115 protein-coding genes, 1 tRNA gene and 1 riboswitch (2 of these 117 running past the window's edge) are annotated in these 110,620 nt (G+C 71.0%); of the genes, 61 read left to right on the top strand and 55 right to left on the bottom strand.

All coding sequences use genetic code 11. The annotated features are described in order from the left end of the window. The 4 genes from glyA to SY84_RS06925 form a co-directional block, all read left to right on the top strand. A protein-coding gene (gene glyA, locus SY84_RS06910) for a serine hydroxymethyltransferase (RefSeq protein WP_046843402.1) crosses the window boundary here: on the top strand, positions 1-255 show its 3' end. 972 nt of this gene lie to the left of the window's left edge; the window shows 255 of its 1,227 coding nt (coding positions 973-1,227); its start codon lies off the left edge, out of view; its stop codon occupies positions 253-255. 98 nt (positions 256-353) lie between these two features. Continuing rightward, positions 354-1,403: an HD-GYP domain-containing protein gene (locus tag SY84_RS06915; protein WP_046843403.1), complete on the top strand. Its 1,050-nt coding sequence runs from the start codon at positions 354-356 to the stop codon at positions 1,401-1,403. 61 nt (positions 1,404-1,464) lie between these two features. Further along, the gene (locus SY84_RS06920) at positions 1,465-1,884 is read left to right on the top strand and encodes a YybH family protein (RefSeq protein WP_046843404.1); all 420 of its coding nucleotides are present in this window, start codon (positions 1,465-1,467) and stop codon (positions 1,882-1,884) included. Positions 1,885-1,906: 22 nt separating this feature from the next. After that, positions 1,907-2,383, top strand: coding sequence for a hypothetical protein (locus SY84_RS06925; protein WP_046843405.1), 477 nt, complete (start codon positions 1,907-1,909; stop codon positions 2,381-2,383). Positions 2,384-2,435: 52 nt separating this feature from the next. Here SY84_RS06925 and SY84_RS06930 read toward each other — a convergent pair whose 3' ends face one another. The 5 genes from SY84_RS06930 to SY84_RS06950 form a co-directional block, all read right to left on the bottom strand. Then, a complete protein-coding gene (locus tag SY84_RS06930) occupies positions 2,436-2,636 on the bottom strand; it encodes a helix-turn-helix transcriptional regulator (RefSeq protein WP_046843406.1) in 201 nt (66 codons plus the stop codon). Next, positions 2,633-3,070, bottom strand: coding sequence for a hypothetical protein (locus tag SY84_RS06935; protein WP_157882919.1), 438 nt, complete (start codon positions 3,068-3,070; stop codon positions 2,633-2,635). The genes SY84_RS06930 and SY84_RS06935 overlap by 4 nt, the downstream gene beginning before the upstream one ends. Before the next feature lie 140 nt (positions 3,071-3,210). Beyond that, complete coding sequence (locus SY84_RS06940) at positions 3,211-4,674, bottom strand: glutamate synthase subunit beta (protein ID WP_046843408.1); 1,464 nt, start codon at positions 4,672-4,674, stop codon at positions 3,211-3,213. Between the two features lie 55 nt (positions 4,675-4,729). Continuing rightward, positions 4,730-9,538, bottom strand: coding sequence for a glutamate synthase-related protein (locus SY84_RS06945; protein ID WP_046843409.1), 4,809 nt, complete (start codon positions 9,536-9,538; stop codon positions 4,730-4,732). A gap of 329 nt (positions 9,539-9,867) precedes the next feature. After that, positions 9,868-10,731, bottom strand: a complete 864-nt coding sequence (locus tag SY84_RS06950) for a metallophosphoesterase (RefSeq protein ID WP_046843410.1) — start codon at positions 10,729-10,731, stop codon at positions 9,868-9,870. Between the two features lie 71 nt (positions 10,732-10,802). Here SY84_RS06950 and SY84_RS06955 point away from each other — a divergent pair, with 71 nt between their 5' ends. Further along, positions 10,803-11,078 (top strand): hypothetical protein, encoded by a 276-nt coding sequence (locus SY84_RS06955; RefSeq protein WP_046843411.1) that lies wholly within the window; start codon positions 10,803-10,805, stop codon positions 11,076-11,078. Further along, the gene (locus SY84_RS06960; RefSeq protein WP_046843412.1) at positions 11,075-11,884 is read left to right on the top strand and encodes a metallophosphoesterase; all 810 of its coding nucleotides are present in this window, start codon (positions 11,075-11,077) and stop codon (positions 11,882-11,884) included. The genes SY84_RS06955 and SY84_RS06960 overlap by 4 nt, the downstream gene beginning before the upstream one ends. Positions 11,885-12,058: 174 nt before the next feature. On the opposite strand, the gene SY84_RS06965 is transcribed toward SY84_RS06960, so the two are convergent. Further along, entirely contained in the window at positions 12,059-13,249 is a 1,191-nt protein-coding gene (locus SY84_RS06965; RefSeq protein WP_046843413.1) for a M24 family metallopeptidase, read from the bottom strand. 28 nt (positions 13,250-13,277) lie between these two features. On the opposite strand from SY84_RS06965, the gene SY84_RS16640 reads away from it, so the two are divergent. The 3 genes from SY84_RS16640 (at position 13,278) to SY84_RS06980 (ending at position 17,120) form a co-directional block, all read left to right on the top strand. Next, entirely contained in the window at positions 13,278-14,402 is a 1,125-nt protein-coding gene (locus SY84_RS16640) for a hypothetical protein (protein ID WP_046843414.1), read from the top strand. 157 nt (positions 14,403-14,559) lie between these two features. Continuing rightward, positions 14,560-16,425, top strand: coding sequence for a chorismate-binding protein (locus SY84_RS06975; RefSeq protein WP_046845011.1), 1,866 nt, complete (start codon positions 14,560-14,562; stop codon positions 16,423-16,425). Then, positions 16,410-17,120 carry an aminotransferase class IV gene (locus SY84_RS06980; RefSeq protein WP_046843415.1) on the top strand — a complete coding sequence of 237 codons (711 nt, stop codon included), beginning with the start codon at positions 16,410-16,412 and terminating at the stop codon, positions 17,118-17,120. The genes SY84_RS06975 and SY84_RS06980 overlap by 16 nt, the downstream gene beginning before the upstream one ends. A 79-nt stretch (positions 17,121-17,199) precedes the next feature. Here the strand turns inward: SY84_RS06980 and SY84_RS16715 are convergent, their stop codons facing one another. Continuing rightward, positions 17,200-17,352 carry a hypothetical protein gene (locus tag SY84_RS16715; RefSeq protein WP_168927153.1) on the bottom strand — a complete coding sequence of 51 codons (153 nt, stop codon included), beginning with the start codon at positions 17,350-17,352 and terminating at the stop codon, positions 17,200-17,202. A gap of 34 nt (positions 17,353-17,386) precedes the next feature. Further along, positions 17,387-17,854 carry a GNAT family N-acetyltransferase gene (locus tag SY84_RS06985; protein ID WP_046843416.1) on the bottom strand — a complete coding sequence of 156 codons (468 nt, stop codon included), beginning with the start codon at positions 17,852-17,854 and terminating at the stop codon, positions 17,387-17,389. A gap of 74 nt (positions 17,855-17,928) precedes the next feature. Here SY84_RS06985 and SY84_RS06990 point away from each other — a divergent pair, with 74 nt between their 5' ends. The 14 genes from SY84_RS06990 to SY84_RS07055 all read left to right on the top strand — a co-directional run bounded on the left by SY84_RS06990 (position 17,929) and on the right by SY84_RS07055 (position 30,708). After that, positions 17,929-18,561, top strand: a complete 633-nt coding sequence (locus SY84_RS06990) for a hypothetical protein (protein WP_046843417.1) — start codon at positions 17,929-17,931, stop codon at positions 18,559-18,561. 97 nt (positions 18,562-18,658) lie between these two features. Then, positions 18,659-20,194, top strand: coding sequence for a phytoene desaturase family protein (locus SY84_RS06995; protein WP_046843418.1), 1,536 nt, complete (start codon positions 18,659-18,661; stop codon positions 20,192-20,194). A gap of 2 nt (positions 20,195-20,196) precedes the next feature. Further along, positions 20,197-20,646 carry an NUDIX domain-containing protein gene (locus SY84_RS07000; protein ID WP_245621424.1) on the top strand — a complete coding sequence of 150 codons (450 nt, stop codon included), beginning with the start codon at positions 20,197-20,199 and terminating at the stop codon, positions 20,644-20,646. Beyond that, positions 20,643-21,662 carry a carotenoid biosynthesis protein gene (locus SY84_RS07005; RefSeq protein ID WP_046843420.1) on the top strand — a complete coding sequence of 340 codons (1,020 nt, stop codon included), beginning with the start codon at positions 20,643-20,645 and terminating at the stop codon, positions 21,660-21,662. The genes SY84_RS07000 and SY84_RS07005 overlap by 4 nt, the downstream gene beginning before the upstream one ends. Next, on the top strand, positions 21,649-22,326 hold the full coding sequence (locus SY84_RS07010) for a lysophospholipid acyltransferase family protein (RefSeq protein WP_245621425.1): 678 nt from the start codon (positions 21,649-21,651) through the stop codon (positions 22,324-22,326). Before SY84_RS07005 ends, SY84_RS07010 begins: the two co-directional genes overlap by 14 nt. Positions 22,327-22,394: 68 nt before the next feature. Next, on the top strand, positions 22,395-23,435 hold the full coding sequence (locus SY84_RS07015; RefSeq protein ID WP_157883064.1) for a glycosyltransferase: 1,041 nt from the start codon (positions 22,395-22,397) through the stop codon (positions 23,433-23,435). Positions 23,436-23,526: 91 nt separating this feature from the next. Beyond that, positions 23,527-24,243, top strand: a complete 717-nt coding sequence (locus SY84_RS07020; protein WP_046843422.1) for a hypothetical protein — start codon at positions 23,527-23,529, stop codon at positions 24,241-24,243. A 92-nt stretch (positions 24,244-24,335) separates the two neighbouring features. After that, on the top strand, positions 24,336-25,775 hold the full coding sequence (locus SY84_RS07025; RefSeq protein ID WP_046843423.1) for a phytoene desaturase family protein: 1,440 nt from the start codon (positions 24,336-24,338) through the stop codon (positions 25,773-25,775). Further along, on the top strand, positions 25,763-26,941 hold the full coding sequence (locus SY84_RS07030) for a cytochrome P450 (RefSeq protein WP_046845013.1): 1,179 nt from the start codon (positions 25,763-25,765) through the stop codon (positions 26,939-26,941). Before SY84_RS07025 ends, SY84_RS07030 begins: the two co-directional genes overlap by 13 nt. Positions 26,942-26,951: 10 nt before the next feature. Beyond that, complete coding sequence (locus SY84_RS07035) at positions 26,952-28,202, top strand: DUF418 domain-containing protein (RefSeq protein WP_046843424.1); 1,251 nt, start codon at positions 26,952-26,954, stop codon at positions 28,200-28,202. Continuing rightward, complete coding sequence (locus SY84_RS07040) at positions 28,195-28,680, top strand: low molecular weight protein-tyrosine-phosphatase (protein ID WP_046843425.1); 486 nt, start codon at positions 28,195-28,197, stop codon at positions 28,678-28,680. Before SY84_RS07035 ends, SY84_RS07040 begins: the two co-directional genes overlap by 8 nt. A 43-nt stretch (positions 28,681-28,723) precedes the next feature. Continuing rightward, entirely contained in the window at positions 28,724-29,305 is a 582-nt protein-coding gene (locus SY84_RS07045) for a protein jag (protein ID WP_046843426.1), read from the top strand. Between the two features lie 129 nt (positions 29,306-29,434). Next, on the top strand, positions 29,435-30,274 hold the full coding sequence (gene prmC / locus SY84_RS07050; protein WP_419177424.1) for a peptide chain release factor N(5)-glutamine methyltransferase: 840 nt from the start codon (positions 29,435-29,437) through the stop codon (positions 30,272-30,274). Positions 30,275-30,327: 53 nt separating this feature from the next. Beyond that, a complete protein-coding gene (locus tag SY84_RS07055; RefSeq protein WP_157882920.1) occupies positions 30,328-30,708 on the top strand; it encodes a hypothetical protein in 381 nt (126 codons plus the stop codon). 9 nt (positions 30,709-30,717) lie between these two features. Here the strand turns inward: SY84_RS07055 and SY84_RS07060 are convergent, their stop codons facing one another. From SY84_RS07060 to SY84_RS07070, 3 genes are all read right to left on the bottom strand, one after another. Next, a complete protein-coding gene (locus SY84_RS07060; protein WP_188843819.1) occupies positions 30,718-32,097 on the bottom strand; it encodes an MFS transporter in 1,380 nt (459 codons plus the stop codon). Beyond that, a complete protein-coding gene (locus SY84_RS07065; RefSeq protein ID WP_046845016.1) occupies positions 32,094-32,999 on the bottom strand; it encodes a ChbG/HpnK family deacetylase in 906 nt (301 codons plus the stop codon). The genes SY84_RS07060 and SY84_RS07065 overlap by 4 nt, the downstream gene beginning before the upstream one ends. Positions 33,000-33,260: 261 nt before the next feature. Then, positions 33,261-34,355: an acyl-ACP desaturase gene (locus SY84_RS07070; protein ID WP_046843428.1), complete on the bottom strand. Its 1,095-nt coding sequence runs from the start codon at positions 34,353-34,355 to the stop codon at positions 33,261-33,263. Positions 34,356-34,545: 190 nt separating this feature from the next. Between SY84_RS07070 and SY84_RS07075 the strand changes: the two genes are divergently transcribed. Together SY84_RS07075 and SY84_RS07080 are read left to right on the top strand one after the other, a co-directional pair. Beyond that, positions 34,546-35,001, top strand: a complete 456-nt coding sequence (locus SY84_RS07075) for a peroxiredoxin (protein ID WP_046843429.1) — start codon at positions 34,546-34,548, stop codon at positions 34,999-35,001. Next, entirely contained in the window at positions 35,001-35,999 is a 999-nt protein-coding gene (locus SY84_RS07080; protein WP_046843430.1) for a ParA family protein, read from the top strand. The genes SY84_RS07075 and SY84_RS07080 overlap by 1 nt, the downstream gene beginning before the upstream one ends. 25 nt (positions 36,000-36,024) lie before the next feature. On the opposite strand, the gene bshB1 is transcribed toward SY84_RS07080, so the two are convergent. Beyond that, complete coding sequence (gene bshB1, locus SY84_RS07085) at positions 36,025-36,753, bottom strand: bacillithiol biosynthesis deacetylase BshB1 (RefSeq protein WP_046843431.1); 729 nt, start codon at positions 36,751-36,753, stop codon at positions 36,025-36,027. Positions 36,754-36,860: 107 nt separating this feature from the next. Between bshB1 and SY84_RS07090 the strand changes: the two genes are divergently transcribed. Continuing rightward, positions 36,861-36,935: transfer RNA gene (locus SY84_RS07090), tRNA-Thr, on the top strand. Between the two features lie 35 nt (positions 36,936-36,970). Here the strand turns inward: SY84_RS07090 and SY84_RS07095 are convergent. Next, on the bottom strand, positions 36,971-37,420 hold the full coding sequence (locus tag SY84_RS07095; RefSeq protein ID WP_157882921.1) for a GNAT family N-acetyltransferase: 450 nt from the start codon (positions 37,418-37,420) through the stop codon (positions 36,971-36,973). A 49-nt stretch (positions 37,421-37,469) separates the two neighbouring features. On the opposite strand from SY84_RS07095, the gene SY84_RS07100 reads away from it, so the two are divergent. From SY84_RS07100 to SY84_RS17020, 7 genes are read left to right on the top strand one after another with little or no spacing between them, the layout of a single operon-like run. After that, positions 37,470-38,030: a hypothetical protein gene (locus tag SY84_RS07100; protein WP_046843433.1), complete on the top strand. Its 561-nt coding sequence runs from the start codon at positions 37,470-37,472 to the stop codon at positions 38,028-38,030. Beyond that, entirely contained in the window at positions 38,027-38,500 is a 474-nt protein-coding gene (locus SY84_RS07105; protein WP_211117130.1) for a hypothetical protein, read from the top strand. Before SY84_RS07100 ends, SY84_RS07105 begins: the two co-directional genes overlap by 4 nt. A gap of 27 nt (positions 38,501-38,527) precedes the next feature. Then, positions 38,528-39,121: a hypothetical protein gene (locus tag SY84_RS07110; RefSeq protein ID WP_046843434.1), complete on the top strand. Its 594-nt coding sequence runs from the start codon at positions 38,528-38,530 to the stop codon at positions 39,119-39,121. Further along, on the top strand, positions 39,118-39,708 hold the full coding sequence (locus SY84_RS07115) for a nicotinamide mononucleotide transporter family protein (RefSeq protein ID WP_046843435.1): 591 nt from the start codon (positions 39,118-39,120) through the stop codon (positions 39,706-39,708). The genes SY84_RS07110 and SY84_RS07115 overlap by 4 nt, the downstream gene beginning before the upstream one ends. 1 nt (position 39,709) lies before the next feature. Next, on the top strand, positions 39,710-40,711 hold the full coding sequence (locus SY84_RS07120) for an AAA family ATPase (protein ID WP_046843436.1): 1,002 nt from the start codon (positions 39,710-39,712) through the stop codon (positions 40,709-40,711). Then, positions 40,708-41,499 carry a class I SAM-dependent methyltransferase gene (locus SY84_RS07125; protein ID WP_046843437.1) on the top strand — a complete coding sequence of 264 codons (792 nt, stop codon included), beginning with the start codon at positions 40,708-40,710 and terminating at the stop codon, positions 41,497-41,499. Before SY84_RS07120 ends, SY84_RS07125 begins: the two co-directional genes overlap by 4 nt. 40 nt (positions 41,500-41,539) lie before the next feature. Next, the gene (locus SY84_RS17020) at positions 41,540-42,445 is read left to right on the top strand and encodes a TM2 domain-containing protein (protein ID WP_052751072.1); all 906 of its coding nucleotides are present in this window, start codon (positions 41,540-41,542) and stop codon (positions 42,443-42,445) included. A gap of 78 nt (positions 42,446-42,523) precedes the next feature. Here SY84_RS17020 and SY84_RS07135 read toward each other — a convergent pair whose 3' ends face one another. Then, on the bottom strand, positions 42,524-43,783 hold the full coding sequence (locus SY84_RS07135; RefSeq protein WP_046843438.1) for an aminotransferase class V-fold PLP-dependent enzyme: 1,260 nt from the start codon (positions 43,781-43,783) through the stop codon (positions 42,524-42,526). A gap of 123 nt (positions 43,784-43,906) precedes the next feature. Between SY84_RS07135 and SY84_RS07140 the strand changes: the two genes are divergently transcribed. Both SY84_RS07140 and SY84_RS07145 read left to right on the top strand, forming a co-directional pair. Continuing rightward, a complete protein-coding gene (locus SY84_RS07140) occupies positions 43,907-45,109 on the top strand; it encodes a hypothetical protein (RefSeq protein WP_046843439.1) in 1,203 nt (400 codons plus the stop codon). Positions 45,110-45,193: 84 nt separating this feature from the next. Then, entirely contained in the window at positions 45,194-45,895 is a 702-nt protein-coding gene (locus SY84_RS07145; protein ID WP_046843440.1) for a creatininase family protein, read from the top strand. Positions 45,896-45,946: 51 nt separating this feature from the next. On the opposite strand, the gene ribH is transcribed toward SY84_RS07145, so the two are convergent. Next, entirely contained in the window at positions 45,947-46,411 is a 465-nt protein-coding gene (ribH, locus tag SY84_RS07150; protein ID WP_046843441.1) for a 6,7-dimethyl-8-ribityllumazine synthase, read from the bottom strand. Between the two features lie 30 nt (positions 46,412-46,441). Here ribH and SY84_RS07155 point away from each other — a divergent pair, with 30 nt between their 5' ends. Continuing rightward, positions 46,442-46,792: a DUF3969 family protein gene (locus SY84_RS07155; RefSeq protein WP_046843442.1), complete on the top strand. Its 351-nt coding sequence runs from the start codon at positions 46,442-46,444 to the stop codon at positions 46,790-46,792. Here the strand turns inward: SY84_RS07155 and SY84_RS07160 are convergent. The 3 genes from SY84_RS07160 to ribD are packed head-to-tail and all read right to left on the bottom strand — an operon-like array spanning position 46,789 to position 49,747. Further along, on the bottom strand, positions 46,789-47,994 hold the full coding sequence (locus tag SY84_RS07160) for a bifunctional 3,4-dihydroxy-2-butanone-4-phosphate synthase/GTP cyclohydrolase II (protein ID WP_046843443.1): 1,206 nt from the start codon (positions 47,992-47,994) through the stop codon (positions 46,789-46,791). The two genes, SY84_RS07155 and SY84_RS07160, sit on opposite strands and share 4 nt — an antisense overlap. Continuing rightward, positions 47,991-48,647 (bottom strand): riboflavin synthase, encoded by a 657-nt coding sequence (locus tag SY84_RS07165; RefSeq protein WP_046843444.1) that lies wholly within the window; start codon positions 48,645-48,647, stop codon positions 47,991-47,993. The genes SY84_RS07160 and SY84_RS07165 overlap by 4 nt, the downstream gene beginning before the upstream one ends. Positions 48,648-48,706: 59 nt before the next feature. Further along, a complete protein-coding gene (ribD, locus tag SY84_RS07170) occupies positions 48,707-49,747 on the bottom strand; it encodes a bifunctional diaminohydroxyphosphoribosylaminopyrimidine deaminase/5-amino-6-(5-phosphoribosylamino)uracil reductase RibD (protein WP_046843445.1) in 1,041 nt (346 codons plus the stop codon). Between the two features lie 96 nt (positions 49,748-49,843). Continuing rightward, a riboswitch (FMN riboswitch) is annotated at positions 49,844-49,991 on the bottom strand. A gap of 160 nt (positions 49,992-50,151) precedes the next feature. On the opposite strand from ribD, the gene SY84_RS07175 reads away from it, so the two are divergent. After that, the gene (locus SY84_RS07175) at positions 50,152-50,907 is read left to right on the top strand and encodes an SDR family oxidoreductase (RefSeq protein WP_046843446.1); all 756 of its coding nucleotides are present in this window, start codon (positions 50,152-50,154) and stop codon (positions 50,905-50,907) included. Here SY84_RS07175 and SY84_RS15855 read toward each other — a convergent pair. The 4 genes from SY84_RS15855 to SY84_RS07195 form a co-directional block, all read right to left on the bottom strand. Then, positions 50,895-51,740 carry a hypothetical protein gene (locus SY84_RS15855; RefSeq protein ID WP_052751073.1) on the bottom strand — a complete coding sequence of 282 codons (846 nt, stop codon included), beginning with the start codon at positions 51,738-51,740 and terminating at the stop codon, positions 50,895-50,897. The genes SY84_RS07175 and SY84_RS15855 overlap by 13 nt on opposite strands. Next, the gene (locus SY84_RS07185; RefSeq protein ID WP_046843447.1) at positions 51,737-52,471 is read right to left on the bottom strand and encodes a Sir2 family NAD-dependent protein deacetylase; all 735 of its coding nucleotides are present in this window, start codon (positions 52,469-52,471) and stop codon (positions 51,737-51,739) included. The genes SY84_RS15855 and SY84_RS07185 overlap by 4 nt, the downstream gene beginning before the upstream one ends. A 387-nt stretch (positions 52,472-52,858) precedes the next feature. Beyond that, positions 52,859-53,374 (bottom strand): RNA 2'-phosphotransferase, encoded by a 516-nt coding sequence (locus tag SY84_RS07190; RefSeq protein WP_046843448.1) that lies wholly within the window; start codon positions 53,372-53,374, stop codon positions 52,859-52,861. 66 nt (positions 53,375-53,440) lie between these two features. Beyond that, a complete protein-coding gene (locus tag SY84_RS07195) occupies positions 53,441-55,279 on the bottom strand; it encodes a S9 family peptidase (RefSeq protein WP_046843449.1) in 1,839 nt (612 codons plus the stop codon). Positions 55,280-55,341: 62 nt separating this feature from the next. Between SY84_RS07195 and SY84_RS07200 the strand changes: the two genes are divergently transcribed. Next, entirely contained in the window at positions 55,342-56,841 is a 1,500-nt protein-coding gene (locus tag SY84_RS07200) for a carboxypeptidase M32 (RefSeq protein WP_046843450.1), read from the top strand. A 59-nt stretch (positions 56,842-56,900) separates the two neighbouring features. On the opposite strand, the gene SY84_RS07205 is transcribed toward SY84_RS07200, so the two are convergent. From SY84_RS07205 to SY84_RS07245, 9 genes are all read right to left on the bottom strand, one after another. Beyond that, the gene (locus SY84_RS07205) at positions 56,901-57,137 is read right to left on the bottom strand and encodes a ferredoxin (protein WP_046843451.1); all 237 of its coding nucleotides are present in this window, start codon (positions 57,135-57,137) and stop codon (positions 56,901-56,903) included. 109 nt (positions 57,138-57,246) lie between these two features. Continuing rightward, on the bottom strand, positions 57,247-58,032 hold the full coding sequence (locus tag SY84_RS07210; RefSeq protein WP_046843452.1) for an NTP transferase domain-containing protein: 786 nt from the start codon (positions 58,030-58,032) through the stop codon (positions 57,247-57,249). A gap of 32 nt (positions 58,033-58,064) precedes the next feature. Beyond that, on the bottom strand, positions 58,065-59,444 hold the full coding sequence (locus SY84_RS07215) for a sensor histidine kinase (RefSeq protein WP_046843453.1): 1,380 nt from the start codon (positions 59,442-59,444) through the stop codon (positions 58,065-58,067). A gap of 19 nt (positions 59,445-59,463) precedes the next feature. Further along, on the bottom strand, positions 59,464-60,126 hold the full coding sequence (locus tag SY84_RS07220; protein WP_046843454.1) for a response regulator transcription factor: 663 nt from the start codon (positions 60,124-60,126) through the stop codon (positions 59,464-59,466). An 81-nt stretch (positions 60,127-60,207) separates the two neighbouring features. Continuing rightward, on the bottom strand, positions 60,208-60,942 hold the full coding sequence (locus SY84_RS07225; RefSeq protein ID WP_046843455.1) for a hypothetical protein: 735 nt from the start codon (positions 60,940-60,942) through the stop codon (positions 60,208-60,210). 56 nt (positions 60,943-60,998) lie between these two features. After that, positions 60,999-61,361, bottom strand: coding sequence for a DUF1232 domain-containing protein (locus SY84_RS07230; RefSeq protein ID WP_046843456.1), 363 nt, complete (start codon positions 61,359-61,361; stop codon positions 60,999-61,001). A gap of 15 nt (positions 61,362-61,376) precedes the next feature. Continuing rightward, positions 61,377-62,825: a glycosyltransferase family 2 protein gene (locus SY84_RS07235; protein ID WP_046843457.1), complete on the bottom strand. Its 1,449-nt coding sequence runs from the start codon at positions 62,823-62,825 to the stop codon at positions 61,377-61,379. After that, positions 62,822-64,009: a HEAT repeat domain-containing protein gene (locus SY84_RS15860; protein ID WP_157882922.1), complete on the bottom strand. Its 1,188-nt coding sequence runs from the start codon at positions 64,007-64,009 to the stop codon at positions 62,822-62,824. Before SY84_RS15860 ends, SY84_RS07235 begins: the two co-directional genes overlap by 4 nt. A 5-nt stretch (positions 64,010-64,014) precedes the next feature. After that, the gene (locus tag SY84_RS07245; protein WP_046843458.1) at positions 64,015-64,545 is read right to left on the bottom strand and encodes a tetratricopeptide repeat protein; all 531 of its coding nucleotides are present in this window, start codon (positions 64,543-64,545) and stop codon (positions 64,015-64,017) included. Between the two features lie 393 nt (positions 64,546-64,938). On the opposite strand from SY84_RS07245, the gene rplU reads away from it, so the two are divergent. The 3 genes from rplU to obgE all read left to right on the top strand — a co-directional run bounded on the left by rplU (position 64,939) and on the right by obgE (position 67,025). Further along, on the top strand, positions 64,939-65,241 hold the full coding sequence (gene rplU, locus SY84_RS07250) for a 50S ribosomal protein L21 (protein ID WP_046843459.1): 303 nt from the start codon (positions 64,939-64,941) through the stop codon (positions 65,239-65,241). A gap of 14 nt (positions 65,242-65,255) precedes the next feature. Beyond that, entirely contained in the window at positions 65,256-65,528 is a 273-nt protein-coding gene (gene rpmA, locus SY84_RS07255) for a 50S ribosomal protein L27 (RefSeq protein ID WP_046843460.1), read from the top strand. Positions 65,529-65,687: 159 nt separating this feature from the next. Further along, complete coding sequence (gene obgE / locus SY84_RS07260; protein WP_046843461.1) at positions 65,688-67,025, top strand: GTPase ObgE; 1,338 nt, start codon at positions 65,688-65,690, stop codon at positions 67,023-67,025. A 63-nt stretch (positions 67,026-67,088) separates the two neighbouring features. Here obgE and SY84_RS07265 read toward each other — a convergent pair whose 3' ends face one another. Together SY84_RS07265 and SY84_RS07270 are read right to left on the bottom strand one after the other, a co-directional pair. Beyond that, positions 67,089-67,580 (bottom strand): DUF3105 domain-containing protein, encoded by a 492-nt coding sequence (locus tag SY84_RS07265; protein WP_046843462.1) that lies wholly within the window; start codon positions 67,578-67,580, stop codon positions 67,089-67,091. A 60-nt stretch (positions 67,581-67,640) separates the two neighbouring features. After that, positions 67,641-69,101: an MBL fold metallo-hydrolase RNA specificity domain-containing protein gene (locus SY84_RS07270; RefSeq protein WP_046843463.1), complete on the bottom strand. Its 1,461-nt coding sequence runs from the start codon at positions 69,099-69,101 to the stop codon at positions 67,641-67,643. A gap of 127 nt (positions 69,102-69,228) precedes the next feature. On the opposite strand from SY84_RS07270, the gene SY84_RS15865 reads away from it, so the two are divergent. From SY84_RS15865 to SY84_RS07285, 3 genes are all read left to right on the top strand, one after another. Continuing rightward, the gene (locus tag SY84_RS15865) at positions 69,229-70,275 is read left to right on the top strand and encodes a sensor domain-containing diguanylate cyclase (RefSeq protein ID WP_052751075.1); all 1,047 of its coding nucleotides are present in this window, start codon (positions 69,229-69,231) and stop codon (positions 70,273-70,275) included. A gap of 66 nt (positions 70,276-70,341) precedes the next feature. Then, positions 70,342-70,803, top strand: coding sequence for a universal stress protein (locus SY84_RS07280; RefSeq protein ID WP_046843464.1), 462 nt, complete (start codon positions 70,342-70,344; stop codon positions 70,801-70,803). Between the two features lie 24 nt (positions 70,804-70,827). After that, positions 70,828-71,742 (top strand): lactate/malate family dehydrogenase, encoded by a 915-nt coding sequence (locus SY84_RS07285; protein WP_046843465.1) that lies wholly within the window; start codon positions 70,828-70,830, stop codon positions 71,740-71,742. A gap of 18 nt (positions 71,743-71,760) precedes the next feature. Here the strand turns inward: SY84_RS07285 and SY84_RS07290 are convergent, their stop codons facing one another. From SY84_RS07290 to SY84_RS07300, 3 genes are read right to left on the bottom strand one after another with little or no spacing between them, the layout of a single operon-like run. Then, a complete protein-coding gene (locus SY84_RS07290; protein WP_046843466.1) occupies positions 71,761-72,822 on the bottom strand; it encodes an LptA/OstA family protein in 1,062 nt (353 codons plus the stop codon). A 9-nt stretch (positions 72,823-72,831) separates the two neighbouring features. Beyond that, the gene (locus SY84_RS07295) at positions 72,832-73,719 is read right to left on the bottom strand and encodes an LptA/OstA family protein (protein ID WP_046843467.1); all 888 of its coding nucleotides are present in this window, start codon (positions 73,717-73,719) and stop codon (positions 72,832-72,834) included. Between the two features lie 19 nt (positions 73,720-73,738). Next, positions 73,739-74,347 carry a hypothetical protein gene (locus SY84_RS07300; protein WP_046843468.1) on the bottom strand — a complete coding sequence of 203 codons (609 nt, stop codon included), beginning with the start codon at positions 74,345-74,347 and terminating at the stop codon, positions 73,739-73,741. Between the two features lie 93 nt (positions 74,348-74,440). Here SY84_RS07300 and SY84_RS07305 point away from each other — a divergent pair, with 93 nt between their 5' ends. The 5 genes from SY84_RS07305 to SY84_RS07325 are packed head-to-tail and all read left to right on the top strand — an operon-like array spanning position 74,441 to position 77,472. Beyond that, on the top strand, positions 74,441-75,211 hold the full coding sequence (locus SY84_RS07305; protein WP_046843469.1) for a TatD family hydrolase: 771 nt from the start codon (positions 74,441-74,443) through the stop codon (positions 75,209-75,211). A 57-nt stretch (positions 75,212-75,268) separates the two neighbouring features. Next, entirely contained in the window at positions 75,269-75,583 is a 315-nt protein-coding gene (locus SY84_RS07310) for a PadR family transcriptional regulator (protein ID WP_046843470.1), read from the top strand. Beyond that, entirely contained in the window at positions 75,580-76,179 is a 600-nt protein-coding gene (locus SY84_RS07315; RefSeq protein WP_046843471.1) for an HAAS signaling domain-containing protein, read from the top strand. The genes SY84_RS07310 and SY84_RS07315 overlap by 4 nt, the downstream gene beginning before the upstream one ends. Then, positions 76,176-76,856, top strand: a complete 681-nt coding sequence (locus SY84_RS07320; protein ID WP_046843472.1) for a hypothetical protein — start codon at positions 76,176-76,178, stop codon at positions 76,854-76,856. Before SY84_RS07315 ends, SY84_RS07320 begins: the two co-directional genes overlap by 4 nt. A 19-nt stretch (positions 76,857-76,875) precedes the next feature. Next, entirely contained in the window at positions 76,876-77,472 is a 597-nt protein-coding gene (locus SY84_RS07325; protein ID WP_046843473.1) for a nitroreductase family protein, read from the top strand. A gap of 3 nt (positions 77,473-77,475) precedes the next feature. Here SY84_RS07325 and SY84_RS07330 read toward each other — a convergent pair whose 3' ends face one another. Continuing rightward, a complete protein-coding gene (locus tag SY84_RS07330) occupies positions 77,476-78,507 on the bottom strand; it encodes an alpha/beta hydrolase family protein (RefSeq protein ID WP_046843474.1) in 1,032 nt (343 codons plus the stop codon). Positions 78,508-78,511: 4 nt separating this feature from the next. Then, entirely contained in the window at positions 78,512-79,504 is a 993-nt protein-coding gene (locus tag SY84_RS07335) for an alpha/beta hydrolase family protein (RefSeq protein WP_081424534.1), read from the bottom strand. Positions 79,505-79,886: 382 nt separating this feature from the next. Here SY84_RS07335 and SY84_RS07340 point away from each other — a divergent pair, with 382 nt between their 5' ends. Together SY84_RS07340 and SY84_RS17025 are read left to right on the top strand one after the other, a co-directional pair. Beyond that, positions 79,887-80,627, top strand: a complete 741-nt coding sequence (locus tag SY84_RS07340; protein WP_052751076.1) for an Ig-like domain-containing protein — start codon at positions 79,887-79,889, stop codon at positions 80,625-80,627. A gap of 22 nt (positions 80,628-80,649) precedes the next feature. Further along, positions 80,650-83,334, top strand: a complete 2,685-nt coding sequence (locus tag SY84_RS17025; protein WP_046843475.1) for a S8 family serine peptidase — start codon at positions 80,650-80,652, stop codon at positions 83,332-83,334. Between the two features lie 75 nt (positions 83,335-83,409). Here the strand turns inward: SY84_RS17025 and cmk are convergent, their stop codons facing one another. After that, positions 83,410-84,021 carry a (d)CMP kinase gene (gene cmk / locus SY84_RS07350; RefSeq protein ID WP_046843476.1) on the bottom strand — a complete coding sequence of 204 codons (612 nt, stop codon included), beginning with the start codon at positions 84,019-84,021 and terminating at the stop codon, positions 83,410-83,412. A gap of 242 nt (positions 84,022-84,263) precedes the next feature. Between cmk and SY84_RS07355 the strand changes: the two genes are divergently transcribed. Continuing rightward, positions 84,264-85,052 carry a peptidylprolyl isomerase gene (locus SY84_RS07355; protein ID WP_046843477.1) on the top strand — a complete coding sequence of 263 codons (789 nt, stop codon included), beginning with the start codon at positions 84,264-84,266 and terminating at the stop codon, positions 85,050-85,052. A 61-nt stretch (positions 85,053-85,113) separates the two neighbouring features. Here SY84_RS07355 and SY84_RS07360 read toward each other — a convergent pair whose 3' ends face one another. From SY84_RS07360 to SY84_RS07370, 3 genes are read right to left on the bottom strand one after another with little or no spacing between them, the layout of a single operon-like run. Beyond that, positions 85,114-85,998, bottom strand: a complete 885-nt coding sequence (locus SY84_RS07360) for a class I SAM-dependent methyltransferase (protein ID WP_046843478.1) — start codon at positions 85,996-85,998, stop codon at positions 85,114-85,116. Between the two features lie 28 nt (positions 85,999-86,026). Then, positions 86,027-87,022: a tRNA (guanine(46)-N(7))-methyltransferase TrmB gene (trmB, locus tag SY84_RS07365; RefSeq protein WP_046843479.1), complete on the bottom strand. Its 996-nt coding sequence runs from the start codon at positions 87,020-87,022 to the stop codon at positions 86,027-86,029. Further along, the gene (locus tag SY84_RS07370; protein ID WP_046843480.1) at positions 87,019-87,774 is read right to left on the bottom strand and encodes an FAD-dependent oxidoreductase; all 756 of its coding nucleotides are present in this window, start codon (positions 87,772-87,774) and stop codon (positions 87,019-87,021) included. The genes trmB and SY84_RS07370 overlap by 4 nt, the downstream gene beginning before the upstream one ends. A 68-nt stretch (positions 87,775-87,842) precedes the next feature. Between SY84_RS07370 and SY84_RS07375 the strand changes: the two genes are divergently transcribed. Both SY84_RS07375 and SY84_RS15870 read left to right on the top strand, forming a co-directional pair. Beyond that, complete coding sequence (locus SY84_RS07375) at positions 87,843-88,754, top strand: RluA family pseudouridine synthase (RefSeq protein WP_046843481.1); 912 nt, start codon at positions 87,843-87,845, stop codon at positions 88,752-88,754. A gap of 106 nt (positions 88,755-88,860) precedes the next feature. After that, positions 88,861-91,131 carry an HD domain-containing phosphohydrolase gene (locus SY84_RS15870; protein ID WP_052751077.1) on the top strand — a complete coding sequence of 757 codons (2,271 nt, stop codon included), beginning with the start codon at positions 88,861-88,863 and terminating at the stop codon, positions 91,129-91,131. A gap of 92 nt (positions 91,132-91,223) precedes the next feature. On the opposite strand, the gene pyrE is transcribed toward SY84_RS15870, so the two are convergent. Further along, positions 91,224-91,808, bottom strand: a complete 585-nt coding sequence (gene pyrE / locus SY84_RS07385) for an orotate phosphoribosyltransferase (RefSeq protein WP_046843482.1) — start codon at positions 91,806-91,808, stop codon at positions 91,224-91,226. A 47-nt stretch (positions 91,809-91,855) separates the two neighbouring features. Between pyrE and SY84_RS07390 the strand changes: the two genes are divergently transcribed. The 4 genes from SY84_RS07390 (at position 91,856) to SY84_RS07405 (ending at position 95,965) form a co-directional block, all read left to right on the top strand. Continuing rightward, positions 91,856-92,059: a helix-turn-helix domain-containing protein gene (locus tag SY84_RS07390; RefSeq protein WP_046843483.1), complete on the top strand. Its 204-nt coding sequence runs from the start codon at positions 91,856-91,858 to the stop codon at positions 92,057-92,059. 181 nt (positions 92,060-92,240) lie between these two features. Further along, positions 92,241-92,993, top strand: a complete 753-nt coding sequence (locus tag SY84_RS07395) for a ribonuclease H (protein WP_046843484.1) — start codon at positions 92,241-92,243, stop codon at positions 92,991-92,993. Positions 92,994-93,092: 99 nt separating this feature from the next. Further along, a complete protein-coding gene (locus SY84_RS07400; RefSeq protein ID WP_081424535.1) occupies positions 93,093-95,555 on the top strand; it encodes a glycoside hydrolase family 31 protein in 2,463 nt (820 codons plus the stop codon). A 2-nt stretch (positions 95,556-95,557) separates the two neighbouring features. Continuing rightward, positions 95,558-95,965 carry a DUF1801 domain-containing protein gene (locus SY84_RS07405; RefSeq protein ID WP_168927146.1) on the top strand — a complete coding sequence of 136 codons (408 nt, stop codon included), beginning with the start codon at positions 95,558-95,560 and terminating at the stop codon, positions 95,963-95,965. A gap of 154 nt (positions 95,966-96,119) precedes the next feature. Here the strand turns inward: SY84_RS07405 and SY84_RS07410 are convergent, their stop codons facing one another. The 4 genes from SY84_RS07410 to SY84_RS07425 all read right to left on the bottom strand — a co-directional run bounded on the left by SY84_RS07410 (position 96,120) and on the right by SY84_RS07425 (position 100,167). Beyond that, on the bottom strand, positions 96,120-96,659 hold the full coding sequence (locus SY84_RS07410; RefSeq protein ID WP_046843485.1) for a VUT family protein: 540 nt from the start codon (positions 96,657-96,659) through the stop codon (positions 96,120-96,122). A 175-nt stretch (positions 96,660-96,834) separates the two neighbouring features. Then, entirely contained in the window at positions 96,835-97,578 is a 744-nt protein-coding gene (locus SY84_RS07415) for an SDR family oxidoreductase (protein ID WP_046843486.1), read from the bottom strand. Further along, the gene (locus SY84_RS07420; protein ID WP_046843487.1) at positions 97,575-98,108 is read right to left on the bottom strand and encodes a dihydrofolate reductase family protein; all 534 of its coding nucleotides are present in this window, start codon (positions 98,106-98,108) and stop codon (positions 97,575-97,577) included. The genes SY84_RS07415 and SY84_RS07420 overlap by 4 nt, the downstream gene beginning before the upstream one ends. 19 nt (positions 98,109-98,127) lie before the next feature. Further along, positions 98,128-100,167 carry a molybdopterin oxidoreductase family protein gene (locus tag SY84_RS07425; protein ID WP_046843488.1) on the bottom strand — a complete coding sequence of 680 codons (2,040 nt, stop codon included), beginning with the start codon at positions 100,165-100,167 and terminating at the stop codon, positions 98,128-98,130. A 181-nt stretch (positions 100,168-100,348) separates the two neighbouring features. Here SY84_RS07425 and SY84_RS07430 point away from each other — a divergent pair, with 181 nt between their 5' ends. Both SY84_RS07430 and SY84_RS07435 read left to right on the top strand, forming a co-directional pair. Further along, positions 100,349-101,743, top strand: a complete 1,395-nt coding sequence (locus SY84_RS07430; protein ID WP_046843489.1) for a TldD/PmbA family protein — start codon at positions 100,349-100,351, stop codon at positions 101,741-101,743. Next, positions 101,740-103,107 carry a TldD/PmbA family protein gene (locus tag SY84_RS07435; RefSeq protein ID WP_052751078.1) on the top strand — a complete coding sequence of 456 codons (1,368 nt, stop codon included), beginning with the start codon at positions 101,740-101,742 and terminating at the stop codon, positions 103,105-103,107. The genes SY84_RS07430 and SY84_RS07435 overlap by 4 nt, the downstream gene beginning before the upstream one ends. 21 nt (positions 103,108-103,128) lie before the next feature. On the opposite strand, the gene SY84_RS07440 is transcribed toward SY84_RS07435, so the two are convergent. From SY84_RS07440 to dkgB, 7 genes are all read right to left on the bottom strand, one after another. Next, positions 103,129-103,794, bottom strand: coding sequence for a Type 1 glutamine amidotransferase-like domain-containing protein (locus SY84_RS07440; protein WP_046843490.1), 666 nt, complete (start codon positions 103,792-103,794; stop codon positions 103,129-103,131). After that, on the bottom strand, positions 103,791-104,633 hold the full coding sequence (locus SY84_RS07445; RefSeq protein ID WP_245621426.1) for a dihydrofolate reductase family protein: 843 nt from the start codon (positions 104,631-104,633) through the stop codon (positions 103,791-103,793). Before SY84_RS07445 ends, SY84_RS07440 begins: the two co-directional genes overlap by 4 nt. An 18-nt stretch (positions 104,634-104,651) precedes the next feature. Then, the gene (locus SY84_RS07450; protein ID WP_046843491.1) at positions 104,652-105,062 is read right to left on the bottom strand and encodes a VOC family protein; all 411 of its coding nucleotides are present in this window, start codon (positions 105,060-105,062) and stop codon (positions 104,652-104,654) included. Continuing rightward, on the bottom strand, positions 105,059-105,433 hold the full coding sequence (locus tag SY84_RS07455; protein ID WP_046843492.1) for a VOC family protein: 375 nt from the start codon (positions 105,431-105,433) through the stop codon (positions 105,059-105,061). Before SY84_RS07455 ends, SY84_RS07450 begins: the two co-directional genes overlap by 4 nt. Further along, positions 105,433-105,837, bottom strand: a complete 405-nt coding sequence (locus SY84_RS07460; protein ID WP_046843493.1) for a VOC family protein — start codon at positions 105,835-105,837, stop codon at positions 105,433-105,435. The genes SY84_RS07455 and SY84_RS07460 overlap by 1 nt, the downstream gene beginning before the upstream one ends. Positions 105,838-105,990: 153 nt before the next feature. Further along, positions 105,991-107,058 carry a M4 family metallopeptidase gene (locus tag SY84_RS07465; protein WP_046843494.1) on the bottom strand — a complete coding sequence of 356 codons (1,068 nt, stop codon included), beginning with the start codon at positions 107,056-107,058 and terminating at the stop codon, positions 105,991-105,993. A 192-nt stretch (positions 107,059-107,250) separates the two neighbouring features. Then, positions 107,251-108,060: a 2,5-didehydrogluconate reductase DkgB gene (gene dkgB / locus SY84_RS07470; RefSeq protein ID WP_046843495.1), complete on the bottom strand. Its 810-nt coding sequence runs from the start codon at positions 108,058-108,060 to the stop codon at positions 107,251-107,253. A gap of 227 nt (positions 108,061-108,287) precedes the next feature. On the opposite strand from dkgB, the gene pnp reads away from it, so the two are divergent. Beyond that, positions 108,288-110,459, top strand: a complete 2,172-nt coding sequence (pnp, locus tag SY84_RS07475; RefSeq protein ID WP_046843496.1) for a polyribonucleotide nucleotidyltransferase — start codon at positions 108,288-108,290, stop codon at positions 110,457-110,459. 101 nt (positions 110,460-110,560) lie between these two features. Here pnp and SY84_RS07480 read toward each other — a convergent pair whose 3' ends face one another. Further along, on the bottom strand, positions 110,561-110,620 hold the 3' portion of the coding sequence (locus tag SY84_RS07480; protein ID WP_046843497.1) for a hypothetical protein. 180 nt of this gene lie beyond the right edge of the window; only the last 60 of its 240 coding nucleotides appear in the window; its start codon lies beyond the right edge, outside the window; its stop codon occupies positions 110,561-110,563.

The raw sequence follows: 110,620 nt of genomic DNA on the forward strand, positions 1-110,620 counted from the left end.
CAGGGCCTGAACGGCACGAAGGCCACGCGCCTGCTCGACGCGAACCACATCACGATCAGCAAGAGCACCCTGCCGTACGACACCGAGAAGATCCTGCACGGCGGCGGGATCCGCATCGGCACGCCCGCCGTCACCACGCGCGGCATGACGGAAGCCGACATGCAGACCGTCGCAGACCTGATTGACCGCGCCCTGAAGGGCCAGGACGTCAAGGCCGAGGTGCACGCGTTCGCGGGCGGCTTCCCGATTCCCTGAACCGGGTTCACGCAGTGGGGGCGCAGGGGGGTGCAGCAGCACTCCCCTTACCCATTTATGTGAACTTTTACACGCTCGCGTGCGATAGTGAAGGTCCGATGGACACCGGCCCGCTCCCCAGTGATCTCACCCTGCACCTGACGCAGGTGGGCCTCACGGCCAGCAGCCTGCCGGGCGCCCTGACCCCGGTCCTCCAGACCATCACGGGCCACACCAGCGCCAGCGCCGCCGCGTACTACCAGCGCCGCGACCACCCCACCTCCAGCCGCGCCGTCCTGACCGACGAACCCAGCTACCCCGCGCGGGTCAGTCGCGGCCCCGCCCCGCTGCCCACCCTCCCGCCGGGTTTGCTACGCCGCCTGACGCACGAACCGGACCTGCTGAACCTGCCCGCCACCGCGCACCACCCCGCGCTGCTGGCCGCACCCATCCGCGAGCGGGGCGGCGAGCTGCTGGGCGCCCTGCTCATCACCCGGCCCGACAGCGGCCCGTGGCGCCCCGGGGACTGCCACCTGCTGCGCACCCTGGCCGGACTGGTCACGCTGGTCGCCGCGCGCCTGCACGCCGAGGAACGCGAACGTGACGCGCACGAACACGCCCTGCGCGCCCTGAGTCTCGCCCTGGAAGCCCGCGACGCCGACCTGCGCGGCCACACCGACCGCGTCACGCAACTCGCCACGCTGGTCGGGCAGGCCATGCACCTTCCGCCCGACGCGCTGGGCGCGCTGCGCTGGGGCGCGTACCTGCACGACATCGGCAAACTGACCCTCCCGGACGACGTCCTTCATCACCCCGGCCCGCTGACGCCCGCCATGTGCGAACGCATGCGCCAGCACGTCGACGAGGGCCTGAACCTCGCGCGGCAACTGCCGTTCCTGCCACCCGAGGCGCTGGACGTGATCGCCGCGCACCACGAACGCTGGGACGGCAGCGGCTACCCGCGCGGCCGCAGCGGCACCGCCATTCCCCTGACTGCCCGGATCTTCGCCGCCTGCGACGTGTTCGACGCCCTGACCAGCCCGCGCGCGTACAAGCACGCCTGGACGCCCGGCGACGCCCTGCACTTCGTGCAGCAGGGCAGCGGCACACACTTCGACCCGCAGGTCGTGCAGGCCCTCACGCAGGTGCTCGGGCATCACGCCGCGTAAGCGGAGAACAGATCAGGAACAACCTATTCCGTCTAAGGGCAATCAGGTGCTACGGTAGACCATGCCCCCCACCCAGATCCTCCAGGCCTACGCCGACGCCGTGCACGCCCGCGACGCCGAAGCCCTGCTCGCCCTGTACCACCCGCACGTCACCGTGTACGACATGTGGGAACACTGGCTCTACGACGGCCAGCAGGCATGGCGCGGCATGATCGAGAGCTGGTTCGCCAGCCTCGGCGACGAGCGCGTCCAGGTCACCTTCGACGACATCCGCAGCACCGTCACGCCGGAGATGGCCCTCGTGCACGCCTTCGTCACCTACGCGGGCCTGAATACCAGCGGCGAACGCCTGCGCGCCATGAACAACCGCATCACCCTAACCCTGACCCCCGGCGGGAACGGCTGGCTGATCCTCCACGAACACAGCAGCGCCCCCGCCGAATTCAGCAGCGGAAAGGTCAACCTCCACCGACCAGCCTGAACGAGACACCTACACTGCGGTCGTGACGCATCAGGAAGGGATCGTGCAGGTGCTGGCCGCCATCCTCAGTCAGCCGCCGGAGGTCTTGCAGGCGTTCAGCCGGGGCAACCCGTTCGACAAACTGCTGCGCAGTTACGACGAGTTCAACGCGCAGGGCCAGCCGCTCTACCGCCACCGCCGGGGTGGAGCGCACTACCGGATGTCCCGCGCGGCGTTCGCGTCTGGGCTGTGCGCCTCGCAACTGTACGGCGAGCACCGCGTGCCGCTGAACATCATCAAGCGCCGCCTGCTGGAAACGGGCGGGGACGCCGGGCAGATCCGCGCGATCCTCCGGGCGAACGAGGTCGTGCTGATCACCCCGGACGAGCAGCGGCACCTGGACGCCTCAGTCGCGAACGGGGGACTGGCGCTGCGGCAACGACTGCCCGAGGACGGCAGTGACCGGCTGGCCTTCGCGGGCATCGAGATCGCCTCGGAAACCCTGACCCGCTGCCTGTAGCAGAAAGGCCGCGCCTCTCCCCTGCCTGGGACGGCGCGGTCTTCTGGTGTGGTCACTGTTGGGGTTCGTCCTGGAAGATTTCCTCGATGCGCTGCCCGAACAGGCGGGCGAGTTTGAAGGCCAGCGGCAGACTGGGGTCGTACCGGCCAGTTTCCAGGGCGTTGACGGTCTGGCGGGACACGTCGAGGTGGTCGGCGAGGTCGGCCTGCGTCCAGCCGCGCGCGGTGCGGAGTTCGCGCAGGCGGTTGTTCACATGCCGTCCTTCCAGCGCAGGTAGCGGTTGGTGGCCCACATGGCGAGCATGGAGCCGATGAGCATGAGGTACACCGGCCAGAACGGCAGGCTCAGCGTGGTGGCATCCTGTTGTTCAGGCGGTGCGGTCAGCCAGGTGTACAGTCCCCAGACCAGGATCGCTGTAATGGTGTTGGTCAGGAACAGCCCTGCGGCCATCCAGGACGTAACGAACCGCTGCCGGGCACGTTCGTCAAGGGACTTGTAGTACCGGAACAAGATCCACTGAGTGCCAATGAATCCGCCGAGCATGACGGTCAGGTAGGCCAGTGGGTTGACGGGTCGGCGTCCGACGGCAAGGAACAGGGCCATGAAAACAAGGGTAAACGCGAGTTCCCACAGGCGGATCTGTCGGGTCTGGCGGTCGCGGCGGGCGGGAACGGTGCCTGGGTTCATGATGGACCTCCGGCGCAGGCTCGGATGTCAAGCTTGCTTGACTCAGGGTAGAGAGCCCAGAGTTGCATGTCAAGCAATCTTTACATCAGCGAGAGAGAACAGGCGGGCCTTCACGCCCGCCTCCTCTGTCCTGCCTGAACTCAGCGGGGCAGGACGCTGGTGCCCATGAGGTGCTGGTCGATGGCGCGGGCGGCCTGGCGGCCCTCGCGGATGGCCCACACGACGAGGCTCTGGCCGCGGCGCATGTCCCCGGCGGCGAAGACGCCCTGCACGTTGGTGTGGTAACCGCCCTCGTCGGTGTGGGCGTGGGCGTTGCCGCGGGCGTCCTTCTGAATGCCGAAGGCGTCGATGACGCTGCCGACGGGGCTGACGAAACCCATGGCGAGCAGGACAAGGTCGGCCTTGTGGATCTCCTCGCTGCCGGGCACCTCGGTCAGCTGGCCGTCCTTGAATTCCATGCGGACGGTTTTCACGCCGGTGACCTTGCCGCCCTTGCCGATGAATTCCTTGGTGGCGATGGCGAATTCACGCACGGCGCCTTCCTCGTGGCTGGTGCTGGTGCGGAGTTTCATGGGCCAGTAGGGCCACACGAGGGGTTTGTTCTCCTGTTCGGGCGGCTGGGGCATGACCTCGAACTGGGTCACGCTGGCGGCGCCATGGCGGTTGCTGGTGCCCACGCAATCGCTGCCGGTGTCGCCGCCGCCGATCACGATGACGTGCTTGCCTTCGGCGCGCAGCTGCTTTTTCAGCTTGTCCCCGGCGTTCACGCGGTTCTGCTGCGGCAGGAACTCCATGGCGAAGTGAATGCCGTCCAGCTCGCGGCCGGGGGCGGGCAGGTCGCGGGGCTGCTCGGCGCCGCCCGCCAGAAGGACGGCGTCGAACTCGGCTTTCAGCTCGTCGGGCGTGACGGTGTGCTTGCTGAGGTTCGTGACTTTGCTGGCGTCGGGCCACGCGCCCACCAGAACGCCGGTGCGGAAGGTGACACCCTCGGCCTGCATCTGCTCGACGCGGCGGTCGATGTGGTGCTTGTCCATCTTGAAGTCGGGGATGCCGTAGCGCATCAGGCCGCCCACGCGGTCATTCTTCTCGAACACGGTCACGTCGTGCCCGGCCCGCGCGAGCTGCTGCGCGGCGGCCAGTCCGGCGGGGCCCGAACCGATCACGGCGACTTTCTTGCCGGTCTTCACAGCGGGGGGTTGCGGGGTGACCCAGCCTTCCTGCCAGCCGCGCTCGATGATGCTCAGCTCGATGCTCTTGATGCCCACGGCGTCGCCGTTGATGTTCAGGGTGCAGGCGGCCTCGCAGGGGGCGGGGCAGATGCGGCCCGTGAATTCGGGGAAGTTGTTCGTGGAGTGCAGGGTGTCGAGCGCCGAGCGCCAGTCGTCCTGGTACACGAGGTTGTTGAAGTCGGGAATGATGTTCCCGACGGGGCAGCCGTTGTTGCAGAACGGGATGCCGCAGTCCATGCAGCGCGTCGCCTGGAGGCGGGCGGCGTCGGGCGCCAGGGGCAGCAGGAACTCGTGGTAGTGCTTGAGGCGCGCGTCGACCGGGGCGTACTGGTCCTTGATGCGCGGCTGGTCGAGGAAGCCGGTGATCTTGCTCATGCGTGCTCCGGTGAGGGGACGCGCCCGGCCCGTGTGGACGGGGCGCGGAAGGGGGTTACTTGGTGAGCGTGCCCTGCGCGGCCACGGGGTTGCCGGGCTGCGCGGTCTGCATGCTGGTGGTGTCGGCGGCCTGGACGGTACCGGCCTGGGCGCGTTCGCGCAGGGCGCGCTGGTATTCCTTCGGGAAGACCTTGACGAAGCGCTTCAGGGTGGTGTCCCAGTCGTCGAGGAGTTCAGAAGCGCGCTGCGAGCCGGTCCACTTGTGGTGGCTTTCGAGCAGGCGGCGCAGGTGGGCCTCGTCGCTCTGGTCGAAGTGCAGGCCACCCTGGGTCTGCGCGAACTGCTGGTCCTCGGGCAGCAGGGGGTGCAGGTCCACCATGCTGGTGTTGCAGCGCTTCTCGAACTGGCCGTCCACGTCGTACACGTAGGCGACGCCGCCGCTCATGCCCGCCGCGAAGTTGCGACCGGTCTGGCCGAGCACGACGACGGTCCCGCCGGTCATGTACTCGCAGCCGTGGTCGCCGGTGCCCTCCACGACGGCCTCGGCGCCGCTGAGACGCACCGCGAAGCGTTCGCCCGCCACACCTCGGAAGAAGGCTTCACCCGAGGTCGCGCCGTACAGGACGGTGTTCCCGACGATGATGTTCTCCTCGGCCTTGCCGCGGAATTCGATGCTGGGGCGCACGACCACGCGGCCGCCGGAGAGGCCCTTGCCGGTGTAGTCGTTCGCGTCGCCGATCAGGTACAGGGTCAGGCCCGGGGCGAGGAACGCGCCGAAGCTCTGGCCGCCGGTGCCTTCCATCTGCACGAACACGGTGTTGTCCGGCAGCCCTTCCGGGCGCACGCGGGTCAGTTCGCCGGACAGCATCGCGCCGACGGTGCGGTTGACGTTGCGGACGTCCTGCAGGAAGTGCACCTTCTCGCCCTTCTCGAAGGCGGGGCGGCACTTCTCGATGAGTTGCAGGTCAAGCGCGCCGCTCAGGCCGTGGTCCTGGGTGTGGAGGTGGCGCACGCCGACTTCCCCCGGCACCTCGGGGCGGTAGAAGACGCGGCTGAAGTCCAGGCCCTGCGCCTTCCAGTGCTCGATGCCCTTTTTCGTGTCGAGCAGGTCGGCGCGGCCGATCAGGTCGTCGAAGGAGCGGATGCCCAGGCTGGCCATGATGGCGCGGACTTCCTCGGCGATGAAGAAGAAGAAGTTGATGACGTGCTCGGGTTTGCCCTGGAAGCGGGCGCGCAGCACCGGGTCCTGCGTGGCGACACCCACGGGGCAGGTGTTCAGGTGGCACTTGCGCATCATGATGCAGCCCTGCGCGACCAGCGGCGCGGTGGCGAAGCCGAACTCGTCGGCGCCCAGCAGCGCGGCGATCACGACGTCGCGGCCGGTCTTGAGCTGCCCGTCGGTCTGCACGCGCACGCGGTCCCGCAGGCGGTTCAGGACCAGGGTCTGCTGCGTCTCCGCGAGGCCCAGTTCCCACGGCGAACCGGCGTGCTTGATGGAGCTCCAGGGGCTGGCCCCGGTGCCGCCGTCGTGCCCGGCGATCACGATGTGGTCGGCCTTGGCCTTGGCGACCCCGGCGGCGATGGTGCCCACGCCGACCTCGGAGACGAGTTTCACGCTGATGTCCGCGCGGGGGTTCACGTTCTTCAGGTCGTGGATGAGCTGCGCGAGGTCCTCGATGGAGTAGATGTCGTGGTGCGGGGGCGGGCTGATCAGGCCCACGCCGGGCACGGAGTGGCGCAGGAACCCGATGTACTCGCTGACCTTCCCGCCGGGCAGCTGGCCGCCCTCGCCGGGCTTGGCGCCCTGGGCCATCTTGATCTGGATCTGGTCGGCGCTCGTCAGGTAGTTCGTGGTGACGCCGAAGCGGCCCGAGGCGACCTGCTTGATCTTGCTGCGCAGGCTGTCCCCGGGTTCCAGCGGGTAGTCCACTTCAACCCTGCTCTCGCCGAGGATGCTGGCGAGGGTGTGGCCCTCACCGAGGGTCTCGCCGCGCATCTCGCGCTCGTAGCGGGCGGGGTCCTCGCCGCCCTCGCCGGTGTTGCTCTTGCCGCCGATGCGGTTCATGGCGACGGCCAGGGTGGTGTGCGCCTCGGTGCTGATCGAGCCGAGGCTCATGGCTCCCGTGGCGAAGCGCTTGACGATCTCGCTGGCGCTCTCCACCTCATCCAGCGGCACGGGGGTCACGCCGTCAGTCTTGAATTCGAACAGGCCGCGCAGGGTCATGTGGCGCTTGCTCTGGTCGTTGATGATCCGGGCGTACTCCTCGAACGTGGCGTAGTTGCCGCTGCGCACCGAGTGCTGCAGCTTGGCGATCGAGTCCGGCGTCCACATGTGCTCCTCGCCGCGCACGCGCCAGGCGTACTCGCCGCCCGCGTCGAGGTTCTGGGCCAGCACGGGGTCGTCGCTGAACGCGCCGCGGTGGTTGCGCAGGGCTTCTTCGGCCACCTCGAAGATGCCGATGCCGCCGACCTGGGTGGGCGTGCCGTAGAAGTACTTCTGCACGAAGTCGGTCTTCAGGCCGACCGCCTCGAACAGCTGCGCGCCGCAGTAGCTCATGTACGTGCTGACGCCCATCTTGGACATGATCTTGCTCAGGCCCTTGCCGATCGCCTTGACATAATTGTAGATGGCCTTGTGCGCGTCGATGCCGTTCAGCGCAGGCATGCCGGGCACGTCGGTGTGCAGGTTGATCAGCGTTTCCAGCGCGAGGTACGGGTGGATGGCCTCCGCGCCGTACCCGGCGAGCGCGGCGAAGTGGTGCACCTCGCGGGCGTCGCCGGTCTCGACGACCAGACCGACTTTCATGCGCAGGCCCGCCTTGACGAGGTGGTGGTGGATGCTGCTCAGGGCCAGCAGGCTGGGAATCGCGACGCGTTCGCGGTCCACGCGGCGGTCACTGATGACGATGATGTTGTGGCCGCTCTCGATGGCGTCCACCGCCCAGGCGTTGATGGTTGCGAGTTTGGCTTCCACGCCGCGCGCGCCCCACTCGGCGGGGTAGGTGATGTCGAGGTCGTACGCCTTGAACTTGCCGCGGGTGTGTTCCTCGATGTTGCGCACGCGGGCCATGTCGTCGAAGTCCAGGATGGGCTGCTCGACTTCCAGGCGCAGCTGCGGGTTCACGGCGTTGATGTCCAGCAGGTTCGGGCGCGGGCCCACGAACGACACGAGGCTCATGACGACCGATTCACGGATCGGGTCGATGGGCGGGTTCGTGACCTGCGCGAACAGCTGCCGGAAGTAGTTGAACAGCGGCTTGTTCTTGCCGGACAGCACGGCCAGCGGGCTGTCGTTGCCCATGCTGCCGATGCCTTCCTCGCCAGTCAGGGCCATGGGGCCCATCAGGAACTTCAGGTCCTCCTGGGTGTACCCGAAGGCCTGCTGCCGGTCGAGCAGCGACTCGCGGAACTGGCCGACGGTGCCGGTCTCCTCGCTGTCGTCCAGGCGGAAGCGGGTGTTCTCCACCCACTGCGCGTAGGGCTTGGCGGACGCGAACTGGTTTTTCAGTTCGTCGTCCTCGATGATGCGGCCCTGCTCGAAGTCGATCAGGAACATGCGGCCCGGTTGCAGGCGCCACTTCTTCACGATCTTGCTCTCGGGGACGGGCAGCACGCCGGACTCGCTGGCCAGGATGACCAGATCGTCGCGGGTCTGCACGTAGCGGGCGGGGCGCAGCCCGTTGCGGTCCAGCGTGGCGCCGACCTGTCGGCCGTCGGTGAAGACCATCGCGGCCGGGCCGTCCCAGGGCTCCATCATGCTGGCGTGGTACTCGTAGAACGCACGGCGGCGCGGGTCAAGGTTGGCGTTCTGCTCCCAGGCTTCGGGGATCATCATCATGGCGGCGTGCGCCATGGGGTACCCGGCCAGCGTCAGGAGTTCGAGGGCATTGTCGAAGGTGGCGGTGTCGCTTTCGCCCTCGAAGGAGATCGGGTAGAGCTTCTTCAGGTCGTCGCCCAGCACGGGCGAGGCCATGATGCCCTCGCGGGCGCGCATCCAGTTGAAGTTCCCCTTGACGGTGTTGATCTCGCCGTTGTGCGCGACCATGCGGTAGGGGTGCGCCAGCGGCCACTCCGGGAAGGTGTTCGTGGAGAAACGCTGGTGGACCAGGGCCAGCGCACTGACCACGCGTTCGTCCTGCAGGTCGAGGTAGTACTCGCCGACCTGCGTGGCGAGCAGCAGGCCCTTGTAGATGACCGTGCGACACGACATGGAGGGCACGTAGTACTCGGCGCCGTGCGTGAAGTTCAGCGCGCGGATGGCATTGGACGCCCGGCGGCGGATGACGTACAGCTTGCGTTCCAGCGCGTCGGGGACCAGCGTGTCGGGTCCGGCGCCGATGAACACCTGCCGGATGACGGGTTCCTTCTCGCGCACGGCGGGGCTCATGGGCATCTCGCGGTTGACCGGCACGTCGCGCCAGCCCAGCACGACCTGCCCTTCCGCGACGATGGCGCGTTCGAGTTCCTGCTCGCAGGCGCGGCGCGAGGCGATCTCCTTGGGCAGGAAGATCATGCCGACGCCGTAGTCGCCCAGCGGGGGCAGGGTCACGCCCTGCTGCGCGAACTCGGCGCGGTAGAACTCGTCGGGAATCTGGATCAGGATGCCCGCCCCGTCGCCCATCAGGGGGTCAGCGCCGACGGCGCCGCGATGGTCGAGGTTCTCGAGGATTTTCAGGCCCTGCTGCACGATGGCGTGGTTCTTGCGGCCCCCTATGTGCGCGACGAAGCCCACGCCGCAGGCGTCGTGCTCGGCTCCGCTGTACAGGCCCTGCTCACGGGCGAGCTTGAGTTCCGCGCCGCTCGCGGGGGTTCCAGGGGTGTGCGGCGCCTCAGCCGGCGTCACCCGGTTGTCTGTTCTGTTCATGTTGACGCTCCCATCTCGCTCGTGACTCGCATCCGCCTGCGGGGTGCAGGCTGCTGGAATTACGATACAGACGCGCGCATGTCTATGCAGGGCCGTTGTTTATAACGGGTCTAAAGGTGGCCCGCATCATTTTCCGACCAAAGTGCATGGTTTGAGCGAAAACCGGCAACAAATGACAGCCGTTCATGTCATCTGCGCAATGGGCTCGCGTCACCGGGCGGCCGCAGTCACTCACCCGCGCAGTGGGGGCACGCGCCGGAGCGACGACTTGGAAGCGCTGCCATACACAAAATGGCGCGTCCTGCAAGCCCCCGCCGGACCCCGCGTGGTCAGGCGGGTGACAGCTGGAACAGCGCGATCTCCGGCTCACACAGGTTCCGCACGGGCAGCCCGCTCAGGCCCAGACCCCGACTCACGTACGCGGAGGTGTCGTGCGCGCCCGTCACCCAGCCCATCGCGTAGCGCTGCCCGAAAGCACTGGGAACCTGTAACGCACCCACCACCGGCAGCCGCACCTGTCCGCCGTGCGTGTGCCCACACAGCACCAGTCCCACCGGGCGTGGCAGCGCGGGCAGCAGGTCCGGGTTATGCGTGACGAGCAGCGTCGCCCGCGCGCCCGCCCCGGACAGCGCCGCCGCCGCATCCGGCTGCCCGAACCACAGGTCGTCCGTGCCGCCCACCCACAGGTCGGCGCGCAGGGACCGCCCCTCATCGCGCAGGACCGTCACGCCCGCGCCTGCCAGCTGCCCCGCGAAGCGTTCGCGGCGCGCCGCCCAGTCCGCCCGGACCGGGCCGTAATGACGGCTGGCGTACCGTCCGAAACTCCCGTAGTCGTGGTTGCCCCACACCGAGAACGTCCCCAGCGGCGCCCGCAGCCGCGCCAGCTGCCGCAGCAGCCCGGGCGGCATCTCGTTCAGCCGAGCGTCGAGCAGATCGCCCCCGAGCAGGACCACATCCGCGCGCAGGTCGTTCGCGGCGTCCACCCACGCCGCCACGCTGCCTTCCCCGATGAACAGACCGTGGTGCAGGTCCGTCAGGAACGCGGCGCGCAGCGGCGAGCGCAACCCCGGCAGGGCGCGGGCGTGGCGGGTCACGCCGAAGCGGTATCCCTGCGCCACGCCCGCCCCGCCACCCAGCGCCAGGGCGCCGCCCCCGCCCAGCAGGGACCGCAGGACCGCGCGCCTCGTGATCATGAAGCGCACCCTACACCGACGCCCCCGGCGCGGGTCGTCCGCCGGAAGGTGCAGGCGCTAGACTGCCCCGCATGAACGTGCCGCCTGAACTGCTGGTCATCGACGTGCTGGACGAGGACGCGGGCCTCGCTGACGTGGAGGACAGCCGGGGCCGCACCTACCAGCTGCCCGCCGAATGGCTCCCCGGGGCCACCGACGGCGCCGGGTACCGCGTGACCCTTGAAGGCGGCCACGTGACCTTCACGCCCGACGCGGACGCCGCGCGGCAGCTGCGTGAACGCAGTAAGCAGACCCTGCTGGACTTCAGTGACGAGCATGACGACAGCCCCGCCGGGGGTCGCGCTTGACCCGCCAGGTGCTGATCATCCCGGACCTGCACGGCCGGCCGGACCTGCTGCGCGCCGCGCTGCACCAGTACCCGGACGCCCACTACCTGTGCCTGGGCGACGCGATCGACCGCGGGCCGCGCTCCATGCCGGTCGTGGAGACCCTGATGGACCTGCACCGCGCCGGGCGCGCCACGCTGCTGATGGGCAACCACGAGCGCATGATGCAGGAGGGCGTGAAGTACTACCGCCAGTACCTCGGCACGCACGACCTCGGCGACTACCGCCGCGCCATGGAGGGCTTCCAGTGGTGGATGCGCGCCGGGGGCGAGACGGTCCGCGCCGAGCTGGGCAGCCTGACCCTGGAGAAATTCCCCCCGCTGCTCGAGGAGTACCTGGGCGTCCTGCGCCGCGTCGTGTACGTCACGGCCGACGGCGAGCTCCACGACCACCCGCCGGCGCACCCAAGCGTGCTCGTGTCGCACGCCGCGCCGCCCGTCAAGCACCCGCAGCACCCGAACCCGCTGTCGGCGGCGCTGTGGCTGCGGCCCTTCGAGGGGCCCTTCCCGCTGCCCGAGGGCGTCACGTACTCGGTGCACGGGCACACGCCCGTCCCGATCCCCTGCCGCCTGGGCCGCCACCTGTACCTGGACCTGGGGGCGTACGACACGGGTCGGCTGGCGATTGCCGAGGTGAACGTGCACGGCCTGCCGACCGTGACGGTCCTGTGCGGGCGCGGTGATCCCACGCGGGGCCGCAAGTACGCCCGCTTCGGCGAGCCGGTCCCGGTCCGCCCGGTGGACCTGCCCGGCGCGCCCCCCAGGTAATCACCGCCCCGCCAGGGCTCATACGGATTCCGTCTGTCGCGTTAACAGATCGGAACATCACCGATCGGTCAACTCCACGCCCGGAACCCGCTTCTCGCCTGCTTGCTCTGCTGCGCAGTTCTCCGAGTCTGCTCGGGTTGAACGTTTTTGCAAACATTTCAACCCGAGTCCATGTCACCCCAGGGTCTTCAGGTCGTCCTGCCGGTCGGACAACCACTGCGGTGGGCCGTCGCGGACGACCACGTCCTCCTCCAGCCCGATGAAGCCGTGCCCGGGCACCATCACGCCCAGTTCCAGGGTGTACACCTCGTCCTCGCGCACGGGTCCCTCGACGGTCTGCCCGTAGCGGGGCCAGCGCGGCCCGAGGAGGGTGCCGCCGTCGTGCGTGGCGCGGCCCAGGCCGTGGCCCAGCGCGTGCTGGTACTCGGGGTACCCAGCGGCGACCAGCGCGGCGCGGGCGGCGGCGTCCACCGCGTGGCCGGGCGTGCCGGGGCGCAGGGCGTCCGCCCCCGCCTGGATGGCCTGCCAGCAGGCGCGGAAGGCGGCCTGCACCTCCCCGGGCACCGGGGTGCCGTCGGGCAGGCGGTACACCCGCTGGATGTCCGAGCAGTACCCGTGGGCCAGGCGCACGCCGTAGTCGATGTGCAGCAGCGCGCCGGGGCGCAGGGCGTGGTCGCCGGGCGGCGCGTGCGAGGGTCGGCTGTCCGGGCCGATGTGTACGTTCGGGCAGGCGTCCCAGCCCCAGGAGGGCTCGGCGCCGTCGCGGCGGCACAGGCCGTGCAGGAACGCCGCGACGTCCCGCTCGGTCCAGCCGGGGCGGGCGGCGGCCGCCATCTCGCGCAGGTGCGCCTCGGCCAGATCCACCGCCCCCCGGATCGCGGCGTGTTCCCCGGGCGTCTTGACCGACCGGAGCTGCCCCAGCAGCGGCGCGGCGCTGTCCCACTCCAGCGCAGGCAGATCGTCACCGGAGGCCAGCCAGCCGCGCACCCGGCGTTCCAGGCCCGCCGTCAGGCCGTCGCACAGCGGGTCGTCCTCGCTGATGTTCAGCAGCACCCGCCGCGCGCCCAGGCGGGTCACCTCGGCGCGCAGCAGGGCGCGCAGGTCGGCGTCGTAGCCGTGCACGGTCCAGCCGGGCGGCACGGCGTCCGCGTCGAACCGGCCCACGATCGCCACCGCCTCGGTGCGGGTCAGCAGGAAGAGACTGTCCCAGGTGACGTCCACGCCCGCCACGAGCGTCAGGGCCGGTTCCGGGCGCACGCCGGACTCGCGCGCGGCGATCAGCCAGACCTCGCCGCTCCCGAGCAGGGCCTGCGCCTGCCGCCGCTTGCCGTCCTGAAGCGCGTTCACTGCCGTGTTGGGGGCCATGCGCCAGGATACCGGTAGCATGGGCGGCATGCCGGTTCTGTTCGTGCATGGCGTGGCCGTCCGCGAGGAGGGCGACCTGGGCTGGGAGGACCTGCACCGCGCGACGCAGGGCGTGGACTGGCCGGGCGTGCAGCGCCTGCTGCGCGAGCACGTGGCGCCTGGCCTGAACCCGGACGCGCCGGAGTCGGTGCATGTCGAGCGGGTGTACTGGGGGGACCTGGGCGCGCACTTCACGCAGGGCGGGCAGTTCCGCGCGGCGCGCGAGCGCGAGGTCGCCCCGGAAACCGACCCGCTGACGCTGGACGGGGACGCGCTGGGCGAGGCGCTGGAACGCCGCCTGCGCGCCGCGCACCCAGTCGCGGAGTGGCCGGGCGTGATCCGCGTGGCGTGGGGCGTGGCACGCGACGCGCGGGTGCGGGCGCTGCTGGCGGACCTGCCGCCCGCCGAACGCTGGGGCGTGCTGGACGCGGCGGTGCAGGCGCGCCTGCCCACCCCGGCGCGGCGACTGGAACCGCACCTGCCGCCCGGATTGATGCGGGCGCGGCGGCGGAACGTGAAGCGCACCATGCAGGAGGTCCGCCGCCCGCTGGAGGCGTTCGTGCCGCTGTTCATGGGCGACGTCCTGGCCTACCTGAACGGACGCGGCACGCCCGAGCACCCGGGGCCGATCCCGCAGCGGGTCCTGGCCGGGCTGCGCGCGGCGCACGCGGCCCGCACCCACTCGAGTGAGCCGCTGGTGGTCCTGACGCACTCGATGGGCGGGCAGCTGATCTTCGACGCGCTGCACGCGTTCCTGCCCGCCGATCCGGACGGCGCGGCGGTGCGGGTGGACTTCTGGTGCGCGTGCGGCAGTCAGGTGGGCGCGTTCCACGAGCTGGGCTTCACGCTGGGCGGCCCGCACCCCGATCCCCACGCGGGCGGGCGGCTGGGGTACTTCTGGAACGTGTGGGCGTACACGGACCTGCTGAGCTTCCGCGCCCAGGGCATCGCGCCCGGCGCGCACGACACGGCCTTCCCACTGTCCGGGCTGGTGCGGTCGGATCATCTGGCGTACCTGCACCAGCCGGACTTCTACCGCACCCTGGCGGCAAAGGTCGCGGTGCACGCGGGGCCGCCTGATCTGGGAGACCGCCCGCTCAAGCATTTGCCATAAAGGACGCACCTTTATGGCCGAGCGAAGCGAGTGAATTTTATCGAGCAGGACGGAGAATGGAAGCTTCAGGAGTCCGTCTTCCTGATGCTGGAATTCGGAGAACTGCTCTAGAATCCGGCGCGTGAACGCGAGCCCGACCCTCTCCCCTGCCCTGCCCATGCTCAGTCCGGCGGAGGTGCTGCGGCGGGTGCGCGCGGCGGGCCTGCCGGGCGTGGTGCTGCTGGAGTCGCTGGGGCCGGTCGTGGCGTACGGGGCGCGGTCGTTCCTGAGTGCCGCGCCCGTGCGGGTCACGCACGATCTGCCTGCGCGGCCTGCGGGCGACGCACTGTTCCCGGCGTGGCTGGGCGGCCTGAAGTACGAGGCGGCCCGGAGCTTCGGGCTGGCCGCTCACGCGCCCCGAGGCGAGGCGATGTGGTGGGGCGAGTACCCGTCGGGCCTCGTGTGGGACCGCGTGACGGGCACCCTGAGCGTGGTGGGCGAGCCGCATCTGGACTGGGCGGCGCTGCTGGGCGCGCCGCTGCCGCCGGAACCGACCCTGAGCGTGGGTGCGTTCGGCGCGGACGATGTGGATTACCCGGCGGGCGTGCGGGCTGTGCAGGAGCTGATCCGCGCGGGCGAGGTGTATCAGGTGAACCTCTCGCGCGGCGTGCAGGCGGCCGCGCAGGGCGACCCGCTGGCCGCGTACCTGCGCCTGCGGGAGGTGAACCCCAGTCCGTTCATGGCCTTCGCGGACCTGGGGGAGGAGGTCGTGGTGTCGTGCAGTCCGGAGCGGCTGGTCCGCTGGGCCGGGGACGACCTGAGTGCTCGGCCCATCGCCGGGACCCGCCGCCGCGGCGACACGCCCGCCGAGGACGCGGCGTTCGAAGCGGAACTGCGCGCCAGCCCGAAGGAGGTCGCGGAGCACACCATGCTGGTGGACCTCGTGCGGCACGACCTGGGCCGTGTGGCCGCGCCGGGCAGCGTGACCGTGCCGGACCTGATGCTCGTCGAGCGGTACAGCCACGTGATGCACCTCGTGTCCGAGGTCCAGGCCCGGGCGCGGGTCGGCGTGACGCTGCGGGACGTGCTGGCCGCCACCTTCCCCGGCGGGACGATCACCGGCGCGCCGAAGGAACGCGTGATGGAGGTCACCCGCGACCTGGAACCCGGCCCGCGCGGCTGGTATACCGGCGGGCTGGGCATCGTGAGCGGGCCGCTGGTGGACGTGAACATCCTGATCCGCACCGCGGCCTTCACCCGCACGGAGGCCGGCTGGACGGTGGAGGTCCGCGCGGGCGGCGGCACCGTCATCGACGCCGACCCCACCCGCGAGGCTCAGGAGACCGTACACAAGGCCCAGGCGCTCCTGAGCGTCCTGGCGGGCGTCCCGGGCCGCCCCGCGCAGCCGCCGCAACCCCCGGTGCCCGGCACGCCCTGGGCGCCACCGCCCGCCACGTCCCACACGGGCGCGCGGGTGCTGCTGCTGGACAACCGCGATTCGTTCACGTGGAACCTCGCGCACGACCTGCTCGCGCTGGGCGCACAGGTGGACATGCGCGGGCAGCACGAGCGCCTGGACGACCTGCTCGGCACGCTGCCCGACGCCGTGCTCATCGGCCCCGGCCCCGGCACGCCCGACACCAGCGGCGTCACCCTGGCCCTGACCCGCTCGTGCCTGGACCGGCGCATCCCGCTGCTGGGCGTGTGCCTGGGGCATCAGGCGCTCGGGCAGGTGCTCGGCGGGCGGGTGGAACGCGCACGTCCCGTCCACGGCCGCCCCGAGTACGCCCGGCACCGCGGCACCGACCTGTTCCAGGGTGTCCCTCAGGACGCGCCGTTCGGCCGCTACCACTCGCTGGTCGTGCGCGGCCTGCCCGCCGGGCTGGTCACCGCGACCAGCCAGGACGGCGAGGTCATGGCCCTGGCCGTCCCCGGGCAGCCCGCGTGGGGCGTGCAGTTCCACCCGGAAAGCGTCCTGAGTCCCGCCGGACGCACCCTGCTGGGCAACTGGCTGCGCCTGAGCCAGGAATGGCCGCAGCCGTGACAGAAATACCCGCCGCCTGGAACGACCCCGCGTGGCTGCACGGCGCGACCGCCTTCACCACCGTCCGCACCCGATACGGGCAGCCGCTGCTGTGGGCCGCGCACCTGAAGCGGCTGAGGGCCACCTGCGCGTTCCTGGGTCTCCCCCACCCGGACCCCGCTCCACCCCCGCTGGAGGCGCACCCCTGGGGCCTGCTGCGCGTCACCGTCACGCCCCACGGCACCCTGCACATGCACCGGCCCCTCACGCCCGGCCCACGCCCGGATCAGGGGGTCACGGTACGCGTCACCGACTTGCAGATCCACCCGCAGCTCGGCGCGCACAAGACCGGGAACTACCTCCCGTACCGCCTCGCCGCCACGCAGGCCCACCCGCACTTCGAAGGCTGGCTGCAGGACGCGCGCGGGCACGTCGTGGACGGCAGCCGCACCTCCCCGCTGCTGGAGATCGGCGGGGCCCTCGTCGTGCCCGAAGGGGGCCTCCCGTCCGTCACCCGCGCCGCGTACCTGATGGGCCGCACGCACGACACGCGGCCCATCCACACCCGCGACCTCGGCCACGTCACCCGCGCGTGGCTGTGCGGCAGCGGCACCGGTCTCGTCCCGATCCGCCGCATCGACGGCCACACGGACGACCTCCCTGTCCACTGGCCCGCGCCCGGCGATGCCGTCTTCGGCTGGCCGGAAGAGGTCTGAGGGTCGAACGGTCTGAAGGGCTAAGGGCTATCCAGTACGCACGCCTCAGACGTTCGACCCTTGGACCCTCGACCTCAATTCAGGTCGGGCAGCCCACCTGCGGGCCGACGCACCCGGCGTCCTCGCCCTCGCCGATGTCTTTCATGGCGCGGTTCACGCGGTCCTGGCGGCGAGCGGCGACGAACATCACGGCGAGCAGCGGCACGAACACACCCAGCATCATCAGACCCATGACTGCCTCCTGCCCGCAGCGTACGCCGGCCGCGTCAGGCGGGTGTGTCGGTCTGCACATCCCGGCTGAGGATCACGCCCTGCAACTCGTCGAGTTCGTACCCGCAGGCCTCGTAGAATGCCCGCGCCTCCTCACCGTCCACCGCGACCCACACGCTGCCGATGCCCTGCTCGCGCATCTGGGCGTGCAGGGCGTCCACCAGGGCGCGGCCCACGCCCCGCCGCCGCCAGGACCGGCGCACGCCGATCTCCTCGAACATCACGTCCAGCGGCTCGCCGTGACGGCGGCGGTGCACGTACGCCATCAGGAAGCCCACCGGGTTGCCGCCCGCGTCCTCGGCGTGCCAGTGCCAGACGCCCGGGTCGCTCAGGTACGCGTGGGCGGCATCCGGGGTCAGGGGTGGGCTGGGCGGCTCGCCCGTGAAGTCGGTCTCGTGCTGCGCGACCTGCACCAGGGCGGCGGCGTCATCCGGGTCCAGGCGGCGAACCGTGAAGGAGGTCATGATCCATCATGCACCTGCCGGGGGCGCGGTCACCTGAGGCAGCGCGGCACGCCTGTCGCCTCTAGCGTGGCGGCATGACCTGGCCTGAAGACACCATCCGCCCGACCGCCGCGCCCACGCCCCGCAAAGCCCCGAACCTCGCCGTAGGGTACCTGCTGAACGTGCTGCTGCCCGGCGCGGGCTTCACGTACATCGGGCTGGTGGGCTGGCACGTCGGCTGGATCGGCATCCTGCTGATGCTGAACCTGACGGGGGCGTTTCTGGTGGGCCTGACGACCGCTCCCGTGTTCGGGGTGCTGCCGCTGGTGGGTTTCGTGATCATGCTGGTGCACTTCGGGCAGGCGTACGCCCGGCGGGCCGCGCAGCACTTCCGCCCCGATCTGGAGGCCGGGGTGAAGATCGGCCTGATCGCCGGTCACGCGGTGCTGAACGTCGTTCTGGTGGGCCTCCTGGCGGCGGTGGTGCTTCCGGGCCTGCTGGGGGCGCGTGAGCGGGCCAGCGCAGCGGGTGAGCGGGCGGCAGCCATGTCGGCGTACACCATGGTGATCGCGGCGCAGTCGGGCGGCACGCTGCGCGACGGGCCGTGCCCGCTGGAGAACGTGGTGGGGGGCGACCGGATCGCCAGTTGCACCGTCTCGGGCGCGGCGACGAGCGATCCGCAGGTGACGGTGACGTTCACGAACGGGAAGACCGTGCAACTGCCCTGACCGTCTCTGCGGCGCGGCCCGTTCCCGGTGGGGGGCGGGCCGCTTCTGCGTGCGGGGTGACGCTCCGGGGGCGGGGTGGCGTGCGAGACTGCGCGGGATGCCGGATTTCGACGTGATCGTGATGGGCGCGGGCCACAACGCGCTGGTGACCGCCGCGTACGCCGCGAAGGCGGGCCTACGCGTGGGCGTGTTCGAGCGGCGGCACATCGTCGGCGGGGCCGTGAGCACCGAGGAACTCGTGCCGGGGTACCGTTTCGATTACGGCGGGAGCGCGCACATCCTGATCCGCATGACGCCCGTGGTGCGCGAACTGGAACTCACCCGGCACGGCCTGCATTACCTGGACGTGGACCCGATGTTCCACGCGTCGGACGGGGAGACGCCGTGGTTCATCCACCGCGACGCGAACCGCACCGCGCGGGAGCTCGACGCCCTGTTTCCCGGTCAGGGCGAGGCGTACACGAAATTCCTGGACGACTGGACGCCGTTCGCGCGCTCCGTGGCGGACCTGTTCAACTCCGCGCCGGGGCCACTGGACATGGGGAAGATGGTCGTGTCCAGCGGGAAGGGCAAGGACTGGATGGAGCAGCTGCCCCGCATCCTGCGCCCGTACGGGGACGTGGCGCGGGAGTACTTCACCGAGGAGCGGGTGCGCGCCCCGCTGGTGTGGATGGCCGCGCAGAGCGGACCGCCCCCCAGCGATCCCCTGAGCGCGCCTTTTCTGCTGTGGCACCCGCTGTACCACGAGGGCGGCGTGGCGCGGCCCAAGGGCGGCAGCGGCGGCCTGACGAAAGCCCTGAAGCGCGCCATCGAATCCGACGGCGGGCAGGTGTTCGTGAACGCGCCCGTGAAGGACATCCTCGTCAAGGACGGGAAGGCGCAGGGCGTCCGACTGGAGAATGGCGAGACGTACACCGCGCGGGCCGTCGTGTCCGGCGCGCACGTCCTCACCACGGCGGGCGCGCTGCCCGACGAGTACGTCCCGCCCGCCGCGCGGCAGGTGCGGGTCGGGAACGGCTTCGGGATGATCCTCCGCCTCGCCCTGAGCGAGAAGGTCAAGTACCGCAACCACACCGAACCCGACAGCCGCGTCGGCCTGGGCCTCCTGATCAGGAACGAGCAGCAGCTCATGAAGGGGTACGGCGAGTACCTCGCGGGCGAACCCACCAGTGACCCGCCACTGATCGCCATGAGCTTCAGCGCCGTGGACGACTCCCTGGCCCCTCCGGGCGGGGACGTGCTGTGGCTGTGGGCGCAGTACTACCCCTACGAACTCAGCAGCGGCTCCTGGGAAACCCGCACCGCCGAGGCGCGCGAGAACATCCTCAACGCCTTCGAGCACTACGCGCCCGGCACCCGCGACACCATCGTCGGGGAACTCGTCCAGACCCCGCAGTGGCTGGAGACGAACCTCGGCCTGCACCGCGGGAACGTCATGCACCTCGAGATGAGCTTCGATCAGATGTTCTCCTTCCGCCCGTGGATGAAAGCCAGCCAGTACCGCTGGCCCGGCGTGCAGGGCCTCTACCTCACGGGGGCCAGCACCCACCCCGGCGGCGGCATCATGGGCGCGTCCGGCCGCAACGCCGCGCAGGTTCTCGTGAAAGATCTGACGCGCCGGCGGTGGAAGTAGGCATGAGCCACGAGGGCTGGCTGCTGAGGACGCTCCGGGCGTGGCGATCACCGGCGCTCCGGCGCCGCATGGGGGCGGGCATCGCCGTCGTGGACGGCGGGGACGTCCTGCTCATCCGGCGGAGCGACACCGGGCGGTGGGACGTGCCGGGTGGCGGGGCGGACGCCAGGGAGTCGCCGGAGGACACGGCGCGGCGGGAACTGCGGGAGGAGACGGGCCTGACCGTGGGGGCACTGCGGGTCCTGGGCGTGTTCCCGCACCGGTACACGTACCCGGACGGGAAGGTGGTGGCGTGGGAGACGCACGTGTTCACGGCCGACTTTTCAGGTGGGGAGCCGCGCGCCTCGGATGACGCGGCACAGGTGCGCTGGTGGCCCCTGGCGGCCCTGCCGGATGACGTGTCAGAGGCGACCCGCGCGTACTTCGCGGCCCTACAGGCGGCGCAGGCGTGAGCTTCTCCCCCACCGTGTGGCGCGCTGGGCTGGGCTTCGCGGCGCTGGGTGTGGCGTTCCTGGGGGCGCTGCTGGTCCTGGCGGATCTGGCGGCGGGCTGGGCGCTGATTGGGCTGGGGCTGCCGCTGTCGGGCGTGCTGGCGCTGGCGGGGGACGCGCTGGGCCGCGACTTCGCGGGGGTGCTGGCGGCGCGGTTCGCGGGGCTGCTGGCGGTGACGCGCCCGTGGATGTGGTTCGTGGCGTTGTACGTGGCGCTGAAGATTCCGGTGCCGCTGTGGCCGGAGGGCTTCCCCGTGCTGGGGCTGGCGAGTACGGGCGCGCTGTTCGTGGCAGCGCTGCTGTTCGTGTGGGAGCGGGAGAACGCCTGGAAGGCGGGTGTCATGGCGCTGGTGGCGTTCGTGCTGGGCCTGGGCGTGGAGGTGCTGGGGAGCCGCACCGGGATTCCGTTCGGGCTGTACTCGTACGCGACCGCGCCGGGGCCGCTGCTGCTGGGCGTGCCGCTGATCGTGCCGCTGGGCTGGTTCGCGCTGACGCTGACCGCCACGAGCCTGTCGGGCGGGCGGCCCTGGCTGGCGGGGTTCCTGATGCTGCTGTGGGACGTGGGCCTGGAGCCGCTGATGACCGCGCAGCGTTACTGGCTCTGGAGTGATCCGCTGCCGCTGTGGGCGGGCGCGCCGGTGCAGAACTTCCTGGGCTGGTGGGGGGTGGGGTGGCTGATCTCGTGGGTGTTCACGGGCCTCGCCCCGCGCCTGTTCGGGCTGCGGCGGGAGGAGTGGGCGTGGGCGCTGCCGTGGCAGGCGCGGGACTTCCCGACCCACCGGGGGCCGAGCCTGAGTCTGCTGCCGGGCCGCGCGGCGCGGGGCGCGGATTTCCGCGTGGTGTACCCCATCGAGGCGTTCTTCCTGCCGGGCGGGCTGGTGCTGGTGGGCCGGTTCGCAGAGGCCGGGGTGACGCTGGCGGCGATGCTGGGGGGCCTGTGGCTGGCGCGGCGGGTGACGCGCTTTGACCGCCCCTGACAGCACGGCGCGGCACGCCTGGGCGACCGGGCTGCTGTCCCTGAGCATCCGCCGCAGCGTGCGCGGCGGGCTGGGCGGCGTGTGGGTGCGCGGCCCGCTGCCCGGCGGCGGGGCGGTACTGGCCCCGAACCATCACAGCTGGTGGGACGGGTACGTGCTGCGCGAGGTGGCCCTGGCGTGCGGGCAGCCGTTCAGCGTGCTGATGACGGGGCGGCAGCTGGCCCGCTTTCCGTTCCTGCGGCGGGTGGGGGCGCTGCGCGCGGACGAGGTGCGGGCCGGGGTGCGCCGCGCCCGCACGGGCTGGCTGGTGATCTTCCCGGAGGGCGAACTGCACCCGGCGGGGCCGCTGCGGGGCGTGCAGCCGGGCGCGGCGTGGATCGCGCGGCATGCCGGGGTGCCGCTGGTGCCGGTGGCGCTGCGGGTGGTGCTGCGCGGCGCGCAGTTCCCGGAAGGCTACGTGCGCGTCGGGCCGCCGGTCGCCGCCGCGGACCTGCCGGGTGCCCTGGCGGCGCTGCTGGCCGAACTGGACGCCGACCTGCTGGGCAGCGACCCGGAGGCCCCATTGGCCGGGTACCTGCGGCTGGTGCCGGGCCGCGCGAGCCGCTCGGACCGGGTGGACTGGCCGTCGCGGCTGCTGGCGTGGCTGACCGGGGACCGCGCGTGACGCGGCGCCGCATAAAAACGCCTGAACCGGGCTGGGCGCGGGCGTACCGCACGGTCACCGCCGTGTGGCTGCTCGGCAAGGCACTGACGCTGGCGGTGAACGCCGTGACCTTCCCGCGCCTGCGCCCGGCCCCCGTGCCGCCGGGGGGGCCGCGCGTGTCCATCCTGATTCCCGCGCGGAACGAGGCGGCGAACCTCCCCGTCACGCTGCCCGGTGTGCTCGCGCAGGGCGCGCACGAGGTCCTCGTGCTGGACGACCGCAGCGACGACGGCACGGGCGACGTCGCCCGCCATCTGGGCGCGCGCGTCATTCCCGGCGCGGCGCGGCCGGACGGCTGGCACGGCAAGCCGTGGGCGTGCCAGCAGCTGCTGCGGGCCGCGAGCGGCGACGTCCTGATCTTCACGGACGCGGACGTCACGTGGCATCCGGGCGCGCTGGGCGGCCTGCTGCGCGAACTGCACGCGTCGGGCGCGGACCTGCTGAGCGTGCAGCCGCGCCAGTCGAACGTCACGCCCGGCGAGCGGCTGCTCACGCCCCTCGTGGACGCGGCCGTGCTGTCGTACTTCCCGTTCCCGCTGCTGCGCATGACCCCGCCGCACCCGCTGGCGACCATCGCGAACGGGCAGGTCATGGCGTACCGCCGCGCCGCGCTGACCCGCGTGGGCGGGTACGCCGCCGTGCGGGATCAGGTGCTGGAGGACACCGTCATGGCGCGCAAGTTGGGTCAGCTGGGCCTGCGGGTCTCCACCGTGATGGGTCAGGGGTGCATCGGCGTGCGGATGTACCGCTCGTACCCGGACTCCGTGGCGGGCTTCGGGAAGAACGCGCTGCCCATCCACCTGAACTCGCGGGCGTTCATGCTGGCCAGCGTGGCGCTGCACGTCGCGGGGCACACGCTGCCGTGGCTGCTGCCCCTGCCGAACCGCAATGCGCTGCGCGCCGCGAGCCTGCTGGAACGGCTGGCCGTGAACCTCATCGCGGGCCGCCGCACGCCCGCCGATCTGGCCGAGGGGCTGCTGGGGCCGGTCACGCCGCTGCTGGCCCTGCCGGTCATGGCGCGCGCCCTGCGCCGCCGCGTGAGCTGGAAGGGCCGCGAGTACCGGCAATGACCGCCCCGGGCCACGACGGCCCCTCCCGTCCCTGAACGCCCGGCAGGCGAGGGTTCATGGGCCGCTCAGGGGCCGGGCGGAGGCTCGGGGCATGTCCCTGAACCGTGTCCGTCTGGCCGCTGGCCTCCTCCTGGCGTCGCTGCCGCTGGCGTCCGCTGCGGGCTTTACCGAGGCGTCGTTCGCGCAGGTGGGCGCGGACGTCTGGAAGCCGGTGCGCTTCTGGTGCGATGCACCGGGGCGGGTGCTGGCGCTGTCTGGCACGGGGGCCGGGGCGGGCACGCTGACGCAGTGGGTGGGCGCCGCGCGCTCGCAGGTGGCCGTGACGGTCGGTGCGGACAACGCGGGGGCGGGGCAGGTGTACACGCCGCTGACCTTCGCGGGAAGCAGCGCCCCGGCGCCGGGGTTCTTCGTGCACAGCAGCAACGTGGAGACCGTGCAGGACCCCGCGTACCGTCTGACGCACGTCAGCGAGTTCCGGGTGCCCGCCGGATCGTTCGCATGCCGGTACGTGCCTCAGGCGGCGGTGCTGGCCGCCACCGCGCGGCACAGCGTGATCGTGTGGGATTCGGGGGGGAAGGTCACATACGCCAGCCGCAACCGCGACGGCATGCCGGGCGTGACGATCACGGGCGGGACACGCACCACCCGGGACGGCCGGGCCGAGTACCGCTGGAACCGGGGCGGGTACGGGTACGTGCTGACCGTTGGGCTGGCCGGACACGCGGGCGGCGAGTTGCGCGTGGAGCGCGCCGGGCGGACGCTGAGCCGCGAGGCGCTGCTGGCGTACTCGGTCAGCACGCCCCGCTGAGCGGGTCTCGCATCTGACACTGTGCGCCGCTGGGGGTGCTCTATGCTCTGCCTCGTGACCCGTTCAACCCTCTGCCCGTCCGGGGCCCTGCCGTGAGACGCACGCCGCAGCATGTCGCGGTGATCGGCGCGGGCTTCGCGGGGTTGGCGGCGGCGCTGCGGCTGGCGCGGGCGGGCGCGCGGGTGACGGTGCTGGACGCCCTGGACGGCCCCGGCGGGAAGGCGGCGCTGGGCCTGACAGAGTTCTCCAGCGGGCCGACCGTGGTGACGATGCCGCAGGTGTTCCGCGCGCTGCACGCCCGCCTGGACCTGCCCGCGCCGGAGCTGAGCGCGGCGCGGCCCACCACGACGTACCACGCGCCGGGCGGGCGGCTGTTCGCACCTGAGGCGCTGCATGTGGCGGGCAGCCTGGAGCCGACGCTGGCGCAGCTCTCCCGCGCCGAGGGGCGGCGGTACGCGGCGCTGCTCGCGTCGTCCCGGCGGATGTACCTGGACGCGCAGGACACGTTCCTGTTCGCGCCGCCGCCCGGCCCGGCCCGGCTGGCGCGCTACGCGCTGACCCGGGGGCGGCGGGCCGCGCCGCTATCCCCCCTGCACCGATTCGTGCGGTCCGGGCCGTTCCTGACGCCGTTCTGGCTGCGGTTCGCCACGTACCTGGGCGCCGACCCGTACCGCGCGCCCGCCGTGCTGCACAACATCGCGTGGGTGGAACTCGGGTACGGCGTGTGGCACCTGCGCGGCGGCCTGCTGGATCTGGCCCGCACCCTGCACGCGCAGGCCGAGGCGCTGGGCGTGCGCTTCGAATTCGGCACGCGCGTCACCAGCCTCAGCGCGCACGGGGGCCTGATCCTGGGCGCACACACCAGTCAGGGCGCGTTCGCGGCCGACGCCTGGGTCAGCGCCGCCGACCGGGCGTTGACCCTCTCCTGGCTGGGCAGTGCGGAGAAACCCACCCCGCGCGGCGTGAGCGGCTTCGCGCTGCAACTCCAGCTCTCGGAGGACCAGGGGCAGGCGCACCACATCTTCTGGCCCGCCGAGTACGCCCGCGAGTGGCGCGACATCCGCGCCGGACGCCTTCCGCGCGACCCGACGCTGTACCTGCACCTGGACGGCACGCGGGCGTTCCTGCTCGTGAACGCCCCGCCCGACCCCGGCGTCACCGACCGCCCCGAGGAGTACGGCGCGTGGCTCCTGGCACGGGTGCAGGAGCGGCTGCGGGACACGCTGGGCGGCCCGCTGCCCGTCGCGGACTGGCGGGCCCTGTCCCCGGCGGAGTACGCCCGCACCGCGAAGGGCGGCGCGCTGTACGGCCGCGCCCCGCACGGCCTGACCGGCAGCCTCCGCCCCGGCTGGCAGCTGCCGCACGCACGGAACCTGGTGCAGGTGGGCGGCACGGTGCATCCCGGCGGCGGGGTACCCCTGAGCGTCCTGAGCGGCTGGAACGGCGCCGGGCAGCTGCTGGGCCTGACCTTCGACGACCTGGACGGCCGTCAGGTGCCGCAGGGAACGGAGGTGTGGCCATTCGGGCTCTGAGCACGCTGCCCGAACCGCCGACCCGTCCGGGGAACGGGCACCTGCAGGACTGGGCGCTGCGGCCGCTGCCGCTGATCGAGGAGGGCGCGGCGCGGGCGCGCGCGGCGGGTGGGGACGTGTTCCGGTTGCGGCTGGGCCTCCCGGCGGTGGTGGGGGTGGGGGCAGCGTGGAACCGGGCCGTGCTGACGGACCTGGGCACGTTCCGCAGTGCGGGGAGCCTGTCGCGGATCGTGCCGTACCTGTCGGGCGGGGTGATCCTGTCGGACGCGCCGGGGCACGCGGGGCGGCGTTCGCTGATGAATCCGGGCTTCGGGCGGGCGCACCTGCTGGCCTTGCAGGCGCGGACGCGGGCAGCCCTGCCGAGCGTGCCGGGCGGGGCGTTCGATGCGCTGGCCTGGGCGGACGGCGCGGTGCTGCGGCTGCTGAACGCCGCGTATTTCAGTGGGGAGTTCGATGAGGGCCTGCTGCACGCGTTCCTGGCGCCGCTGCGCCGACCGTTTCCGGTTCCGGCGGTGCCGCGTCCGCTGCTGTTCGCACGGGTGGACGCGGAGGTGCGCCGCCTCGCGCACGCCCGGCTCCGGGAGCACGGGCACGACGACCTGCTGGCGGTGCTGGCCCCCCTGCCGGGCGGGCTGGAGGAGGTGCGGGTGTCGCTGGCCGCCGCGCACGATACGACCACGCACGCGCTGGCGTACGCGATCTGGTTCCTGGCGCGGCACCCGCAGTGGCACGCGCCCACGCGCCACGCGGCGGTGCTGAAGGAGGTGTTGCGCCTGTACCCGCCGGGCTGGATGGGCAGCCGCCGCCTGAGCCGCGACCTGATCTGGGGGGGTGTGCGGCTGCCGCGCGGGGCGCTGGCACTGTACTCCCCGTACCTGTCCGGGCGGGACCCGGCGGTGTGGGACCGTCCCGACGAGTTCGATCCGGGCCGCTGGGCGGGCAAACCCCCGGCGTGGGCGTACCTGCCGTTCGGCGGTGGGGAGCGGCTGTGCCTGGGCATGCACCTCGCGCAGCTGCTCATTCACGACGCGCTGGCGGCGCTACCGCCTCTGCACGCGGTGCGGGGCGACGCGACGCCGCTGCCGGGATTGACCCTCGGGCCGCGTGGGCCGCTGATCGTGACCGCTGCGGGTGATGCCCGGTCAGTGGCCCCCGGTCCGCGTTAACCTGCCGGGAATGACCGCGCCCGAGCCTGCCCCTGTCCTGCCGCCCGATCTGGCTCCGCCCGCCCCGGAGCGGGCCCTGGACACCGGGCCGGTGCGAGACCGGGCACCCCTGCCGGACGTGCTGCGCGGCGTGGCGCTGCTGGGCATCCTGATCGTGAACATGCAGGACTTCGCGGGGTTCTTGGAGTGGCAGCAGCGCGGCCTGGACCGCGCGGCGCAGGTCGTCACGGACACCCTAGCGAACGGGCGGTTCATCTCGATCTTCGCCATGCTGTTCGGGTGGGGCGCGGCGGGCATCCTGGCGCGGCGGGGGGTGGGGGTGTTCCTGCGGCGGCACGCGGCGCTGCTGGCGGTGGGGGCGCTGCATTACGTGCTGGTGTGGCACGGGGACATCATCAGCAACTACGCGACGCTGGCGCTGGCGCTGCTGCTGGTCGCGCACCTGTCGGCGCGGGCGCTGCTGGGCGCAGCCGGCGTGCTGGGCGCGTGGTGGCTGGGGCTGGCGCTGCTGGACGCCGCCGCGACTGCCAGCCGCACCGGGCCGCGCTTCGCCTTCCTGCCGGACCTGCTGCCCACGTACGGGGCGAACGTGCAGGAGCGGGCCGCCGAGTTCTGGCCGCTGCTCTTGCAGGGCAACCTGTTCAACGGCCCGTGGCTGGTGGCGCTGTTCTGCCTGGGTGCCGCCGCCGGGAAGGCCGGGCTGCTGACCCGCCCGGAGGAGCACCGGCCCCTGTTGCGGCGGCTGGCGGTGGGGGGGCTGGGTGTGGGGTTGCCGCTGGGCGCGCTGCTGGCGTACCTGAACACCCGGGCCGATTATGCGGCGGGCACGCTGGCACTGCCGGTGCGCATGGCGGGCGGACTGGCGGGCGCGCTGGGGTACGTGGGCGTGCTGGGGCTGCTGGCCGCGTCGGGTCGGCTGGGCGCGTGGCGCATCTTTGCGGCGAGCGGGCGAATGGCCATGACGAACTACCTCACGCAGAGCGTGATCATGACGCTGATCTTCTACCCGTACGGGCTGCACCAGGGGTTCGGCTGGGTGTCGGGCGCCCCGGCGGCCGGGACGGGCGAGGCGTTCCCGTACAGCGGTGAGTTCGCGGCGTGGGGCGCGGCGCAGACGCTAGCACTGGCGCTGCTCGTGGGGCTGGCGCAGCTGCCGCTGAGCGCGTGGTGGCTCTCGCGCTTCGGGCGGGGGCCGGTGGAGGCACTGGTGCGCCGGGTGGCGTACGGGCCTGCGGCCCGGCAGAATCGTGGGCATGACTGACTCGAAGCCGCTGCGGGTGCTGGCGCTGTGCCTGGGGAACATCTGCCGCAGTCCGCTGGCCGAGGCGCTGCTGCGCCGTGAACTGGAGGCGGCGGGCGTGCCGGCGGTCGTGGACAGCGCCGGGACGGGCGCGTGGCACGTCGGGGAACTGGCGGACCCGCGCAGCCGGGAGGTCGCGGCCCGCCACGGCCTGACCCTGGACGGCCGGGCGCGGCAGCTGGACGCGGCAGATTATTACGAGCAGGACGTGATCCTGGCGATGGACGCCTCGAACCTGCACGACGCGCGCCGCCTGGGTCCACCGAACGCGGAGGCGCGCCTGACGCTGATGCGGGCGTTCGATCCGCTCGCGCCGGGCGCGGACGTGCCGGACCCGTACTACGGCGGCGCGGACGGCTTCACGCAGATGTACGAGATGCTGGAACGCAGCGCGCGGGAGTTCGCGCGGCGGGCGGCGGCGGGGGCACTGGGGGGGTAAGGCGGTGGGAGCATCGTGAGAATCGCGCGCTAGACTGCGGGGCATGGATAACCGCACGAACCTGGACGACTACCTCGCGGGGCTGGGCATCAGCGACGCGGACGAGAGCGAGCTGCCGCCGCCCGCTCCCGACGCGGCCCCCAGCGCCCCCACGCTGGAAGCCGCGCCGGAAGACCCTCGCGCGGCGCTGGAACGCTTCCTGCAGGGCCTCGTGACCCGCATCGACCCGGACCTGTCCGTGACGGTCCGCGAAGCCGAGGACGCCCTGGAAGCCGAGATCACCGGTGAGCACGCCGCGCGCCTCGCCGGGCGTGACGGCCGCACGCTGGGCGCCATTGAGGTGCTGGCGTACACGGTCCTCGCCAAGCAGGAGGGCCGCGGGCACCTGCGCGTCCGCGTGGACGTCGGCGGCTTCCGCAAGCGGCAGGCCGACACCCTGACGAAACTCGCCGAGCGGCTCGCGGTGCAGGTCGCCAAGAGCGGCGAACCGCACGAGCTGCAGCCCATGCCGCCCGCCGAACGCCGCGTGATCCACATCGCGCTGAAGGAGCACCCGGACGTCATGAGCGAGTCCGTGGGCGAGGGCGCCGCCCGCCGCCTGATCATCCGACCCCGGCACGGGTGAGATGACGTCCGTCTGTTCCGTCGACCACCCGGCACTTCACCGGGTGGTCTCCTCCACTCCCGGACGTCATCCGGCTCCTTCTCGCTCCGCTCGGGTTGAATGGTCCTCACCGACCATTCAACCGGAGTGATTGTGCTGCTGCGTGACCTGCTGCGGCGGGGCGCGGCGCGGCTGGACGCGGCGGGCGTTCCCTCCCCGGAGGTGGACGCCCGCGCGCTGCTGCTGCACGCCCTGGGGCTGTCGCCCGTCTCCCTGCTGACCCGCGCCGCGTCAGAGGTCGCCCCGGCGGACGAGGCGCGGTTCGAGGCGCTGATCGCGCGGCGCGCGGCGCGGGTGCCCCTCCAGTACCTGCTGGGCGAGGTGGAGTGGGGCGGCGTGCGGCTGCGCTGCGACGCCCGCGCGCTGGTCCCCCGCCCGGAGACCGAGTGGCTGCTGCACCTGACCCTGGAGGCCCTCTCATCCCTGCCCGCGCCCCGCGTGCTGGACGTTGGCACCGGGACGGGCGCGCTGGCGCTGGGTGTGAAGGCCGCCCGCAGCGGCGCGCAGGTCAGCGCGACCGACCTCAGCCCGGAGGCCCTGACGCTGGCCCGCGAGAACGCCACCCTGAACGGCCTGGAAGTCACGTGGGTGCAGGCCGACCTGCTCACGGGTGTGCCGGGCCCCTTCGACCTGATCGTCAGCAACCCCCCGTACCTGCCCGACGCGGACCGCGAGGACGTGCAGCCGGAGGTCACCCACGACCCGGAACTGGCGCTGTACGGCGGCCCGGACGGCCTGGACCTCGCGCGGCGGCTGGCCGCGCAGGCGACCGGCGTCCTCGTGCCGGGTGGGCGGCTGCTGCTGGAACTCGACCCGCGCAACGCCCCGGCCTTCGCCGCCGAGCTGCGCGCCCAGGGCTGGACGGCCGACACGGCGGCGGATCTGACGGGACGGGAACGCTTCGTGGTCGCGCAGTGGGCCCGGCGCTGATGTAGGCCCAGGCCCTGTGCTTACATTGAAATAGCTCATGGCATCCTGATCTCGTGATACGCCTGAACGCAAAAGACTTCCCTTCACTCACCTTTTCGCCAGATGATCCTGTGCTGGCGATGGTGCTGGATCAAGAGTCACAACGTTTTGTCGTGGGCGTGCAAGCTGCTTACATTGAACCAAGCATAGAGCTCATCGGCGTTCGCGTGGAACTCTGCGCATGGTCGAACCTCACGCTGATGGCAGAGGTCGAGAACCAAGGCCATGCCACGGTGGATCAACTTCCAAGCGAGCTCAGTGATATTTGCGAGTTTGAGATGCAACCGAACGGGTCAATCCGCGTGGCCGGCTTTCTACGTCAGGCTTACGGGTGGTGCGAGATGACGTTCCAGAACCCAAAGATGGCGGTGGAGTATTGCCATGAAAATTCGTGAGCACACGCCTTAGCTCTGGGCGTCGAGCTGCCCGCCCCGTTTCCGCGCCAGGGCGTCGCGCATGGCGGTCAGGCGCGCGCCGTGCAGGGGATAGACGCTCAGGATCGCCAGGGCCAGCAGCGCGCCCGTGATGGGCGGGATGGTCATGAAGAACCGGAAGCCGTCGGCGACCGCGCCGGGCTGCACGGTCAGTGTGGGGTCGTAGCCGCTGGCGCGGGTGACGGCCCCGAACACCTGGGAGGTCAGGGCGGTGCTGAGGGTGGTGATGAAGCCCGCCATGCCGTAGTACATGCCCTCGCGGCGCTGTCCGCTGCGGAGCTCGTCGTCGTCGATGACGTCGGCGAGGATCACGTCGCCCATCAGGATCAGGCCCGCGAGGGCCGCGCCGAACAGCACGGTGGTGATCGCGGCGCCCACCAGCGAGTTCACGAGGGCCAGCGGGATAAGCGAGACGGCGGTCAGGCCGAAGGCGAGCATCAGCGTGCCGCGGGGGCCCAGGCGCGGCGCGATGAAGGTCCGCCAGGGGTACAGCGCCAGCCCGGCGGTCACGAACGCCCCGGCGAGGAGGAGGGTGGTGGCCGCGCCGCCCTCGATCCCGAGGCTGTAGCGGACGTAGAAGCCCATCCCGGCGGCCAGGGTGCCGGTCGCGAAGAAGCGCATGGTGAGGGCCGCGACGACGATCAGGAACGCGCGGTGCGTGAACGTGGCGCGCAGCGCAGTGAGGAAGCCCAGTTCACGCCCTGCGCTGCCGGGCCGTTCGAACAGACCGCCCAGCCCGGTGAAGATCGCGGCGGCGGCCAGCGCGGCGAACACCCAGGCCATGGCGGTCCACCCGATCATGCCGGCCAGCAGGGGCGGCAGCGCCAGCCCGACGAGCAACCCGAAGATCTGCACGGCGTTCATGCGCCACGCGACGTCGGTGCGTTCGCGGTAGGTGCGGAACATCTCGGGCAGCAGCGCCAGGTAGCCGGTGCCGACGGCGGTGGCGAAACCCTCCCACAGGATGAACATCACCACGAAGTACACGAGCAGCGCGACCGGCTGATCGGTGCCGCTGAACGGCGCGCTGAACAGCAGGCCGAACAGCAGCAGGCTGGGCAGCGCCCCGAAGCGCACGTACGGGATGCGGCGGCCCCAGCGGCTGCGGGTGCGGTCACTCAGGAAGCCGATCAGGGGGTTGTTCGCGGCGTTGTACAGCGCAAAGAGCGTCATGGCGGTCGCCGCCCAGGTCGGGTTCAGTTTCAGGTGGTCCACGTAGTACAGCAGCAGGAAGCTGGTGGTCTGCGCGGGGATGGTCAGCCCGAAGTTCATGATCGCGTAGCGCCAGCGCTGCGCGGTGGTGGTGTCGGGCGTCAGTTCGGCGGGCGCGGCGGCGGCGGGCACGGTCACGCCTGCCCCCGCAGGGTGCGTTGCAGCGCGCGGTACGTGGTGGTCTTCACGCCGCTGCGCGCGAGCACGGCCGGGAAGTCCGGCGAGAGGAACGCGGCGTGGTTCGCCACGCGGCCCGCCCAGTCGCCGCAGATGGCGCGCAGTTCGGGCGTGTCCCGCGCCGGATGCAGGATGAAGTGCGTCAGGCCCGCCGGGAGGCCCGTCAGGATCTCCTCGATCAGCGGAAGGTGGTCCCCGCCCACGTGCAGCGGCAGCATCACGAGGTGATCCACGAGGGGCACGCCCCGCGCCGCCAGCGTGCGGGTCAGCGCGGCCATCTGCGCGGCCTCGGCTTCACCCAGGCCGTGCGAGCGCCACCCGGCCTCGTCCAGGCGCGGGAGCATCGGCACGATTCCTCGGGGCAGGGCGGCGTCCAGGCACGCCTGGAGGAACTTGGGGTGCGCGGCGGCCCCCATGTGCGCGTCCACGTGCGAGACCTCGATGCCCCAGTCCAGGGCGCGGCTCACCTGTGCGTCCAGCTCAGCGCGGGCAGCTGCCGGGTCCGCCTGGGCCTGCACGGCCTCCACGCCGGCGTGCATGAAACCCTGCGGGTCGATCAGGCCGCTGGCAGGGGCGCGGGTGCTGACGGGCGCCCAGCGGTAGGCACGCCACTCGCTGTTCAGGGTCAGGTGCACGCCCAGGTCCGCATCGGGCAGGTCGCGGGCCAGGTCGGCAGCGGCGGGCGCCCACGCGCAGGGCGTCATCACCGAGGCGCTGCCGAGCGTCCCGGCGCGGAACAGGTCGGCGCAGCCGCTGACGGTCGCCTCGCACATGCCCAGGTCGTCGGCGTGGAAGATCACGACCCGGTCGCCGGGACTGAACCCCAGGGCAGCCAGGGCCGGATTGAAGGAAGAGGTGGTCATGACGGTCTCCTTGAAAGGGGCGGCTGGACTGAACGGTGAACCCAGCATGCCACGCCCCCGCGCGCCGCGCGACGAAAAACCCGCCCCGGAGCAGGGGGCGGGCAGAGGGAGAAGTTGCGGCTTTCCATACGGGTTCCGGGCGTGAAGTTGGCAACCCGGTGATGTTCCGGGTTGTCAACTTCACGCCCGGAACCCGCTTTACTCCCACTCGCATCCGCTCGGATTGAACGATTTTGGCAAACCGTTCAATCGGAGTAGGGATCAGTCGTCGGCGGCGCTGGGGCCTTCGCGGGGCACCTCGGGGTTCTCGATGAACTCGGTCGGGTCGATCGCGTCGAAGCCGATCTCCTTCTCGTAGTCCTGGATCTTCACGTGCAGGCGGCGCACGTCGCCCTCGACGGCGCCGTAGTCGAAGGTGTCCCAGATGGCGGTCGTCTTGAAGTTCCCGCCGTCGAAGTCCGGCACCTCGCGCGTCTTGCGGATGCCCTCCTCCAGCGCCTTGCGGCTCTCGATGCCGAGGTTGCGGAAGGCGACCTGCATCACGTCGCGCTGGAAGTCGCGCGGGCCGTAGATCCCGGCGCGGTACACCGTCTCGAAGAAGTGCTCCCAGTTCGGCACGAGCTGCGCGGCGGGCATGCTGAACTGGCTGATCACGTTCTTGATCGCGCTCAGGGTCTGCTCGGGGTAGTAGTACAGGTACATGCGCACGCCTTCCAGGAAGAAGTTGTAGTGCGCGGCCTCGTCCACCGCGATGGTCTGCGCGACCTTCGCCAGCACCGGGTCCGAGACGCCCTTCAGGTGCGGCTTCTCGCTCCTGCCCTGGGCGATCTTCATCATGTTCAGGTAGTTCAGCTGCGTGGCGCGCTCCTGGAACACGGTGTACACGAGGTTGTGGATCGCGTCCGGGAACGGCAGTTCCCAGGTCTGGGATTTCAGGCGGTCCTTGTACTCCTCGACCCACTGCGGGCTGCGCTGACCGCTGAACAGCACGGCGTTCTCCCAGGCGTCGGCGTGTTTTTCCTCCTCGCTGCCCCAGCGGAGCTGGAAGTGCGAGCGGCCGTGGCTGCGCCGCACGAGGTGCACGAGGTTGCTCGTGAAGTCCGGCGCGTACTGCTCGACGGCGAAGAAGCCTTCGAGGACCGTGATGACCTCGGGCGGCAGGTTCTTGTTCAGGCTGCGCCAGTCGAAGCTGCGGTCCGGGTTCCAGTTGCGGGTCTCCTGGCTGCGGGCGGTGTACCAGCGGTACAGGCCCAGGAAGCCGCGCTCGATCAGGCGGTCTTTCTCGCGGTTGCTGAGCAGCCCGGCGGGGGTGCGGGGGCGCTCGTTGAGCATGTTGGGGGGCATCACATCGGCCATGGGTTTTCCTCCTCGGATGGCGCGCCGCCTTGCCGCGTGTGAAGCTGCGCGGGGCAGACGGCGGGGACGGTACACCGGCAGGCTACGCCCACCCCCGGCCCGGCAGGGCCATCACGGGACTCGGTTCAACATGAGAGACCGTGTCGGGCTGCGCCGCGCGGGCCGGGGCGCGCCCGGTACACTGCCGGGCATGAGCCTCGTCGGACAGCCCGCGCCCGATTTCACCCTGCCTGCCTCCACGGGCGAGCAGATCACCCTGAGCAGCTACCGCGACCAGAAGCACGTGGTGCTGGTGTTCTACCCGCTGGACTTCAGCCCGGTGTGCTCCATGCAGCTGCCCGAGTACTCCGGCCGTCAGGACGACTTCGCGGACGCGGGCGCCGTGGTGCTGGGCGTGAACCGCGACAGCGTGCACGCGCACAAGGCCTGGGCGGCCGAGTACGGCATTGAGGTGCCGCTGCTGGCCGACATGAAACTCGACGTGGCCAGGGAGTACGGCGTCGCCATCGACGACCGCGGCATCAGCGGCCGCGCCGTGTTCCTGATCGACCGGTCGGGCGTCGTGCGCTACCAGCACGTCGAGGAGAAGACCGGGGACTACACCGTGCGCCCCGAGGCGGTCCTGGCGAAGATCCGCGAACTCTGATGGCCCCGCAGGTCATCAGTTTCATCAACCTCAAGGGCGGCGTCGCGAAGACCACCGCGACCGTCCAGCTGGCCGACACGCTGGCGTTCATGAAGCAGAAGCGCGTGCTCGTCATCGACCTGGACCCGCAGACGAACGCCACCCTCGCCCTGATCGGCGAGGACCGCTGGGAGCAGGCCGACGACGACGGCCAGACCCTCGCGCACCTGTTCCTGGACCTGCTGCGCGGCGACGGCATGTTCACCTTCGACGCCACGCAGGCCATCATCCGCGGCGTCAGCAACCTCAACCGCGTGCCGCCCCAGATGATCGACCAGCTGCCCCCCCAGACCCGCTACGGCCGCGTGGACCTCCTGCCCAGCTCCATCCGCTTGATCGACGTGCAGGACCGCATGCAGGACATCGCGGGCCGCTCTCACTACTCGGTCGGCCCCATGGAGGCCGTGAAGAAGTTCGTCGCGCCGGCCTTCAGCGCGTACGATTACGTCCTGATCGACTGCCCACCCAACCTGGGCTTCGTCACGCAGAACGGCCTGGAGGTCAGCGACCACTACCTGATCCCCACCATCCCCGACCGCCTGAGCACCTACGGCATTCCGCAGATCGCGTCCCGCATCGCGCAGATCCGCCGCGCCCGCGACCTGAGACTGCGCTGCCTGGGCGTGCTGATCACCAAGTACCAGAGTCAGAGCGCCCAGCACCGCCAGGGCCTCCAGCGCCTCCCCGAAGACCTGAAACGCGCCTTCGAGACGACCGGCGAGGACACCCCGCCCATCCTCACCACCGTCCTGCCGCAGACGAACGCCAGCGCCGAGGCCATGACCAGCGACCGCGCCCCCGCCAACTACCGCGAGAAGTACGGCAGCGGCGTGGTCGCCGGGCAGGCCGCGTACAAGTACGGCCTGGACCTCGCCGACGAGATCAAGGACCTCCTGGGCGGCCAGACCCGCGCGCCCAGCCCCTTCAGCCAGTGGGCGCAGACCATGGGCGGACGCTGAGCCCCGCCCAGCCGGACACCACTGCCTACAGCGTCAGCGGGTCGACCAGCAGGGCGTCTTCCGCCTCGAACGCCTCGGCGTAGCGGACGCGGGCCATGGTGCCCCAGTACGTCATGCGGGCGCGGCGGCGCTCCACGATCTCCGGCGTGACCGTCTCCGAGATGGCCGCGCCGGAGAACTGACTCTCGTGCGCCAGCACCGACGCTGCCCAGACGTCCTGCACGTCCGCCACGTCGATCAGCACGTTCGGGGTGATGTCCGCGTTGCCCTGATACAGCAGCACCCGCCCCACGCGGTGCGGGTCGCCCGGCAGGTCCGCCTTCGCCAGCTGCGCCAGATGCACCGCGCGCTTGCTCAGGTGGTACGACCCGAAGTGATCCGGGTGCCGGTCCCGGTGATGCGGAACGACCAGCACCCGAGGCCGCACGGCGCGCAACACGGCGGCCAGGGCGTGCGCGCCCTCCAGCGTGTCCCGCAACTCCCCGTCCGGCAGGCCCAACTGCCCCCGCCACGCCAGCCCCATGATCCCGGCCGCCCGCGCGCATTCCGCCACGCGCACCTCCGGCGAACCCTGCGTGCCCCGCTCCCCGCGCGACAGTTCCAGGATGCCCACCGCGCGGCCCGCCCGCGCTAGGCGGATCAGGGTGCCGCCCGCGCCGATCTCCGCGTCATCCGGGTGCGGGGCCAGCACCAGCCACTCCAGCGGCTGCACCCGCCCATGAATCGTCTCGAACACCGTCAGCGCGTCACTCATGGCCCGCAGCATAGGCCCCCGCCCCATCCGGGCGGCGCGCCTTGACACCCCCCGCCCCCCTCCCTATACTTTTTGAGCTTCCCACCGGAAGCCAAAAATCGTAGCCCGCCAGTGTAGCTCAGGGGTAGAGCAACTGATTCGTAATCAGTAGGTCGTCGGTTCAAATCCGACCTCTGGCTCCAAAGAAAAGCCTCCGCGTTCAGTGGAGGTTTTTCGTTTACAGGTCGGCGATCATGTCCACGCGGTGCAGGCCGGGGCCGTAGCCGTCGGGCGTGCGCTTCACCTCGCGGAAGCCCAGGCGGGCGTAGAACGGCGCGGTGTGCTGGCTGGTGTCCAGCGTGGCGTGCGGGATGCCCAGGGCGCGCAGGCGGTCCAGGCGGGCCTGGGCGAGGGTGCGGCCGTGGCCCTGCCGCTGCCGGGCGGGGTGGACCATGCCCCACGCGAATCCGGCGGGGCGGGTGGGGTCGGGGCTGAACCACAGGCCGCCGCAGGCGATGATGTCGCCCTCGTCTTCCATGACGAGGTACTCGGCGGGGCCTTCCTGGCCGTCCAGCCACCCTTCGAAGTCGGAGCGTTCCTCCGGCAGGAAGAATCGGGGGGTGTTCGCGTCGAAGAGGTGCAGGCACGCGGCCCGGTCGCCGGGCTGGTAGGGGCGCAGGGTGGGCATGCGGGTCAGTGTGGCACGCGCCGCCGCGGTGGGGCCGTAGAGTGGGCGGATGCGGGAAGGTGTGGGGTTGGCGGTGCTGGGCGGGCTGGACGTGCCGGTGTCGGCGCGACTGTCGCCCCTGCTGGCGGACGCCCTGGCGGGACTGGATGCGGGGCGGGTGGACGTGGCGTACGTGCGGTCGGCGGCGTTCCGGGCGAACGTGGTGCAGGCGAACCGCGCGGCGGAGATCGCGGAATCAGACGGGAAGCTGGCGTTGATCGCGCGGGCGCTGGCGGGCTGCGCGCTGCTTCACCCCTCCCCCACCCCGGACCGCTTCCAGGCGCTGCGAGTCGTGGAGGGCCTGTCCGCGCGGGAGATGGACGCGCTGGGCGAGGTGTTCGACCTGCTCGACCCCATCGAGCCGTTCGCGGACGCGCTGCCCGTGCGCGGCAGTGTGCCGCTGGGCTGGTCGCGGCTGGAGTTCGAGGGGGCGCTGGCGGGGCTGGCGGGCCTGGGCCTGCTGACCCGCGAGGACCGATCCGATAGCCGGGGCGACCCGGAGCGGGTGTGGGTCCTGACGCCCCTGGCGCGCGGCGTGGCGACCCTGTGCGGTCTATGGGGGGGCGCGTGACGGGCGGGGACTGGCTGGACGTGCTGTTCCCGCAGAACGCGGAGCGGACGGTGCCGTGGCCGCCGGTGGGCGAGGTGGTGACCCTGTGGCGGCCCACGGGGCTGCATGAGCTGCGGCTGGTGGCCGCGTCGGGCTGGCGGGCGTGGCCGCCCCGCCTGCCGGATCAGCCGATCTTCTACCCGGTGCTGAACCGCCCGTACGCCGAGGAGATCGCGCGGGACTGGAATGCGCGCCGGAACACGCCGCCCGTGGGTTTCGTGACCGAGTTCGGCGTGCGCGCGGACGTGGCGACCCGCTACGCGATTCAGGTGGTGGGCGCGCAGGACCGGCATCAGGAACTGTGGGTGCCCGCCGAGGAGCTGGAGGCCTTCAACGCGGCCATCGTGGGACCGATCCGCGTGGTGGCACACTTCGCCGGGTCGGACTTCACGGGGCGGATTGATCCCGTCACGCATCTTCCGCTGGACTGAGAGGGGCGCAGGCGGCAGAGTGTCCGCATGACGGAACCGGGCGGGGATCTGAATGGGCGGGTGCAGCTGGAGCGGCTGGTGGCGTACCGGGCGGACGGGTCGGTGTCGCCGATGGTCGTGGCGGGTCGCCTGTCGCCGGACGGGGTGTTCGGGTGGGAGGGGCAGCCGGGGCAGCCGTTGGACGCGGCGGGCGTGCAGGAGGGCGTGGCGTTCGCCGGGGCGCTGGTGTCGGCGCTGGGGAGCCTGACCGAGTCGAGTGACACGGACGCGCCGTTCGTGCCGTTCGTACTGCCGCGCGCGTTCACGCCCGAGGAATTGGCGCACGTGGACTGGCTGGGGCTGCGGCCGCTGCCGACCGGGGAGGTCGAGGTGGAGGTCGCCCCGTCCGCCTTCCGGCTCGCGGAGCGCCTGACGAGGCGGGAGGCCGAGGGGAACGCGGCGGACCTCTACGCGCCGGGTGAGCCGGAGGCGATCCGCGCGGCGGCAGCGCTGTTCGCGTCGGGCGCGGACGGTCGCTTGGTAACAGTCACGGCGGGCCGCGTGGCGCTGCTGCTGATCGACGTGGTGCGCCTGCCACTGGGGGCGTGGGCGGGCGTGGCGACCCTGAGGATCGACACGTGAATCTGTTCGGTCTGAACGTGCCGCCGCTGCTGCTGGACCTGTCGGGCGGGGTGTGCGTGCTCGTCAGCCTGTACTTCCTGTGGTCGAAGCGGGCGGTGTACTGGCACTGGTCGAACCTGTCGCTGCTGCCGTACTTCCTGCTGTTCCTCAGTGGTGGGCAGTGGATGCTGGCGGGGTTGCAGGTCACGTACCTGCTGTTCGGCATTCACGGGCTGTACCTGTGGCATCTGGAGGCCCGGCGGGCGCGGGGGGAGATCCGCTTCAACGAGCCGCTGTGGTACGGGGTGACGTGGGTGGCGAGCCTGCTGATCTTCGCGTACACGGTGGCGGTGACGGATTTCGGCGCGGCGTGGAACTGGGTGCAGTTCACGGCGGTGACGCTGTCGCTGGTGGCGAATTTCGGCACGACGCGCCGCTGGGCGTGGTCGTGGCCGGTGTGGATCGCGGTGAACGCGGTGCAGGCGGTGTTCTTCTGGCACGCGGGGTACTGGGTGCTGTTCGCGTTGCAGTTCGTCCTGGCGGGCATGAGCGTGTACGGCTGGCGCGAGTGGCGGCGGGACGAGGCGCGGGAGGTCGCGTTTGCCTGACGTGACGGGTCGGCGCTACCGGCACGGGCTGGTGGTGGGGAAGTTCGCGCCGCTCCACCGGGGGCACATGCACCTGCTGGACGAGGCGCTGGCCCGCTGCGAGCGGCTGAGCGTGTGGGTGTACTCCCGCCCGGACTTTCCGGACATGCCCAGCCCGCTGCGGCGGGGCTGGGTCCGTTCGCTGTACCCGGCGCGGCTCTTCCCGGGGCTGGAGCTGCTGCCGGACGCGCCGAATCCACCGCTGAATAGCGAGCCGGACGCCACCCACCGCGCGTACGTGCGGGGCGTGCTGGACGGCTGGGGGGTGCGGCCCGACGCGGTCTTCACGTCCGAGGCGTACGGCGAGGCGTTCGCGGCCTCACTGGGCGCGGCGCACGTGTGCGTGGACCGGGCGCGGGCAGCGGTGCCGGTCAGCGGGTCGGCGCTGCGCGCGGACGTGCATGGCCTGCGGGGCTTTCTGGAGCCGCTGGTGTACGCGCACTTCGTGCGGCGGGTGGTGATTCTGGGCGCGGAGAGCACCGGCAAGAGCACCCTGACGCGCGTGCTGGCAGAGGCCTTCGGGACGGCGTGGGTGCGCGAGTACGGCCGGGACGTGTACGAGCGGGAAAGCGGCGCGCTGACAGAAGCGCACTTCCTGGAGATCGCGCGGGGGCACCGGGCGCTGGAGGACGAGGCGATCACCTCGCCCGACGTGCACCGCTGGGTGTTCAGCGACACGGACGCCGCCACAACATTGATGTGGTCGCACCTCCTGACCGGCGGGGCGCTGCCGGAGCTGCGGGCGCTGGCCGACGAGTGCCGCTCGCGGTACGCGCACGCCTTCCTGTGCGACACGGACCTCCCGCACGAGCAGGACGGCTGGCGGGCGAACACGGAGGTGCGGGCGGTGCAGCAGGCGTTCATCCGGCAGGATCTGGAGGCGCGGGGCGTGCCGTTCACCCTGCTGCGCGGGTCGGTCCCGGAGCGAGTGGCGCAGGTGCGGACGGTCCTGGGGGACGAATGAGCGAGGAACGGGTACGGGCGAACGAGCGGCTGTTCGACGCGGTGGCGGACCGGTACGACGGGGTGGGCTTTTTGGCCCAGGCGGCCCGCTTCGTGGCCGAGGTGGCGGGCGTGCAGCCGGGCGAGGCGGTGCTGGACGTGATGACCGGCACGGGCGCGGTGGCCGCCGCCGTGGCAGGCCGGGCCGGGCGGGTGGTGGGCGTGGACGTGTCGGCGGGCATGCTGGCGCAGGCGCGCGCGCGGGTGCCGGGCGCGGAGTTCATGCGAGGGGACGCGGCGGCACTGCCCTTCCCCGACGACGCGTTCGATGTGGTGGTGTGCGCGGCGGGTGTGTTCTTCCTGCCGGACATGCCGGGCGGCGTGCGCGAGTGGGCGCGGGTGGTGCGCCCCGGCGGGCGGGTGGTCGTGTCGTCGTTCGGGACGGGCCTGCTGGGTCCACTGCCGGGGCTGTGGCGGGCTCGGCTGGCCGGGACAGGCCTGAAGCCGGGCGCGCCGCCCCTGGGTCGCCTCCCCACCCCGGAGGCGCTGGCGGACGTGCTCCGCGCGGCGGGCCTGACGGACGTGCGGGCAACCCTGCATCCGCTGACGTACACCCTCACGGACGTCGGGGCGCGCTGGGCGGACATCCGCGCGGGGCTGGAGGGGGTGCCGCTGGCCTCCCTGCCCCCGCAGGAGGTGGCGGCGCTGGAGGCCGCACACCACGCCGACCTCGCCCCGCTGTTCGAGAGGGGGCCGCTGACTGTGCCGCTCCCTGTGATCGTCGCGTCCGGGCACGTCGCCACCATTTGACGGATGAAACGGCCCGCGTGGGAATCGCGTACTGTGGGGCATGACCAACCCGGACGACAAACAACCCGACGCCTCCAGCAACGCGCCGTCCTGGGTGGACGAGGTCCTCGGCGGCTCCAGCGCCAGCCCAGGCCCCGGCCCGAAGCCTGCCGGGGCGGACGACCTGCGCATCCCGGACGCCACCCCGCGCGCCGCCGCGCCCTCCTGGGTAGACGAGGTCGCGGGCACCGCACCCGCCGCCGCCCCGGCGCCCCGCCCGGCCGAGCCCGCGCCGACCCCATCGTGGGTGGACGCCGCCGTGGGCACCTCCAGCACGACCGCCAGCACCCCCGGCAGCACGCCGGTCAGCCCGGCCCCAGCGCCGTCCTGGGTGGATCAGGCCGCCGGGAGCAGCGCCGCGCACACCCCGCAGCCCCAGCCGCAGCCCGCTCACCACGTGCCGCCCGCCCCGGTCGCCCCGACGGTCGTGCCCCCGCCCCGCCCCCCGGCCGACGACGACTGGGTGGCGCGCGCCACGGGCGGCGCGAAGAACCCCAGCATCCCGCAGGGCCCCGCCCCGATGCACCACGCGCCCAGTCAGAGCGGGAACTTCGACGATCTGGAACGGCAGGCGCGGCAGGCCATCACCCAGTTCACGCAGGGCGTCCAGAGCGGCGACGTGGCCCAGAAGAAACTCATCGCGGGCCTCCTGGCGATCTTCCTGGGCGGCCTGGGCGTCCACAAGTTCTACCTGGGCAACACCCAGCCCGGCGTAATCATGCTCGCCGCGACCATCGGCGGGTGGGTCCTGGGCGTGATCGGGTCGTTCATCATCGTCGGCGCCGTGTTCTTCCTCGTGCCGTTCCTGGTGGGCCTGCTGGGCTTCATCGAGGGCGTCATCTACCTCACCAAGAGCGACGCCGACTTCCAGCGCGAGTACATGACCGGCAAGAAAGCCTGGCTGTAAGGGGTGAATGGTTGACAGTTGATGGTTGCTGGATGGGTCACCCCCTCTATCAACCATCAACCTTCCACTATCAACCCCTTACAGCGCCTGTTCGATGTCCGCCTGGAGGTCACGCAGGGCTTCCACGCCGACGCTCATGCGGATGGTGGTGGGGGTGACCCCGGCGGCGTGGCGGGCGGGTTCGGACACGCGGCCGTGCGTGGTCGTCCAGGGGTGCACGACGAGCGTGCGGACGTCCCCGAGGTTCGGGGCGATGCGCAGCACGCGCACGCGCGACAGGAACGCGCTGGGGTCCGGCACCTCGAAGGTCAGGACGGCGCCCTGCCCGCCGCGCAGGTACGTCTGGGCGAGGTGATGGTGCGGGTGGCTGCTCAGGCCGGGGTAGCTGACCTTCCCGACCTTCGGGTGCGCCTCAAGCCACTGCGCCAGGGCGAGGGCGGTGGCGCTCTCGCGTTCCAGGCGCAGCGCGAGGGTCTCCAGGCCCTGCGCGATCAGGAACGCGCTGTGCGGCGCGAGGGTCATGCCCAGCTGGTGCGCGCCGAACCAGCGCTGCCGCCACGCGAGGGCCGCGTCACCCCGCACCCTGAGGATGCTCTGCTCTCCGCCGTCCGTGTAGATGGGGTTGCGGGTCAGGTCGTGCCCGGTCCCGACGGTGACCGCGCCGCCCAGGACGCTGCCGTGTCCGCCCGCCCACTTCGTCAGGGACTGGCTGACGATGTCCGCGCCGTGAGAGAGCGGGCGGCACAGGAATCCAGCGCCGCCGCAGGTGTTGTCGATCGCCAGCAGCGCCCCGTGCTCGTGGGCCACGCTCGCGAACGCACGGATGTCCGCGATGTCCCCGGCGGGGTTGCTGATCATCTCCGCCCACACCAGCCGCGTGTTCGGCTGCATGGCGGCCCGCACGGCGTCCGGGGTGTTGTCCACCAGCGTCGCCGTGATGCCCATCAGGGGCAGGATGTTCCCCAGCATCCCGGTCGTCCCGCCGAACAGGCTGCTGGCCGACACGACGTGATCCCCCGCGCGACACACGCTGAGGATCGCGGTGAGGGTCGCCGCCTGCCCACTCGCCACCGCCACAGTGGCCGCGCCGCCCTCCAGGGTGGTGATGCGGTCCTCCAGCGCCCGCACGGTCGGGTTCTGGAGGCGGGCGTAACTCAGGCCGGTGTTCTGCTGGAATTCCAGCTGCGCCTCCTCCAGCGTGTCGAACTGAAACGCGGCCGCTGCGTGGATGGGAAAGCCGATGGTCTGCCCCAGTCCCCGGGGAATGCTGCTCTGCACGGCGGTCGTCTCAAACGTCCACCCCTGGGGGTGCGTGGTGTCGGCGGGCGTGTCGCTCATGCCCCCACGCTACGCCGCGCCGCCCGGGCACGCGCGGGCCATGTCCGACCCGCCCGGATGCCCCGCCGGGGGTATACGTCACATGAGGACGACAGATGAATGAAGGTTCCTTAAGGTAACGGTGTGAAACGCACCACAGCCCTGCTGACCGTCACGACCCTGCTCCTCGCTGCATGCAAGCCCACGCCCACGCCCACGGATCCCGGCGCCACCACACCCACCGCACCCGTCACGGGCAAGAGCCTCGACCTGCAGACGGCCCCCGAAACGGCCTACGCCGCCGCAAAGCAGTTCAACACCCTGACGAACCCGGCCAACCCGGACCTGGACCCCGACCTGAAAACCCTGATGGCCCTGTTCATGCCGGAGAGCGGCCCCATGAACCTCAGCCTGGACCGCCCCGCGCAGATCGGTCGTCAACTACTCGACCGCGTGACGGGCCGCAACAAACTGAGCAGCCAGAGCGTCGCGGGAATCCGTGAACCCCTGCCCACCGGGACCGTGACCTTCAAGGCCGACGGCACCCTCGAACGATCTGATCAACCCACCGACGGCGCGGTCATGGTCAACGAGGACACTGGCCTGCGCGTCGAGGCGAAGTGGCGCGTGAATGGTGCCCCGACCGTCTGGGTCGACAGCGGCACGCGCTACGACTCCGTGAAGAACACCTGGGTCCCCGTGCAGACCGAGGTGCCCACGAACGCCAGCGGCACCATCAGCGAGAAGGGCACCACCCGCGCCGGGGCGACCTTCACCATGACGCCCGGCAACTGCCTGAACACCTTCGGTCCCGAGGCGCTGAAGCTGAGCGCCTGGGCGGGCCGTCAGACGAACGCGCCGCTGAGCATGAACCTGGACTACAGCTGGGGTGCGCAGGGCCTGAATCTCAAGGCCAGTGCCCAGCACACCACCACGCAGAACGCAGGTAGCGTGAACGTGGACCTCAGCCTGGATGGCACCACCGCGAACCGCTGCACGGACACCCTGACCTTCACGCCCAGCGGCGCGACCCTGCTGGCTGACCTGAGCCTGCCCAGCCACAAGATTGCCAGCGCCGTGTACCTGCGGGACGTGAGGAACATCGTGATCAGCGACGCCGAACTGAGGAAGCAGAACTTCTTCCAGAACGTGGGCGGCAGCCTGAACGCCTACGTGGCGTACAACGGCAACAACATCCTGACCGCCAGCGGCTCCATCGCCGACGGAAACGACCTGGACCTCGTGCCCGGCGATCAGGTGGCCGTGAAGTACGTCCGCGACGGCAAACTGGTCGAGAAGAACCTGCCCGTGGCCCTGAAGGACCTCAGCACCCTGCTGCCCCAGTAAAGCCAAGGCCCTTCCCAGTTGGACGCACCCGCCCACCCTGGCAGGTGCGTCCTTGCCGTACAGCCCCATGCTCTAATGTGACCCATGCACATTCAGGACATGAACTGGGGCATGGTCGAGGACCTGCTGACCCGCGAGGACCGCTGCGTCCTCCCGCTGGGCTGCACCGAGCAGCACGCGACGCTCAGTCTCGCCACGGACACGCTGCTGGCCGGACGGGTCGCGCGTGAGGCTGCCGACGGCAGCGGCGTCCCGGTGTTCCCCGCCCTGCCGTACGGCATCACGCCCACGTTCACGGCGTACCCGGGCACGCTCAGCCTGCGCGTCAGCACGTACCTGAATCTGCTGGACGACCTGCTGAGCGGCCTGCACGCCCAGGGCTTCCGGCGCATCCTGATCGTGAACGGCCACGGCGGGAATGCGCCCGGGCAGGGCTGGCTGGGCGAGTGGCTGGCCCGGCACCCGGACACGCGCGTGCAGTGGCACAACTGGTGGAACGCGCCCCGTACCTGGGCCGCCGTGCAGCGCGTGGACCCCCTGGCCAGTCACGCCAGCTGGATGGAGAACTTCCCCTGGACCCGCCTGGACGGCGTCCCGGCCCCCGAGGAGCGCAAACCCATGGTGGACGTCGCCGCGCTGCGCCAGCTGCCCCCCGCGAGGGTGCGCGAGGTGCTGGGCGACGGCAACTACGGCGGCCTGCACCGCCGCCCGGACCGCGAGATGCAGCTCATCTGGCAGGAAGCCGTCGCGGAAACCCGCGCACTGCTGGACAGCGGCTGGGCCTGACGGGCACAGGGCGCGCGCGGGAGTCTGCCCCACCCGCACCCCGCCTCCCTTTTACCCGATCTGCCGCAGCAGGTTGACGGTCTCGATCATCGCCAGCACCGCCTCGGCGCCCTTGTTCCCGGCCTTGATCCCGGCGCGGTTCAGGGCCTGCTCAACCGTGTCCGTCGTCAGCACACCGAACGCCACCGGCACCCCGGTGTGCAGGCTGGTGTTCAGGATGCCGTTCGCCGCGCCGCCCGCCACGAAATCGTAGTGGTCGGTGTCGCCCTTGATGACGGCCCCCAGGCACACCACCGCGTCATACTTCCCGCTCTCCGCGAGCTTCCGCGCGATCAACGGCACCTCGTAACTGCCCGGCGCCAGGAAATGATCGAGATTCTCCGTCTTCCCACCGTGCTGCACGAACGCCAGCTCTGCCCCCTCCACCAGACGGTCCACAATCAGGTGATTCCAGCGGGTGCTGACAACGGCGAACTTCAGGTCGGTGGCGAGCAGGTTGGCTTCAATTCGGTTCATGGTGACTCTCCTTATGGGATATTGCGCGAGATGACAGAAGCTGCGGAGCTTCAACTGATCTTTCAATCTTCAGTCGATTTAGAGCGGTGGGTGTTGACTCATGGTGTCGGTTTTCTCTACGCCATTCGGCAGGGCGTCATGGCACCCATCGCAGCAGAGAGCGAGCTGTTTAAACCGGCCTACCTTCATCTTCTAGAGAAGAAGAGTTGCTCTCTTGAAGTTTGTGACTTCGTTCAGAGGGGATTCTTTCTCGATGACGTGCAACACCTCGTTAGCGAGGAAGCTCTGCAATACACGGTAGATGAGATGCTGGACATAGCTGTGCGTCTCCTGCGGGAACGGCCGAAAGACATCCGGGTTGGCAGGGTCTCGCTGGCTTAATCCCCGCTGCCGTCGGTGCCGATGTGGCCGAGTTTGGCGGCTTTGGTGCTGAGGTACGCGGTGTTGTGTTCGTTGTGGCCGGCGTGGAGGGGCACGCGTTCGACGACTTCCAGGCCGAAGCCGCCCAGGCTGTGGAGTTTGCGGGGGTTGTTGGTCAGGACGCGCAGTTGCCGCGCGCCGAGGAGGTGGAGCATCTGCGCGCCGATGCCGAAGTCGCGGGCGTCGGCGGGGAAACCGAGTTGCAGGTTCGCCTCGACGGTGTCGGCGCCGCCGTCCTGGAGGTGGTACGCGCGGATCTTGTTCAGCAGGCCGATGCCGCGCCCTTCCTGGCGGAGGTACACGAGGACGCCGCGGCCCTCGGCAGCGATGGCCTGCATGGCCGCGTCGCGTTGCGGGCCGCAGTCGCAGCGCAGGCTGTGGAAGCCGTCCCCGGTGAGGCATTCGCTGTGCACGCGCACGAGGAGGGGCCCCTGGGTGACGTCGCCCATGACGAGCGCAACGTGTTCCGCGCCGCTGAGGGTGTCCTCGAAGCCGACGAGGCGGAACTCGCCGTACTCGGTGGGCAGCCGGGCTTCCGCCACCAGTTGCATGAATGGGTCGTGTTCCATGCGGTAGGCGATGAGCGCCTCGATGCTGCCGACCTTCAGACCGTGCCGCTCACCGAACGCGAGGAGGTCCGGGAGGCGGCTCATCTCGCCGTCGTCCCCCATGATCTCGCAGATCACGCCGACGGGTGGGAAGCCTGCCAGCCGGGCGAGGTCGCAGCCGGCCTCGGTGTGTCCGGCGCGGCGCAGCACCCCGCCGGGGCGCGCGACGAGCGGGAAGATGTGCCCGGGGCGGCGGAAGTCCGTAGGTCTGGCCGCGTCGTCCATCAGCGCGGCAATGGTGGCGGCGCGGTCGAAGGCGCTGATGCCGGTGCTGTTGCTGACGTGGTCCACGCTGACGGTGAAGGCCGTGCCGTTCGGGTCCGTGCTGCTGCCCACCATGGGCGTGAGGTCCAGCACCCGCGCGCGGTCGGGCGTGAGGGTCACGCAGATCAGGCCGCGGCCCTCGCGCGCCATGAAGTTCACCCACTCGGGCGTCGCCGTGGCGGCGGGCATCAGCAGGTCGCCCTCGTTCTCGCGGTTCTCGTCGTCCACCAGGATCACGGGGCGCCCGGCCCGCAGTTCCGCCAGCAGCTCGGGGATGGAGGCCAGGGTCATGCGCCCACCTCCTGCTCCGCCTGTTCGGGCGTCCAGTCGCGCATCAGGATCAGCCGCTCGACGTATTTCGCCATTTGGTCGGCCTCCAGGTTGACGGTCGTGCCCTCGGCCCAGGTGTGCAGGGTGGTGACCTCCAGCGTGTGCGGCACGAGCCACAGCGTGAACTCGTCCGGGCGCAGGTCCGCGCGGCTGCCCGCCGGACCGCCCGCGTCCACGACGGTCAGGCTCACGCCGTCCACGGTGACGCTGCCCTTCGGCACGAGGTACCGGGCGAGGTGCGGCGCGGCGCGCACGGTCATGGTGTACGCGCCGGGCTGGGCGTCCACGCGCAGGACCGTGCCCACACCGTCCACGTGCCCACTCACGACGTGCCCACCGAAGCGCGCTTGGGCGGTCATGGCACGTTCCAGATTCACCTTCGTGCCCTCGCGCCAGTGCGGGGCGGTCTTGGCCAGCGTCTCGCGGCTGAGGTCCACGGTGAAGCCCGCCGCGTCCCAGGTGGTCACGGTCAGACAGGTGCCGTTCACGGCGATGCTCTCGCCCAGTTCCACGTCGGCCCACATGCGCGCGGGCTGGATGGTGACGGTCAGGTTCCCCTCGTTCTCGCTGGTGCGGGCGATCTGCCCGACCTGTTCGATGATTCCAGTAAACATGTGTTGACCTCGGGTGGAGGCAGGAGCACACTCGCCCCCCCTCCACGGGGAAGGAAGGCTCAGACGCGCGGGATGCCCTGCAGCAGGCCGGTGAGCAGGACGTCCGGGCCGAGGGTCTCGACCGTCACGTCCCGCAACGTCTGCGCCTCGTGCATGGGGCGCGTAGGGCCGGTCAGGGGGCTCAGCCCCGCGCCCAGAAGTTTCGGGGAGAGAAAGACCCGCACCTCGTCCACCAGGCCCTGCGCGAGGAAAGCGCTCAGGAGGGTCGGGCCACCTTCGAGCAGCACGCTGCTGATGCCCAGGCCCGCCAGTCCGCTCAGGGCGTCCGGCAGCGATCCGGCACGCTGCACGGTAATCCCGGCGCCCTCGTGCGCGGCCGCGTCGGCGTCCGGGGCAGTCACGAGGACGGCGCCGTCGCGCCACGCGCGGGCCTGCGGGTCACTCGCCGCGCGGCGGTCAAACACCACGGGGCGCGGATCACGCCCACCCGACACGCCGCGCGTCGTCAGGGCCGGATTATCCAGCCCCAGCGTACCGCTGCCGACCGCGATGGCGTCCAGTTCGTCGCGCCAGCGCATGGTGCGCTCCCGGGCCTGCGAGCCGCTGACGGCGCCGTTGCTCTCGTTCAGCGCCGCCACCTTCCCGTCCAGGGTCATGGCGTACTTCGCCACCACCCACGGGCGGCCCCGCATGATCAGACTGCGGAAGCCCGCCTGCTGCCGCGCGGCCTGGGCTTCCAGCGCGCCCACCGTGACCTCAATCCCGGCATCCCGGAGCCGTTGCACGCCACGTCCCGCCACCAGCGGGTTCGGGTCCAGCGCCGCCACGACCACGCGCCGCACGCCCGCCGCGATCAGCGCGTCCGCGCAGGGCGGCGTCCGCCCGTGGTGACTGCACGGTTCCAGCGTCACGTACGCTGTCCCGCCGCGCGCCCGCTCGCCCGCGTCCCGCAGGGCGAACACCTCCGCGTGCGGCTCACCGGCCCTGGGGTGGAAGCCTCGCCCCACCACAACTTCTTCCTGCACGACTACGCAGCCCACGGCGGGATTCGGCGCAGTGCGGCCCAGTCCTCTGGCAGCCTGCTCAAGCGCGAGCGTCATAAACCGCTCGTCTACGGGCAGTGCCGCCGCCACCCCTGCGGGTGGAGCATTCACTTCATACATGGTCTGTCGCCGCCTGCTGGGGGGCAGGCAACGTTCCTCCTTCTCTCATCCGGACTCTGACCGTCGGCTCTGGATTCCCACCAGATCGGGCCTGCGCGTGGTGCAATTTGCGCGGGCTTCGCGGGCTGAGGCTCACGCCATCACCGCCGGTAGGGAATTCCACCCCACCCCGAAGGAAGTCGGCCCACCCGGAAGCGGGCCACCCTGAACGTAGCACCCTGCGGTTAGGCGACTGTGGGGGCAATCAGACACCCGGCGGGGGACAATCCGCCACGCGCTATGACGTCTGCTGAGGGCAGCAGTTTCCCCCTCTCCCTTCCCGACTTGCTGGAGGCCACCCCATGAAGACCATGCTCCTGACTGGAGGGACCGGCGTACTGGGCCGAGCCCTGCTGCCCGCCCTGGAGGGCCGCGCGGACATGCGCGTCCTGTCACGCCACGCCGATCCCCGCCCAACCTTCCGGCAGGGTGACCTGCACTCCGGCGCGGGCCTCGCGGACGCGCTGCGCGGCGTGGACACCGTCATTCACGCGGCGAGCCAGCCGTCGCGGCCCCAGACGGACGTCGAGATGACCGGCGTGCTCCTCGCGGCGGCGCGGGAGGCGGGCGTGCGACACGTCGTGTACGTCAGCATCGTGGGCTGTGATCAGGTGCGGGCGTTCCCGTACTACCGCGCCAAGACCCAGGCCGAGGCGCTGGTCGCAGCGGGCGGCGTGCCGTTCACGGTGGTACGCGCCGCGCAGTTCCACGAGTTCGTGGCGTTCATGCTGTCGCGCCTCACCCGCGCGCCGCTGCTGCCCCTGCCGGGCCTCCCTCTCCAGCCCGTGGACGTCCACGCTGCCGCCACACAGATCGCGCAGGTCGCGCTGGGAGCCCCGCAGGGCCGCGCGCCGGACATCGTCGGCCCACAGGTGCTCGCCCTGCCGGAACTGGCCCGCACCTGGGCCGACGCGACCGGCGCACGCACCCGCATCCTGCCCGTCCCCGCCGCGCGGCGCTTCACGCCCCTCACCCGCCCGGACCTGAGCGGCGTGGGCCGCACCTGGGCGCAATGGCTCGCGCAGGAAGCCACACGGCCGAATCCCTACGCAGGCTGAGCCGGGCGGGGCGGCTGGTCGGCGTTCAGGTCCGCCAGTTCCGCCTCCTGCCCCCCGCGCCAGATGAACACGCGTCCCGCGCGGGCGATCAGCAGCCGCCCCCGGCGGTCGAGGTCGGCCCAGGTGGCGCCCTCCAGATCGGGTGCTGGGCCGTCCGCCAGCCAGCGGTACCGGACGAAGCGGTGATACCGCTGATCACAGATGAAATTCAGTTCCAGTGACCTCTTCCGCAGGGTGAACGGGTCCGCTTCACCCATGCCGATCCAGCGTCTCGGCTGATGAGTGACGTGCCAACCCGTCCGTTTCAATACGACGAGGAAGGTATCCACCCGCAACGTGCCCGTAGGCTGCAGGATCTCAAAACCCGGCGGGCGGATCAGTTGCTGTTTTGGCAGGTCGGTGTGGTTGACCAGGATCGTCCGTGAGTCCTGGAACGCGCCGCCGCCGCTCCAGCCGTCCGAGGCGTTCCACAGGCCGATGGCGTGCACCTGCGGCGGTTTCGACAGGGCCGTCCAACTCCACATCCTGACGCCGTAGCGTTCCATTGCCAGCGCCTGCTGCCGCTTGGATTCGTTCCGCGCCGCGTACAGCAGGTGCTCGCCGTCGGGCGAGAGGTCGCTCATCCACTCGTACAGCCGCCCCTGGAACCACGATCCGGGCGTCAGGGTGTCCGTGGCGGTGTCCCACAGGTACACGCGCGTCCAGCGTGTGGGGGCGCGCCGGAACAGCACCACGCGGTCGGCCTCGCTGGCGAGCAGGCCCCAGATGCGTGCCGGGGCGGGTGGGGTGCTGGCCGGGCCTTTCACGTGGCTGCGCTGCGGGTGGACTTTCATTCGAGTAGCGCGGCGAGGCCCTGTGACGCGACGTCCCGCACCACGTAGGTCATCTGGTGCGAGATCTCGGTGTCGGTGGGGTTGATCTCGATGGCGATCCCGCCACGCCGCAGGGTCTCGGCGGCCAGTCCGGCGGCGGGGTACACGGCGCCGCTCGTGCCGATCACCAGCGCGACCTCGGCGGCGGCGAAGGCGTCCCGCGCGGCTTCCAGGGCATCCCCCGGCAGGTACTCGCCGAACCAGACGACATTGGGCCGCATGCGGTTCCCGAGCGGGGAGGTGGGCGGCGTGACCAGTTCAGCGGGCGCGGCAAGGGGGAACGTCTGCCCCGTCACCTCGTCCCGGCCACTGAGGAGGTTGCCGTGCAGTTCCACGACCTGCCCGCCGTGCGCGCCGCTGCCCGCGCGGTGGTGCAGCCCGTCCACGTTCTGCGTGGCGAGGAAGAACCCCGGCCCCTTCTGCGCTTCCAGTCGCGCCAGCAGGTCGTGCGCGCCGTTGGGTTGCGCGGCCAGCACGTCGCGGTAGCGGCCCGCGTACCACTCCCAGACCATCTGGGGATCGCGGCGGTACGCGGGCGGACTGGCGAGATCCTCGGGTCTGAAACGCGCCCAGTGTCCGGTCTGCGCGTCCCGGAAGGTGGGAATCCCGCTCTCGGCACTGACGCCCGCGCCGGTCAGCACGGCAACGCGGGAGGCGGAGTGCAGGGCGGCGCGGGCAGCAGCAAGATCCATGAGGGCAGGGTAGCCCGGAGCGGGAAGGCAGGCGCCCAGAGATGACCCGAGTTCCAGCCGAGGCCACGGGACAAACAGCAGATCAGCGGCCCGCACCGCCCACGCACCGACCACAGACCACCGCGAGCCGTCGTGCGCGAAGCGCGCGGGCCTTGCGGGGGCGGCAGGATGGCGTCGAAGCCGGACCCGTCACTGCCCGAATCAAACACGCCGCCCAAGTAGACCCTCTTGCCCATCCCCCACATAGAACAACACAAAAACAAAAAACCCGCCTTCTTCAGCGGTGATGTAGAAAGGATACCCCGGTATGCAGGCCATGTCAATCCCTGCCGTGCGGCCCAGTTTCTGCCGTCCAGCACGGCAACAAGCCGACTGCACTTCGGGGTCTTATGCACCGTCGACGTACGCGGGTAGCACACGGTCCACCAGCCACACGCCATTCTCGCTGACGAAGAACAGGTATCCGGCGTCGTGCATCTCCCCTGCCCGGATGGTGAGGATGATGGGTGGGCCGCGCCGCGCGCCGACGTGCCGGGCGGTATCGGGGTCGGGCGAGAGGTGAACGTGGTGGCGGTTCATGGGCCGCAGTCCCCCCGCGCGGATGGCGGGCAGGGCGCCGGCGTGCGTGCCGTGGTACAGCAGGTTGGGCGGCGTGGCGGGTTCGAGTTGCAGATCCACGGGCACGCTATGGCCCTGGTTGGCGCGGATGTGGTCGCCGCGCAGGCTGAAGCGTTGCTTATCGCTTCCCGAGACGACGGCCTCGACCTGCGCGCGAGTGACGTTCAGGTGCGAGAGCAGGGGTGCGAGGGGGACCCAGCCGCCGGGCGCGAGGGTCAGCCCGGCCTCGTGCGGAGCGTGGCGCAGCAGGTACGACAGGCGCCGGGAGAGGACATGGTTGGTCATGCGCCCAGTCTGCGCGGGGCGCTGCGGGTGGGGCATCGGCCAGGTGGCGCAGCGGGAATGGCGTGGTTACAGGTGCCGGGCGAGGTAGTCCGCGATCAGCCGGGTGGTGCGGATGCGAGCGGCGGGGTCGGCGGTGCCGTGGCCCTGGTCGTCGAATTCCACGTACTCGTAGTCCTGCCCTTCGTGTTTGCCGGTAGCGTTCAGGGCGTCCCGGAAGCCCCGGGCCTGATTGACCGGGCAGCGGGGGTCGTTGGCGCCGTGCAGCATGAGCATGTGGGCTTTGAGGTTCGCGGCGTGGGTGATGGCGCTGCGGTCGCGCCAGAGCCCGGCATGCTCGTCGGGGTGGCCCATCATGGTGCGGAAGTAGTAGGCGAGCTGGGGGATGTCGCGGCTGTTGTCGGTGTGCAGCTGGTGCAGGTCGGTGATCCCGACGATGGGAATGGCGACTTTGAACAGGTCGGGGTGTTTGACGGGGGCGAGGTAGGACAGGTATCCGCCGTAGCTGACGCCGTACAGCCCGATGCGGGCGGGGTCGACGTGGGGGAGCGTGGCAAGGTACGTGGCGGCGGCGGCGATGTCCTGCAGGTCGCGGCCGCCCCAGTCGCGCAGGTTCGCGTCGCGCCAGGGGGTGCCGTAGCCGGTGCTGCCGCGCACGTTGGGGCAGATCACGGTGTAGCCGAGGCTGACGAGGTACTGCACCTCGTCGTCGAAGGTGCGGAAGAACTGCGCGGTGGGGCCGCCATGCGCGTGCACGAGGGCGGGGTGGCGGTCAGCCGGGTTGAGGCCCTGAGGGACGTAGAGGATGGCGGGGACCTGCACCTGCGGGTCGTGGGCGCTGGGGCTGGGGTAGTGGATGTACTGGCCGGGCGTGAACCGTTCGGGGTGCAGGGTGCCGTATTCGGCGGGAATCAGGGTGCTGGTGGTGTCGGTGGTCAGGTCGTACAGGAGGACGTCCGCGCGGGTGGTGGTGGTGGTGTGGCCCACGAGCAGCTGATGCCCGAGGGCGTACTGCGTGCCGCTGCTCAGGCCCAGTGGCAGGTGCAGGGCGCGGGGGACGGCCGTGTCCAGGCTGTACAGCAGTGGCGTGAGGGTGCTGTCGGCGTTGCGGGTGACGCTCAGCCACTGGCCGTCCGGGCTGATGCGGCCAGGGGTGTCGTCGGGTCCTCCTTCGGGTGTGAACCACTGCACCTCGCCGCTGGTCAGGTCGAGCCGTCCGGCGCGGCCGTGCCCGGCGGCGTCGCTGGCGGCAGTCAGGTGCGTGCCGTCCGGGTGCCAGTGGCCGACGCTCTCGCGGGTGCCCTCCTGAAGGTGCAGGACGCGGCACATCCCCGTGCCGTCGGCGTTCATGACGTACCCATCCAGGTTGCGCAGGTCAGGGCTTTCGTTGGTGTTCAGGCTGATGCGGCGCCCGTCGGGGCTGTACGCGACGGCCTGGGTGCTGTTGGGCTGGGTGCTCAGGGGCGTCCAGGCGTCCTCGCCGCTGCGGGTCAGGTCGTACTGCCAGATGTTCATCTGCCCGCCGCGCGTGGAGTTCACGAGCAGCCGCGTGCCGTCCGGGTGGGCGTGCACGGGGAAGTCCATGCTGCCGGGCTGGTGGTGCAGGGCGCGCACTTCGCCGGTATCCAGGCTCAGGACGTGCAGGGCGGTGCGTTCGTTCCCGTCGTGGTCCCAGGCGAGGAACAGCTCGCGGCTGTCGGCACTCCAGACGGGGGCGCTGCGGGGGGTGGCTGGGGCCTGTCCGCTGGTGTGCTGGCGGCGCTCGCGGGTGCGCAGGTGCAGGGTGCACAGTTCCATGCGGCCGCTGCGGTTGTCGTAGTACGCGACCTGCTCACCGTCCGGCGAGACAGTCAGGCCCATCGTGATGGGCAGGGTGACAAGTTCCTCCAGCGGCAGGGGTGTGGGCATGCGGGCAGTGTGACATCCGGTCGGCACGCGATCTGCCGCAGGTGCGCGGTACGCTGCGGGTCATGACACAGCATGAGACGTGGGTGGCCCTGCGGGCGCACTGGCAGGAACTGGCGGACCTGGGTGGGATCGGGGCGCTGCTGGGCTGGGATCAGAGTACGTACCTGCCGCGTGGGGGGTCGGCGGGTCGGGCGCGGCAGCGGGCGCTGCTGTCGGGCCTGCGGCACGCGCGGGCGACGGACGCGGGGTACGGGCGGCTGCTGGATCAGGCAGGGGCGCTGGACCTGGGGCCCACGGAGGCGCGGATGCTGGCGGTGGCGCGGCGGGACTTCGAGCGGGCGACGCGCCTGCCGGGTGAGTTCGTGCGGGCGTCGGCGCAGCATGCGGGTGAGAGTTACGCGGCGTGGGTGGAGGCGCGGCCCGCGAACGACTGGGCGCGGATGGTGCCGCTGCTGGAGCGGACGCTGGACCTGAGTGTGCAGCGCGCGGCGTTCTTCCCGGCGTTCACGGACCCCATGGATTATTTCGTGGACGCCTCGGATGAGGGGATGACGGCCGGGCAGGTGGACGCGGTGTTCGCGGAGTTGCGCGCGGCGCTGGTGCCGCTGGTGGACGCGGTGGCGGCGGCACCGGCGCCGCGCATGGATTTCCTGGCGCGCGAGTACCCGGTTCCCACCCAGTTGCGCCTGGGCGAGGAGGTCGGGGCGCTGTACGGGTACGATTTCGTGCGGGGGCGGCAGGACCTGACGGCGCATCCGTTCATGACGCGGCTGGGCGCGCGGGACGTGCGGATCACGACGCGGGCGCAGCTGGCGGACCCGACGGACGCGCTGTACTCGACGCTGCACGAGGTGGGGCACGCGCTGTACGAGCAGGGCGTGGCGGAGGACCTGCTGGACACGCCGCTGGGCGGCGGGGTGAGTGCCGGGGTACACGAGAGTCAGTCGCGGCTGTGGGAGAACCTGGTGGGGCGGTCGCGGGCGTTCTGGGCCGGGCAGTTCGGGCGGTTCCGGGACGCCTTCCCGGAGCAGTTGAACGACGTGACGGAGGAGGAGATGTTCCGCGCGGTGAACGTGGTGCGCCGCAGCCTGATCCGCACGGACGCCGACGAGCTGACGTACAACCTGCACGTGATCACGCGCTACGAGCTGGAGCGGCAGCTGCTGGGCGGCTCGCTGGCGGTCTCTGATCTGGCGGACGCGTGGCACGCGGCCTACGAGGCGAACCTGGGCCTGCGCGCCCCGAGTCACGTGGACGGGGTGCTCCAAGACGTGCACTGGTTCAGCGGCGGGATCGGCGGGGTGTTCCAGGGGTACACGCTGGGGAACGTGCTGAGTGCGCAGTTCTACGCGGCAGCGCAGGCGGGGAATCCTGGCCTGGACGCGGACATCGCGCGGGGCGAGTTCGGGCGCCTGCACGGCTGGCTGCGTGAGCACGTGTACGCGCCGGGCCGGACGTTCACGCCGAACGAACTGGTGCAGCGCGCGACCGGGCAGGGCATGACCGCCGCGCCGTACCTGGCGTACCTGCGCGGGAAGTACACGGAGCTCTACGGCCTGTAAGAGGCTGGCCTGGAGCAGCGGCGCCCAGGTCAACTCCAGGCGCCGCTGTGGTGGGTGGCTTAGAGGCCGAAGTGGACGCGGTTCTTCTCGATGAAGCTTTCCTCGCCGCCGGGGACGTCCTCTTCGGGGAAGATGGCGCTGACGGGGCAGGCGGGGACGCACGCGCCGCAGTCGATGCACTCGTCGGGGTGGATCAGGAACTGGTCGCCGCCGTCGTAGATGCATTCCACCGGGCAGACTTCCGTGCAGGCCTGGTCCTTGACGCCGATGCAGGGGCTAACGATCACGTGAGGCATGAGGGACAGTATGCACACCGGCCACCCCGGGCGCAAGGGCGGGAATGGACAGGATTTTTAGCGTTCAGCGCGAGAAAACCGAGCGGTTACGTCAGGATTGGCACGCGGTTCAGTGAACGGGCGGGGTGCCGCGCAGCTGCGCGTCGGCCAGGGTCAGGTCGGCGTCCTTGTCCACGTCGGTGCCCACGGCGGCGTGCGGGGTGATCAGCGCGCGGGCCTTCACGCCCAGCAGTCCGGAGACCTTCTCCTCCAGCCGCTGCACGCTCAGGCGGCCCGTGATGAGGCGCAGCAGAACGTCCCAGCCGATTAGCCCCGCGAGTTTCAGGGGGGCCTTTCGGGCGGCGAGCACCTCGCGCAGGCGCGGCAGGAACTGCCCGATCAGGGCCGGGTCCAGCAGGAAGAGGTTCCCGCCGGTGAAGGTGCCGTCCTTCAGGCGGGCGTAGGTGCGTTTCACGCCGGGGTACGCGGCCTCGCAGACCTCGCGGCGCACGACGGGGTACACCAGCCCGGCGTCGGGGGCACTGTCGAGCACGTCCCGGACCTCCTGTGAGCGCAGCATGGGCACGTCGGCGGTGACGACCAGCACCCGCTCGCCCGGGGCGAGGCCCAGGTCGCGCAGGGCCTCCACCCCGGCTTCGAGGTTGCTCAGCAGGGTGCCGTGGTCGGTCACGCGGATGTCGATCAACGCCTCGAGGTCGGGCGTGGTGGGGCCCACGTACGCCACGCGGCCCACGCGGTCGCTGCCGCGCAGGGCCCGCAGGACGTGCAGGGCCATCGGGGCGCCCGCGACGGGAATGAGGGGTTTGACGTTCACGCCGTGCGCGGCGGCGAAGGGATCGCCGGGGTCCCCGCCGCCCAGCACGACGGCACTCCAGCGCGGCACTGAACTGTTCATTGCCGCACAGCGTAGCAGACCGCCCCGGCCGCCTACCCCGGCAGGTGCAGGGTGACCCGGAAGCCCGCGCCGGGCGCGCTCTCGATGTCCAGCGTGCCGCCGTGCACCTGCGCGACGTGCCGCGCGAGCGCCAGCCCCAGCCCGTGCCCGCCGGTGCCGGACGCGTCGGCGGTGCGGCTGGCGTCCGGGCGGTAGAACGCCTCGCCCAGGCGGACCAGGGTGGCGGCGTCCACGCCGGGCCCGTCGTCCTGCACGGTCACGGCCGCGCCGCCCGGCACCGCCCGGACCTGCACCAGAACGGTCGCGCCCGGCGCGTGCCGCACGGCGTTCGTGGTGAGGTTCCAGATCGCCTGCCCCAGCAGCACCCGGTCACCCAGCACCGTGACGGCCTCGGCGCCGTCGAGGTCCACGTCGGCCAGTGGGTCGAGTTCCCGGGCGCGGTCCACGGCGTCGGCGGCTAGGTCCCGCAGCGGCACCGGGGCGCGCTGCACCGCCGCCGGGTCCCGCGCCAGCAGCAGCAGGTGGTTCGCCAGGGTGGACAGCCGCGTGATGTCCGTGCCGATCTCGCGCAGATCCGCGCGGTAGCGTTCCGCGTCGCGGTCGCGGGCCAGGGTCCCCTCGACCCGCGCGGTCAGCGCCGCCAGCGGCGAGCGCAGGTCGTGCGCGGCGGCCCGCAGGAAGCCCTGCTCACGGTCGCGGGCGTCCGCGAGGTGCGCGAAACTGCACTGTAGCGTCAGCGCCAGCCGCGCCAGTTCGTCCCCGTCGCCCGCACCGGGCAGCGGGCGGCGCAGATCCCCGCCCTCGCCGATGGCGTGCGCCGCACCCTCCAGCGCCCGCACGGGCCGCAGCAGCCGCCCGGCCACCACCCAGCCGACCAGCAGGGACAGCAGCAAAGCCAGCGGCACCAGCGCGACCAGCGCCCGCAGGAACGCCTCGCGGGCCTCGCGCAGCGAACGGGCATCCACCGCGATCTGCAACGACGCGCCGCGCAGGGGCCGCTCCAGAATCAGGTGCGTGCCCGTCAGGTGCAGCCCCGGCCCCAGGGTCACGGGCACCCCGGACGGGAAGCTGGGCGTGTCGACCGACGCGAGCCCGCCCGCCTGCCGGGCGATCACGCGCAGGTCCACGCCCCGGCGGTCCACGTCGTCCGCGATGCGTTCCAGGTCCGCCTGCGAGACGCTGATCTGCTGGACACCCAGCACCGATCCCAGCAGGTCGTCCGACGGGCGGGGCCGCAGAAGACCCTCCACGCGGCCCTGCACGGCCCCCAGCACGCTCATGACCCGCTGCTCCTGCGCCTGCCGCAGGAAGCCGTTCACGGACCAGTACAGGCCCCCCGCGACCAGCAGCACCGCCACGCCGGTCGCCAGGGCCGCCCACAGCGCCAGCCGCGCCCGCAACGTCAACCGCATCTCTTCTCCCCTGCCCCGCTCAGCGTTCCACGCGGTAGCCGCGCCCCCGCTCGGACGTGATCGCCTCGGGCGCCAGTTTGCGCCGCACGTAGCGCACGTACACGTCCACGATCCGGGCTTCGCCGTCGAATTCCGGCCCCCACACGCGGTCGATCAGGTCCTCGCGGGTGAACCAGCGTTCCGGGGCCTGCGACAGGACCTCCAGCAGCGCGTACTCGCGGCCCGTCACGGCCACCTCCGCGCCGTCCCAGGTCACGGTGCGCGCCACGGTGTCCAGCGTGCCGCGCCCCTGCGCGAACGCCACGCGCGGCGCGCCCGACCCCCGCTCACGGCGCGACAGGGCCCGCAGGGTCGCCAGCAGTTCCGGCACCGCGAACGGCTTGACCAGATACGCGTCCCCGCCCAGGTCCAGGCCCTCCACGCGGTCGCTCAGTTCCCCACGTGCCGTCAGGAACAGAATCGCGGACTCCACGCCCTGCTGGCGCAGTTCCCGCGCGACCTGGAAGCCGTCCATGCCGGGCAGCATCACGTCCAGAATCACCAGCGGATACTCGCCCAACGCGGCGGCCTCCAGCCCTGCCGGGCCGGTCTGCGCCCAGGTGACGGCGTACCCGGCCTCGCGTAGCGCCTCTGCGGTGGGCTGCGCGATGCGGGCGTCGTCCTCCACGAGCAGCAGTCTCATGAACCTCAGTGTAAGCGGGCCGGTTAACGGCACGTAAAACCGCCCCCACCGGAGCGGCAGGGGCGGACGCAAGGGCGGCGTTCAGCGCAGGGTGAAGGGCAGGGTGTTCAGGTTCAGCGCCTGGGCCGAAGACACGTTCTGCGCCCACTTGAGGTTGCTGGCGACGCCGTTGGTTGCGGTGTACGTCACGGTGTAGGGGGTGGTGTCGTCCACGCGGGTGGTGGTGAACTTGTACGTGACCCAGTTCCAGCCCTTGGCGAAGTTCACGTTGATGTCCGACACGCTGGTGACGAGCGCGTTCTTGCACTCCTGCTTCCCGTTGATCTTGACGGCGCGGTCCACGTAGAAGAGCTGGCCCATCGTCTCGCTCTTACCGGCCGCGTCCATCAGCATCACGCTGACGTCCTTGGTGGCGTCGGTGCGGAAGATCGCGGTGGCGCTGCGCATGCCCTTGTCGCTGACCTTGACCGTGCTGGTGCAACCGGTGGGCTGGGTCTCTTCGGTGTAGGGGCTCAGTTCACTGTCCTTGGGGGTGGGCAGGCTGGCGAAGCTGAACTTGCCGTCCGCGGCCAGGGTGGTCTCGCCTTCCTTGACGGTCGTCTTGGCGGTGTAGTCGTACAGGTCGAGCATAACCTTGCCCGCGCCGCCGCTCCAGGCGGTGTAGGTGGTGGTGGCGTCGCCGCTGGCGTCGTAGGTCACCTTGGCGTCCGTCAGGGTGCCGCCCGCGGTGGTGACGGGTTTGGGGGCGCGGTTGAACAGGCCGCAGGACCCCAGGGCGAGGGGCGCGAGGAGCAGCAGGGGAGCAAGTTTCTTCATACGGCGCTCATGCTAGCCATGGCTCAGCCTGAATGCCGGTCAGATGCGCTTGACAATCAGCCGCTCAGGGCGCGCCAGACCGCCCACCCCAGGAGGCTCAGCAGGGTCAGGACCGTCAGTGCGGCGGCTGGGATCAGCCAGGGCAGACGGCGCTGCACGCTCAGGCTGCGGGTCTGCGCCTGCGTCAGGACGGGGGTGGGGAGGGTGCGGGCGGCCAGGGCCAGCAGCGTCGGGACGATCAGGATGTCGTCTGCGACGCCCAGGACGGGGGTCAGGTCGGGCAGGAGATCCAGGGGCAGCAGGGCGTAGGCGAGGGCCAGGGCAGCCATCAGTTTCGCGCCCATGGGCGTGCGGCGGTCGGTCAGGGCGAACAGCAGGGCCAGCGCGTCGCGCCACACGGCCCGGACTCGGGTGATCACGCCCGCAGGTACGGGTCAGGTGGGGTCCGGGTTCCGGGGTGAGTCGCCCGCATCGGGCGGAGGCGTGGGGGGGGTGCCGGTGTCGATGCGGCGGCGTTCCATCTTGCCCCACTGTCCGGCGCGCAGCGGGCCGGTCAGGGTCGCCCAGAAGCGGATCAGGAGGGTCCACTGCCGGAAACCGAGGTTGTCCAGCAGCGCGAAACCCAGCAGTCGCAGGCGGTCGCCGGGCCGGGAGATGCGCTGCCGGAGGAACACCTCGACGCTCTGGGCGCTGAAGGAGATCAGGGTGCCGTACGCGGTGGCCAGCAGGAAGAACAGCGCCACGAACGGCGCGCTGAATTTCCCCGTGACGACCAGCCCCACCGCCAGGGCGTACCCGGTGAGTTCGATGACGGGCGCGAGCGCCTCGAAGAACACGTAGTAGGGCATGGAGATCAGGCCGATGCGGCCGTAGCGGGGGTTCAGGAACATGCGGCGGTGTTTCCAGAGGGCCTCGATCAGGCCGCGCTGCCAGCGGTCGCGCTGGCGCCGCAGGAGGTTCCAGGTGTCGGGCACCTGCGTCCAGCAGATCGGGTCGATGACGTACGTGATGGCGTACGGGCGGCGCTGCTCGCGGGCGTGACGGTGCAGCCGCACGATGAGTTCCATGTCCTCGCCGACGGTGTCGTGCGCGTACCCGCCCACCTGCAGGGCGACGTCGCGGCGGAACAGGCCGAACGCGCCGGAGATGATCAGCAGCAGCCCGTACGCGCTGAGGGTGGTGCGGCCCACCAGAAACGCGCGGATGTACTCCACGAGCTGGAAGCGTTCGACGGCCGTGGCCGGCAGGTGCAGGTCCACGATCCGCCCGTCGTGGAACACGGCGCCGTTCAGGGGGCGGACGGTGCCGCCCACGACGAGCAGGTTGTCGTCGTCCGCGAAGCGCCGCGCGACGCGCAGCAGCGCCTCCTCGTCCAGGAGACTGTCGGCGTCCAGCGCGCAGAACAGCGGGTAGCGGGCGTACTGCATGGCGACGTTCAGCGAATCGGCCTTCCCGCCGTTGTCCTTGTCGATCACGATCAGGCGGTCCTCGCGGGCGCTGCGGTACGTGCCGCGCACGGACCTGGTGGGGATGGTCAGCGGCACGACCATCTGCGCCGGGTGCAGGTCGAACGTGGCGTTCAGGACGTCCAGGGTCCGGTCGCGGCTGCCGTCGTTCACGACGATCACCTCGAACTGCGGGTAGCGGAGGTTCAGGAAGGACCGGACGCTGGCCTCGATGGTCGCCTCCTCGTTGTAGGCGGGCACGAGCAGCGAGATGGGTTTGTGCGTCTGCCCGAGCAGCAGTGCGTCGAAGCGCAGCGTCTGGTGGCGGCGCATGCTGCGCGCCAGTTCCCGCACCGTGGTCGTCAGGCCGATGGCGTACCCCACGTTCATCAGCGCGAAGTACACCAGGAACAGGAACTCGACGACCGTGAGGTTCATGGGGTGGGTTCACTCTGCGGCAGCGCGGCGCGCGCCATGTCACGCGCGAACCGGTCCGGGTGCCGCGCGGCCGCCTCGCGCAGCGCCGCGCGGCCCTCGCCGCTCGCCTGGAGTGACCGGGCGGCGTGGTGCCGCACCCACCAGTTCGGGTCGCCCAGCAGCCGCCACAGCGTCCGGACCGGCGGGCGCGGGAAGGTGCCCAGCGCCTGGGCACTCATGGCCCGCACCGCCCACGCCGAGTCGCGGCTGAGCTGCCACACCTCGCGCCGCAGCGGGGGGGCGTCCAGGCGCCCGGCGGCGTACAGCCGCAGCGCGCCCGCCCGCACGCCCGGACTCGCGTCGCGCAGCAGGTCCGGCACCAGATCCGCGTAGCGGGGCGGGTCGAGGCGGCCGGCGGTGTCGACGGCCAGTTCCCTCCAGGGGTCGCGCGGGTCGGCGGTCAGGGTCCGCACCAGCGGCTCGGCCTGCGCCCCCAGAAGGCACAGCGCCTCGCGGACCTGCTGCGTCGAGAACAGGCCCGACGTGAGAACCGGCAGGAGTGGTGGGGCCGCCCAGCCGGGCCGGGCCAGTCGGGTCACGCCCAGCAGCGCCAGCAGCCGCAGCGACGTGCTGGCGTCGTCCAGCAGCGCCAGGAACACCGGCAGGCTGCGGTCGTCGCGCAGGGTCACCAGCCGTTCCAGCGCCAGGGTACGGTCCGTGGTGTTGCGTCCACTCCGGGCGACGCGTTCGTCGTGCGCACGCAGCCCCAGCGTGTCGTACAGCGCCGCGAGGCGCGCGCCGTCCGGGCCGGGCCGGGCCTCCCGCAGGTGCAGCAGGGCGCGCGCCCCGGTCACGTCCAGGGTCGCGGGCGGGTCCGCCCCGGCCAGGAAGGCGGTCAGGTGCGCCTCCCAGGCGCGTGCCTGCGCGGTCACCTGTGCGTCGCGGCGGGCCGTGACGGTCACGTACAGCAGCTGCGTGACCGTCAGCAGCACCAGGGTCAGCGTCACGACGCCCAGCACGAACAGCACCACCAGCAGGGACCGCGCGAACGACTGCGCGAACAGGTTCAGGAACAGCAGGTACGTGAACACGATCATCGTGACGGTCAGGGTCACGCTGATGCCCAGCGCCATGCCAGTGAACGGCAGCAGCTGGAACTCGCGCCACATCGGCTGCACGCGACTCCAGCCGGCGGGCCGGTCCACGGTCGTTACTGACCGGACGCCATGACCTGACCGGCCGTCAGGGCGGCCTGCAACTGCCGCAGCTCGGCGCGGTCCGGGTCGATGGACAGCGCCTCACGGTTCAGGGTCAGGGCCTGCGCGGCGCGGCCCTGTGCCCGCGCGATCAGCGCCAGGCCGTACCACGCGTCCGCGTAGCGCGGACTGCGGTCCAGGACCACCTGGAAGTCTCGCCGGGCCGCCGTGAACTGCCCGGTCTGGTAGCGCGCGAAGCCCCGCACGACCAGGGCGTCGGCGTCCACGAACAGCCCCTCGGCCGCGACGCCCGTAAGCAACTGCTCGGCCCGCTGGAACTGCCCCTGCCGGTAGGCACTCGCGGCGGCCGTGGTGGTCTGCGCCGCCAGGGGCTGCGTGGCCAGACCCAGCGCCGTGGTCACCAGGGCGCTGCCCAGCAGCACCAGCAGATTCCAGCGGCCCAGTCCACGCTGACCCGGCCCACGCTGACCTGAGCCGCAGCGGCCCGGCATCCGGCGGTTCAGGGTAAGGCGGCTGCGGCTCATGCCCACACGGTAGGGTGCAGCCTCTGAATGGATTCTGACAGCCTGCCCTGGCCCGGCCAGAGGGCGCGTGCTATGCTGCCACGGTCAGCTGCCCCAGGGCGGCTCTGGAGGATCAGCAGAATCCGGCTCGCCCCGCGCGAGTCCACGTGTACCGCGAGGACACGTTCACCAGACCCGGGAACCCGCACGCAACCGAAGAGCCCTCCCCCGCCCCGCGCGGGCCGAGTGCCGTTGCCTGCCACCCCCGAGTCTGCGCTGATCCGCCGGACCCGGACGGGTTCCCTATGCCCAGAGGGTGTGTTACAGTACTTGCTTGGTGACCCGCCGAGCGGGTGCAGCAGGCCAAGGCCGCCCAGGGCAGCGTTTCCCGGGCGCGCGGCAGGAGGAAACACCATGTTTGCAATCATTCAGACCGGCGGGAAGCAGTACCGCGTGCAGGAAGGCGACGTCATCCGCGTCGAGAGCCTGAAAGGCGAGGCGGGCGACAAGCTCGACCTGACCCCCATCTTCGTGGGCGGCGACCAGACCGTCTTCGGCGACGCCGCCGGCAAGTTCACCGTGAACGCCGAAGTCGTCGAGCACGGCCGTGGCGAGAAGATCTACGTGCGCAAGTACAAGAGCGGCATCCAGTACCGCCGCCGCACGGGCCACCGCCAGGACTACACCGCGATCAAGATCCTGGGCATCAAGGGCTAAGGGAGGATACCGACATGGCACACAAGAAAGGCGTAGGTTCGTCCAAGAACGGACGTGACAGCCAGCCCAAGTACCTGGGCGTGAAGAAGTTCGGCGGCGAGCAGGTCCTGGCCGGGAACATCCTCGTCCGTCAGCGCGGCACGAAGTTCAAGGCCGGCCCGAACGTGGGCATGGGCCGCGACCACACCCTCTTCGCACTGGAGAGCGGCAAGGTCGTGTTCAGCAACCGTGGCAACAAGGGCCGCTTCATCAGCATTGAAGTGCCCACCGCCGCCGCCGCTGACTGATCAGCGCGGCAGGTTTTTTCGCGGGAGCGCCTCAGCCCGGTTGACGGGTCAGGCGCTCCTTTGCTGCTGCCCCCACGCGGGGCGGCGTCGTACAGTGGCACCCAGCAGTGGTGCCGGGCGGGGACGCACACGCGCCTTGCCCCAAGGGAGGTGAGGCCAGTGGCGTTTCGTGACGTCCTGAATATCGAGGTGGCCGCCGGGAACGGTGGGGACGGCAGCATGTCCTTCCACCGCGCGAAGTACATGGAGAAGGGTGGCCCGGACGGCGGGCACGGCGGGCGGGGCGGCAGCATCATCCTGCGCGCCATCGAGGGTGTCGAGTCGCTGGAGCGTCTGGTGGGCCGACGGAAGTTCAAGGCCCCGAACGGCGCGTACGGCGAGGGCCGACTGCGCCAGGGTGGGGACGGCGAGGACGTCTTCATCGACGTGCCCGTCGGGACGACCGCGTTCGACGAGACGACCGGGAAGGTCATCGCGGACCTCGTGCGGGTCGGGCAGGAGAAGGTCATCGCGCGCGGTGGTTTCGGCGGGCGCGGCAACAGCACCTTCGTGAGCAGCACCCGTCAGGCGCCGCGTTTCGCGGAGCTGGGCACGCCCGGCCAGAAGCGCCGCGTACGGCTGGAACTGCGCCTGATCGCGGACGTGGGTCTGGTCGGCTACCCGAACGCCGGGAAGAGCAGCCTGCTCGCGGCGCTGTCGCGGGCGAATCCGGCCATCGCGGACTACCCGTTCACGACCCTGTCGCCCATCCTGGGCGTCGTGGACCGCGTGGACGCGAACGGCACGCCGGTTGACGAGCGCTTCACGCTGGCGGACATCCCGGGGATCATTGAGGGCGCCAGCGAGGGCAAGGGCCTGGGCCTGGAGTTCCTGCGGCACATCAGCCGCACGCGCCTGCTCGTGTACGTGCTGGACGTGACCCGTGACCCGGTGGGGGAGCTGCGCCAGCTCCAGGCCGAGCTGCGCGCCTACGACCCGACGCTGCTGGAACAGGTCTCGCTGATCGCATTGAACAAGGTGGAGCTGACCGAGGAGGACCTCGCGGCGATGGTCGTGGATGAACTCGCGGAGTTCGGCCTGCCGGTCGTGCAGGTCAGCGCCCGTGAGGGCGAGGGCCTGCCGGAACTGCGCGAGGCGATCTTCCAGATGCTCCCGGACCGCGAACTGTGGGCGCAGAACAACGCGCTGGAGATCGAGTCCGACAGCGTCCGCGAGGAACCGCTGCGCATCGAGTTCCGCATCGACCCGGCCGCGAAGGGTGTGGGTATCATCAACGACGGTCAGCCCGAACGGATCTGGGCGGTGCACGGTGGAGGCTTCGAGGAACGCATCGTGCGCTTCTCGCGCTTCATGGACGAGGCCGCCGAGTACCTGGGCAACGTCTTCAAGCGCCAGGGGCTGTACAACGCCCTGAAACGCGCCGGGGCGCGCGAGGGCGACACCGTGGAGATCGGGACGTTCCGCTTCGAGTACTTCGACGACGAGGAACAGCGCTGACCTCCAGCTGAACGACAACGGCCCCACATCCTCCGTGGGGCCGTTCGTCTGTGTGGGCGGCGGTCAGCGGGTCTCGCCGTACGCGCCGCTGCACGACGCGCCGCGCTCGGGGGCGGTGGCGCCCTGCTCGTACTTGTCCAGGAAGGCCTTCAGGCGGCTGTCGTCGGCCTGCTCGACCTTCAGCTGGGCGCCCCAGGCGCTCGCAGCGACCGGGGTATCCAGGCCCTCGTAGGGACTGAGGATGGTGTAGGGGCGGCCCTCGACGAGTGTCTTCAGGGCAGCGACCTGCGCGGCGTCCAGATCCGGGCGGTAGGTGATCCACACGGCGCCGTGTTCCAGGCTGTGCACGACGTACTCGTTGTACAGCGGGCGGTCGTACACGCCGCAGTTCTGCCACGCGGGGTTGTGGGGGCCGCCCGCCGGGGGGTTCTCGGCGTAGATCAGCGAGCCGCTGCGGTGATCCCCACCGGAGTACGTGAACGTCTGGACGCCGTCGATCGACTTGGAGCCGCAGGCGGTGAGGGCAAGGACGAGCAGGGTCAGCGCGCGTTTCATGGACCTTCAGAGTAGCCGCTCTGCATGAAAACGCCCAGGGCTGTTCCGCCCGCCTGGCCCCTACTCGCCCGCCTCGGCCTGCGCGCCGCGCGTGGGGGCCGCGTCGAAGCCGGGTGGGAGGCCCTGCGGGAAGCCCGGGCCCGTCAGGTTGACCGCCTGCCGGTCGGGCATCAGGTCACCTTTGAGACCGCGCGCGTCCAGCACCGGCAGGAAGGCGGCCATGACGTCCGGTTCGCCGTGCACCAGCCACACGTGCGGGGTGCCGGTCGTGCTCAGGAAGGCCAGCAGGTCGTCCTGGTCGGCGTGCGCGGAGAACCCACCGATGGTGTGCACGTGGGCTTTCACGGCGATCTCCTCGCCCATGATGCGGACATGGTCGGCGCCGGTCACGATCCGCCCGCCCAGGCTGCTGGGGGACTGGTAGGACACGCTGATCAGGCTGGTGCTGGGTTTCCACAGGTGGTGCTTGAGGTGGTGCTGGATGCGCCCGCCGGTCATCATGCCATTGCCCGCCAGGATGATCGCGGGGCCATCGTACCGGTTGATGCGCTGCGACTCGGCGCTGGTGGGCACCACGTGCAGGGTGCTGGGCCGGAAGGGGTCCTCCCCGGCCTGCAGGGCGTCTCGGACCTCGGGGATGAGTTCGTCACCGAACTCGAAGTACTCGTGGGTGGCGCGCGCCGCCATCGGGGAATCCAGGAACACCGGGATGCGCGGCACCTCCCCGGCGTCCATCAGGCTCTTGATGGTGTGAAGGATCGTCTGCGTGCGTTCGATGGCGAAGCTGGGAATCAGGATCTTCCCGCCCTGCCGCACCGAGTCGCGCAGCGCGTCGCGGAATTCGGCCAGCGTGGCGGGCCAGGGGCGGTGCGTGCGGTTGGCGTAGGTGGTCTCGATGACCACAGCGTCCGCGTGGGGTGGGGGCGTGAAGTCCAGTTGCAGGCCGCTCTCGCGGTTGCCCAGGTCGCCGCTCATGATCAGTCGGCCCTCGGGGCTCTCGATCAGGAGGTACGCGCTGCCCAGGATGTGCCCAGCCCGCTCCGGCGTGACCTTCAGGCCCGCGACGCGGGTGGTCTCGCCGAACTCCAGGTGGGGGCGCAGCAGCGCCAGCGCGCGGTGCACGTCCTCCTCCTCGTACAGCGGCGGGGGCACCTGCTCGTCGGGGACGCCCTGGCGGCGGGCGCGGCGCAGGTCGTGCCGGTAACCGTCCACCTGCAGCCGCGCACTGTCGAGCAGTACCGTCTCCGCGAGGCCCGCCGTGGGCGCCGTGCAGTACACCGGGCCCCGGAAGCCCAGTTTCACCAGCAGCGGCAGGCGGCCCACATGGTCAAGGTGCGCGTGCGTGAGGATCACGGCCTCCAGGCCCGGCACGTCGAAGGGGAAAGGTTCGCGGTTGCGGGCCTCCAGGTCGTCGTTCCCCTGGAAGAGGCCGCAGTCGATCAGGATCTGCCGCTCCCCGACCGTCAGCAGATGCATGCTGCCGGTGACGGTCAGGGCCGCGCCGAAGCTCTGAAGTTGCATGCTTCGGAGTGTACGCGCCGACCCCGGGGGGCCATGCCGCTGCGTCAAGGTCTGCTGAAGGGCACAGGACCGGCTTGGCCTCGCCGCATGTCAGTTTTTCGTGGGACGCGCGGGGCATGCTGGGGGAGTGAACGACCCGGCGTCCGCCCTGATCCGCGTGGAGCGGATCCGTCGCCGCGCCTACCTGACGGCGGCGAGCGGATCGGTGGCCGCGCACCTGTTCATCCTGGGTGAACAGGTCAGGCGTCAGCAGTGGGATTCGGCCGCCGCCTACTCGCTGGGCCTGCTGGTCTCCGCGTGGGTGCTGGTGGCGCTGACGTGGCTGCGCTGGCCCACCGCGCGACTGAGTCTGCTCATCGTGGGGGTGGCGACCGTCTCCACCATGAGTGAGTTCGCGCCGCTGCTGCGCGCCCCGGAGGTACAGACCGGCTCGTACCTGTCCTTCCTGATCATGGTGGCCCTGTGGTTCGGGCTGCTGCCGCTGCGGATCGCGGCGCCGGCGACCCTGCTGGGATTCCTGGCCTTCGCGGGCCTGGCGGCCTCCCGGCCGGTGCATGACCTGAGTCTGCTCGCCTACCTGGCCTGCACGACCATCGTGATTGGGATGGCGAGCAGTTTCGGGCAGCAGATCACGGCGTTCCAGCAGGACGCCGCGACCTTCGAGCAGGCGGCCCTGACCGACCCGCTGACCGGACTGCCCAACCGCCGCGCGGCCCTGGACCGCCTGCGGCACCTGCACAGGCTGGTCCAGCGCGGCGAGCACGCGGGGTTCACGCTGGTCATGCTGGATCTGGATCACTTCAAGCAGGTGAACGACACGCGCGGGCATGCGGTGGGGGACGAGGTGCTGCGCGCGCTGGCCCCGGCGCTGCGGCAGGTGCTGCGCGCCGACGCGCTGCTGGCCCGCTGGGGCGGCGAGGAGTTCGTGCTGGTCATTCCAGGCACGGGCGCGCAGGAGGCGCAGGCGGTCACGGCGCGGCTCGACGGACTGCTGCTCACCCTGCCCACCCCGCTGCCCGAGGTGACGTTCAGTGCCGGGGCGGTCCTGGGGCATGAGGCCGACAGCGTGGCCGGGCTGCTTGATCTGGCCGACCGGCGGCTGTACGCCGCCAAACGTGCGGGGCGGCGGCAGCTGCGCTGGGATACGTTCAGTGGGACCACGCGCGCCAGCTGAAGGCCGGTCTTCACCCGATCTTCATGCGCTCCGGGCGGGTGGGGAGCGCGGGTGTAGGTTCAGGACATGACCCAGTCCACTGACCTTCACGGTACTTCCGGCTTCCAGCGCGTCCTGGTGGGCGTGGACTTCTCGGCGTCGTCGGCGGCGGCGCTGGCACTGGCCCGCGCGCGTTTCCCCGGCGCGACCCGGCGACTGGTGCACGTCACGGACGCCCGCGTGACCGCCGCGCCGGACCTGATGGGCGGCGTGACCCCCGCCCTGCCCGATCCGACGCTGCTGCACACGCTGGAAAGCGCGGACGGTCAGCGCCTGACCCGCGAAGTCCAGCCCGGCGAGGAACAGGAACTGATGGTGGGTGACCCCGTGACCGGCCTGCTGGACGCCGCGCGCGCGTGGGGCGCGGACCTGATCGTGGTGGGCACGCACGCGCAGGGCGCCATTGAGCACTTCTTCGTGGGCAGCACCGCCGAGAAGATCGTGGCCCGCAGCCCCATCCCGGTCCTGACCGTCCGGGCAGGCCAGTAACGTGCAGGCCGCGACGGTGAACGCATGAAGGTCGGTGTGGTCGGCGCGGGGCTGGTCGGCGCGACCGCCGCGTACGCCCTGACGCTGCGCGGCGCGTGCAGCGAACTGCTCCTGACGGACCTGGACGGGGACCGCGCCCGCGCCGAGGCGCAGGACATCGCGCACGCCGCGCCCGTCAGCCACGGCGCGCGCGTCCGCAGCGGCCCGCTGGAGGACCTGCACGGCAGCGGCGTGGTGATCGTCGCTGCGGGCGCCAACCAGAAACCCGGCGAATCCCGCCTGGACCTGCTGCAGAAGAACGCCGCGATCTTCCGCGACCTGATCCCCCGCGTGGCGGCCGCCGCGCCCGGCGCCGCCCTGCTGATCGCCACGAACCCCGTGGACGTCCTGACGGACCTGAGCGTCACCCTGGCCCCGGATCACGCCGTGATCGGGTCGGGCACCGTGCTGGACTCCGCGCGCTTCCGGCACCTGATCGCCGCGCACGCCGGGGTGGACGCCACGCACGTCCACGGGTACGTGCTCGGCGAACACGGAGACAGTGAGGTCATCGCCTGGAGTACCGCCACCGTCGCCGGGCTGCCCGTCGCGGCGTTCATGGACGCCCGGAACCTCCCGTGGACCCCCGAGATCCGCGCGCAGATCGAACGGGACACGCGGGAGGCCGCCGCGCAGATCATCGGCGGGAAACGCGCCACGTACTACGGGATCGGCGCGGCCCTGGCCCGCATTACCGAGCGCATCCTGGGCGACCGCCGCGCCGTCCTGACCGTCAGCGCCCCCACGCCCGCGTTCGGCGTGAGCCTCAGCGTGCCGCGCATCCTGGGCCGCGCCGGGGTGCTGGACACCGTGCTGCCCGCCCTGACCGCGGACGAGCAGGACGCCCTGCACCGCAGCGCCGAGGTGCTCCTGAAAGCCCGCCGCGCCCTGGACACCTGAACCGCCGCCGGGGTCCCCTCAGGGGCGCTGAGGGGTCGTCGGCGTGGCGGGGGCGGTCGGCGTGGCGGTCGTGGCCGCACCACTCCCCTCTTCCCCGTCGACGAACTCACCGGTGATGGTGCCGCCCTCGGCCTTCTCCGCGTACACCTCGTTCCGGTCGAGGTCGTACACGATCACCCCGGCACGCAGCGTGTCGCCCCCCTGCACGCTCTCGGCGGGCTGCTCGGCGCTGCCATACAGCCGCGCGACGTTGCGGGTGTCGTCGTACTCGACCCGCGCGGCGCGGCTGGTGCGGCCCCCACCGGACCTGAGTTCCACGCTGCCGACCAGGGTGGTCTTCTCGTCGTCCACGCTGACCTCGATGCGGTCACTCTTCCCGGTCAGGGGGTCCTTGTCGCTGCTGCGCCGGAACGTCACCGGCCCGTCGATGCGCGCGATCCCGTCGGCGCTGTCGTACACCAGCTTCTGCCCCTTGAGTTCCGTGCGTCCCTGCGTGACGATCACGGTGTCCGGCGCAGGCTTGGGCGTGGCCTGCACCTCGCAGCGCGTGAGGCGATCCGTGGCCTTCTCCGGCACTTCCTCAGGGTTCAGGAAGCGGGCGGTTCCGGCGCTGGCCTCCACGCGCCCGTCACTGCCCTCCTGTCCTTCTTTGGGGGGCAGCTGGGTCACGACCGCCAGCGGCACGCGGATCACGTTCTTGTCGATGGTGATCTGCACGCCCCCCGCGCCAGTCTCGCTGAACACGGCCAGGGTGGGCGTCTCGGGCGGGTCGTCCCCGAGGGGCTGGCAGAAGGCGAAGATGCCCGTCTCGTCGGTGGTCCCGGTGCGGACGATAACGATCTGACGGTCCTTGCCGTCTTTCTCGCTGCGGCGCACCAGCGTCACGGTCGCCTGCTCCGCTCCCGCGGTCGGCGCGTCCGCACTGGCGTCTGCGGGAGTGGCTTCACCCTCCGCGGGCAGCGTGCCCGGCCCCTGCGCGGGGGGCTGCGTGGTGTCCTGCTGGGCCAAGGCGACCGTCAGGACGCTCCCGCCGGAGAGCAACGCGGTCAGGAGCGCGGCAGTCAGGCAGGAGCGTGTCATACGGTGAGTTTACTTCTCGCCGGTGAGCTTGAACTGATCGGTGGGAATCTTGTACGCCGAGTTCAGGGCGCGCACGCGGGCCAGGTCGGTGCGCTGCTCCAGGTAGCCGCTGGCCGGGGCCTTGACGGTCACCTTGCTCTTGCTGTCCACGCTGACGGCGTTCCCGACGACGTACGCGACGTTCTTCCTGTCGTCGTAGTACACGGCGTCCCCGGTGGTGGTGGTGGTGCCCTGCACGAGTTTCACGCCGCCCCGCACGTACAGCGTCTTGGTCTTGGTGAGCGCGCGGACTTCCTGCCCGGTGATGATCAGTTCCTTCTGGCTGCCCTTGGCGGCGCGGGTGAGGCTGGGCGTGCCGGTCAGGAGGGCCAGTTCGCGCTGCTCGTCGAACACGAGCTTGTCGGCCTTGCCGCTCTGGGTGCCGTTGGAGAGGGTCACGCTGCCCGTGCTGGTGGAGCGGTCGTTGTCCACATCGAGGCTCATCTGCGCGGCCTTGATGGTCACGGTATCCCCGTCGGTCTTGTCGGGCGTGAAGGTGGCGCTGGCGCTGCCGTTCAGGACGCCCTGCCCGGTAGACTCGCTGTACGCCAGCCCGTTCCCGGTGGCGGTCAGGCGGCCACGGGTGACCTTGACGTTCCCGGTGAAGTCGGCGGTGCGCTTGCCTTTTGCCTCGATCAGCGCGGTGCCCTTGGGGGCGGCCAGGACGGCCTGGGAGGCCTCGATATTCAGGGTGCTGACCTTGGCCTTGACGGGGCTGCCGACGAAGGTGAGGGGCCCGTTACGGACGTCGCCACGGGGGCCACCTTCGATGGTGATCAGGCGTTTGCCCGCGTCGGTCTGGGCCAGAACGGGGGCGGTCAGGGCGAGGAGGGCCAGCAGTGAGGTCGTTTTCTTCATGGGAGTCTCCTTGATGGAATCAGGTGAGGGGGACGCGTTTACCGTCGCGGCAGGTTTCAGTGGCGTCCAGTTCAGCGGTGTACTTCGAGTTGGCCGGATCCGAGTCCTCAATGACAAAACCGAAGGTCATTTTCAGTTTCCCGATCCTGCCGTTCGTGTTCGGTGAGCTGATACGGGCGCTGGGCGCGCTGAAGCCCTGGCCCTGCTCGATCTTCACGGGGGTCTGCTCGGTGCCCTTGAGGTCGATGTCGGCACACTGCTGCACCAGGGTGATGCGGGCCTGACGGGTGGTCATGGTGTCCTGCGCGTCGATGGTCAGTTCCTGGGTGGCCAGGGTGGCGTCCAGAATCTCGCGGCCTGTGAAGCGGCCCTGCACCTGTTCTTTCAGGAGCCGTTGTCCTTCCGTGATGCCGGTCAGGGTGGTCAGGCCGTTCAGGGGGTCGTTGCGGACGTCGGCTGCCCTGAAACTCCAGGTGGCGTTGGCGTCGCCGGACGGGTACAGGCGCAGTTGCACGCCGCTGAGCCGCGCGCCGGACTGGCTGGCGTCGAGGCCTGGGGTGGGCAGCAGGGCGAAGATCAGGGCGAAAGCCATGATGCCCACCAGTGCGTACAAACCGACTTTCTGCACGGGTCGCACTTTAGCGCGCGGGTCTCATGAGAGTGATGGGGCTGGGGTGGGTTGTTCCGGGCGAGTCGTTCCGGCGGCGCTAGGCTGGGCGGCATGATCGATTCGCACACGCACCTGGATTACCTCGACGACCCGGCGGGCGCGCGCGGCGAGCTGGGCCTGAGTGCCATGGTCTGTATCGGCGCCAGCCCCGAACATGCGCGCAGTGCCGTGGCGCTGGCCGAGCAGTTCGGGGACGTGTATGCGACGGTGGGCATACACCCGACCGATACGGACGAGGACAGCCCGGACGCCCGCGAGCAGATCGAGGCCTTGACCGGGCACCCACGCGTGGTCGGCATCGGCGAGAGCGGCCTGGACGACTACTGGGACGACACGAAACGCGCCGCGCAGGTGTCGGCGTTCGAGTGGCAGCTGGACCTCGCACGGCGCAGCGGGAAGGTACTGGTCATTCACACGCGGGACAAGGCCGGGCAGGACAGCGCGCACCGGGGCGTGATGGACGTGCTGCGGGCGTGGCCGGACGTGCCGGTGATCCTGCACTGCTTCTCCGGGCACGCGGACCTGTTGCGTTTCGGGCTGGAGCGGGGCGAACACACGTACTTCGGGTTCGCGGGGAACACCACCTATAAGAACGCGCGGGAGATCCAGGCGGCCGCCCGCGACCTGCCCCTGACGCGGATGCTGCTGGAAACCGACGCGCCGTTCCTGGCCCCCGTGCCCAAACGCGGCAAGCCCAACCGGCCCGGTTACGTGCGTCATACCCTGGAGTTCATCGCGACCCTGCGCGGCCTGGACCCGGAGGAACTGGAGGCCGCGACGGACGCGAATACCCGCCGCGCCTACGGCCTGCCGCTGGGCTGAACAGGAAGCACGATACCTCGACTTGAGATGCATCCAAACCAGAGGTATCGTGCAGGCATGAACGCCCGCGAGCAACTCCGCATGCTCATCCTGGCCGTCCTGGGGCGCCAGCCCGAACACGGCTACGCCATCGCGCAGGCCATCAACACCCGCAGCGAAGGCCTCCTGCGCGCCCGCGAAGGCACCCTCTACCCTGCCCTGCACGCCCTGGAAGCCGAAGGGCTCATCGAGAGCCAGGAACACGAGGTCGCGGGCCGCACCCGCCGCGAATACCGCCTGACCGAGAAGGGCCGCGCCGCCCTGGCCCGCACCCGCCGCGACTGGCAGGCCCAGGTCGGCGCCGTGCAGGCCGTCCTGGGAGGCAACGCATGACCGGCCCGCTGAAGAGCTGGCTGGACGTCGCGCTGAGCGACCTTGCCCCCGCCGCGCGGGACCGCATGACCGCTGAGTACCACGCTCACGTGCAGGACGCCACCCACAGCGGACTGACCGAACCCGAAGCCGTCGCCACCCTGGGCGACCCCACGCAGGTCAACCGCGCACTGCGGCGCACCTACGCCACGGAGAAACTTGCCGCACAGTACCGGACTCCCTCCAGGCGTCTCTGGAGGGTGCTGCTGCTTCTGTATGTGGGCTACACCTCGCTGATGATCCTCAACAACCTGGAGGATCGCGCCGACCTACTCCGGCACCTGCCGGGCCCACTGACGGGGCTGACGCTGCTGCTGGCCCTGATGGCGCTTATGAAACTGCATCCGACGTCGTACACCTGGACGCTGGGCGCGCGGGTGCTGGTGCTGCCCCTCATGACCGGCCAGTGGATCACGGCGCTGATCACTCCAGGACGGGACACCCTGGATCTGTCGTTCCTGATTGTCCTGCCGTTCGCGCTTGTGGGGATGGTCTGGAACGCGCACTGCACGGCACGGCGCGTCCACCGCACCCTGAAGCTGGATGGTCAGGCATGACGGCGGACGCGCTGAACCCGAATCTGGCCGCCTATCTGGATGAGGTGACGGCGCCGTTCCCGGAGGATTCCGCCGCGCGCATCCGGGCGGACCTGACGGCGCATGTGCTGGACGCTGCGGCGCCGGGTGGGGCGGGAATGCAGGAGGCGCTGGCGGCCCTGGGTCCGGCAGCTGAGGTGCGGGCGGCGCTGGAGGGGCAGTTCTTCACGCGGGCGGACGTGGCGTGGCTGGAGCGGGACGGGAAGATGCGCCGCCTGCTGACGGATGGCGTGAAGGGTCCTGGTACAGCGTGGACGTCGCTGTTGGGCAGCGTGGCGGGCGTCGGGGTGCTGACGTGGCTGGTCTGCGGCTGGCCGGGAGTCCCCGCGCCGTTCGCGCTGCGGCCGTTCACGTGGGTTGTGCCTGCGCTGCTGGCTCTTCAGTTCATGCTGGTGCTGATCGATTTCCCACCGGGCATGCGGCGGCCCGCACGGTCCGTGGCGGTGCTACGCCGGGTGTCCGGGACGCTGATGGTGCCGCTGGGATTCGCGCTGAATCTGCTGGTGTTCGTGCCGGGCGTGGTGTCTGAACCGGCCCTGCTGGCGGCGGCGCTGGGCGCGGCGCTACTGTGGGCGTACCTGACGCGTCCGCGTGAGGCGCTGACGCTGGCCGGGAAGGCGTGGCGCGGCGCGCGGTGAGCTGACGCATAGTGGGGGCATGACGACGCTGGACGCTGCCTTTCCCCCCGCTGCCCTGACTGTACTGGACGTGATCCGTGCGCGCCGCACGGTGGATATTGGGCTGTTAAAACCCGACGCGGTGCCGCGTGATGTGGTGGAGGCCATTCTGGAGGCCGGGATCTGGGCGCCGAATCACGGGCGAACCGAGCCGTGGCGGTTCACGGTGTTCACGGGTGCGGGCCGCGCGAGGCTGGCGGAGGTGTTCGCGCAGGCGTACGCGGCGGGCAGCGCGCCGGACCGGGACAGCGAACCGGCGCTGGAGGCGCAGCGGGCGCGGGCGTGGCGGGCGCCGCTGTGGATCAGTCTGGAGCTGCACATGCCCGAGAAGCCGAAGATGCCCGAGTGGGAGGAGCAGGCGGCCCTGGCCTGCGCCGCGCAGAACATGTGGCTGGCGGCGACGGCGTTCGGGCTGGTCGGGAAGTGGGTGAGCGGCCCGGTGATGGTCAGTCCGGTGGCGGCGCAGGCGCTGGGCGCGCCGAAGCTGATGGGCCTGCTGGTGCTGGGCTACCCGGCGGCCGGGCTGCCGTCCGTGAGCCGCGCGCCACTGGCGGACAAGATCACCTGGGTGGAGTGACCCCTACAGGTTCTCCCTGAAGAACTGCACGCTGCGGTTCAGTGCCGTGCGGAGGTTTCCGGAGAGGTTGTGGTTGTCGCCGTCGTAGCGGTAGGCGTCCACGCCCTGCCCGGCGTTTCTCAGGTCGTCCGCGAGGTTCTTCTGGAAGGCGTACGGCACATCCCTGTCGTTCGTGCCGTGGTGCAGCTGGATGGGACGCCCATTCAGTTCCCGCAGGTACGCGTTGGGGCTCAGGAGGCGCAGGTAGCGGCGGTTGACGGCGTCCAGGGTGCGTTTCTCGCCGGGCGGCGGGTTCCAGTCGGTGGCGAGCACGTCGTAGCTGGCGATCACGCCCGCCCACAGCGACGCGGCTTTCAGGCGGGGGTCGACGATCATGGCTTTCAGGCTCAGCTGCCCGCCCATGCTGTGGCCCCACAGGCCCAGGCGGTCGGGGTTCACGCGCGGGTCGCGCCGGAGGCTGGCGGCGGCGTTCAGGACGTCCACGGTGTAGCCGGGATCGTCGTACCCGCCCAGGGCCTGTCCCTCGCTGCTGCCGTGCCCACGGTAGTCGCTTTTCAGCGTGACGAAGCCCGCGCGGGCAAAGGCGTCCTGATACGCGACGTAGCGTTCGGTGGTGCGGTACTCGGCGGGCGGGATGTACCCGTGGTTGAACACGATGGCAGGCCAGCCCCCCTGCGGCGGCGTGCCGCGCGGCACGGTCAGCAGCGCGTTGATCCGCAGGCCCTCGGACTGGTAACTCACGACCTGCCGGGTGTAATTCCCGCCCGGCGCCAGGGTCTGCCGGACCGTCAGCGCGCTGCCCGGATACTCGCGGGCCTTGAGTGCCTGGATGCTGACCGGGTTGCGGGCCACAGCGGCCTTCAGGGCAGTGTCACCCAGGTTCTGGAGGGGGCCCCCGGTCGCGGGCTGGGCCGGATCAGCCGTCTCCGGCTGGGGCCAGGGCAGCCGCAGCGGCAGGGCGTCCGGCTGGGTGACGGCCACGTACCCGGCGCCCGCCAGCAGGGCCAGCAGTGTGAGGTTGATCAGACGGCGCACAGCGTTACAGCCTCTCCCTGAAGAACTGCACGCTGCGGTTCAGGGCCACGCGCAGGTTTCCCGAGAGGTTGTGGTTGTCGCCCGGGTAGACGTAGTTCCCGCCCAGTTTGCCCAGCGGGCGCAGCTGCGCGGCCAGGGCCGTGTGGAACGCGACGGGGACGTCCTCGTCGTTCGTGCCGATGTGCAGTTGCACGGGGCCGCCCAGGTCACGCAGGTACGTATTCGCACTGAGGGTGTTCCAGAAGGCGGGGTTCGCGCGGGGTGTGCCGTACTGCTCGACGGCCCGCTTGCGCAGGTTCAGCACGGCGCTGGGAATGCTGGCGGGAACGGGCGCGCGGCGCGTCCAGCTGTTCATCAGCTGATCGTAGTCGCCCACCACGCCGGCCCAGATCACCCCGGCCTTTACGCTGCGGTCGATGACCATGGCGCGCAGGGTCAGGAAGCCGCCCATGGAGTGGCCCCACATCCCGATCCGGGCCGGGTTCACGCGCGGGTCGCGTTTCAGGCTGCCCAGGGCGTTCATCACGTCGGTGGTGTAGCCCGGCGCGTAGTACCCGCCGAGCGCCTCGCCCTGCGAACTGCCGTGCCCACGGTAGTCGCTTTTCAGGGTGACGAATCCGGCCCGGGCAAAGGCGTCCTGGTACGCCACGTACCGTTCGGTCGTGCGGTACACCTTCGGGGGCACGTACCCGTGGTTGAACACGATGGCGGGCCACCCGCCCTTTGGCGGCGTGCCGCGCGGGACGGTCAGCAGCGCGTTGATCCGCAGGCCCTCGGACTGGTAACTCACGACCTGCCGGGTGTAATTCCCGCCCGGCGCCAGGGTCTGCCGGACCGTCAGGGCGCTGCCCGGGTACCCGCCCTTCTGGAAGGCCGCGCGGGCAGCGGGCACGCTCATCTGGCGGGCGTCCACGGCATTCAGGGCGGCCTGTGACTGCGCCAGCGCCCCGGTGGCGTGCAGCAGGCCCAGCACAGGCAGCGTTCGGAGGAAGGTCATGCCCTCAACCTACGGGGTGACCTACCCGCTGCGCCGCGTTCTGGACGACGTTTCAGACTTGAACAATCGCACAGCCCTCCCTCATGACGGCCGTCCGGTGTTCCCCACACCCGGACACCCCCGGCAGCACCCTGGGACAGCGTCCCCCACGCATATCCATGCATGAGCCACCCGCACTCTTGGGATGTTTTTCCCACTAGCACTGAGACGAATCTGAGATTGTGCTGAACAAACCTTGCCCCCAGGCGGGGGGGCGCGTATCATCTACAGCCATAGCAACACAATTCCCGGCGTCAACCCGGGAGCCCAGACAACCCTCACCTCTGTCCTAGATGACCCGGGGAATAGGTGGTGGTCCTGCATGGGCATTCAAGGAGATCACATGAAGCGACACGGCCTTCTGTTCCTCGCCCTGACCGGCGCGCTGCTCACCAGCTGCGGTGGCCCCGCCGACGGCACGCCACCCACCGCCAGCGTCACCGCCAGCCCCAACCCCCTGATCGCACCCGGCACCGTCACCTTCACCGCGCAGGCCAGCGACGCCAGCGGCGTGAATCAGGTGATGTTCTACGACAACGGCACCCTGATCGGCACCGATGGCACCAGCCCCTACCAGGCCACCAAGGCCTACACCTTCGCCAACAACGGCGACCACGCCATCACGGTCAAGGTTGTCGACAACAAGGGCAACATCGGCCAGGCCGCCGCCACCCTGAAGGTTGCCATCGCCGACGCCTTTGAACCCAACGACAGCGTCGCCACGGCCGCGCCCCTCGCCATCGGCGGCGCCGCCAGCGGCGTCATCACCGCGCAGGGCCGCGACATGGACTACTTCAAGTTCGACGCCGCCGCGGGCGACATGCTGAAACTCACCGTCAAGAGCGTCAGCGTGGACGCCAAGAGCACCCTTGACCCCTACGTCATGATCCTGATGCCCGACGGCAAGACCATCCTGGAAAAAGACGACGACACCGGCGCGGGCCTGGAATCCGAGATCCGCTTCAACGCCCCCGTCGCCGGGACGTACACCGCCGTCGTGACCAGCTTCGACATTCATGACGACGCCACCGCCACCGACGACAAGACCACCAACACCTACCAGATCGCCCTGACCCGCCGCTGAGGCGCCCCCGAGGAGTACACCCGTGAAAAAGACCTTCCAGACCGCGTCCCTGCTGAGCCTGGCCCTCGTGCTGGGCGCCTGCGGGAGCAACAACGCCCCCCAGGCCGTCACGCCCACCGGCCAGTCCCTGAACAAACTGAAGGTGCAAACGCACGTCACGGACCGCTGGTTCGTGGAACTCAGCGGTGACCCCACCGCGCTGAGCAGCCAGAGCGTCGGCGCGCAGCAGGCCGCCTTCCGCACCCAGGCGGCGCAGCTCGGCATCACGTACCAGGAAGTCATGAGCTACCACACGCTCTTCAACGGCTTCTCCGTGAAGGCCAGCAGCGCCGAGATCAGCCGCATCTCCCAGATGCCCGGCGTGCTGGGCGTGTACCCCGTCAAGGAGATCGCCGCGCCCGTCGTGGAACGCAACCTGACTGACGCCCTGACCCCCGACATGTTCTCCGCCATCAAGATGACCGGCGCCGACATCGCCCAGAACGAACTGGGCCTGACCGGCAAGGGCATCAAGGTGGGCGTGATCGACACCGGTATCGACCTGGAACACCCCGCGTTCGCCGGCCGCGTCGTCGCGCAGTACGACTTCGTGGGTGACGAATTCGATTACAACAAACCCGCCAAGCCCGACCCCATCGCTGACGACTGCGGCGGGCACGGCTCGCACGTGGCCGGCATCGTGGGCGGCAACGACCCCGCCAAAGGCTTCAAGGGCGTGGCACCCGAGGTCAGCTTCGGCGCGTACCGCGTCTTCGGCTGTGACGGCAGCACCACGGAAGACATCATGATCGCCGCCATGGAACGCGCCTACGCCGACGGCATGCAGATCGTGAACCTCAGCATCGGCTCCGCCTTCGAGAACTGGGAAGCGACCCCCTCGGCCAAGGTCGGCAGCCGCATGGTCAAGAAGGGCATGGTCGTCGTCGCGTCCGCCGGGAACAGCGGCGCCAGCGGGCAGTACTCCATGGGCGGCGTCACCATGGGCGACAACGTGATCTCCGTCGCGTCGGTCAGCAACACCGAGATCGAGGTCAACAGCTTCAGCATCACCCCGGACGGCAGCAAGATCGGGTACTTCGCCGCGACCGGCGCGCCTGAAGCGGTGGCTGGCAGCAGCCTGCCCATCAGCAAGAACGCGGCCAGCAGCCCCACCACCACCAACGACGGGTGCCTCGTGGGCGGCGTCAACCCTTACACCGCTGGCAGCATGACCGGCAAGGCTGTCCTGATCCGCCGCGGCAGCTGCACCTTCTATGAGAAGGTCAAGAACGCTCAGGACGCCGGGGCCAGCGCTGTGATCCTGTACAACAACGCCGCCGGATACATCAGCCCCACGGTGGTGGGCGCCAGCCCGATCACCATCCCGGTTGTGTCCATCAGCGCGGCAGACGGTGCGAAGATCAGCGGCTTGATCGCCGGTGGCGTGACCATGACCTTCCAGAGCGGCACCATCAACATCCCCAGCCCCACGGCCAACACGCTGGACACCTTCACCTCCTACGGCATGAGCGCCGAACTGGAGCAGAAACCTGATATCGCCGCGCCCGGCGGGAACATCCGCAGCGCCTACCCGCTCACCGCAGAAGCCAGCGGCTACGCCACCCTGAGTGGTACCAGCATGGCCTCCCCGCATGTCGCCGGAGCCGCCGCCCTGATGCTGCAGGCATTCCCCAACACCAAGGCCAAGGACATGCGCGGCCTGCTGATGAACAGCGCCACGCTGCGCTGGTACCGCGCGGCCAGCGGCACGCTGTTTACCGGTCTGCCCGACTACGTGCAGCGCCAGGGGGCCGGCATGGTCGACATCGTCGGCTCGTACTACAACACCGTGCGCGCCACGCCCAACAAACTCAGCCTGGGCGAGAGCGCCAGCTTCGCCACCCGCAACAAGGTGGTTGTGCTGAAGAACACCTTCAACCGCACCGAGACCTTCACGGCGTACCACTACCCGGCCCTCACGGTCGGCGGGACGACCCTGGCCCCCACCCCCAGCCAGACGTACGCCACCATGACCATCAACGGTCAGGACGCCGACAAGTCCGACGTCGAAGTGGTCGTGCCCGCTGGCGGCGAGACCGAACTCAACGTCGTGATCACCGCGCCTGCCGGCGCACCCGACAAGAGCCAGTACGGCGGCTACATCGTGCTGGAAAGCAAGTCCGGCCAGAACATGGTGATTCCCTACGGCGGCTTCAAGGGTGACTACCAGAGCATCAAGGTGCTGGGCGACCTGATCATCGGCGGCAGCGCACAGAACTTCCCTGCCCTGGCTGACGACGTGGCGGACACGTACTACACCGAGGGAGAGACGGTGGCGGCGCCCATCGACTACACCTTCAAGCAGGTGGCCCTCGACCCGAACAAGCCCACCGAACTGACGCTGGACGCCCCTTACGTCATCGCGCAGATCTCCCACCAGGCCCGCAAGCTCACCATGGAACTGCTGGACAGCAACGGCATGGTCGTGGAAACCCTGCGCAAGCAGGAGTACCTGGGCCGCAACTGCACGAACAACCTCGCCAGCGTCAGCAGCAGCTGCGACGCGTACAACACCTACGGCTGGGACGGCAAGCTCAGCGGCGGCAAGGACGCGCCCAACGGTACGTACCAGCTGCGCGTGAAGGTCCTCAAGGCGCTGGGCGACGAGAGTGTCGCCAGCGACACCGAGGTCTACACCAGCCAGAAGTTCACCGTCGCGCGCCCCTAAGGGTCCGCACTCGAAACGCCGCTCCCAGTTCCTGGGGGCGGCGTTCTTCATACGGTTCAGTGAAGGTCTTCGAGGTCAGCGCAGGTCGTTCAGGATGGTGTCGATGACGCCCTGGAGGGTCAGGGGGCCGGTGTCGATGATGCGGGCGTCGGGGGCGGGGGCGCTCTGGGTGGTGTCCTGGCGGTCGCGTTCGGTCAGGGCGGCTTCGATGGCGGGGATGTCCTCGGGGCGCTCGCGTGCGCGGCGTTCGGCGCGGACGCGGGGGCTGGCGGTCAGGTAGAACTTGTGTGGCGCGTGCGGGAAGACGTTGGTGCCCATGTCGCGCCCCTCGGCCACCAGGGGGGCGGGGAGGGCGCGCAGCTGGGCGTCCACCCATTCGCGGATTTCGGGGAGGGCGGCGACGGTGCTGACCCCGCCGTCCACGCGGGTGCTGTGCAGGTCGGCGGACAGGTCATGGTCGGCGTTCCAGACGCGGTTGCCGCTGGCGAGGGGTTCCAGACGCACGGGGGAGAGCAGGGGCAGCAGGGCGCTGGGGTCGGCCAGGTCAGCCCCGGCGTTCAGGCCGAGGAGGGTCACGGCGCGGTACAGCAGGCCGCTGCTGACGTAGGGCACGCCGAGCGCCTGCGCCACGCCGGAGGACACGCTGGATTTTCCGCTGGCGGCGACGCCATCAATGGTCACGATCATCAACTGAGCAGTCTACCGCGCGGCCCCCTGCCCCGGCGGGCGGTGCACCCTTCGGGTGACGCGCGGCGTGTGTGGGCCGCTAGAGCAGTTCTCCGAATTACGGCATCAGAACAACAGACTTCTGATGCCTCCATTCTCTGCTTTACAGCTGTTCCAGTCCGTCCTGCTCAGCAAAATTCACTCGCTCCGCTCGGCCATAAAGAACAGCTCTTTATGGCAAATGCTCTAGACTGTCACGGACCATGAAACACGCTGCCCTGATCCTCACGGCCCTGCTGGCCCTGACCGCCTGCCAGAAGAAGGACGACGCGACCACGACCGACACGAAGACGGACACGGCCGCGACGGACACCACCACGCCCGCGACTGATACCCCAGCCACCGGGACGCCCGCCACGGACACGAAGACCGACGCAGCCGCCGTCACCAAGCCCGGCCCCGTCCCCGCCGGGTACACCGAGGTGCCGTTCCTGACCACCGAACCCAAGCGCGAGTTTGGGGCCGAGCCGGACATGGCCCTGACTGACGGCAAGGACTACTACGCGCTGATCGACACGAGCAGGGGGCAGATCCTGGCGGACCTGTACGAGCAGGAGACGCCCGTCACGGTGAACAACTTCGTGTTCCTGGCCCGCAACCACTACTTCGACGGCATCCGTTTCCACCGCGTGATCGACGGGTTCATGGCGCAGACCGGCGACCCCAAGAGCGTCGACGAGGCGCAGAAGGCCGAGTGGGGCACCGGCGGTCCCGGCTACCAGTTCGCGGATGAATTCCGTCAGAAGCTGACCTTCAACAGCGGTGGCATCCTGGCCATGGCGAACAGCGGCCCGGCCACGAACGGCAGCCAGTTCTTCATCACCTTCGAGCCGACGGACTTCCTGAACGGCAAGCACACCATCTTCGGGAAGGTCGTGACCGGTGACGACCTGCTGCCCAAACTGACCCGCACGATGGATCAGAACAACGCCGAGGTGGCGGGCGCCGTGGCGGACCAGATCCTCACGGTGCGCATCCTGACCAAGGGCTGAAGCCCCGTCCCCTGACGGCGCGCTCCCTGTCCGGGCGGCGCGCCGCTAACCGTTCCAGCGTCTACAGCTCCAGGTCGGTCGGGGTGGTGGTGTGGGCCGGGATGGCGGTCAGGAGCACCTCGTACTTGCCGGTCACGAACACCTTGTAGTCGTGTTTCTGGAGGCCGCGCCGGGCGTTCGTGACGTCGGCGGCGAGCAGGCTCAGGTCCGGGCGGGCGTAGTTGCGCATCCGCGCGCCGTACGAGAGGGTGCCGCCCCGGTAGCGGGCGTTCGGGTACCCCAGGATCAGGCCGCCGCCGGGCGTGAGGTGCTGGCGGCGCAGCGTGGCGAGCAGCACGTCCTGCCGCACGCCGGGGCTCTGGAGGAGGCTCAGGGCCAGAATCAGGTCGAAGCGGCCCAGGTCCGGGGGCAGGGCGTTCACGTCCGCCGCGTGGATGACCGCCTGGGGATGGCGTTCGCGGGCGGCCTGCGCGGCAGCCGGGTCGAGGTCCACGCCCACCACCTCGAAGGTGCGGTCGGGGAAGGCCAGCGGCAGGGCGTCCAGTTCATACCCGGCGTTCACGCCCAGCGCCAGCACCCGCCCGCCCTGGGGGGGGTTCACGCGGCGCAGCGCCTCAACGAACGTCGCCAGGAAGATGGGGTCCTCCAGCTTGTTCACCCGCGCCCAGTCGCCGTCCGGGCCGTACCCGGCGTAGTCCGGGTCGCGGGCCGGGGCGTGGGCGCGCAGGGTCAGGCGCACCCGCCCCTCCCCTGCCCTGTCCGGGGTCAGGAGGTGCGCGCCGAGCAGGTCGGCGAGGTCCGTCCAGGTGCTCCAGGGGCGGTGCGTGCCGTGCGGGGTCACCTCGCCCGCGTACCGGCCCAGGCCCGCGTCGGGGTCGGGGACGCTAAAGGTCACCTCACCTGCCGCACGGAGCCGGTCACGCACGGCAGGGAGGAGGACGCTCATGGGTTCAGTCGTGAAGTGCACCGGCCGGTCAGTACCCGTGGTGCTTGACGACGGCACCCTGAGCCTCCAGCCAGCGGGTGACGACGCCCACGGCGGCCTTCACGCCGGTCGTGATGATCGGCCCGCCGAACTTGGCGAGGCGCACGAGGTGCGTGCCGTCCTCGCGGGCGGTGATGCCGATCAGGACCTCCTGGGTCAGTTCGCCCTCGACGACGTGCGCCAGGACGACCCAGCCGTCGCGGCGCAGGCCAGCGTACAGGTCGAGCAGGATGACGGTCCACGCGCCGCCCTCCTCGGCGCCTCTGCTGCCGGGGTTGCGTTCGGTGACCTTCTCAAAGGTCTGGGGGCTAAAGGTGTCGGGCAGGGTCAGGACGGCGTGGGGCACGGTGGTGGGGTCCTCCGGGTAGGGCGTGGTCGGCCCGTGCGGGACGGGCTGGTGGGCGGTGGGGATGAAGCGGGCGTGGTTGACGCCCAGGCCGAGGTCGCGCCACTTCAGGGCGTACTTGGTTTCCAGCGCGGCGGCGGGCGGGTCCGTGCGCTCGACGCGCATGACGCCGCTGGCCCTGGCCTGCTCGCACGCGAACTCGAAGTATTCGTCGTGGTCGGTGGTCAGGAGGATCATCCCGCCGGGTTTCAGGCGGCTGGCGGCGAGCTGGAAGAACGGGACGCGCAGGAGGCGGTGGTCGGTGTGGCCGGCCTTGGGCCAGGGGTCGGGGAAGTTCACGACGATCAGGTCCAGGCCCGCGTGCGGGATGACGGACCGCACGAGGACGTCGGCGGGCATCTTCGTGAGGATCGCGTTGTCCAGGCCCGCATCACGCAGGCGGCGGTGCGCTTTCAGGAGCGACACGCCGGAGAGTTCCACGCCGAGGTAGTTGGGCGCCTCGGGGAAGGTCGCGGCGAAGTGCGGCCAGAAGCGCCCGTCGCCAAAGCCGACCTCCAGCACCCAGGGGCGGTCCGGGGTGTCCGGGTACAGGCGCGCGACGCTGTCGGGGAACTGGAAGTCGCCGAGGCGGGCGATCATGCGCGCCCCCCGGCCAGGTCGGCCCGCAGGTCGTCGGCGAGGCGGGCCGCGTCACGCAGCACGCTGTCGTACGTGTGCTCGCCGGGCGTGCACTGTCCCAGCATCCGCACGCGCTCCAGGCGGTTGACGCGGAAGCCGTCGAGTTCGCTGGGGGCGGGCGTCAGGAAGCGCACATCGTAGGGCGGTTCGACGCCCTCGCCCTCGGCGCGGCGTTCCGCCCCGATCAGCCAGATGCCGCTGGCGGTCAGATCGTCCGCCAGGAAGTCGTAGGCGACCTCGCTGAGGCGTCCGGCCTCGTCCATGGTGTCCCCCACGAGCAGGCGGCCCTTCAGGAACGCGCCGACGGCCAGCACGCCCAGCCGCGCGTGCAGCTTCGGCCCCTCCCAGGTGGAGAGCACGATCTGAGTAACCTCCTCGTCCAGGGCCGTGACGGTGCTCTGGAGGAGGTGAATGCCGCTCGTCTCCTCCACGCGGGCCTTCAGGTGCCGGTGGAACGTCCAGCCGTCCGTGTCGGGGAGCAGCGCGGCGCGCACCTCCTCGAACAGACTGCCCTGTGGGAAGGCCACGCCCGCCGTGGTCGGCTGGTACAGGTTCCCCAGGTGATCGAGCGCCTGCGACACCAGCAGCACGTCCAGTCCGGCGCGGGCCAGCCGCCATGCCAGCTCGGTGCCCGCCAGTCCGGCACCGACCACGGCCACGTCATACAGATGCCCCGGTTGCGGGCGACTTCTCGGAGAGGGCGAACCAAACATCACCGGCCAGTGTAGGGCCTACGCGGGAAGTCGAACGCGGAACGGCCGCACCCTTTACCCTGTCCCCCATGTCCGACGACGCCCCCTCGAATAGCGGCTTCGCGTTCCGCTCGCAGGTGCGCGCGGGCGGGGAGCGGGTGCTGGCGTTCCTGACGCGCGAGTACCGGCACTCGGACGCGGCGACGTGGGCCGCGCGGCTGGCGGCGGGTGAGGTGGAGGTGCGGGGCATTCCGGCGCGCGGGGACGAGGTACTGCGCGCCGGGGACGTGGTCGTGTGGCACCGTCCCCCGTGGCGGGAGGCGGCGGCCCCGCTGGACTACGCGGTGCTGCTGGAGGATGGCGCGCTGGTCGCGGTCAGCAAGCCGTCCGGGCTACCGACGTTGCCGGGCGCGGGGTTCCTGACGCACACGCTGCTGACGCAGGTGCGGCTGCGCTACCCGGGGGCCAGCCCCCTGCACCGGCTGGGGCGCGGCACGAGCGGCGCAGTGCTGTTCGCCCGCACGGGATCGGCGGGCGCGGCCCTGTCCCGCGCGTGGCGGGAGAACGAGGTGGGGAAGGTGTACCGCGCGCTGGCTGTGGGTGAACCGGAGTGGGACTCGCTGGAGCTTCAGGTGCCCATCGGGCCGGTGCCGCACCCGCGCCTGGGCCGTGTGTTCGCCGCCAGCGCCGAGGGGAAGGCGTCGCGCAGCGTGGCGACGGTGCGTGAACGCCGCGCCGGGCAGACGCTGCTGGACGTGGCGATCCACACGGGCCGCCCGCACCAGATCCGCATTCACCTCGCCGCGGCCGGGCACCCGCTGGTGGGCGACCCGCTGTACGGGCCGGGCGGTCTGCCACGGCCGGACCTGCCGGGCCTGCCGGGCGACCTGGGGTACCTGCTGCACGCCTGGACGCTGCACTTCACGCACCCCGTCACCGGGCAGGCCGTGCGGGTGGAGGCCCCGCCGCCCGACGCGCTGCGGCCCGCGCCGGAACGCTGAACCCGGTGCAGACCTGAATCTGGCGCACACCTGGACCGGGTGCAGACCGCCCTGAAGGGCCCTCCCTGTCAGACGCGGGAGAGGCCCGCCGGGTCATGATGACCGCATGCCGCCCGAACTGCCTGCCCCCACCCGCCGCGCCGCGTGGCGGGTCGCGGTGCAGGACAGCCTGCGGGGCGCCCCGGGGTGGCTGTACGCGCTGCTGACCCTGACGCTGCTGTCCGCCACGCTGAGCACCGTGGTCATGCAGGACGTCGCGCGGCACCAGCGGACCCTGCTGACCCTGGCCGACACCCGCACGGCCGCGTTCGCGCTGAGCGCCACCGAATGGCAGGCCCGCGCGCGCGGGCAGCTGGACGGCGCCCTCGCCGCCGAGGCCCGCGCGTGCCTTGAAGACCTGCGCCGCTTCACCGCCCGGCTTGAGCAGCTGAGCCGCGAGGACCTGCTGCTCGCGCGGGTGCATCCTCACCCGTCCGGCGGGGACGCCCTGGCCGCGCAGGTCGATGCGTACGCGGGCACCGTGCAGACCCTGCTGGCCCTGATCGCGCGCGGACAGCCGGGCGCCGCGCGGCTGGACGACACGTCGGTCGACCCGGCCTTCGCGGCGCTGCGCGAGCGGATTGCCGAGGTCCGCACCGTGGAGGAGCACACGGTCGAAACCGGACAGCGGCTGACGCTGCTGCTGACCGCCCTGACCGCGCTGGGCGCGCTGGTCACGGCGGGCCTGCTCGCCGCGCGCCTGAACCGCAGCCTGCATCAGGCCCGCGCGTGGCACGCCGAGGCCAGACGCCAGCGGGAACGGGAGGAACGCGACCCGCTGACCGGCCTGTGGAACCGCCGCAGCCTGCAGCGGCAGTTCACGCTGGCGCAGGCGGCCGGGCCGCTGTGCGTGGCGGTGCTGGACCTCAACCGCCTGAAGGCCATCAATGATCTGGGCGGGCACGGCGCCGGGGACGCGCACCTGACCCGCGTGGCCCGGGCCCTGCAGGCCGCGCTGCCCGAGGGGGGCGTCGCGGCCCGGCTGGGCGGGGACGAGTTCGCGCTGCTGCTGCCGCGCCTCACGGGCGATCAGACCACGCAGCTGCTCGAGGACGTCGCCGCGCAGCTGAACGCGCCGGGCGAGACCCTGCCGCCCTTCGCGGTGGGCGTCGCGCCGGTCACGGACGTCACGTCCCTGGAACGCGTGCTGGCCCTGGCGGACGCTGCCATGTACGAGGACAAGGAACGCCAGCGGGCCCAGGCGGGCCGTGACACCCGCCTGGGAACCAGCGTCGAGGAGTTCACCAGCCGCCTCGAACAGCTCGAGACGCCGCAGGAGGTGCTCAAGGAGGGCCTGGGCATGGCGCGGGACATGCTGGGCTTCCACGGCAGTTCGTACCTGGAACGCCAGGGGGACGCGTTCGTCCTGACCCACCTGGACGGCGAGGTGCCCGCCCCGATGCGCGGCGCGCTGGGGCAGCCCTTCACCGGGCAGCGCGGCCTGACCGCCGAGGTCATCGAGCACAGCGCCACCCGCTGGAGCAACGATTACCCGGCCGAACCGCTCGTCCTGACCCCGTGGCTGGAGGCGGGCCTGAAGAGCATCCTGCTCGTCCCGGTGCGGTACGGGGGGCGGCTGATGGGCGTGATCAGCCTGCTGCATTTCGGCACGTGGCGGGTTGTGACGCCGCAGGCCCGGCGCCTGACCGAGGCGCTCGCGTCCCGGCTGGGGCACACCTTCGAGCAGCAGGCGGCGCTGGAACACCTGCGGCACGCCGTGCAGGGCGGCCTGCTGGCGCTGGGCGCGGCGCTGGAGGAACGCGATCTGGAAACCGCCGGGCACACCGCACGGGTCGTGACGCTCTCCGAACGGCTGGGCAGCCGCCTGGGCCTGGGGGTCACGGCGCTGCACGCCCTGCAGCAGGGCGCGTCCCTGCACGACATCGGCAAGCTGGCCATTCCCGACGCGATCCTGCTCAAGCCCGGCCCGCTGGACGCGCAGGAGTGGGAGGTCATGCAGCACCACGCCGCGCGCGGGCATGACATCGCCCACCGCCTGCAGGGCCTGCTGCCCGCCACGCTGGACGTCATCCGGCACCACCACGAGCACTGGGACGGCAGCGGCTACCCGGACCGGCTGCGCGGCGAGGCGATCCCGCTCTCGGCGCGGATCTTCGCGGTGTGCGACGTGTACGACGCCCTGACCCACCCCCGCCCGTACAAGGAGGCGTGGCCGCACGAGCGGGCCGTCGCGGAGATCCGCGCGCGGCGCGGCACGCAGTTCGACCCCAGGGTGGTGGACACCTTCCTGACCCTGATCGAGGCGCCGCGCGCCGTCCAGGCCGGAACTGCCCCCCAGGCCGCCGAGATTCCGGACCAGCCCCTCAGCGGCTCCTGACCCGGGACGACGCCTTTCAGGGCGCTGAGGGGTCCGGGGCAATCGGGGTTCGTCCGGGTTCCGTCAGTGCCATTGACACCCCGGAACCCGTATCAGATCTCCTGCAGGGGCAGCGCGGCCAGCCACGCGGGCACCTCGTCCGGGGCGTAGGTGTCGAACACCAGCCGGGTCAGGGCGACCAGCGGGTAGCCCTGGAGGTCGCCGCCGTCGGCGCGGCGGTCCACGATGCAGGCGATGCCCACGCAGCGGCCCCCGGCGGCCTCGGCGGCGCGCACAGCCTTCAGGACGCTTCCGCCGGTCGTGAGGACGTCCTCGACGGCGACGAAGGTCTCGCCGGGCTGAAGGGTGAAGGCCTCGCGGATCTTCATGCCGCCCTGCCCGTCCTTCTCGGCGAAGATCGCGCGGGTGCCGTAGTGCCGGGCGGTTTCGTAGGCAAGGACGACGCCGCCCATGGCCGGGCCGATCACGAGCTGCGCGTCGATGCCCGCCCCGCGCAGCGCGCCGGCCAGCGCGCGGCCGATCTGCTCGGTGTACTGCGGGTACTGGAGGACGGTGGTGCTCTGCAGGAACTTGGGGCTGTGGCGGCCCGAGGCGAGCAGGAAGTGCCCCTCGTGGTACGCGCCGGCCTGGCGGTACAGGTCGAGAATGTCGAGGCTGGCTGGGTCGGCGTGGGTCATGGTGTCAGTATCCCATTCTTCACGCGCGGGTCCGGGCATCATGGCGCATGGACACCGTGACCTTTCCGGGAGGAGTGAAGCTGGGAGTGCGCCGCCGCCTGCTGGGCATTCCGCTGGCGCAGCTGGCGCGGGACGCCCACCTGCAGCCCGAGCTGCTGCGCCGCCTGGAGGCCGGGGAGTTCGATCCGCGCAGCCTGCACCGGCTGGCGCGGCAGGTGCTCGCCCGCGCACTGGACACCACCCTCGACTGACCTGCCGGTCCGTGGGCGTAGGCCGGGTGGCGGATTCGCCCGGCGCGCCGCGCGCGGCATGCTGCGAGCCGCAAAGGCCCGCTGAGGGAACCCTCACCGTCCGGGCCGGACCCGCGGGGCACAATGCGCCCCGGGGGCCCTGGCCCTCCGCCCTCTCCCCCACCCCCTCCGGAGGACCCGCGTGAATCAGGCGTTCGTGGATGCCAGCTGGCAGGAACAATCCGGGCCCGATGGTCTTGTGCGCGGCGTGGGCGGCTGGGGGCTGGTGCTGCTGCGCCCCGGCACGCTCCCGGCACGTGTCCAGGGGCAGCTGCTCGCGCCGGACAACAACGCCGCCGAGATCCGCGCGGTGCTGGAGGCCGTGCGGGCCGCGCCCGCCGGAGAGCCGCTGACCGTGCACACCGACAATCAGGCGGTGATCGCATCGGTCGGGCGCGGGCGCGGCCCGGCCCTGCTGGACGACGACGCCCGCGAGGTGCAGGCCGAGGCCCTGGCGCGCGGCGTGACCCTGCGCGTCGTGTACGCGCCCCGCACGCGCCGCCACATGAGAAGCGCGCACGATCTGGCGAACGACGCGCGGCGCGGCACGGGCGCGGCCGGACTGCCGGGCGTGCAGGCGGACGTGCTGATCGAGCAGCGGCCCGCGCAGCCCGAGGCGCGCGTCAGCCTGCGCCGCCCCGGCGAGCGCGTCACCGCGCTCGTCCCGCTGGACCTGAGTTCTGACGTGCCACCCAGCGCGCAGGCCCTGCTGGCCGCCGTGGGCCTCGCGCTGCCCGGCGAGGCGCTGCTGATCCGCCGCGCCAGCCGCGTCGCGCAGGCGCTCTGGCAGCGCCCCGAGCGCGCCCTGCGGCCCGCCGCGCAGGCCCAGCTGCACCACGCCCGCCGCGCCGCCGACGAGAACGGCGTGCAGGTGGAGTTCCTCGGCACCGGGTAAGGAGGGTTGATGGTCGAAAGTTGATGGGTGATGGAGCCCAGCCTCTGTCAACCATCAACCTTCAACCATTGACCCCAACAGCGGTACGCTGGTGGGCACATGAGGTTCTCTTCGTTCGCGGTGGAGTCGGGTGGGGTGAGCGCGCCGGGTGGGCAGGGGCCGGAGGTGCGCGTGTGGGGCGAGTCGGACGTGCTGGTGGTCAGCGCGCCGCTGCCCGGGGTGCTGCGGGTGCGGCTGTTCCCGGAGGCCCGCGCGAACGCGCTGGGGTTCCCGCGCGTGCCGGTCAAGCGGAGTTTCGCGTTGCGGCCGGACCTGTCGGGCGGCGTGCCGCTGAACGCCGCCGAACTGGACGACGAGCTGCTGGTGATCGGCGGGGGGCTGTCGCTGCGGCTGGACCGGGTGAGCGGCGCGTGGCGCGTCTCGACGGGGAGCGGCTCGACCGAGCGGGTGCTCGTCAGTGCGCACGGCTGGTCGGGCGAGGCGCCCACGCAGCGGCCCGCCCTGGACGCCGAGCGCTTCAACCTGCGCCGCACGCGCCTGAACCTGGACGCCCCGGACGGGGCGATGTACCTGGGCTTCGGGGAGCGCGTGGGCCCGCTGGACAAGCGCGGGATGCACCTGACGTTCTGGAACACCGACTGTTACCCGCACCATACCGAGACGGACCCGCTGTACGTGTCGGTGCCGTTCACGACGGTGCTGCAGGACGGCCGGGCGCACGGGGTGTTCGTGGACGAACCCTGGCGGATGGAGGTGGACGTGGCGCGCGCGCACCCCACCGAGCTGCGCTGGGCCTCAGCAGGCCCGGAACTGGACGTGTACGTCCTGGCGGGGCCGCGCCCGGCAGACGTGCTGCGCCGCTACGCGGACCTGACCGGCTACGCGCCCATGCCGCCGCTGTGGGCGCTGGGGGCCGCGCAGAGCCGCTGGGGGTACCGCACGGCGGACGACCTGCGCGCCGTCATCCAGGGGTACCGGGACCGGAAGCTGCCGCTGGACAGCGTGTACGTGGATATCGACTACATGGACGCGTACAAGGTCTGGACGGTGAGCGGCGCGAATTTCCCGGACCTGCGGGCGTTCGTGAAGGAGGCGGGCGCGCAGGGCGTGAAGCTCGTGCCGATCGTGGACCCCGGCGTGAAGCTGGAGGCCGGGTACGACGTGTACGAGGAGGCGACGAAGGGCGATCATCTGGTCCGCACGGCGCGCGGGGACGTGCTGGTCGGGGAGGTCTGGCCGGACCCGGCGGTGTTCCCGGACTTCACGCGGCCCGAGGTGGTCGCGTGGTGGGCCGGGCGGCACAAGGTCTTCGCGGACGCCGGGATTCAGGGGCAGTGGAACGACATGAACGAGCCCGCGTGCTTCAGCCTGCGCCAGCCGCGCGAGACCGAGGGCAAGACCCTCCCGTACGACGCGCGGCACGGCACCCGCACGCACCTGGAGGTCCACAACGCGTACGCGAACGGCATGAGCGAGGCCAGCCGCCTGGGCTACGCCAAATTCAATCCGCAGATCCGCCCGTGGGTCCTGACCCGCGCCGGGTACGCCGGGATCCAGCGGCACGCCACCGTCTGGACCGGGGACAACACCGCCACGTGGTCGCACCTGGCCCTGAGTCTCCCGATGATCCAGGGCCTGGGCCTGAGCGGCATTCCGTTCGCGGCGGCGGACGTGGGGGGCTTCGCGGGGGACACGACCGGGGAACTGCTGGCCCGCTGGTACCAGGCGGCGGTCGGGTACGCCTTCGTGCGCAACCACGCCGCGCTGGGCACCGCCGATCAGGAACCCTGGCGCTTCGGGGAGACCGTCACGGACGTGATCCGCGCCGCGCTGGAGTTGCGCTACCGGCTGCTGCCGCACCTGTACACCCTGGCGCAGGGGGCGACCCGCACGGCCCTGCCCGTCATGCGCCCCCTGGCGCTGCACTGGCCTGCCGACGAGGACGCCGCGCGTGAGGACACCCAGTACCTGCTCGGCGAGGGCCTGCTGGTCGCGCCGGTCCTGCGGGCCGGGCACCGGCGGCGGCTGGTGTACCTCCCGGCGGGGCGCTGGGCGGCGGTGTTCAACCTGTCGCAGTTCGGCCCGATCCACGCCGGTGGGCAGCACGTCGTCGCGGACGCCCCGCTGGACACGCTGCCCCTGTACCTGCGTGCCGGGACGGCCCTGCCGGTCACGGAGCCCGCGCCGCACACCACCTCGGCCCGATGGGAGCGGCTGTCGTGGCTGATCCACGCGGACCGCGCCGGGTTCGTGGGTCAGCTGTTCGAGGACGCCGGGGACGGCCCAGCCGGGGGTCGCCTGACGCGGCTGGTCGGGGAGCGGCAGGGCACGCGCCTGACCATCCGCCGCGACGCCGAGGGCGACATCGGCACCTTCGAGCAGCGGGAGACCATGCACGTCCTGGGACTGGGGCACGTCCGCGCCGTGCAGGGAGCGGCCAGTTTCGCGTACGAGGACGGCGTGCTGCGCCTGACCCTCCCGGCCCGCTGGCAGACCGTCACCCTGGATCTCGACGAGGACGACGAGGAACCGGGCGAGGTGGACGCCCTCCCGGTGGACTGACTGTGACGACGCCCGACCCCGTGACCGAGCGCATCGAGGCCCTGACCGACTGGCGTGGCGACACCCTGCGCCGCGTGCGGGGTCTGATCCGGGGGGCGCTGCCCGGCGTGCAGGAGAGCGTGAAGTGGGCCAAGGCCACCTCGCCCGGCGTGCCCGTGTGGGCGCACGGGGGCATCGTCTGCACCGGCGAGCCCTCCGCGCGGGCCGTGAAACTCACGTTCCCGCGCGGGGCCAGCCTGCCCGACCCGGCGGGGCTGTTCAACGCCAGCCTGGACGGGAACGCCCGCCGCGCCATCGACCTGCCCGAGGGGGCCACGCTGGACGAGGCGGCCTTCCGGGACCTGATCCGCGCCGCCGCCCCCGCGAACGAGCAGACGCAGGCGGCACGGAAGAAGCCCCGCCTGACCTGACCGTTCAGGTCGTGCGGGTCATACGGATTCCGTTTATTTCGTTGACAGATCGGAACACCACCGATCTGCCAACTCCACGTCCGGAATCCGTTCCTCTCCTACTCGCATCCGCTCGGATTGAACGGCTTTATAAGCCATTCAATCGGATTCCGTATCAGGCGGTGCGGGCGGCGTGCCGGACGCGGATGGCGAACAGCGCGGCGATCAGGTACTTGATCACGACGTCCGCGAAGATGATCTGCGCGATCTGCGAGGCGGGCATGTCGCCCCAGAAGGCCAGCAGGTTGAACAGGACGCTGTCCAGCGGGACGCTCACGGCGTTGCTGGCCAGGACGCGGGTCCACCAGCTGCGCCCCATGAGGCGCTGGTACACGGCGGTGTCCGCGAGTTCCCCGGCGAGGATCGCCAGGAAGCTCGCGCCGATGAAGCGCCACGGGGTTCCGGTCAGGAGGGCCACGGCGGTGTTCACGATCAGGGCCGCGGCGATGGAGATGTACACGGCGTTCAGGCCGCCCGCGCGGTGAATGCGGTCGCGCAGCGTGAACACGGCCGCGAAGAAGATCGTGCCGACGCTGAGCAGGCCGTACACGGGCAGCGGAATGAAGGTGTTCAGCGTCAGGTTCGCCAGCAGGATGCTCAGGGCGTACAGGGCGATCAGCAGCAGCGGCAGCGCCGCCTTGGGTGCGTGGGTCATGGGGACCTCGGGCCGGGGTCGACAGGACAGGTCGAGCGGCAACGCAGGCGCACGGGGGGCGCCTGGACAGGGGTGGAGACAGCGGGGCGGGCGGGTGAAGCGGGCGGAACCGGCAGAGCCCCGGAGACGGAGCCTGCCGCGCACCCCGCAGCATACCCCGCGTGGCCCTCCCGGTTCAGCGCCCCCCGCTGACGTCGAGGGTGGTGCCGGTCACGTACGCCGCCTGGGGGGACAGCAGCCAGAGGATGGCCTGCGCGACCTCGTCGGGCGTGCCGCCGCGGCCCAGGGGGACGCTGCCCGCGAGCCGCGCCACGCGGCCGGGTTCGCCGCCCAGCGCGTGGATGTCCGTCTCGATCAGGCCGGGGCGGACGCCGCACACACGGATGCCCTCGGCGGCGACCTCGCGGGCCAGGCCGACGGTCAGGGTATCCACGGCACCCTTCGAGGCGGCGTAGTCCACGTACTCGCCGCCTGAGCCGAGCACGGCCGCGCGGGAGGAGACGTTCACGATCACGCCGCCCGGCCCGCCGTGCCGGGTGGAGAGCCGCCGGACGGCCGCGCCCGCGCAGAGGAACGCGCCGATCACGTTGGTGCTGAGCACCCGCTGGAGGCGGGCGGCGTCGAGTTCGTCCACGCGTGCCTGCCGTTCCAGCGTTCCGGCGTTGTTCACCAGGGCGTGCAGGCCGCCCAGTCCGGTCTGCACGGTGTCGAAGAGGCGTTCCACGTCGTCGGGATGGCCCACGTCGGCCTGGACGGCCAGCGCGCGGCCTCCGGCGGCCTCGATCTCCCGGACGATCCCGGCAGCCGCGGCGGCGTCCTGGCGGTACCCCAGCCCGACCGCGTACCCGGCCTGCGCGGCGAGGCGGGCGGTGGCCGCGCCGATGCCCCGGCTGCCGCCCGTGATCAGCACGGTCTTCATGGACGTGCCGGGCCGTACGTGAGCAGGAGGACGCCCGCGCCCAGCTCCCGCGTGCCCAGCAGGGTCAGGGGCAGGTGCTCCAGCGTGTCGAGGAGCCGTTTCCCGCGCCCCAGCACGAGCGGGAAGACCATCAGGCGCAATTCGTCCACCAGTCCGCGCCTCAGGAGCGTCTGCGCGAGGGTGCCGCTGCCGTACACGAGCAGCGGCCCGCCTGGCTGAGACTTCAGGGCCTGCACGTCCGCCACCACGTCCGGGCCGAGCGCGGCGGCGTTCCACCCGAGCGGGCCGGGGCGGGAGGTCGCCACGTACTTCGGCAGGGCGTTCATGCGCTCCGCGAACGCACCGGTGGCGGTCGGCCAGTAGACTGCGAATTCCTCGTAGGTGGTGCGGCCCAGCAGCAGCGCGCTGCTGGCGAACAATTCGTCGCGTTTGAACGGCCCGTCGTCCGGGTCGTACGGCGCGCGCCACGGCGAGTGTTCCTCGTACACGCCGTTCAGGGACACGAATTCAGTGACGATCAGTGGGCGCACGTGCGGCCTCCCCTGCGCTCTACGCGGGCGTGATGCGGATGCGGGTGTTGTGGAAGGTGCTGCCGCCCCCGAGGTCGGTCAGGGTCTGCGCGGTCAGTTCGTTGATGCTGCGCCCGTCCGGCGCGCTGAGGCCCCACCACGTGCCCTCCAGGATGGCCGCGCCGGGCTGCGCGGCGTCTGTGACCTTCACGCGGCGCTGCACGCTGCCGACCTCGCTGCTCAGGGTGGCGGTGTCGCCGTCGGTCAGTCCCGCCGCCTGCGCGTCGTGGGGGTGCAGCAGCAGGTGCGGTTCGCCGCCCTCGGCGCGGTTGAGGTTCGGCAGGTTCCCGTATGTGCTGTTCAGGAAGTGATGCGCGGGGGGCGTGATCAGCCGGATGGGGTACTCGGCACTCAGCTGCGCCTGGGGTTCACGGTGCTGCGGCGCGGGGCTGAGCTGCACCTTCCCGCTGGGGGTCTCCGCGCCGTGCGCGTACGGCAGGAACCCCTCGGGGAGGTTCAGGCGGACGCTGCCCTCGGCCTTCAGGCGTTCCGGGGTGATGCCCGCCACGAGGGGGTGGTCGGTGGCCAGCACCTCCTTGAGCAGGTCGTCCACGCTCCAGTACACGCCGGGTTCCGTGACGCCCAGACGGCGCGCGAGTTCCTGGAACACCCAGGAGTTCGGCCGCGCCTCGCCGGGCACGTCCAGGGTGGCGGGGTTGTAACCCAGGTAGTGGTGGCCGTAGCTGGTGTACACGTCGGCGTGCTCGGCGAAGGTCGTGGCGGGCAGCAGGTAGTCGGCCAGCCGCGCCGTCTCGGTCATGGCCTGTTCCAGCACGACGACCAGCAGGTCATCGCGTTGCAGGCCCGCGCGGACCCGCCCGGCATCCGGGGCGACCACCGCCGGGTTGCAGTTGTAGATGAATGTGGCCCCGAAGCCCCGTTCCGGGCGCAGGGCGGCGGCGTACTCGTTCATGTTCACGCGCGCCGCGTCCGGACGGATCAGGTGTGCGGCCCCCAGCCGGGCGCGGTTCAACCGGAACGCCCCGCTGGTGCTCAGGGTGCAGCCGCCCCCCCGCCAGCGCCAGTCGCCGGTCAGCGCGGGAATCAGTGTCACGGCGCGGAGGTTCGTGCCGCCGTGCTCATGGCGGGTCATACCGTACCCCACCCGGAAATACGTGGGGCGCGTCGTGCCGACCGCGCGGGCGAAGTTGCGGATCACGTCCGCGTCCAGCCCGGTGACCCCGGCCGTGCGCTCGGGCGTCCACTCGCGGGCCGCCTCGCGCAGTTCCTCGATGCCGGTCGTCGCCTCGGCGATGTACGTCTCGTCCGTCCAGCCGTGCGCGAACAGTTCGTGCATCACGCCCAGGGCCAGCGCGGCGTCCGTGCCGGGAATGATCTTCAGGTGTTCGTCCGCGAAGGCCGCCGTGCGGTTGCGGTACGGGTCCACGCACACGATCCGCGCCCCGGCCTTACGGGCCGCCGTCAGGTGCGGCGTCAGGTGACTGTTCGTGCTCAGGGAATTGATGCCCCACAGCACGATCAGCCGCGCGTGCGCCACGTCCGCCGGGTCCACCCCGAAGCGCGTGCCGTAGCCCAGACTCCAGGCCTCGGTGCCCGCCGTGGCGCAGATCGTCTCGTCCAGTTCCGGGGCGCCCAGCGCGCGGAACAGCGCGTGCACGTGCGTGCCCTCCATCAGGCCCATCGTGCCCGCGTAGTTGTACCGCAGGATGCTCCCGGGTCCGCGCGTGTCCAGCAGGGTGCGCAGGCGCGCGGCGATGTCGTCCAGCGCCTCGTCCCAGGTCACGCGCTCCCAGACGGGCTCGGCCTCCGTCTTGGCGTTCACGCGTTTCAGGGGGTACAGCGGCCGGTCCGGGTGGTTCGCGCGGGCCGGATAATGCACGGTCTTTGCACACGCGAAGCCCTTCGTGATCGGATGCGCGGCGTCCCCCGTCACCTTCAGCATCCGCTCCGGCGCGCCCGGCGCGTCGCGGCCCACCGTCACCTTCAGGCGGCAGGCATCCGGGCAGTCCAGCGGGCAGGTGAGCAGCACGTCACGCGAAAGGGAGTCGGGCGCGGTCATACCGCGAGGATACGCGCCCCCGCCACCTACCGGGAGGGCCGGTTCAGGCGGGCGCGGCCGGTGAGGTGGCGCGTGAGGGGGTGGGCAGAACGCTAGGCCATCTGGCCTGCCCGGCGGGTTTCTGCCGCGCTCGGGCCGGGCGGGCCGGTATGGTGACCGTCACGGACAACAGGAGGCAGTCATGCTGGATGAGGCGTTGGTGGCGCAGGTGCTAGGCGCGGCGCAGCGGGGCGGGGCGGATTTCGCGGAGCTGTTCGTGGAGGACCGCGTGAATACGGCCCTGCGGCTGCATCAGGGGGAACTGCGGGACGCGCGGGACGGGAACCTGTTCGGGGCGGGTGTGCGGCTGCTGTACGGCACGCAGGTCGTGTACGCGTACACGAACGACGTGACGGCGACCGGGCTGCTGGAGCTGGCGCGGCAGGTGGCGCAGGCGCGCGGCGAGGCGGGCGTCACGGACACGGGCGGCGCAGGCGGCCTGGACTTCACGCGGGTGAATGTGCGGCCCATGCAGGTGGCGCGCGAGCATCCGCTGCACGCCGCGAAGGCCCGCAAGCTGGCCCTGATGCGCCGCGCGCACGCGGCGGCGGCCGGGGTGGGCGCGGTGCGGACGGTGGATGTCACGTACCTGGACATGGTGCAGCGCGTGCTGATCGCGAACTCCGAGGGGTTGTGGGCGGAGGACGAGCGGCTGAGCACCCGGATTGCCTGCACGGCCATCGCGCAGGAGGGCACGGACCGCGCCACGGGGTCATCCAACCCCGGTGCGGGACGCGGCCTGGAGTTCTTCGAGGAGCGCCCACCCGAGGAAATCGGCGCGGAGGCCGCGCGGATCGCGAACGCCATGCTGGGCGCGGCGTACGCCCCGGCGGGTAAGTACCCGGTCGTGATCGGGAACGCGTTCGGCGGCGTGATCTTCCACGAGGCGTGCGGGCACATCCTGGAGACGACGGCGGTGGAGAAGAACGCCAGCGTGTTCGCCGGGAAGATCGGGCAGCGGATCGCGCACGACTGCGTGACCGCCGTGGATGACGGCACGATTCCTGGCGCGTGGGGTGCGCTGGGCGTGGATGACGAGGGCATGGTTCCGCAGCGCACCACCCTGATCGAGCGGGGCGTGCTGAAGTCGTACATGGTGGACCGTGTGGGGCACCTGAAGACCGGGGAGGCCCGCACGGGCAGCGGTCGGCGTGCCAGTTACCGCTACGCGCCCGCGAGCCGCATGCGCAGCACCTTCATCGACGCGGGAGACCGCACGCCCGAGGAACTGATCCGGGGCGTCCAGCATGGCATCTACGCGCGCACCATGGGGGGCGGAAGCGTGACGCCGGGGACCGGGGACTACAACTTCGCCGTGAACGAGGCGTACATGATCCGTGGAGGCGAGGTGGCCGAACCGCTGCGGGGCGCGGCGCTCGTGGGGAACGGCGCGCAGGACCTGATGAACATCGTGGGCGTCGCCGGGGACCTGCACCTGGGCCAGGGGATGTGCGGCAGCGTGTCGGGCAGTCTGCCGACCGACGTGGGGCAGCCGCACATCCTGATCTCGGAGATCACCGTGGGGGGCCGCGCATGACCCGCCTGAAACGTGATCCGGCCGCGCAGCTGTCCCTGGAAGGGGCTCAGACTTTCCTGCTGGGACTGGCCCGCGCGCGGGGACTGGAGCTGGAGGTCTTCGCGCAGCGCGAGCAGAACACCAGCGTCAGCGCCCTGAAGGGTGAGGTGACGCAGTTCCAGCTGTCCACGCAGCAGGGCGTGGCGCTGCGCGTGCTGCGGGGTGGCGCGTGGGGTGAGAGCTTCACGGAGAACCTGAGCGAGGCGGCCCTGGAGCGCGCCCTGGACCGCGCCTCTGAGAACGCCGAGCTCACGGTCCCTGAATCGGGCGCGGCGCTGGTGAACTGGCCGCCCGCCCCCGCGCTGGACCTGAGCGGCGAGGGCCTGAGTGGCGTGACGGTCGCGCAGAAGGTCGCGGCGGCCCTGGAGCTGGACCGCGTGGCAGCCGGGGCCGACCCGCGTGTGATCAGCGTGCCGTACGGCGGGTACTCGGACAGCGTGCGCGACTGGCAGGTGGCGAACACGGGCGGGCTGGAGCGCAGCGCGCAGGCGCTGTCCGCCATCACCGAGGTCTACCCGCTGCTGTCGGAGAGCGGGCAGAGCAAGATGGACGGCGACTGGCAGTTCACGCGGGAGTTCACGCAACTCGATCCCACCCGGACGGCACTCGTGGCGGTGGAGCGCGCGGCGGCGCTGCTGGGCGCGCGGCCCGCGCCGAGCGGGGCGTTCCCGGTGTGGATCAGCGGGCGGGCCATGGCGGAACTGCTGGGCCTGTTCGCCCCGATGTTCAGTGGCCGCATGCTCGAGGAGGGCAAGAGCCCCCTGGCCGGGCGGGTGGGTGAGGTGATCGCCGCGCCGGGCGTGACCATCGTGGACGACGCGACCCTGGAGACGGGGCTGCTGGCCCGCCCGTTCGACGCGGAAGGCTGCCCCAGCGCGCCCCTGACGCTGGTGGAGGGCGGCCTGTTGCAGGCGGTGATGCACAACCAGGGCACCGCTGCCCGCGCGGGCGTGGACAGCACCGGGCACGCAAAGCGGTACGGCCTGGGCGGCCCGGTGGGCGTGGGGCACAGCAACCTCTTCCTGCGGCCACATGCGCCCGGGGGGGCCGCGCCGCCCGCCGCGTTCAGCGGGATTCAGCTGCTGGGCGTCAGCGGCGGGCACGCGGGCGCGAACGCTGTGACCGGGGATTTCAGCCTGGAGGCCAGCGGGTTCCTCGTGCAGGACGGCGAACGGCAGCACGCGCTGGACGTGTTCACGGTCGCCGGGAACTTCCTGGATCTGCTGCGGGACGTGCGGTGGGTGGGGGCGGACCTGCACTGGACGTCCCTGGGCACCGGCGCGCCGGACGTCCTCGTTGGCGCCCTGTCCATCGCCGGACAGTGACGGGCCGGGGAGTGGCGCCCGTCACGGGAACGCCCGCCACTCCCCTTCCGAGATGACTTCAGTCACGCCGTCCACGATCCGCAGGGCGCTCTGGTCGTCCAGGGCGTAGGCGGGCCCGCCGATCTGCGCGGCCCAGGTCTCGGCGTTCGCCATGCGGTTGTCGGGAAAATCCGGGTAGTTCAGGTGCGGGAAGATCGAGACGTCCACGAGGCCCAGCCCCCGGTCGTCGCCGTCCGCGCCCGGCCAGGACAGGAACTGCCCGCCGATGCGGGGGGTGAGGGCCATGCTGCCCGCGCTCACGCCCACCCAGACGGTGTCCTTCAGGCCGGGGAGCAGGTCGGCCAGTCCGGTCTGCCGCAGCCAGTGGGCCAGGAAGGCCGCGTCGCCGCCGTCCACGAGGAGCACGTCTGCAGCGCGCACCCATGCCTCCCAGCGGTCGCGGGGGCGGTGCGGCAGGGCCAGCAGTTCCAGCAGGCCGACGCTGGCCCAGCCCAGGTCCACCATCGGGGCGGGGCTGCGTCCGGCCACGAAACGCCACGCGCTCCCGGGCGTGCACCAGGGGTGCCCGTGCTGCGCGGTGGGAATGCACAGCGCATGACACTCGGTGGTGGGCCTGCCGAGCATCTCGACAAGCGCGGCGTGGATGCTGGCGTTCGTAACGCCACCGGACGTGAGCAGCAGCTTCATGGCGCCTCCTGCGGGGCAGCGAAGGTCAGACTGTGAACGGCGAGAGCCTCCCGCAACGTCCCGAGCGCTTTTGGCCCCATGCCGTGCAGCGCGGCGATCTCGCGTTCGGTGCGTTCCGCGAGGGCAGCCAGCGTGGTGACGCCTGCGTTCGTCAGGGCGCGGCGGGCCGGGGCGGCCACGCGCGGCAGGTCGCTCAGGACATCCTCCCTCATCGGCCCTTCCGGCAGCAGCATGGCCGTGGCCCACACGTTCAGCACGTTCCCGGAGCCGGGGAAGGTCTCCGAGCGCAGCAGGCGGAACGGCACGGGGGGGCGGCCCGTGAACAGGGGCGTGCCGCCGGGCCCGGCCAGCAGCGGGAAGGTGGTCAGGTGCAGTTCGTCCACCAGTCCGCGCGCCAGCAGGTCATTCCACAGCAGACGGCTCAGGAGGATCAGCAGCGGTCCGCCCGGCTGGCCTTTCAGGGTGCGGACGGTGTCGGGTGCGTCGGCCACGCGGACGGCGCGGGCGTTCGGGAAGGCGGTCAGGTCGTCGGGGGTCAGGTAGTCGGACACGGTGACCACCTCGATCTGCGCGATGCGGCGCGCGAAGGCCCGGCGGACGTCGGTGGCGGCCGGGTCAGTCAGGACGCCCTGCCAGTAGCGCAGGTTGTTCAGCGCGGACTCGTGCCCGGCCAGCAGCAGCGTGCCCGCACGCTTCAGCAGCGAGAGGGTGTAGTGATCAAACTGGTCGTCGGCGTGGTAGTCGGGGTGCTGGTACTCGAACAGCGGCGCGAGGGTGCGGGTAGCGTCCTCGTAACAGCCGTCCAGCGTGACGAAATTACAGACGATCAGTGGGCGCATGTGGGGGCACCTCGGGGGTCAGGGGCGGGCGGTGATCTGCTGAACCGTCCAGCCGTTCCCGTCCGGATCCTGAAACGACAGGAATCCCACGAAGTTCAGGTCGTCGTCGGCTGTGGCGGGACGTGGGCTGGGGCCGCCCAGCACCTGAATGTCGCCGGCGGGGACGCCGCGGGCGAGCAGTTCGGCGTGCGCGGCGCGCAGGTCGTTCACGACGAGTTGCATGCCTCGCAGGGTGCCGGGCGGCATGGGCCGCAGCGCGGAGCCCATCACCACGCTGCATCCCGAACCGGGGGGCGTGAACTGGATGACGCGCTGACCGCCACGCACGGTGTCGTGATCCACGTGAAAGCCCAGCCCGTCGGCGTAGAAGGTGCGGGCGCGGTCGAGGTCCGTGACGGGCACCACGATGACTTCCAGCGTCCAGTTCATGCGGGCAGGTTCACCTGCCAGGACACGCCGTGCGGGTCGTTCAGCCACGCGAAGCGGGTGCTGAAGCCGTAGTCGTCCGGGGGCATCAGGTACTGGCCGCCCGCGCCGAGCGTGCCACACACCCGGTCGAATTTCTCGCGGGAGTCGCAGTCGAGGAACAGCGACGTGGACGGCGTGAACGTGAACGCGTGTGGGACGGGCGAGTCGGTGACGCGCACGCGCTGTCCGCTCAGTTCCAGTTCGGCCAGTTGCACGCGCCCGTCGGGGGTGTCCTGGCGGTGCAGGAGGCGCGCGCCGGGCAGGGTCAGGTACAGCGCCAGGGCGGGGGCAGCCTCACCCTGGAACATCAGGAAGGGCGTGACGGCGCGCATCAGGGCTGTGGGAGGACGTTCATCATCCAGTGGTGCCCGTAGCGGTCGGTGAGCTGCCCGAAGGTACCGCCCCAGAACGAGGGGCTCAGCGGGTGAGTGACTGCGCCGCCCTGCGCGAGTGCGCCAAAGACCTGCCGGGCGTGATCGGCGTCGTGGGTGGTCAGCGCCAGGGTGACGCTGTGGGTACGGCCCACGTCCTCGGTCATGTCCGAGGCGCTGAGGGTCAGGGGGCCGCTGCTGAGACTGCCGTGCAGGATGTGCCCCTGCATGTGCGCCGGGATCTGCGCGGCGACCGGGGAGTCCGCGACGGTCATGAGGTCCAGGGTGCCGCCCAGGCACGACTGGTAGAACTCCAGGGCCTCGCGGGCCTGTCCGCCAAAGCCGAGGTAGGGGTGCAGGTGCATGGGTGACCTCCCGGCGGGAGGACATCCCGCCTGAATGTGGCGAATCTGACGATGCCGGATTAGCCTAAAACAGAACATCCTCCCGGCGCAAGTCCCGACAGTGGAACAGGAGACAGGCCAGCACCGCCTCTCCCCCGTTCCACTGATCTGCCCTTACTGCAGGATGCCGCGATCCACGAAGGCCGCCTTCACGGTGGCCGCCGCCCCCGCGCCGTACATGGCCTGCGCGGTGTCCACGGTGTGCTGCGCGGCCGCCGCGAACGTGGTGTCGGGCGCGAACCGGAACTGCGCGTTGATGATGATCCGGTCGGCCGTCTCGCGGCCCAGGGCGTTCCAGATGTCCCACAGGGCGCGCGACCAGATCTGCCCGTCAAAATGCACCTGCCCCTTGCGGTCCGCGTACTTCAGTTCTGTGTCGATGCGCCGCAGACAGTGCGGTTCGCTGGTGGTGTAACTGGTGGCGTCCCAGTCCATGATGCAGCCCAGAGGCGCCAGCGTCGGCACGCCCAGGCGGCCTGCCACCGCGGACCCGACCGTCATGGCGAAGTAATCCCCGAAGCCCTCACCGATCGCACCCGCCTCGATGCTGGCACCGAACCCGGCCACCTGATCGGCATGGATGGCGTGCCCGTACTCGTGCAGGATCACCTCGCCGTCCTCGGCGTCATCCACACCGCCCTTGCCCAGGCGCAGCCAGTTGTGCTTGTCCCACAGGTAACTGTTGTCCACGCCCTGCTGGCTGACCTTCACGAGCATCTGACTCTTCTTCACGGGCGCGAGTTCCGACCCGAAACCCAGGGTCTGCAGGTACTTCTGCGCCTCGGTCACCCAGTAGTACGCCATGACCTGCTCGAAGCCGTCCTGATCACGCGTGAAGTTGAACGGTCCCGTCCCGTACACGGGCGCGCCCGTCTCGTTGATGACTTTCGCCCAGCGGCCACTCAGGTACCCGCTGCCGTCCAGGTCGGTCAGGGTCACGCTGTGGTAGGCGGCGGCAGGCACGGCCGCGGCGCTGTCCTTGTCGTCCTGGAGGGTCTGGACGCCCGTGCTCTGGATGGGATTGGGCATGAACACCCGGGCCTGCGCGGTCGCGCTGCCAGTGGCGGGTTTGCCCGCGCCGCCCTGCGCGCCCAGCGTGCCGCCGGCCGGGGTCTGCCCGCACGCGGCGAGCAGCGAAAGACCGAGGAGTCCCGTCAGGGCCGACCGAGTGTTGAATTTCATGGTGCGGGCAGTCTACCCCACCCGCCGGGGGGGAACGGGCACCGCCCACCCTCACCCCCGGACGGGTGGGCAGAATGCAGGGTTGCCAACTTCACCCCCGAAACCCGCGTTGCTCTTTCCCGGCGGGGCAGCTCTGCGAGTCGCATCCGCCCGGGTCGAACGTGTTGGCACACCGTTCAACCGGAGTCCGTATCAGTCCCAGACGGGCCGGGCGCTCTCCGGGCTGGCGATGCGGGCGGCCTCACCCACGTCCAGCGCCGCGATGCGGTCCATGTCCTCGGTGGTCAGCTGGAGGTCCTGCGCCCGGAAGTTCCCGGCGAGGTTCTCACGTTTTGTGCTGCTGGGAATCACGCTAAAGCCCTGCGCCAGCGCCCACGCGAGAGCCACCTGCGCGGGATTCGCGCCGTGCGCCCCGGCAATGTCGCGCAGCACCGGGTCGTCCATGACCTTCCCGACCGCCAGCGTCATATACGACGTGAGGTGCAGGCCCTCCCCACGCGCGAACTCGACCAGCCGGCGGTTCTGGAGGTACGGGTGGATCTCCACCTGATTCGTCGCCAGCGGCACCACACCCAGGATCTCCCGGGCCCGGCGCAGCCCCGCGACATTGAAGTTCGACACGCCGATCTCGCGCGTCAGGCCCTGCTCGCGCGCTTCGGCCAGCGCCGAGAGGTACTCCTCGGGGCGCACCTCGCCGTTCGGGACCGGCCAGTGGATCAGGGTCAGGTCCACCTGCTCCACGCGCAGTTTCTCCAGGCTGACGCGCAGGCTGTCCAGCAGCGCGTCCCGGCGGTAGTTCGCGGGCTTGATCTTCGTGGTGAGGTACACGTCCGCGCGCGGCACGCCACTCGCGGCGAGCACCTCGCCGATCTCGCCCTCGTTGTCGTAGCCCTGGGCCGTGTCGATGGCGCGGTAGCCCAGCTCCAGCGCGTCCGCGACCACCCGGCGCACCACGTCGTCTTTCAGGCGGAACGTTCCCAGTCCGAACTTCGGTACGGTCATGGCCGCACTCTGCCACGCCCGCCCGCCGGGACGACTTCAGCGGATCTTCAGGGACAGCAGCAGGCCTGCGGCCAGTCCCCCCAGCCACCCGCTGCCCGGCCTCCAGCACCTGACCGGCCGCGTTCACTGTGAGTTCCAGCATGTTCGTCACGTCTCCCGCTCCGCGCCGCGCAGAGGTTGCCGCGCGTCACGGCGCGGGCCTGTCCGGGCGGGATAGACTGGATTTCATGATCGGAAAGACTTACAAGACGATGCTCGGGGAGCGCGAACTGAGCATCGAGACGGGCAAGCTTGCCAAGCTGGTGAGCGGCTCCGTGACCCTGCGCTACGGCGACACGGTCGTGCTGGTGACCGCGCAGGCCCGTGAAGAGAAGAGCACCCTGGACTTCCTGCCGCTGACGGTGGAGTTCGAGGAACGTCACTACGCCGTCGGGAAGATTCCCGGCAGCTTCCACCGCCGCGAGGGCCGCCCCGGCGAGAAGGCGATCCTGTCGGCGCGCATCACCGACCGTCAGATCCGCCCGCTGTTCCCCAAGGGCTACCGCCACGAGACGCAGGTGATCATCACGGTCCTCAGCGCCGACCAGCAGAACCTGCCGGACGTGCTGGGCCCCATCGGGGCGTCGGCCGCGCTGAGCATCAGTGACATCCCCTGGAACGGGCCGACCGCGTGCGTGCGCGTGGGCCAGATCGACGGGCAGTTCGTGCTGAACCCCACCGCCGACCAGCTGGAGCGCAGCCGCATGGACCTCGTCGTGGCGGGCACCCGCGACGCCGTGATGATGGTCGAGGCCGGCGCGCAGAACGTCGCCGAGGAAGAACTGGTGGCCGCGATCGAGTTCGCGCACGCCGGGATGCAGGGCGTCCTGACGCTGATCGAGCAGATGCGCGCCGAGCTGGGCCAGGAGAAGTTCAACTTCCTGGCCGACGGCGACCTCAGCACGGACCTCGTGCCGGAACTGGCCGAGGCGGCGCGCGCCGCGGGCCTGCGCGACGCGCTGCTGACCGCGAAGAAGAAGGACCGCTCGGCGGCCATCAAGGCGCTGCGGGACCGCCTGATCCAGGCGCGCATCCCCGACGGTGAAGTCGAGGGCGCCGAAGAGCGCCTCGTGGCGCTCAAGAGTGCCTTCGGGAAGGTGGAGAAGCAGGAACTGCGCCGCCTGATCCTCGAAGACGACCTGCGCGCTGACGGCCGCAACAGCCGCACCGTGCGGCCCATCTGGATCGAGACGCGGGCGCTGCCCCGCGCGCACGGCAGCGCGATCTTCACGCGCGGCGAGACGCAGGTGCTCGGCGTGGCGACCCTGGGCACCGAACGCGACGAGATCCTCGTGGACGACCTGACCACCGAGACCGGCGACAAGTTCCTGCTGCACTACAACTTCCCCCCCTACAGCACCGGCGAGGTCAAGCGCATGGGCGGCCAGTCCCGCCGCGAGATCGGGCACGGCAACCTCGCCAAGCGCGCCATCCGCGCCGTGCTGCCCACCTTCGAGGAGTTCCCGTACGTCATCCGCCTCGTGGGCGAGGTGCTGGAATCCAACGGATCCTCCTCCATGGCGACCGTCTGCTCCGGCACGCTGGCCCTCATGGACGCCGGGGTGCCCATCAAGGCCCCCGTGGCGGGCGTGGCGATGGGTCTGGTCATGGAAGGCGAGAAGTACCGCGTCCTGACCGACATCCTGGGTCTGGAAGACGCGCTGGGCGACATGGACTTCAAGGTGTGCGGCACCGCCGACGGCATCACCGCCCTGCAGATGGACATCAAGGTGGGCGGCATCACCCCGCAGGTCATGCGTGAAGCCCTGGCGCAGGCCCGCGAGGGTCGCCTGCACATCCTGGGCAAGATGGCCGAGGTGCTCGCCGCGCCCCGCGCCGAACTGAGCCCCACCGCGCCCCGCATCGTGAGCCTCAAGATCAACCCCGAACTGATCGGCAAGGTCATCGGGCCCGGCGGCAAACAGATCCGCGAACTCGAAGCCATGGGCGCCCAGGTCACCGTGGAAGAGGACGGCACCATCCGTATCTTCAGCGCGGACGGCGCCGCCGCCGAGGCCGTCAAGGCCCGCATCGAGGGCATCACCCGCGAGGCGAAAGTCGGCGAGGAATTCGACGGCACCGTCGTCAAGACCGCCCCCTTCGGCGCGTTCGTCAACCTCTTCCCCGGCCAGGACGGCATGCTGCACATCAGCCAGATGAGCGAGGAAAGAATCAACGCCGTCGAGGACGTCCTGAACGTCGGCGACAAGCTGCGCGTAAAGATCGCCAACATCGACGACCGCGGCAAGATCGACCTGATCCGCCCCGAACTCGAAGGCAAGATCGCCCCGCGCGAACCCCGCCCCGCCCGCAGCGGCGACCGCGGGGACCGTGGCGGCCGCCCGCCCCGCCGCGACTGAGGGTCAGAGTTACAGGTTGATGGTTGAAAGTTGAAGGAGGGGGCGTGCGGATCACTCGCACGCCCCCTCCTTCTGCCCTTCCCACAACCCACACCCCTCCCCTAGCGGTTCAGCAGCCCGTACAGGCCCACGGCGGTGCCGATCAGACCGGCGAGCAGGGC

The organism is Deinococcus soli (ex Cha et al. 2016) (genome assembly GCF_001007995.1).
Classification (GTDB): Bacteria; Deinococcota; Deinococci; order Deinococcales; family Deinococcaceae; genus Deinococcus; species Deinococcus soli.

Bases quoted from the DNA above. Each gene is read 5' to 3' on its own strand.
- SY84_RS07215 (WP_046843453.1), bottom strand. From the start codon at position 59,444: ATGCGGTTGACGTTGCGGGCGCGGCTGGCGCTGTGGGCGGCCCTGGCG.
- SY84_RS07235 (WP_046843457.1), bottom strand. From the start codon at position 62,825: ATGAACCTCACGGTCGTCGAGTTCCTGTTCCTGGTGTACTTCGCGCTG.
- SY84_RS07280 (WP_046843464.1), top strand. From the start codon at position 70,342: ATGACCCAGTCCACTGACCTTCACGGTACTTCCGGCTTCCAGCGCGTC.
- SY84_RS07450 (WP_046843491.1), bottom strand. From the start codon at position 105,062: ATGAACTGGACGCTGGAAGTCATCGTGGTGCCCGTCACGGACCTCGAC.
- SY84_RS07040 (WP_046843425.1), top strand. From the start codon at position 28,195: ATGACTGACTCGAAGCCGCTGCGGGTGCTGGCGCTGTGCCTGGGGAAC.
- SY84_RS07315 (WP_046843471.1), top strand. From the start codon at position 75,580: ATGACCGGCCCGCTGAAGAGCTGGCTGGACGTCGCGCTGAGCGACCTT.
- SY84_RS07320 (WP_046843472.1), top strand. From the start codon at position 76,176: ATGACGGCGGACGCGCTGAACCCGAATCTGGCCGCCTATCTGGATGAG.
- SY84_RS07435 (WP_052751078.1), top strand. From the start codon at position 101,740: ATGACCCGCCTGAAACGTGATCCGGCCGCGCAGCTGTCCCTGGAAGGG.
- SY84_RS06965 (WP_046843413.1), bottom strand. From the start codon at position 13,249: ATGGCCCCCAACACGGCAGTGAACGCGCTTCAGGACGGCAAGCGGCGG.
- SY84_RS07075 (WP_046843429.1), top strand. From the start codon at position 34,546: ATGAGCCTCGTCGGACAGCCCGCGCCCGATTTCACCCTGCCTGCCTCC.
- SY84_RS07205 (WP_046843451.1), bottom strand. From the start codon at position 57,137: ATGCCTCACGTGATCGTTAGCCCCTGCATCGGCGTCAAGGACCAGGCC.
- SY84_RS07305 (WP_046843469.1), top strand. From the start codon at position 74,441: ATGATCGATTCGCACACGCACCTGGATTACCTCGACGACCCGGCGGGC.
- SY84_RS07155 (WP_046843442.1), top strand. From the start codon at position 46,442: ATGACAGAAGCTGCGGAGCTTCAACTGATCTTTCAATCTTCAGTCGAT.
- SY84_RS07270 (WP_046843463.1), bottom strand. From the start codon at position 69,101: ATGCAACTTCAGAGCTTCGGCGCGGCCCTGACCGTCACCGGCAGCATG.
- SY84_RS07370 (WP_046843480.1), bottom strand. From the start codon at position 87,774: ATGTTTGGTTCGCCCTCTCCGAGAAGTCGCCCGCAACCGGGGCATCTG.
- SY84_RS07190 (WP_046843448.1), bottom strand. From the start codon at position 53,374: ATGACCAACCATGTCCTCTCCCGGCGCCTGTCGTACCTGCTGCGCCAC.
- SY84_RS07410 (WP_046843485.1), bottom strand. From the start codon at position 96,659: ATGACCCACGCACCCAAGGCGGCGCTGCCGCTGCTGCTGATCGCCCTG.
- SY84_RS07165 (WP_046843444.1), bottom strand. From the start codon at position 48,647: ATGTTTACTGGAATCATCGAACAGGTCGGGCAGATCGCCCGCACCAGC.
- SY84_RS06920 (WP_046843404.1), top strand. From the start codon at position 1,465: ATGCCCCCCACCCAGATCCTCCAGGCCTACGCCGACGCCGTGCACGCC.
- bshB1 (WP_046843431.1), bottom strand. From the start codon at position 36,753: ATGAGTGACGCGCTGACGGTGTTCGAGACGATTCATGGGCGGGTGCAG.
- SY84_RS16640 (WP_046843414.1), top strand. From the start codon at position 13,278: ATGCCGGTTCTGTTCGTGCATGGCGTGGCCGTCCGCGAGGAGGGCGAC.
- SY84_RS07135 (WP_046843438.1), bottom strand. From the start codon at position 43,783: ATGAGCGACACGCCCGCCGACACCACGCACCCCCAGGGGTGGACGTTT.
- SY84_RS06995 (WP_046843418.1), top strand. From the start codon at position 18,659: ATGCCGGATTTCGACGTGATCGTGATGGGCGCGGGCCACAACGCGCTG.
- SY84_RS07175 (WP_046843446.1), top strand. From the start codon at position 50,152: ATGAAGACCATGCTCCTGACTGGAGGGACCGGCGTACTGGGCCGAGCC.
- SY84_RS06985 (WP_046843416.1), bottom strand. From the start codon at position 17,854: ATGACCTCCTTCACGGTTCGCCGCCTGGACCCGGATGACGCCGCCGCC.
- SY84_RS07220 (WP_046843454.1), bottom strand. From the start codon at position 60,126: ATGAGACTGCTGCTCGTGGAGGACGACGCCCGCATCGCGCAGCCCACC.
- SY84_RS07100 (WP_046843433.1), top strand. From the start codon at position 37,470: ATGCGGGAAGGTGTGGGGTTGGCGGTGCTGGGCGGGCTGGACGTGCCG.
- SY84_RS07210 (WP_046843452.1), bottom strand. From the start codon at position 58,032: ATGAACAGTTCAGTGCCGCGCTGGAGTGCCGTCGTGCTGGGCGGCGGG.
- SY84_RS07125 (WP_046843437.1), top strand. From the start codon at position 40,708: ATGAGCGAGGAACGGGTACGGGCGAACGAGCGGCTGTTCGACGCGGTG.
- rpmA (WP_046843460.1), top strand. From the start codon at position 65,256: ATGGCACACAAGAAAGGCGTAGGTTCGTCCAAGAACGGACGTGACAGC.
- SY84_RS07045 (WP_046843426.1), top strand. From the start codon at position 28,724: ATGGATAACCGCACGAACCTGGACGACTACCTCGCGGGGCTGGGCATC.
- SY84_RS07035 (WP_046843424.1), top strand. From the start codon at position 26,952: ATGACCGCGCCCGAGCCTGCCCCTGTCCTGCCGCCCGATCTGGCTCCG.
- SY84_RS07440 (WP_046843490.1), bottom strand. From the start codon at position 103,794: ATGAAGCTGCTGCTCACGTCCGGTGGCGTTACGAACGCCAGCATCCAC.
- SY84_RS07400 (WP_081424535.1), top strand. From the start codon at position 93,093: ATGAGGTTCTCTTCGTTCGCGGTGGAGTCGGGTGGGGTGAGCGCGCCG.
- SY84_RS07200 (WP_046843450.1), top strand. From the start codon at position 55,342: ATGACACAGCATGAGACGTGGGTGGCCCTGCGGGCGCACTGGCAGGAA.
- SY84_RS07020 (WP_046843422.1), top strand. From the start codon at position 23,527: ATGTCCCTGAACCGTGTCCGTCTGGCCGCTGGCCTCCTCCTGGCGTCG.
- SY84_RS07265 (WP_046843462.1), bottom strand. From the start codon at position 67,580: ATGAAACGCGCGCTGACCCTGCTCGTCCTTGCCCTCACCGCCTGCGGC.
- SY84_RS06980 (WP_046843415.1), top strand. From the start codon at position 16,410: ATGGCCGCAGCCGTGACAGAAATACCCGCCGCCTGGAACGACCCCGCG.
- SY84_RS07290 (WP_046843466.1), bottom strand. From the start codon at position 72,822: ATGACACGCTCCTGCCTGACTGCCGCGCTCCTGACCGCGTTGCTCTCC.
- SY84_RS07355 (WP_046843477.1), top strand. From the start codon at position 84,264: ATGAAACACGCTGCCCTGATCCTCACGGCCCTGCTGGCCCTGACCGCC.
- SY84_RS07335 (WP_081424534.1), bottom strand. From the start codon at position 79,504: ATGACCTTCCTCCGAACGCTGCCTGTGCTGGGCCTGCTGCACGCCACC.
- SY84_RS17020 (WP_052751072.1), top strand. From the start codon at position 41,540: ATGACCAACCCGGACGACAAACAACCCGACGCCTCCAGCAACGCGCCG.
- SY84_RS07145 (WP_046843440.1), top strand. From the start codon at position 45,194: ATGCACATTCAGGACATGAACTGGGGCATGGTCGAGGACCTGCTGACC.
- pyrE (WP_046843482.1), bottom strand. From the start codon at position 91,808: ATGACCCACGCCGACCCAGCCAGCCTCGACATTCTCGACCTGTACCGC.
- SY84_RS15870 (WP_052751077.1), top strand. From the start codon at position 88,861: ATGCCGCCCGAACTGCCTGCCCCCACCCGCCGCGCCGCGTGGCGGGTC.
- SY84_RS06935 (WP_157882919.1), bottom strand. From the start codon at position 3,070: ATGAACCCAGGCACCGTTCCCGCCCGCCGCGACCGCCAGACCCGACAG.
- SY84_RS07225 (WP_046843455.1), bottom strand. From the start codon at position 60,942: ATGAAGAAACTTGCTCCCCTGCTGCTCCTCGCGCCCCTCGCCCTGGGG.
- SY84_RS15855 (WP_052751073.1), bottom strand. From the start codon at position 51,740: ATGAAAGTCCACCCGCAGCGCAGCCACGTGAAAGGCCCGGCCAGCACC.
- SY84_RS06940 (WP_046843408.1), bottom strand. From the start codon at position 4,674: ATGAGCAAGATCACCGGCTTCCTCGACCAGCCGCGCATCAAGGACCAG.
- SY84_RS06975 (WP_046845011.1), top strand. From the start codon at position 14,560: ATGCTCAGTCCGGCGGAGGTGCTGCGGCGGGTGCGCGCGGCGGGCCTG.
- SY84_RS16715 (WP_168927153.1), bottom strand. From the start codon at position 17,352: ATGGGTCTGATGATGCTGGGTGTGTTCGTGCCGCTGCTCGCCGTGATG.
- SY84_RS07430 (WP_046843489.1), top strand. From the start codon at position 100,349: ATGCTGGATGAGGCGTTGGTGGCGCAGGTGCTAGGCGCGGCGCAGCGG.
- ribH (WP_046843441.1), bottom strand. From the start codon at position 46,411: ATGAACCGAATTGAAGCCAACCTGCTCGCCACCGACCTGAAGTTCGCC.
- SY84_RS07070 (WP_046843428.1), bottom strand. From the start codon at position 34,355: ATGGCCGATGTGATGCCCCCCAACATGCTCAACGAGCGCCCCCGCACC.
- SY84_RS07245 (WP_046843458.1), bottom strand. From the start codon at position 64,545: ATGAGCCGCAGCCGCCTTACCCTGAACCGCCGGATGCCGGGCCGCTGC.
- SY84_RS06990 (WP_046843417.1), top strand. From the start codon at position 17,929: ATGACCTGGCCTGAAGACACCATCCGCCCGACCGCCGCGCCCACGCCC.
- SY84_RS06915 (WP_046843403.1), top strand. From the start codon at position 354: ATGGACACCGGCCCGCTCCCCAGTGATCTCACCCTGCACCTGACGCAG.
- cmk (WP_046843476.1), bottom strand. From the start codon at position 84,021: ATGATCGTGACCATTGATGGCGTCGCCGCCAGCGGAAAATCCAGCGTG.
- SY84_RS06945 (WP_046843409.1), bottom strand. From the start codon at position 9,538: ATGAACAGAACAGACAACCGGGTGACGCCGGCTGAGGCGCCGCACACC.
- SY84_RS07110 (WP_046843434.1), top strand. From the start codon at position 38,528: ATGACGGAACCGGGCGGGGATCTGAATGGGCGGGTGCAGCTGGAGCGG.
- SY84_RS07000 (WP_245621424.1), top strand. From the start codon at position 20,197: ATGAGCCACGAGGGCTGGCTGCTGAGGACGCTCCGGGCGTGGCGATCA.
- pnp (WP_046843496.1), top strand. From the start codon at position 108,288: ATGATCGGAAAGACTTACAAGACGATGCTCGGGGAGCGCGAACTGAGC.
- SY84_RS07325 (WP_046843473.1), top strand. From the start codon at position 76,876: ATGACGACGCTGGACGCTGCCTTTCCCCCCGCTGCCCTGACTGTACTG.
- SY84_RS07390 (WP_046843483.1), top strand. From the start codon at position 91,856: ATGGACACCGTGACCTTTCCGGGAGGAGTGAAGCTGGGAGTGCGCCGC.
- SY84_RS07160 (WP_046843443.1), bottom strand. From the start codon at position 47,994: ATGACCCTGGCCTCCATCCCCGAGCTGCTGGCGGAACTGCGGGCCGGG.
- SY84_RS07415 (WP_046843486.1), bottom strand. From the start codon at position 97,578: ATGAAGACCGTGCTGATCACGGGCGGCAGCCGGGGCATCGGCGCGGCC.
- SY84_RS07065 (WP_046845016.1), bottom strand. From the start codon at position 32,999: ATGACCACCTCTTCCTTCAATCCGGCCCTGGCTGCCCTGGGGTTCAGT.
- SY84_RS07285 (WP_046843465.1), top strand. From the start codon at position 70,828: ATGAAGGTCGGTGTGGTCGGCGCGGGGCTGGTCGGCGCGACCGCCGCG.
- SY84_RS07195 (WP_046843449.1), bottom strand. From the start codon at position 55,279: ATGCCCACACCCCTGCCGCTGGAGGAACTTGTCACCCTGCCCATCACG.
- SY84_RS07295 (WP_046843467.1), bottom strand. From the start codon at position 73,719: ATGAAGAAAACGACCTCACTGCTGGCCCTCCTCGCCCTGACCGCCCCC.
- SY84_RS07360 (WP_046843478.1), bottom strand. From the start codon at position 85,998: ATGAGCGTCCTCCTCCCTGCCGTGCGTGACCGGCTCCGTGCGGCAGGT.
- SY84_RS07375 (WP_046843481.1), top strand. From the start codon at position 87,843: ATGTCCGACGACGCCCCCTCGAATAGCGGCTTCGCGTTCCGCTCGCAG.
- SY84_RS06955 (WP_046843411.1), top strand. From the start codon at position 10,803: ATGAACGTGCCGCCTGAACTGCTGGTCATCGACGTGCTGGACGAGGAC.
- SY84_RS07095 (WP_157882921.1), bottom strand. From the start codon at position 37,420: ATGCCCACCCTGCGCCCCTACCAGCCCGGCGACCGGGCCGCGTGCCTG.
- SY84_RS07445 (WP_245621426.1), bottom strand. From the start codon at position 104,633: ATGCGCCCACTGATCGTCTGTAATTTCGTCACGCTGGACGGCTGTTAC.
- SY84_RS07455 (WP_046843492.1), bottom strand. From the start codon at position 105,433: ATGCGCGCCGTCACGCCCTTCCTGATGTTCCAGGGTGAGGCTGCCCCC.
- SY84_RS07460 (WP_046843493.1), bottom strand. From the start codon at position 105,837: ATGCACCTGCACCCCTACCTCGGCTTTGGCGGACAGGCCCGCGAGGCC.
- ribD (WP_046843445.1), bottom strand. From the start codon at position 49,747: ATGACGCTCGCGCTTGAGCAGGCTGCCAGAGGACTGGGCCGCACTGCG.
- SY84_RS07185 (WP_046843447.1), bottom strand. From the start codon at position 52,471: ATGGATCTTGCTGCTGCCCGCGCCGCCCTGCACTCCGCCTCCCGCGTT.
- trmB (WP_046843479.1), bottom strand. From the start codon at position 87,022: ATGATCGCCCGCCTCGGCGACTTCCAGTTCCCCGACAGCGTCGCGCGC.
- SY84_RS07340 (WP_052751076.1), top strand. From the start codon at position 79,887: ATGAAGCGACACGGCCTTCTGTTCCTCGCCCTGACCGGCGCGCTGCTC.
- SY84_RS07080 (WP_046843430.1), top strand. From the start codon at position 35,001: ATGGCCCCGCAGGTCATCAGTTTCATCAACCTCAAGGGCGGCGTCGCG.
- rplU (WP_046843459.1), top strand. From the start codon at position 64,939: ATGTTTGCAATCATTCAGACCGGCGGGAAGCAGTACCGCGTGCAGGAA.
- SY84_RS07425 (WP_046843488.1), bottom strand. From the start codon at position 100,167: ATGACCGCGCCCGACTCCCTTTCGCGTGACGTGCTGCTCACCTGCCCG.
- dkgB (WP_046843495.1), bottom strand. From the start codon at position 108,060: ATGACCGTACCGAAGTTCGGACTGGGAACGTTCCGCCTGAAAGACGAC.
- SY84_RS07465 (WP_046843494.1), bottom strand. From the start codon at position 107,058: ATGAAATTCAACACTCGGTCGGCCCTGACGGGACTCCTCGGTCTTTCG.
- SY84_RS07310 (WP_046843470.1), top strand. From the start codon at position 75,269: ATGAACGCCCGCGAGCAACTCCGCATGCTCATCCTGGCCGTCCTGGGG.
- SY84_RS06950 (WP_046843410.1), bottom strand. From the start codon at position 10,731: ATGATCACGAGGCGCGCGGTCCTGCGGTCCCTGCTGGGCGGGGGCGGC.